Annotated in this window: 90 protein-coding genes and 1 riboswitch (1 of these 91 running past the window's edge); of the genes, 58 read left to right on the top strand and 32 right to left on the bottom strand. The window is 37.7% G+C overall.

Going from position 1 to position 97,728, the window contains the following annotated elements:
* The 5 genes from AC4BHA_RS12470 to AC4BHA_RS12450 all read left to right on the top strand — a co-directional run.
* Positions 1-254, top strand: a 254-nt coding sequence (locus AC4BHA_RS12470; protein WP_490558735.1) for a SpoIVB peptidase S55 domain-containing protein, incomplete at its 5' end; no start/stop codon positions are given.
* A 259-nt stretch (positions 255-513) separates the two neighbouring features.
* Positions 514-1,305 carry a sporulation transcription factor Spo0A gene (gene spo0A, locus AC4BHA_RS12465; protein WP_066104919.1) on the top strand — a complete coding sequence of 264 codons (792 nt, stop codon included), beginning with the start codon at positions 514-516 and terminating at the stop codon, positions 1,303-1,305.
* Between the two features lie 453 nt (positions 1,306-1,758).
* Positions 1,759-2,484 (top strand): glycerophosphodiester phosphodiesterase, encoded by a 726-nt coding sequence (locus AC4BHA_RS12460; RefSeq protein ID WP_140462039.1) that lies wholly within the window; start codon positions 1,759-1,761, stop codon positions 2,482-2,484.
* 655 nt (positions 2,485-3,139) lie between these two features.
* Positions 3,140-3,370 (top strand): helix-turn-helix transcriptional regulator, encoded by a 231-nt coding sequence (locus AC4BHA_RS12455; RefSeq protein ID WP_139063837.1) that lies wholly within the window; start codon positions 3,140-3,142, stop codon positions 3,368-3,370.
* Complete coding sequence (locus tag AC4BHA_RS12450) at positions 3,370-3,672, top strand: hypothetical protein (RefSeq protein ID WP_066104914.1); 303 nt, start codon at positions 3,370-3,372, stop codon at positions 3,670-3,672. The genes AC4BHA_RS12455 and AC4BHA_RS12450 overlap by 1 nt, the downstream gene beginning before the upstream one ends.
* Before the next feature lie 332 nt (positions 3,673-4,004).
* On the opposite strand, the gene AC4BHA_RS12445 is transcribed toward AC4BHA_RS12450, so the two are convergent.
* The gene (locus AC4BHA_RS12445; protein ID WP_066104911.1) at positions 4,005-4,253 is read right to left on the bottom strand and encodes a DUF2627 domain-containing protein; all 249 of its coding nucleotides are present in this window, start codon (positions 4,251-4,253) and stop codon (positions 4,005-4,007) included.
* 148 nt (positions 4,254-4,401) lie between these two features.
* On the opposite strand from AC4BHA_RS12445, the gene AC4BHA_RS12440 reads away from it, so the two are divergent.
* The 16 genes from AC4BHA_RS12440 to AC4BHA_RS12365 all read left to right on the top strand — a co-directional run bounded on the left by AC4BHA_RS12440 (position 4,402) and on the right by AC4BHA_RS12365 (position 23,542).
* The gene (locus AC4BHA_RS12440) at positions 4,402-6,465 is read left to right on the top strand and encodes a sigma-54 interaction domain-containing protein (RefSeq protein WP_066104908.1); all 2,064 of its coding nucleotides are present in this window, start codon (positions 4,402-4,404) and stop codon (positions 6,463-6,465) included.
* Between the two features lie 338 nt (positions 6,466-6,803).
* A complete protein-coding gene (bcd, locus tag AC4BHA_RS12435) occupies positions 6,804-7,901 on the top strand; it encodes a branched-chain amino acid dehydrogenase (RefSeq protein ID WP_066104907.1) in 1,098 nt (365 codons plus the stop codon).
* Between the two features lie 208 nt (positions 7,902-8,109).
* Positions 8,110-9,531 carry a dihydrolipoyl dehydrogenase gene (gene lpdA / locus AC4BHA_RS12430; RefSeq protein WP_139892479.1) on the top strand — a complete coding sequence of 474 codons (1,422 nt, stop codon included), beginning with the start codon at positions 8,110-8,112 and terminating at the stop codon, positions 9,529-9,531.
* Between the two features lie 34 nt (positions 9,532-9,565).
* Positions 9,566-10,570, top strand: coding sequence for a thiamine pyrophosphate-dependent dehydrogenase E1 component subunit alpha (locus tag AC4BHA_RS12425; RefSeq protein ID WP_139892477.1), 1,005 nt, complete (start codon positions 9,566-9,568; stop codon positions 10,568-10,570).
* A gap of 3 nt (positions 10,571-10,573) precedes the next feature.
* Positions 10,574-11,557, top strand: a complete 984-nt coding sequence (locus tag AC4BHA_RS12420) for an alpha-ketoacid dehydrogenase subunit beta (RefSeq protein ID WP_490558734.1) — start codon at positions 10,574-10,576, stop codon at positions 11,555-11,557.
* 28 nt (positions 11,558-11,585) lie between these two features.
* Positions 11,586-12,869, top strand: a complete 1,284-nt coding sequence (locus tag AC4BHA_RS12415) for a dihydrolipoamide acetyltransferase family protein (protein ID WP_490558733.1) — start codon at positions 11,586-11,588, stop codon at positions 12,867-12,869.
* A gap of 202 nt (positions 12,870-13,071) precedes the next feature.
* Entirely contained in the window at positions 13,072-13,530 is a 459-nt protein-coding gene (locus AC4BHA_RS12410) for an SAM-dependent methyltransferase (RefSeq protein WP_490551166.1), read from the top strand.
* Positions 13,531-13,671: 141 nt separating this feature from the next.
* A complete protein-coding gene (locus AC4BHA_RS12405; protein WP_490558732.1) occupies positions 13,672-15,495 on the top strand; it encodes a methylmalonyl-CoA mutase family protein in 1,824 nt (607 codons plus the stop codon).
* Positions 15,492-17,672 (top strand): methylmalonyl-CoA mutase, encoded by a 2,181-nt coding sequence (gene scpA / locus AC4BHA_RS12400; protein WP_490558731.1) that lies wholly within the window; start codon positions 15,492-15,494, stop codon positions 17,670-17,672. The genes AC4BHA_RS12405 and scpA overlap by 4 nt, the downstream gene beginning before the upstream one ends.
* Positions 17,659-18,702: a methylmalonyl Co-A mutase-associated GTPase MeaB gene (meaB, locus tag AC4BHA_RS12395; RefSeq protein ID WP_490558730.1), complete on the top strand. Its 1,044-nt coding sequence runs from the start codon at positions 17,659-17,661 to the stop codon at positions 18,700-18,702. Before scpA ends, meaB begins: the two co-directional genes overlap by 14 nt.
* Before the next feature lie 191 nt (positions 18,703-18,893).
* Positions 18,894-19,331, top strand: coding sequence for a BrxA/BrxB family bacilliredoxin (locus tag AC4BHA_RS12390; protein ID WP_139892467.1), 438 nt, complete (start codon positions 18,894-18,896; stop codon positions 19,329-19,331).
* A 342-nt stretch (positions 19,332-19,673) separates the two neighbouring features.
* Positions 19,674-20,459 carry a transporter substrate-binding domain-containing protein gene (locus tag AC4BHA_RS12385; protein WP_139892466.1) on the top strand — a complete coding sequence of 262 codons (786 nt, stop codon included), beginning with the start codon at positions 19,674-19,676 and terminating at the stop codon, positions 20,457-20,459.
* Positions 20,460-20,525: 66 nt separating this feature from the next.
* Positions 20,526-21,179, top strand: a complete 654-nt coding sequence (locus AC4BHA_RS12380; protein ID WP_066104872.1) for an amino acid ABC transporter permease — start codon at positions 20,526-20,528, stop codon at positions 21,177-21,179.
* The gene (locus AC4BHA_RS12375; protein WP_066104869.1) at positions 21,179-21,901 is read left to right on the top strand and encodes an amino acid ABC transporter ATP-binding protein; all 723 of its coding nucleotides are present in this window, start codon (positions 21,179-21,181) and stop codon (positions 21,899-21,901) included. The genes AC4BHA_RS12380 and AC4BHA_RS12375 overlap by 1 nt, the downstream gene beginning before the upstream one ends.
* 84 nt (positions 21,902-21,985) lie before the next feature.
* Entirely contained in the window at positions 21,986-22,957 is a 972-nt protein-coding gene (locus AC4BHA_RS12370; RefSeq protein ID WP_139892462.1) for an aromatic acid exporter family protein, read from the top strand.
* A 51-nt stretch (positions 22,958-23,008) separates the two neighbouring features.
* The gene (locus tag AC4BHA_RS12365; protein ID WP_490558729.1) at positions 23,009-23,542 is read left to right on the top strand and encodes a L,D-transpeptidase; all 534 of its coding nucleotides are present in this window, start codon (positions 23,009-23,011) and stop codon (positions 23,540-23,542) included.
* 24 nt (positions 23,543-23,566) lie between these two features.
* Here AC4BHA_RS12365 and prli42 read toward each other — a convergent pair whose 3' ends face one another.
* The gene (prli42, locus tag AC4BHA_RS12360) at positions 23,567-23,662 is read right to left on the bottom strand and encodes a stressosome-associated protein Prli42 (protein WP_139063836.1); all 96 of its coding nucleotides are present in this window, start codon (positions 23,660-23,662) and stop codon (positions 23,567-23,569) included.
* A gap of 157 nt (positions 23,663-23,819) precedes the next feature.
* On the opposite strand from prli42, the gene mce reads away from it, so the two are divergent.
* The 6 genes from mce (at position 23,820) to abc-f (ending at position 32,215) form a co-directional block, all read left to right on the top strand.
* A complete protein-coding gene (mce, locus tag AC4BHA_RS12355; protein WP_066104864.1) occupies positions 23,820-24,233 on the top strand; it encodes a methylmalonyl-CoA epimerase in 414 nt (137 codons plus the stop codon).
* 1 nt (position 24,234) lies between these two features.
* Positions 24,235-25,785, top strand: coding sequence for an acyl-CoA carboxylase subunit beta (locus tag AC4BHA_RS12350; protein WP_175354280.1), 1,551 nt, complete (start codon positions 24,235-24,237; stop codon positions 25,783-25,785).
* 272 nt (positions 25,786-26,057) lie between these two features.
* Entirely contained in the window at positions 26,058-27,185 is a 1,128-nt protein-coding gene (locus tag AC4BHA_RS12345) for a M20/M25/M40 family metallo-hydrolase (protein WP_490551172.1), read from the top strand.
* Between the two features lie 106 nt (positions 27,186-27,291).
* Positions 27,292-28,563 (top strand): DNA polymerase IV, encoded by a 1,272-nt coding sequence (locus tag AC4BHA_RS12340; RefSeq protein WP_490558728.1) that lies wholly within the window; start codon positions 27,292-27,294, stop codon positions 28,561-28,563.
* A gap of 87 nt (positions 28,564-28,650) precedes the next feature.
* Complete coding sequence (gene gnd / locus AC4BHA_RS12335) at positions 28,651-30,066, top strand: NADP-dependent phosphogluconate dehydrogenase (protein ID WP_066104849.1); 1,416 nt, start codon at positions 28,651-28,653, stop codon at positions 30,064-30,066.
* 421 nt (positions 30,067-30,487) lie between these two features.
* Positions 30,488-32,215 (top strand): ribosomal protection-like ABC-F family protein, encoded by a 1,728-nt coding sequence (abc-f, locus tag AC4BHA_RS12330; RefSeq protein ID WP_490558727.1) that lies wholly within the window; start codon positions 30,488-30,490, stop codon positions 32,213-32,215.
* Positions 32,216-33,626: 1,411 nt separating this feature from the next.
* Here the strand turns inward: abc-f and AC4BHA_RS12325 are convergent.
* Positions 33,627-34,385: a hypothetical protein gene (locus AC4BHA_RS12325; RefSeq protein ID WP_148630076.1), complete on the bottom strand. Its 759-nt coding sequence runs from the start codon at positions 34,383-34,385 to the stop codon at positions 33,627-33,629.
* Positions 34,386-35,090: 705 nt separating this feature from the next.
* Between AC4BHA_RS12325 and AC4BHA_RS12320 the strand changes: the two genes are divergently transcribed.
* Positions 35,091-35,852, top strand: a complete 762-nt coding sequence (locus AC4BHA_RS12320) for a glucose 1-dehydrogenase (protein WP_066104838.1) — start codon at positions 35,091-35,093, stop codon at positions 35,850-35,852.
* A gap of 361 nt (positions 35,853-36,213) precedes the next feature.
* Here the strand turns inward: AC4BHA_RS12320 and AC4BHA_RS12315 are convergent, their stop codons facing one another.
* The 3 genes from AC4BHA_RS12315 to AC4BHA_RS12305 are packed head-to-tail and all read right to left on the bottom strand — an operon-like array spanning position 36,214 to position 38,932.
* Positions 36,214-36,936, bottom strand: coding sequence for an MOSC domain-containing protein (locus AC4BHA_RS12315; RefSeq protein WP_490558726.1), 723 nt, complete (start codon positions 36,934-36,936; stop codon positions 36,214-36,216).
* Positions 36,937-36,948: 12 nt separating this feature from the next.
* Complete coding sequence (locus tag AC4BHA_RS12310) at positions 36,949-37,602, bottom strand: potassium channel family protein (RefSeq protein ID WP_066104829.1); 654 nt, start codon at positions 37,600-37,602, stop codon at positions 36,949-36,951.
* 16 nt (positions 37,603-37,618) lie between these two features.
* A complete protein-coding gene (locus AC4BHA_RS12305; protein WP_066104823.1) occupies positions 37,619-38,932 on the bottom strand; it encodes a TrkH family potassium uptake protein in 1,314 nt (437 codons plus the stop codon).
* A gap of 317 nt (positions 38,933-39,249) precedes the next feature.
* Here AC4BHA_RS12305 and AC4BHA_RS12300 point away from each other — a divergent pair, with 317 nt between their 5' ends.
* A complete protein-coding gene (locus tag AC4BHA_RS12300) occupies positions 39,250-39,438 on the top strand; it encodes a hypothetical protein (RefSeq protein WP_066104817.1) in 189 nt (62 codons plus the stop codon).
* A gap of 72 nt (positions 39,439-39,510) precedes the next feature.
* Here AC4BHA_RS12300 and AC4BHA_RS12295 read toward each other — a convergent pair whose 3' ends face one another.
* Both AC4BHA_RS12295 and AC4BHA_RS12290 read right to left on the bottom strand, forming a co-directional pair.
* Complete coding sequence (locus AC4BHA_RS12295) at positions 39,511-40,380, bottom strand: hypothetical protein (RefSeq protein ID WP_066104814.1); 870 nt, start codon at positions 40,378-40,380, stop codon at positions 39,511-39,513.
* A gap of 84 nt (positions 40,381-40,464) precedes the next feature.
* Positions 40,465-42,114: a glycosyl hydrolase family 28-related protein gene (locus AC4BHA_RS12290; RefSeq protein ID WP_139892452.1), complete on the bottom strand. Its 1,650-nt coding sequence runs from the start codon at positions 42,112-42,114 to the stop codon at positions 40,465-40,467.
* 186 nt (positions 42,115-42,300) lie between these two features.
* Between AC4BHA_RS12290 and lepB the strand changes: the two genes are divergently transcribed.
* Positions 42,301-42,849: a signal peptidase I gene (gene lepB / locus AC4BHA_RS12285; protein ID WP_254654709.1), complete on the top strand. Its 549-nt coding sequence runs from the start codon at positions 42,301-42,303 to the stop codon at positions 42,847-42,849.
* A gap of 65 nt (positions 42,850-42,914) precedes the next feature.
* Here lepB and AC4BHA_RS12280 read toward each other — a convergent pair whose 3' ends face one another.
* The 5 genes from AC4BHA_RS12280 to AC4BHA_RS12260 all read right to left on the bottom strand — a co-directional run bounded on the left by AC4BHA_RS12280 (position 42,915) and on the right by AC4BHA_RS12260 (position 46,328).
* Entirely contained in the window at positions 42,915-43,118 is a 204-nt protein-coding gene (locus AC4BHA_RS12280; protein ID WP_066104806.1) for a hypothetical protein, read from the bottom strand.
* Positions 43,119-43,187: 69 nt separating this feature from the next.
* A complete protein-coding gene (locus AC4BHA_RS12275) occupies positions 43,188-44,411 on the bottom strand; it encodes a hypothetical protein (protein ID WP_139892450.1) in 1,224 nt (407 codons plus the stop codon).
* Between the two features lie 13 nt (positions 44,412-44,424).
* Entirely contained in the window at positions 44,425-45,258 is an 834-nt protein-coding gene (locus AC4BHA_RS12270; RefSeq protein WP_066104800.1) for a hypothetical protein, read from the bottom strand.
* Entirely contained in the window at positions 45,255-45,944 is a 690-nt protein-coding gene (locus AC4BHA_RS12265; RefSeq protein WP_066104796.1) for an ABC transporter ATP-binding protein, read from the bottom strand. The genes AC4BHA_RS12270 and AC4BHA_RS12265 overlap by 4 nt, the downstream gene beginning before the upstream one ends.
* A 12-nt stretch (positions 45,945-45,956) precedes the next feature.
* Positions 45,957-46,328, bottom strand: a complete 372-nt coding sequence (locus AC4BHA_RS12260) for a GntR family transcriptional regulator (RefSeq protein WP_066104793.1) — start codon at positions 46,326-46,328, stop codon at positions 45,957-45,959.
* Positions 46,329-46,533: 205 nt separating this feature from the next.
* On the opposite strand from AC4BHA_RS12260, the gene AC4BHA_RS12255 reads away from it, so the two are divergent.
* Complete coding sequence (locus tag AC4BHA_RS12255; protein WP_066104791.1) at positions 46,534-47,376, top strand: patatin-like phospholipase family protein; 843 nt, start codon at positions 46,534-46,536, stop codon at positions 47,374-47,376.
* Between the two features lie 47 nt (positions 47,377-47,423).
* On the opposite strand, the gene AC4BHA_RS12250 is transcribed toward AC4BHA_RS12255, so the two are convergent.
* The gene (locus tag AC4BHA_RS12250; protein WP_066104788.1) at positions 47,424-48,467 is read right to left on the bottom strand and encodes a M42 family metallopeptidase; all 1,044 of its coding nucleotides are present in this window, start codon (positions 48,465-48,467) and stop codon (positions 47,424-47,426) included.
* Positions 48,468-48,600: 133 nt separating this feature from the next.
* A riboswitch (SAM riboswitch) is annotated at positions 48,601-48,705 on the top strand.
* Between the two features lie 183 nt (positions 48,706-48,888).
* On the opposite strand from AC4BHA_RS12250, the gene AC4BHA_RS12245 reads away from it, so the two are divergent.
* The 16 genes from AC4BHA_RS12245 to AC4BHA_RS12170 all read left to right on the top strand — a co-directional run bounded on the left by AC4BHA_RS12245 (position 48,889) and on the right by AC4BHA_RS12170 (position 65,042).
* Complete coding sequence (locus AC4BHA_RS12245) at positions 48,889-49,989, top strand: methionine biosynthesis PLP-dependent protein (RefSeq protein ID WP_066104782.1); 1,101 nt, start codon at positions 48,889-48,891, stop codon at positions 49,987-49,989.
* Positions 49,990-50,131: 142 nt separating this feature from the next.
* Positions 50,132-50,917, top strand: coding sequence for an ABC transporter ATP-binding protein (locus AC4BHA_RS12240; protein ID WP_066104780.1), 786 nt, complete (start codon positions 50,132-50,134; stop codon positions 50,915-50,917).
* Between the two features lie 3 nt (positions 50,918-50,920).
* Positions 50,921-52,552, top strand: coding sequence for an ABC-2 family transporter permease (locus AC4BHA_RS12235; protein ID WP_490558725.1), 1,632 nt, complete (start codon positions 50,921-50,923; stop codon positions 52,550-52,552).
* Between the two features lie 158 nt (positions 52,553-52,710).
* Complete coding sequence (locus tag AC4BHA_RS12230) at positions 52,711-53,256, top strand: cysteine hydrolase family protein (protein WP_139892446.1); 546 nt, start codon at positions 52,711-52,713, stop codon at positions 53,254-53,256.
* Between the two features lie 17 nt (positions 53,257-53,273).
* Positions 53,274-54,755: a nicotinate phosphoribosyltransferase gene (locus AC4BHA_RS12225; RefSeq protein ID WP_066104773.1), complete on the top strand. Its 1,482-nt coding sequence runs from the start codon at positions 53,274-53,276 to the stop codon at positions 54,753-54,755.
* 77 nt (positions 54,756-54,832) lie between these two features.
* Entirely contained in the window at positions 54,833-54,958 is a 126-nt protein-coding gene (locus tag AC4BHA_RS12220) for a hypothetical protein (protein WP_257469149.1), read from the top strand.
* A 192-nt stretch (positions 54,959-55,150) separates the two neighbouring features.
* Positions 55,151-56,377 carry a helix-turn-helix domain-containing protein gene (locus AC4BHA_RS12215; RefSeq protein ID WP_066104769.1) on the top strand — a complete coding sequence of 409 codons (1,227 nt, stop codon included), beginning with the start codon at positions 55,151-55,153 and terminating at the stop codon, positions 56,375-56,377.
* A 472-nt stretch (positions 56,378-56,849) separates the two neighbouring features.
* On the top strand, positions 56,850-58,103 hold the full coding sequence (locus AC4BHA_RS12210) for a S8 family peptidase (RefSeq protein ID WP_139892445.1): 1,254 nt from the start codon (positions 56,850-56,852) through the stop codon (positions 58,101-58,103).
* Positions 58,104-58,518: 415 nt separating this feature from the next.
* Positions 58,519-59,436 carry a hypothetical protein gene (locus tag AC4BHA_RS12205; RefSeq protein WP_066104763.1) on the top strand — a complete coding sequence of 306 codons (918 nt, stop codon included), beginning with the start codon at positions 58,519-58,521 and terminating at the stop codon, positions 59,434-59,436.
* An 8-nt stretch (positions 59,437-59,444) separates the two neighbouring features.
* Entirely contained in the window at positions 59,445-59,600 is a 156-nt protein-coding gene (locus AC4BHA_RS12200) for a hypothetical protein (protein ID WP_175354270.1), read from the top strand.
* A gap of 203 nt (positions 59,601-59,803) precedes the next feature.
* The gene (locus AC4BHA_RS12195) at positions 59,804-59,878 is read left to right on the top strand and encodes an alpha-helical endospore appendage domain-containing protein (protein WP_483861449.1); all 75 of its coding nucleotides are present in this window, start codon (positions 59,804-59,806) and stop codon (positions 59,876-59,878) included.
* A 523-nt stretch (positions 59,879-60,401) separates the two neighbouring features.
* Positions 60,402-60,512 carry a DUF6440 family protein gene (locus AC4BHA_RS12190; RefSeq protein WP_257469147.1) on the top strand — a complete coding sequence of 37 codons (111 nt, stop codon included), beginning with the start codon at positions 60,402-60,404 and terminating at the stop codon, positions 60,510-60,512.
* Between the two features lie 399 nt (positions 60,513-60,911).
* Positions 60,912-62,201 carry an ABC transporter substrate-binding protein gene (locus AC4BHA_RS12185; RefSeq protein ID WP_066104760.1) on the top strand — a complete coding sequence of 430 codons (1,290 nt, stop codon included), beginning with the start codon at positions 60,912-60,914 and terminating at the stop codon, positions 62,199-62,201.
* A gap of 116 nt (positions 62,202-62,317) precedes the next feature.
* Positions 62,318-63,178 (top strand): carbohydrate ABC transporter permease, encoded by an 861-nt coding sequence (locus AC4BHA_RS12180; RefSeq protein WP_139892442.1) that lies wholly within the window; start codon positions 62,318-62,320, stop codon positions 63,176-63,178.
* Complete coding sequence (locus AC4BHA_RS12175) at positions 63,178-63,993, top strand: carbohydrate ABC transporter permease (protein ID WP_139892441.1); 816 nt, start codon at positions 63,178-63,180, stop codon at positions 63,991-63,993. The genes AC4BHA_RS12180 and AC4BHA_RS12175 overlap by 1 nt, the downstream gene beginning before the upstream one ends.
* Positions 63,994-64,019: 26 nt before the next feature.
* The gene (locus tag AC4BHA_RS12170) at positions 64,020-65,042 is read left to right on the top strand and encodes a LacI family DNA-binding transcriptional regulator (protein ID WP_066104749.1); all 1,023 of its coding nucleotides are present in this window, start codon (positions 64,020-64,022) and stop codon (positions 65,040-65,042) included.
* 392 nt (positions 65,043-65,434) lie between these two features.
* On the opposite strand, the gene AC4BHA_RS12165 is transcribed toward AC4BHA_RS12170, so the two are convergent.
* Together AC4BHA_RS12165 and AC4BHA_RS12160 are read right to left on the bottom strand one after the other, a co-directional pair.
* Positions 65,435-66,628, bottom strand: coding sequence for an MFS transporter (locus tag AC4BHA_RS12165; protein WP_490558724.1), 1,194 nt, complete (start codon positions 66,626-66,628; stop codon positions 65,435-65,437).
* Between the two features lie 14 nt (positions 66,629-66,642).
* Positions 66,643-67,071, bottom strand: a complete 429-nt coding sequence (locus AC4BHA_RS12160) for a MarR family winged helix-turn-helix transcriptional regulator (protein WP_175354269.1) — start codon at positions 67,069-67,071, stop codon at positions 66,643-66,645.
* Between the two features lie 362 nt (positions 67,072-67,433).
* On the opposite strand from AC4BHA_RS12160, the gene AC4BHA_RS12155 reads away from it, so the two are divergent.
* A complete protein-coding gene (locus AC4BHA_RS12155) occupies positions 67,434-68,408 on the top strand; it encodes a cation diffusion facilitator family transporter (RefSeq protein ID WP_066104742.1) in 975 nt (324 codons plus the stop codon).
* Between the two features lie 46 nt (positions 68,409-68,454).
* On the opposite strand, the gene cydC is transcribed toward AC4BHA_RS12155, so the two are convergent.
* The 5 genes from cydC to AC4BHA_RS12130 all read right to left on the bottom strand — a co-directional run bounded on the left by cydC (position 68,455) and on the right by AC4BHA_RS12130 (position 75,541).
* Entirely contained in the window at positions 68,455-70,236 is a 1,782-nt protein-coding gene (cydC, locus tag AC4BHA_RS12150; RefSeq protein ID WP_148630071.1) for a thiol reductant ABC exporter subunit CydC, read from the bottom strand.
* Positions 70,229-71,968, bottom strand: coding sequence for a thiol reductant ABC exporter subunit CydD (gene cydD, locus AC4BHA_RS12145; RefSeq protein ID WP_217491082.1), 1,740 nt, complete (start codon positions 71,966-71,968; stop codon positions 70,229-70,231). Before cydD ends, cydC begins: the two co-directional genes overlap by 8 nt.
* A gap of 2 nt (positions 71,969-71,970) precedes the next feature.
* Complete coding sequence (gene cydB, locus AC4BHA_RS12140) at positions 71,971-72,981, bottom strand: cytochrome d ubiquinol oxidase subunit II (protein ID WP_066104733.1); 1,011 nt, start codon at positions 72,979-72,981, stop codon at positions 71,971-71,973.
* Positions 72,978-74,369, bottom strand: a complete 1,392-nt coding sequence (locus tag AC4BHA_RS12135; RefSeq protein ID WP_490558723.1) for a cytochrome ubiquinol oxidase subunit I — start codon at positions 74,367-74,369, stop codon at positions 72,978-72,980. The genes cydB and AC4BHA_RS12135 overlap by 4 nt, the downstream gene beginning before the upstream one ends.
* 398 nt (positions 74,370-74,767) lie before the next feature.
* Positions 74,768-75,541 (bottom strand): hypothetical protein, encoded by a 774-nt coding sequence (locus AC4BHA_RS12130; protein WP_066104727.1) that lies wholly within the window; start codon positions 75,539-75,541, stop codon positions 74,768-74,770.
* Positions 75,542-75,767: 226 nt separating this feature from the next.
* Here AC4BHA_RS12130 and AC4BHA_RS12125 point away from each other — a divergent pair, with 226 nt between their 5' ends.
* From AC4BHA_RS12125 to AC4BHA_RS12115, 3 genes are all read left to right on the top strand, one after another.
* Complete coding sequence (locus AC4BHA_RS12125) at positions 75,768-77,561, top strand: M3 family oligoendopeptidase (RefSeq protein ID WP_140462054.1); 1,794 nt, start codon at positions 75,768-75,770, stop codon at positions 77,559-77,561.
* A 131-nt stretch (positions 77,562-77,692) separates the two neighbouring features.
* The gene (locus tag AC4BHA_RS12120) at positions 77,693-78,172 is read left to right on the top strand and encodes a GNAT family N-acetyltransferase (RefSeq protein WP_139892432.1); all 480 of its coding nucleotides are present in this window, start codon (positions 77,693-77,695) and stop codon (positions 78,170-78,172) included.
* Between the two features lie 18 nt (positions 78,173-78,190).
* Positions 78,191-78,607, top strand: coding sequence for a GNAT family N-acetyltransferase (locus AC4BHA_RS12115; protein WP_490551181.1), 417 nt, complete (start codon positions 78,191-78,193; stop codon positions 78,605-78,607).
* Positions 78,608-78,766: 159 nt separating this feature from the next.
* Here AC4BHA_RS12115 and AC4BHA_RS12110 read toward each other — a convergent pair whose 3' ends face one another.
* A complete protein-coding gene (locus tag AC4BHA_RS12110) occupies positions 78,767-79,192 on the bottom strand; it encodes an ester cyclase (protein WP_490551182.1) in 426 nt (141 codons plus the stop codon).
* Between the two features lie 263 nt (positions 79,193-79,455).
* Here AC4BHA_RS12110 and AC4BHA_RS12105 point away from each other — a divergent pair, with 263 nt between their 5' ends.
* Together AC4BHA_RS12105 and AC4BHA_RS12100 are read left to right on the top strand one after the other, a co-directional pair.
* Entirely contained in the window at positions 79,456-82,170 is a 2,715-nt protein-coding gene (locus AC4BHA_RS12105) for an ATP-binding protein (protein WP_490558722.1), read from the top strand.
* Positions 82,171-82,547: 377 nt separating this feature from the next.
* Positions 82,548-83,357: a class I SAM-dependent methyltransferase gene (locus tag AC4BHA_RS12100; RefSeq protein WP_490558721.1), complete on the top strand. Its 810-nt coding sequence runs from the start codon at positions 82,548-82,550 to the stop codon at positions 83,355-83,357.
* Between the two features lie 50 nt (positions 83,358-83,407).
* On the opposite strand, the gene AC4BHA_RS12095 is transcribed toward AC4BHA_RS12100, so the two are convergent.
* From AC4BHA_RS12095 to AC4BHA_RS12070, 6 genes are all read right to left on the bottom strand, one after another.
* On the bottom strand, positions 83,408-84,037 hold the full coding sequence (locus tag AC4BHA_RS12095) for a nitroreductase family protein (RefSeq protein WP_066104710.1): 630 nt from the start codon (positions 84,035-84,037) through the stop codon (positions 83,408-83,410).
* 213 nt (positions 84,038-84,250) lie between these two features.
* Positions 84,251-85,273, bottom strand: coding sequence for a DUF2804 domain-containing protein (locus AC4BHA_RS12090; RefSeq protein ID WP_066104707.1), 1,023 nt, complete (start codon positions 85,271-85,273; stop codon positions 84,251-84,253).
* A 126-nt stretch (positions 85,274-85,399) separates the two neighbouring features.
* Positions 85,400-86,845, bottom strand: coding sequence for a peptidoglycan endopeptidase (locus AC4BHA_RS12085; protein ID WP_140462059.1), 1,446 nt, complete (start codon positions 86,843-86,845; stop codon positions 85,400-85,402).
* 504 nt (positions 86,846-87,349) lie between these two features.
* Positions 87,350-89,269 carry a PTS fructose transporter subunit IIABC gene (locus AC4BHA_RS12080; protein WP_139892428.1) on the bottom strand — a complete coding sequence of 640 codons (1,920 nt, stop codon included), beginning with the start codon at positions 89,267-89,269 and terminating at the stop codon, positions 87,350-87,352.
* 12 nt (positions 89,270-89,281) lie between these two features.
* Positions 89,282-90,193 carry a 1-phosphofructokinase gene (gene pfkB, locus AC4BHA_RS12075; protein ID WP_139892427.1) on the bottom strand — a complete coding sequence of 304 codons (912 nt, stop codon included), beginning with the start codon at positions 90,191-90,193 and terminating at the stop codon, positions 89,282-89,284.
* Positions 90,190-90,951 (bottom strand): DeoR/GlpR family DNA-binding transcription regulator, encoded by a 762-nt coding sequence (locus tag AC4BHA_RS12070; RefSeq protein ID WP_306821559.1) that lies wholly within the window; start codon positions 90,949-90,951, stop codon positions 90,190-90,192. Before AC4BHA_RS12070 ends, pfkB begins: the two co-directional genes overlap by 4 nt.
* A 284-nt stretch (positions 90,952-91,235) precedes the next feature.
* Here AC4BHA_RS12070 and AC4BHA_RS12065 point away from each other — a divergent pair, with 284 nt between their 5' ends.
* Complete coding sequence (locus AC4BHA_RS12065) at positions 91,236-91,625, top strand: thiol-disulfide oxidoreductase DCC family protein (protein ID WP_139892425.1); 390 nt, start codon at positions 91,236-91,238, stop codon at positions 91,623-91,625.
* A 56-nt stretch (positions 91,626-91,681) separates the two neighbouring features.
* Here the strand turns inward: AC4BHA_RS12065 and AC4BHA_RS12060 are convergent, their stop codons facing one another.
* Complete coding sequence (locus tag AC4BHA_RS12060; protein WP_066104694.1) at positions 91,682-92,299, bottom strand: cyclase family protein; 618 nt, start codon at positions 92,297-92,299, stop codon at positions 91,682-91,684.
* A 31-nt stretch (positions 92,300-92,330) separates the two neighbouring features.
* Positions 92,331-93,815, bottom strand: a complete 1,485-nt coding sequence (gene zwf / locus AC4BHA_RS12055; RefSeq protein WP_066104691.1) for a glucose-6-phosphate dehydrogenase — start codon at positions 93,813-93,815, stop codon at positions 92,331-92,333.
* 232 nt (positions 93,816-94,047) lie between these two features.
* Between zwf and rnz the strand changes: the two genes are divergently transcribed.
* The 3 genes from rnz (at position 94,048) to AC4BHA_RS12040 (ending at position 96,535) form a co-directional block, all read left to right on the top strand.
* A complete protein-coding gene (rnz, locus tag AC4BHA_RS12050; RefSeq protein ID WP_148630061.1) occupies positions 94,048-94,965 on the top strand; it encodes a ribonuclease Z in 918 nt (305 codons plus the stop codon).
* A 159-nt stretch (positions 94,966-95,124) separates the two neighbouring features.
* Positions 95,125-96,039 carry a DUF4240 domain-containing protein gene (locus AC4BHA_RS12045; RefSeq protein WP_139892423.1) on the top strand — a complete coding sequence of 305 codons (915 nt, stop codon included), beginning with the start codon at positions 95,125-95,127 and terminating at the stop codon, positions 96,037-96,039.
* A gap of 220 nt (positions 96,040-96,259) precedes the next feature.
* Complete coding sequence (locus AC4BHA_RS12040; RefSeq protein ID WP_490558720.1) at positions 96,260-96,535, top strand: hypothetical protein; 276 nt, start codon at positions 96,260-96,262, stop codon at positions 96,533-96,535.
* 70 nt (positions 96,536-96,605) lie between these two features.
* Here the strand turns inward: AC4BHA_RS12040 and AC4BHA_RS12035 are convergent, their stop codons facing one another.
* The gene (locus AC4BHA_RS12035; protein ID WP_077248053.1) at positions 96,606-96,722 is read right to left on the bottom strand and encodes a YjcZ family sporulation protein; all 117 of its coding nucleotides are present in this window, start codon (positions 96,720-96,722) and stop codon (positions 96,606-96,608) included.
* Between the two features lie 285 nt (positions 96,723-97,007).
* Between AC4BHA_RS12035 and AC4BHA_RS12030 the strand changes: the two genes are divergently transcribed.
* Positions 97,008-97,418 carry an NUDIX hydrolase gene (locus AC4BHA_RS12030; RefSeq protein WP_490558719.1) on the top strand — a complete coding sequence of 137 codons (411 nt, stop codon included), beginning with the start codon at positions 97,008-97,010 and terminating at the stop codon, positions 97,416-97,418.
* A 176-nt stretch (positions 97,419-97,594) separates the two neighbouring features.
* On the opposite strand, the gene proC is transcribed toward AC4BHA_RS12030, so the two are convergent.
* On the bottom strand, positions 97,595-97,728 hold the 3' end of the coding sequence (gene proC / locus AC4BHA_RS12025; protein WP_066104675.1) for a pyrroline-5-carboxylate reductase. The gene runs 715 nt beyond the window's last position; 134 of the gene's 849 nt are visible here — the last part of the coding sequence; the start codon falls outside the window, past its right edge — the gene reads right to left on this strand; the stop codon is at positions 97,595-97,597.

Here is a 97,728-nt window from a genome sequence, read left to right as displayed (position 1 = left end):
TCAGTACTATTCCGCAAAAATTTCCGGCAACTAAAGGAATGGTTTTGAAGGTTACCGATAAAGATTTATTAAGCAAAACTGGCGGGATTGTGCAAGGAATGAGTGGGAGTCCAATTATACAAAAAGGGAAGGTTATTGGCGCAGTCACGCATGTTTTTGTCAACGACCCAACAAGCGGATACGGAGTTCATATTGAATGGATGCTCAATGAAGCAGGTATTAATATCTATCAAAAGGATCAAAAAGCAGGGTAATTCAGCCTGCTTTTTCCTTTTATTGGTAGTATAATGGGGAGTAGAGTGGAGATTTTTCGACAATTGAATAATATTATTTGCATGTTAAGACGAAAACAGTCGAAATAAAGAGGATTCAGGAGCAAAACTTGTATTAATATATAATTTTAAGTATTTTTCATTTTTTCAATGCTTTTTATATTGCAATGTCGAATTTCTCGGTTAGAATAAAGATTAGAAATGATAGAAAATAAAGGAAATGTCTGAGGAGGATATCTGGTTGAAAAAAATAAAAGTATGTGTCGTTGATGACAATCGTGAACTTGTTGCTTTATTGGAAGAGTATATATCAGAACAGCCGGATATGGAGATTACAGGGGTTGCCCATAATGGACAGGATTGTTTAAGCATGCTTGAACAGCAAACGCCGGATGTTTTAGTACTTGATATTATCATGCCGCATTTGGATGGTCTGGCCGTTTTGGAGCGAATTAAAGATTCTCAAAAAGGAACGAGTGTTCCGAATGTCATCATGTTAACTGCTTTTGGCCAGGAAGATGTTACGAAAAAAGCGGTTGAACTAGGAGCGTCATATTTTATACTTAAACCATTTGATATGGATAACCTTGTCAATCATATTAGACAGACAGGTGAAAAGGGTGCTGGCATAGCGAGAACGAGCACATATACACCGCGTCAGCCATCGGAATCTAAGCCTCTAAACCTTGATGCAAGTATCACTAGCATTATCCACGAGATTGGGGTACCTGCGCATATTAAAGGCTATATGTATTTACGTGAAGCAATTTCTATGGTTTATAACGACATTGAACTGCTTGGTTCGATTACTAAAGTCCTTTATCCGGATATTGCGAAAAAATTCAACACTACTGCGAGCCGTGTAGAACGTGCTATTCGACATGCAATTGAGGTCGCATGGAGCAGAGGAAACATTGAATCCATCTCCTCATTATTTGGATACACAGTCAGTATGACGAAAGCGAAACCGACAAACAGTGAGTTTATTGCAATGGTCGCTGATAAGCTTCGACTCGAACATAAAGCATCTTAATCATATGTAATTGACGTACTTGTGATCTAACCCTTAGTGGTGCGACGCGATTAATTAATAAACCTTATGTACCAACTGTCTGGTTTATTATCATAAAGAGGTATCTGTGAAATGAAATTTGCATGGATACTTCTTTTCTTTCTAATCATCTGACCTTTAATCTGGATTAAATACCACATATTAGCTACAAAAGTTTACCCGTTTTGTTTTAACCCCTTCTTCATGTACTCCCCTAGCTTTATGCCTTGCAGATTTTCCTAATCTTGTGAGACTCGAAAATGAAAGAACAGCTACCTTTACGGGAATACTGTTTAATAATTACCTCCAGAGAAAATATCCTACTTCCTCCGGTTTTGTTAGTTTGTATTCTAAATCCTGTCCTATAAAATAGATGCATGAAATAAACTGATATAGGGAATAGGAATTTATATGTTTTGAACGGAGGTATGAATATTGACATTAATATTTGGACATAGAGGATATGCTGCTGTGTATCCGGAAAACACGATGATTTCTTTTATCGAAGCCTTTAATGCAGGTGCAGATGGGATTGAATTGGATGTACAATTAACGGAAGATGGTGAGCTTGTTGTCATCCATGATCTAACGGTTGACCGTACGACAGACTCAGAAGGTAATGTTCGTGATTTTACTCTTGCAGAGATTAAAAAGCTCAATGCTGCCAATAACTCCAAAACTGTAGAATTTGCTAGTATACCTACTCTTCGGGAAGTTATGGAGTGGTTGGCTACAAATGATTTACTATTGAACATTGAATTAAAAAATGGGGTATTTCCCTATCCAGGCATGGAAGAAAAAGTGATTGAAATGATTCGTGAGTATGACATGGAAGAGAGGACGGTTTTGTCCTCGTTTAATCACTATAGTATGGTCTATTGTCATCGATTGGCTCCTGAGATTGAAACAGCGCCATTATACTCAGATGGGCTATATATGCCCTGGATTTATGCAAGCTCGATAAAAGCGAAAGGGATTCATCCAAAATACAAAGCAGCACCTAATGAAATCATTGAGGAATCTATGAAAGCTGGGATTGCAGTCAGGCCTTATACGGTGAACCGCAAAGCAGATATGAAGCGATTATTTAAGGTGGGATGCACTGCATTTATTACGGATGACCCAGATAAAGCGATTCAGCTCAGGAATCAATATCAATAATTTCATCTGAACTTATCCATTTTCGTGGTATATTTATCCATATAGATAAATAGGGGATGATGAATTGTTAGTGTTACTCTGTATCGTCGGCTGCATAGTTATAGGGTATTTTACCTTTGCGATATTTGGCTACTTATATGGCGGTATAATTGTTTTGGGAATAGTATTAGGATGTCTTGTCAGAAGCTTATACCTTATAACTAAGGTACATAATTATCTTTTAAAAGATGAGCCAAGAAAAGATAAAGTAAAAGAGGCCTACCAAAAGTATTTGCAAGAAGGCAGATCATATAAGTAGACTAAAATGGGCAGCCTTTGGTTTAAAATTAGATATATGCGTACATAAATAGATCAACTAAAGTAGGATATAGCAATAGGATATCTTTTGGTTGGAGCCTTTCTAATCGTGATATAGTCGAAGCGTGGAATCGTGTTTCGTGAATAGCATTATAACAGACGAACGTATTGTATACGTTCGTTTTTTAGTATGAAAAAAGGTATTTCGGAAATGGAAAACGAATATATACTTTTTCAGCTAACGGTTAGAAGAGTGGAATGAGGTTACCAATTTTAAACTAATTTGTAAAACAAACTTTACTTTTGGTAAAATTAGTTTTACAATTAACTTAACAAATATTTACAAAGGAGGGCTTGTGTGGGAGGAGAGGGATATTTATTATCAAATAGAATTCGTATTCTAAGAGCCGAACGAAAAATGACTCAACAGGATTTAGCTAAAAGCGCAGGGGTTAGCAGACAGACAATTATTTCGATAGAAAAAGGTAACTATACCCCGTCATTAGTGCTAGCCTTTGATATTGCAGAAGCTTTTAATGTTGGGATTAATGAAGTATTCCAGTATAGAAAAAAAGGGGAGGGGTTATAATGGCAGTGTTTCTGCTTATCGCTATAATCGCGTATATATTGATCTTTTTTGGTTCTGTGTTCTTTAGTGTGAAATTCCAATTTGGAGACGAGAGTAAGGATGAGAGAGGGAAGGGTATATTAAACACATCTTACTCAATTGCTTTCCCGATATTCATATTAGGATGGTTCTTTATTTTTTTAATTGATGAATTTATAACACCATTTTCTTTTGATGGTTACAAAATGGCTATATGGTTCTTATTAACTGGAACCTATATTATTCACGCTGTTAGTTTATATAATTTGAAAAGGATTTCATAAAGTTTACTGGAAGTTCAGCCATTAAATAAAATAGTTTTACATCTTTTAGAACTAATTGCGAAATTAGGTCAATTAAGGAGACAGCCAATAAAAGCTGTCTCCTTCTTTAGTCATAAGTACCAAGGTTACGAACAAATCCTTTTATAATTCCCTCACCTCCTGCCTTATCCTCATATAGCGATTAATTTAAATAACATTTCAATTACCAACTCTTTTAAATATGTGTCATAAAAAAAGACCAAATCATGTAGGATCTGGTCTTCAAAATTGGTACTTCTATTGGCGCCCTTGCAAAACTTAATGGTTGTATGCCTGTAAGGATCACCTGAAATTCATTTACGGACAGGTTTCTCACTAAATCGATTTTGAACTTTATTACGTTTTCGATCGCGATAAAACACGAATCCGGCAATAAAAGAAAGTCCGCCAATAAATAATAGTAAACCTAATAAAAATTGTACCCAAAGGGCAGGTAGCATTGGGCTGAGTCTGCCAAAAATCATGTCTCTCATCCATTTAATTCCGAGTGCGGTTAGAAGGCCCGGAATCAATAAAAGCGCAAAGGCGATTATCCGTTGCAATTCATCACGTCCTGATTAAGTGTATTTCTATCTTCAACTTTATAAAATATAGAAAATTTGTCAAGTTTATTCAAATAACTTATGATAGAGGAAACAATGAAAAAATTTGCACTATTCTGTACCCTCACTTCAAAAGGAGGAGATTGCCTTGCAAACAGTTTTGATTATTGGGGCGGGCACTGGAGGGCTATCCATTTTAAAAATCTTACTTGAGGCAAAGGATTATCAGGTTATAGGAGTGGTGGATCGTCATTCGAGTGCAGTGGGACTTCAATTAGCTGAACAAAATCATATAAAAACAGGTAGTGATTGGGTAGATTTTATCACTGATGGCTCGGATATCATTTTTGAAGTGACAGGGGATGAGCAAGTTTACCAGGATATAGCCCGCCATAAAAGTAATCACACTCTTTTAGTTCACGGGCAGATTGCCTTTCTGTTAGCCAATCTGATTCAAGAGAAAGAAAGTTTAATCAGGAAGTCGAAAGAAGAGGCTTATTTACATGAATTAGTTTTGAATGCGACCGATAACGGGATGGTACTTATAAATACAGAAGAGAAAATAATCTTTTTTAATCAGGCTGCAGCAACGATTACGGGTGTCCCCAGAAAACAAGCAATCGGTCAGCACATACATAGAGTTATTCCTGCGTCCCGTCTTCCTGAAATCCTCAAAACAAGAAAAACGGAGAGCAATCAACGGGCTCATTTGGATAAAAATTTAGATGTGGTAACAACCAGAATGCCTATCAAGAATGAAGAAGGCGGTTTACTGGGAGCTTTGGCCGTTTTCAAAGGAATCACGGAATTTACAAGCTTAGCAGAGGAAATTACAAATTTAAAGCATATTCAAAACATGCTCGAAGCTATTATTCATTCGAGTGAAGATGCCATAACTGTAGTGGATGAGGATGGGAATGGAATCTTAATTAATCCTGCGTATACCAGAATTACCGGGTTGACCGAAGAGGATGTCCTGGGCAAACCTGCTACGGCAGATATTACAGAAGGTAAAAGTATGCATATGCAGGTTTTGAAAACAAAAAAACCTGTCCGAGGCGTACGAATGAAGGTGGGGGCATCGAACCGGGATGTGGTGGTTAATGTAGCACCGATTATGGTGAATGGTTATTTGAAGGGAAGCGTTGGCGTCATTCATGACCTTTCTGAAATACAAAGCCTGACACAGGAATTGAAAAGGGCGAGACAAATCATTCGTAATCTAGAAGCTAAATATACATTTGACGATATTATTGGCCAATCTAAAGAGATGAAATTGGCATTGGAGCAGGCCCGTTTATGCGCCCGTACGCCAGTTACCGTATTATTGAGGGGTGAATCGGGTACAGGCAAGGAACTATTCGCCCATGCAATCCATAATGCCAGTGATCGAAAATATAATAAATTCATCCGCGTGAATTGCGCAGCGATATCGGAGTCGCTTTTAGAGAGTGAGTTATTTGGCTACGAAGATGGAGCTTTTTCAGGTGCAAAGCGTGGCGGTAAACGAGGACTGTTTGAAGAAGCCAATAATGGCAGCATATTTCTTGATGAAATTGGTGAGCTTTCTCAAAATATGCAGGCGAAGCTTCTTCGCGTTTTGCAGGAGAATGAAATAGTTCGTGTAGGAGGAACCAAGCCTATTTCCATTGATGTGCGTGTGATAACAGCGACCAATGTCAATCTTGAGAAAGCGATTGCAAAAGGAAACTTCAGAGAAGATTTATATTACCGAATTAACAGAATGCCTATATATATTGAGCCTTTAAGGGAACGTAAGGAAGATATTCCCCCATTATGCGTCCACTTAATCAAAAAGTTGAATTTGGAGTATGGCCGAAGTATTGAGGATATAAGCGGTGAGGCACTCATCATGCTTCAGGAATATGATTGGACTGGAAATGTAAGGGAAATAGAGAATATATTAGGGAGAGCCATAATTTTTATGGATCAGCATGAAAAAATTATACAAAAGAGGCATTTACCTGAAAAATTATTGAAGGCTGCAGAAGGTTCTCCTAACCATACAATCGAAAAAAGATCAACAATAAATGATAAACAAAGTTTAGCGGATCAATTGGATGAAGTGGAGAAAAGCATTATTATGCGTTCTTTAGAAAAGCATAATGGGAATAAAACTGCTGCCAGCCGTGATCTGGGTTTGTCCATTCGTAATTTTTATTATAAATTGCAAAAGTTTAGTCTTGAATAAACTTGCATGCAGAATTTTTCGTGTGTGCAAATTTTTGCAGGTTCTATGAAAAAAGGATTCTTCTAAAAAGGTCGATTACTCAACAAAATTCATGTTGGCACGATTCTTGCATCTAAAGACTGTGGGTGAACCAAAACAAGGGGCCAAGATGGTATGGCTTGAGTTTTACAGCAGCTATGCTGTTCATAACAAGTCTGCAGAGGAGGCAAGTTCAAGCACGATTTAGAATTACACCCTAAAAGGACCTAAAAAGCCAAATAACTTCATTTTAAATCTTAAAGTGTGAAAGGTCAGTAAAAAGTAAAGGTTAGACCGAAGATAGAGAGGGGAAATGAAAAATGGAAATTTTTAAATATATGGAGCAATATGATTATGAACAATTGCTGTTTGTACAGGATAAACAATCTGGTTTAAAAGCTATTATTGCCATACATGATACAACCCTCGGACCTGCGCTTGGCGGCACAAGAATGTGGACATATGATACAGAGGATGCTGCAATAGAGGACGCTCTTCGATTAGCGAAGGGAATGACGTATAAAAATGCAGCTGCCGGCCTGAATCTTGGCGGAGGTAAAACCGTTATTATCGGTGACCCGCGTAAAGATAAAAATGAAGAAATGTTCCGTGCATTTGGGCGTTATATTCAAGGGTTGAATGGAAGATATATTACGGCTGAGGATGTTGGAACAACAGTGGCTGATATGGATATAATTCATGAGGAAACGGACTATGTAACGGGTATTTCACCTGCTTTTGGTTCATCAGGAAATCCATCCCCTGTCACTGCTTATGGCGTGTACAGAGGAATGAAAGCAGCAGCAAAAGAAGCATTTGGCACAGATTCGCTGGAAGGAAAAGTAATTGCTATCCAGGGAGTAGGAAACGTGGCCTATAATCTTTGTAAGCATCTACATGAAGAGGGTGCACAATTAATAGTGACAGATATTAATAAAGAATCAGTGAATCGTGCTGTGGAGGATTTTGGAGCAAAAGCAGTGGATCCTGAAGATATATATAGTGTCGATTGTGATATCTATGCACCTTGTGCGCTCGGTGCAACTATAAATGATGAAACTATTACGCGAATCAAAGCAAGAGTAATTGCGGGTGCAGCTAATAATCAATTAAAGGAAACTCGTCATGGAGATGCCATTCATGAAATGGGTATCGTTTACGCACCTGATTATGTGATTAATGCCGGTGGGGTTATTAATGTCGCAGATGAGTTATATGGCTATAACAAGGATCGGGCATTGAAAAAAGTAGAGGGTATATATAGCAATATTGAAAGAGTCATAGAGATTGCTAAAAGAGACGGAATTCCGACCTATGTTGCAGCGGACCGAATGGCTGAGGAGAGAATTGAAAAATTAAAACAATCCAGAAGCCAGTTTTTATTAAACGGCCGCCATATACTAAATCGTCGCCGTTAGAGTCACCTGAGAATGAAGAGTCCGTATACGTGTAAACTTGCGGACTCTTGTTCTCTAATCAGGCTCATTTCTGGTTTGCGAAAGGGGTTTAACTTAATAATCTCTGACCATGTGGTAAGACCAGTAGAATAAGGATGGAGTTATATGAGAAAGTGTGTATCTCTTAAATATTAAGTACTGAATATAGATGTTAGGATGTGGATTTTAAATGGCAACTGATTATGATTTGGTCATTTTGGGCGGCGGCACAGGCGGCTATGTAGCAGCCATAAGAGGCTCCCAGTTAGGTTTGAAAACAGCTATTGTTGAAAAGGGCAAGCTAGGCGGAACCTGTCTCCATGCTGGATGCATACCGTCAAAAGCACTTTTACGCAGTGCAGAGGTCTACCAAACTATCAAACATGCAGGAGAGTTTGGCGTGGAAGTATCCGAACCTCGTCTAAATTTTCTAAAGGCACAGGAAAGAAAAGAAAGAATCGTTGAACAGCTCCATAAAGGTGTGCAACATCTAATCAAACAAGGAAAAATCGATTTATATGAAGGGTATGGACGCATTCTTGGACCATCCATATTTTCGCCAATGCCAGGGACCATTTCAGTTGAGATGAATAATGGAACGGAAAATGAGATGTTAATTCCAAAAAATGTAATTATTGCAACGGGTTCAAGACCAAAATCCTTGCCGGGTTTAAAAATTGACGGTGAATCCGTAATAACATCAGATGAAGCTTTACAGCTATCCGAACTGCCATCTTCCTTGCTTGTTATCGGAGGAGGAGTTATTGGAGTAGAATGGGCATCGATGATGGCTGATTTTGGAGTGGAGGTAACTATACTGGAATACGCAGATCGTCTTATACCAACAGAAGACCGAGATATTTCGAAAGAGATGCAAAGGATCTTAAAGAAAAAAGGTATTAGGATCGTTACTAAAGCAAAAGTAATGCCAGAAACGCTGCAAACAGGACAGGGCGTATCCATATCCGCAGAATTAAACGGAGAAAAGAAGGAATATAAGGCTGAAAAAATTCTTGTATCGGTTGGTCGCCAGGCAAATGTTGAAGGGATTGGTCTTCAAAACACCGATATACAAATTGATAACGGCGTAATAGCTGTTAATGAGTTTTATCAAACAAAGGAATCGCATATCTATGCCATTGGTGATGTGATTGGAGGCATGCAACTGGCTCATGTCGCAAGCCATGAAGGAATCACTGCAGTGGAGCATATAGCTAACCAAAGTCCACATCCTATCCAATACGATTTTATTTCCAGATGCATATATAGTAGTCCTGAGGCAGCAAGTGTAGGAATCACAGAAGATGAAGCTATTCAGCGCGGTCATAAGGTCAAGGTCGGAAAATTCCCGTTCAAAGCAATTGGAAAGGCATTGGTCTTCGGAGAGTCAGACGGTTTTGTGAAAATGATTTCTGATGAAGAAACGGATGATTTATTAGGTGTACATATGATTGGCCCGCATGTAACAGATATGATTTCTGAGGCAGGCTTGGCCCTTGTATTAAATGCTTCAGCTTGGGAGGTTGCTCATACTATTCATCCGCATCCTTCATTGTCTGAAGTGATTGGAGAAGCAGCTCTGGCTGTTGATGGAAAAGCGATTCATTCGTAAAAATTTGAGCAAGGCTTTAGAGGAGGTTTACTAAATGACAAAAAACAGGCATGAAGTCCTGGGATTAACGGACGAAATGGTATTGGAAATGTATGAAACAATGCTGATGGCAAGGCGTATAGATGAAAGAATGTGGCTGTTAAATCGCTCTGGGAAAATTCCGTTTGTGATTTCCTGTCAGGGTCAGGAGGCAGCTCAGGTTGGAGCAGCTTTTGCCCTTGATAGGGAAAAGGATTATGTACTGCCTTACTATCGCGATATGGGGGTAGTTCTAACATTTGGTATGACACCAACTGAGTTGATGCTCTCAGGATTTGCCAAGCAGGAAGATCCAAACTCCGGCGGCAGGCAGATGCCAGGTCATTTTGGTCAGAAGAAAAATCGAATTGTAACAGGATCATCGCCGGTTACCACTCAAGTTCCCCATGCAGTCGGAATCGCATTGGCTGGAAAAATGGAAAAGAAAGATTTGGTTACATTTGTAACTTTTGGTGAAGGTTCATCAAATCAGGGAGATTTTCATGAAGGTGCCAATTTTGCTGGTGTACATAAACTCCCTGTTATTTTTATGGTTGAAAATAATAAATATGCGATTTCGGTACCAATTGAAAAACAATTAGCCTGTGAAAAAGTGTCAGACCGAGCTATTGGATATGGGATGCCTGGTGTCACAGTAGATGGCAATGATCCGCTCGAAGTGTATAAAGCTGTTAAAGAGGCTGCTGACCGTGCCCGACGCGGGGAAGGCCCTTCTTTGGTTGAAACTGTATCCTACCGGCTTACTCCGCACTCAAGTGATGATGATGATCGAAGCTACCGTGCTCGAGATGAAGTGGAAAAGGCAAAAACGGAGGATCCGATTCTCACATTTGGGGCGTATTTAAAGGAAATTGACCTTCTGGATGAAGAGAAAGAAACAGAAATCAATAAAAGGGTCATGAAAATCGTAAATGAAGCAACAGATTACGCTGAAAATGCTCCGTATGCAAAAGCAGAAGATGCTTTGAAGTTTGTATATGCTGAGACGGAAGGAGAGTAAACCATGCCTGTCATTTCATATATTGATGCAATAACCATGGCGATGAAAGAAGAAATGGAACGAGATGAAAAAGTTTTTATCCTTGGTGAAGATGTTGGCAGAAAAGGAGGAGTGTTTAAGGCTACAAACGGGCTGTACGAGCAATTTAGTGAAGATCGAGTAATTGATACGCCTTTGGCTGAATCTGCTATTGCGGGGGTAGGAATCGGAGCTGCAATGTATGGAATGCGACCGATTGCAGAAATACAATTTGCGGATTTTATTATGCCGGCAATAAACCAAATCATTTCTGAGGCTGCCAAAATCCGCTATCGGTCCAATAATGATTGGCATTGTCCGATGGTCATACGTGCTCCTTACGGTGGTGGGGTACACGGTGCCTTATATCATTCACAATCAGTAGAGGCCATTTTTGCCAACCAGCCTGGTTTAAAAATTGTTATGCCATCTACACCATACGACGCAAAAGGGCTTTTAAAAGCAGCAATACGTGATGAAGATCCTGTACTTTTCTTTGAGCATAAACGTGCGTACCGTCTGATCAAAGGGGAAGTCTCCAATGATGATTATGTATTGCCGATAGGCAAAGCGGATGTAAAAAGAGATGGAGATGATATTACGGTTATCACTTATGGACTTTGTGTTCACTTTGCGCTTCAGGCTGCTGAAAAATTAGCTCAGGATGGAATCTCAGTGCATGTTTTAGATTTAAGGACAGTGTATCCCCTCGATAAGGAAGCAATTATCGAGGCTTCCTCCAAAACTGGTAAAGTGCTATTGATAACGGAAGATACGAAGGAAGGCAGCATAATAAGCGAGGTGGCGGCGATCATTGCCGAGAACTGCTTGTTTGAGCTGGATGCACCAATTAAACGTTTAGCAGGTCCTGATCTTCCGGCGATGCCATATGCTCCAACTATGGAAAAATATTTTATGGTCAACCCGGAAAAAGTGGAAAAAGCCATGAGAGAATTAGCAGAATTTTAAACTGATTGCGAAAGGAGATAAATAGCGAATGCCAATAGAACAGATGAAAATGCCGCAGCTTGGGGAGAGTGTAACAGAAGGGACGATCTCGAGCTGGCTTGTAAAGCCCGGTGACCGAGTGAATAAATATGACCCGATAGCTGAAGTAATGACGGATAAAGTGAATGCCGAAGTTCCATCTTCCTTTACTGGAGTAATTAAAGATTTGATTGCAGCAGAGGGAGAGACACTTCCTGTCGGGGAAGTCATGTGCAGTATCCAACTAGCAGGAGAGCCTGATAGTTCTGAAGAGGCACCAAAGGAAGAAAAGAATCGTTCTGAGGAAAAAAGTGAATCGCTAATTCAGACCGACCAATCTAATAAGGCACGTTATTCTCCGGCCGTATTAAAATTATCCCAGGAACATGGGATTAACCTCGAAAACGTGGCTGGAAGCGGAGCCGGCGGTCGAATTACTCGTAAAGACATTTTGAAAGCTGTGGAGGGCGGCACTGCTGCTAAGGCCCAAGTTAACATTGAAAATGCTGAACCGAAAGCGGATACTCAGATGTATGAGCCTGATTTGGGTGTAAAGCAAAAATCATCAGGCAGTGATATGAAGATAGAAAGTGGAGATCGAGAAATACCTGTAACTGGTATAAGGAAAGCTATTGCACAAAATATGATGCGTTCTAAACATGAGATTCCGCATGCATGGACAATGGTGGAAGCGGATGTAACCAATCTCGTTCAATACCGTGATTCACTTAAGAAGGAATTTAGGCAAAAGGAAGGCTATAATCTAACTTATTTTGCCTTTTTTGTTAAAGCGGTTGCTCAAGCATTAAAAGAGTTTCCAGAAATGAATTCAATGTGGGCTGGAGATAAAATTGTCAGGAAAAAAGATATTAATATCTCGATTGCTGTGTCGACGGATGAAGCGTTGTATGTTCCGGTTATTAAATATGCAGATGAAAAAACAATTAAAGGGATCGCGCGTGAAATTAATGAATTGGCTGAAAAGGTCCGTTCCGGTAAATTAAAGTCCGAGGATATGCAGGGCGGTACCTTTACGGTAAATAATACTGGTTCATTTGGATCCATCCAATCGATGGGAATTATAAACCATCCACAGGCCGCTATCTTGCAAGTGGAGTCAATTGTCAAGAAACCAGTTGTCATGCACGGCAATATGATTGCTATCCGGGATCGGGTCAATTTATGTCTATCACTAGATCACCGTGTTCTTGATGGATTGGTATGCGGAAGGTTTTTGGCTCGAGTGAAAGATATCCTGGAACATATCACAAGCGAAAATACACCGCTATATTAATAGAAAACATGAGGGCACACAGTATGTGTGTCTTCTTTTATTTGCTTGAATCATTTCCCAAGAAATAATTTACTGGATTAAATGGACATTGTATACACCTGTGAATTCATCGACGTTTTTCTTTTCATTTTATTTTAAAGGAATTTTTCTCGGAGTTGAAGAAATGATAGAGTGACTGACGTCTGATTAAGGAGATGTAGCTATGCACTATTTGATAGAACCAATAGCATTTGTGAAGAATAGCAGGAAAGAAATAGTGGATGATGATTGGGGTGCTATTGTATCGTCCATTGAACTGGCTGAGAATATAAGTCAATCGTCTTTAAAAGGTATACACGAATTCTCTCATTTAGAAATTATTTTTTATTTTGACAAAGTGGATGATAGAAATATTCAGTATGAAGCCAGACATCCCAGAAATAATAAAGAATTTCCCGAGGTAGGCGTCTTTGCACAAAGAGGGAAGAATCGGCCGAATAAGCTTGGGGTTACAATCGTTGAATTGGTGGGAGTTAAACAGAGAGTATTAACTGTTAAAGGGCTAGATGCTCTGGATTGTACCCCTATCATAGATATTAAGCCTGTAATGAAAGAATTTTTGCCAAAAGAAAGAGTTCTTCAACCCACCTGGTCAAATACTTTAATGGAGAAGTATTGGTGAATTGATTTAATAAGGACTTAAGAGATTTGCACTATTTTTCCTTTTATTGGAGAAAAAGGTCATTTGCATGATAAGATTAATTAACATACTATTTCGTTAATTGGCGAGGGGAGGGAGCTTTCTTTTAGTAGAAAGCAAGCTATGAATATAAAGGATGCAAAGAATGATAGGTTTCAACAGACAACAGTGGAGGAGTGGGAAAAAGCAGTTCTAAAATCTTTAAAGGGAAAAGAACTGGACACATTACACACTCAAACGTTTGAAAAAATTATTTTGAAACCGCTTTACAATCTGGATTCAGAAAAAGATGAAGTACCCGGTAAACCTCCTTATACAAGAGGAATCTATGAAAATGGCTATCAGCATCACCCGCTAAAAATTTGCCAAGTGGCAACAGGAAGCAATATTAAGGGAACTATACTCGAGGCATTGGAGAATGGGCAAAATACGATTTCCTTTGATGTAAACAAAATGGGCAGTGAAGAACTTATCATACTATTGAATGATTTGCCGATTGAGGACTATCCTTTATTTCTAGAGGCTGGTTCTGGTAACCGGCAGGGAATCATTATGGAAAAGTTAGCTGAGGTTAACGGGCTATCTGATCAACAAGGAGCAGTGGTACGAGATTTAATTACTGAATGGGCTGAAAGAGGGTCTATACCTACTAAAGAAAACAATGCCTTATCTGATTGGTTTCACTATATAAAGAACTGGAATCTATCTTCCTCAACAATAAAAACAATTCTAGTCAATAGTAGGCCTTATCATGAAGCAGGTGCAGATGCCGTCAAAGAGATTGCGTATTCATTATCACTTGGTGCACATTATGTATTTGAAGGCATGCAGGCAGGGTTATCAGCACAAGAAACGGCAGAAAAAATAATTTTTTCATTCTCGATTGATTCCTCCTTTTTCATGCAAATTGCCAAACTTCGAGCTGCGCGAAAGCTTTGGTTTGCGGTTGGTAAGTCATATGGTCAGGAAAACATCTTTAAAATGGACATCCATGCACAGACCTCATTAAGAAATAAAACCGGGTTTGATCATTATGTAAATCTCCTTCGTACAACAAATGAAGCATTGGCAGCTGTAATTGGGAACTGTCAGTATCTCACGGTCATTCCATTCGATCAATTGCAAAGAGAAAAGAGTTCTCTTGGAAAACGCCTGGCAAGAAACATTCCACATATTCTTAGGGAAGAGAGCATGTTAATGAAAACAGCTGATCCAGGCGGGGGTTCTTACTATTTGGAGGCTTTAACAGATGAACTGTGTCAACAGGCATGGGATCAGTTTATTAAACTGGAGAAAAAAGGCGGCATTCTTTCAGAGTTAAAGAAGGGGCAAATACAAGGAGAGTTAGCAGAGCTAGCTAAAAACAGATTATCAGCGGTAGCTATTAGGAAGGAAAAGATGGTGGGTACAAATGTGTATGCTAATCCAAAAGAAGAACGACCGGATCTCACGCAGAATTTAATAGATACGCAAAGCATTCAGAAGAGTGAAAAAGAAATATTCCCGCTTAAACCAATCCGTTTAGCATCAGAATTTGAAGCTATTCGATCGATGAATTTGACCTGGGGAAATGAGATGGAGCAACAGCAAAGAATCATAGTGATTGGGCTGGGCAGCGTCTCTCAATCTAAGCCATATATTGATCTTTCAAAAGAAGTATTGGCGGCAGGGGGGCTGAGTTATACAGAGCGAACCGGAATAGTAAATCAAGAAATGCTGGAAGAGATAATAAGAGGTTGCCAGGGAAGCTATATCCTGATATGCGGTGATGAGAATCACTTGAATACGCCATTATCCAATTTAAAAGTAGACAGCAATATGCATATTTATGCAGTGGGGAATTTTGATTTGGCTATTAAGGAACTTAATTGGAAGAAAATTGACCGACATACAAATATGATTGACCTATTAACCGTATTGTCATCAAGGCAGGGGGTAAAAGCATGAAAAAACCGGATTTTTCACAAATAGATTGGCAGTCTGTCCATGAGGATTTCGTTTCAGATTCAGCAGATATACGTTCGGATATTCCTGACTTTGAAACAAATGAGCAAATACCGTTAAAGTCTCTATATAATCGGGATGATTTAGAACTGGTGGAGCATGTACCGTCCTTCCCGGGGATTGCTCCCTTTACACGGGGACCATATGCAGCGATGTATGTAAACCGTCCATGGACAGTTCGCCAATATGCTGGCTTTTCTACTGCTGAAGAATCAAATGCTTTTTACAGACGGAATTTGGAGATGGGACAAAAAGGGCTATCGGTTGCATTTGATTTAGCGACTCATCGAGGCTATGATTCTGATCACCCACGTGTGGTTGGGGATGTTGGGAAAGCGGGAGTTGCGATTGATTCGATAGAAGACATGAAAATACTATTTTCCGGTATACCACTAGAGAAAATGTCTGTTTCGATGACAATGAATGGGGCCGTATTGCCGATAATGGCATTTTATATTGCTACAGCAAAAGAACAGGGAGTAGATTCATCACGGCTTACCGGAACGATACAGAATGATATTTTAAAAGAATATATGGTACGTAATACGTATATTTATCCACCAGCTATGTCTATGAAAATTATTGCCGATATCTTTGAGTATACCTCCGCTCATATGCCGAAATTTAATAGTATATCAATCTCTGGCTATCATATGCAGGAGGCAGGAGCACCTGCAGATTTGGAGCTTGCCTATACACTGGCTGATGGAATTGAGTATGTGAAAACAGGATTGAAAGCGGGCATACCTATTGATACGTTTGCCCCACGTTTATCGTTTTTTTGGGGTATCGGTATGAACTATTTTATGGAAGTTGCTAAGCTAAGAGCGGCTCGCTTTTTATGGTCAAAACTTATGAAACAATTTGATCCGAAAAATGAAAAATCGCTTGCACTTAGAACACATTCGCAAACATCTGGTTGGAGCCTTGCTGAACAAGATCCATTCAATAATATCGCCAGAACTTTAATAGAGGCACATGCAGCGGCACTCGGGCATACTCAATCCTTACATACAAATGCTTTCGATGAAGCGATTGCGCTGCCGACAGAGTTTTCAGCCAGTATCGCCAGGAATACGCAGTTATTCTTACAGGAGGAAACCGGAATTACAAATGTTATTGATCCATGGGGTGGTTCCTATTATGTCGAGTCCTTAACGAATCGTTTAATTGAGAAAGCATGGGCACATTTGGAAGAGATTGAACAGCTTGGAGGCATGGCGAAAGCAATTGAATCCGGTATTCCAAAGATGAGGATTGAGGAAGCTTCTGCACGCCGGCAAGCAAAGATTGATTCCGGTGAAGAAATCATGATTGGAATCAATCAATACAGGACAGAAGAAAAAGAAGAATTTGATATCCTTGAAATTGATAATTCAAAGGTCCGCGAACAGCAGATTAAACGACTCGAAACGATTAAGGATACGCGTAATCAGGAACAAGTTACAAAAACACTGAATGCATTGACCAAAGCGGCACAGTCTGGCGAAGGAAATTTGTTGGAATTGGCTGTTGAGGCAGCAATTGCAAGAGCAACTCTTGGTGAAATCTCGGATGCGATAGAAGCGGTATCGGGTCGCCACCGCGCTGTTATCCGAACAATCAGCGGAGTCTATGGTTCCCATTATCGGGAGTTAGATAAAATCAATGAAGTTAGAGAATTAACAGAGGAATTTTTGCTTAATGAGGGTCGCCGTCCTCGAATATTAATTGCTAAAATGGGTCAGGACGGTCATGACCGTGGGGCCAAAATTGTTGCATCAGCTTATGCAGATCTTGGATTTGATGTCGATATGGGTCCTTTATTTCAAACACCGGAGGAATCTGCTAAACAGGCAGTTGAAAATGATGTGCATGTCATTGGGATGAGTTCTTTAGCCGGAGGGCATAAAACATTGTTGCCTCAATTGGCCAGTGAACTAAAAAAACTTGGCCGGGAGGATATCGTCATTATTGCAGGAGGCGTCATACCGGAGCAGGACTATGATTATTTATACAAGCATGGTGCTTCAGCTATATTTGGTCCTGGAACCGTCATACCGGAAGCGGCTATCAAAATAGTAAATGAAATTTATAAAAGGCTAGGGTATGAGGAAGTGTCCAGTCATGACAGACCATAATCAGCAATACGAAAGAAAAAGATATAAGAGAGTCCATACGAAGCCCGTTGATACAGAGGAAATTGTCCGGAACTTAAAAGCCGGGCAATTACAAGCATTATCAAAAGCCATTACTTTCGTTGAAAGCAAAGGGGACGTTTATCGTCCGCAGGCTGAAGAGATTTTGCAATCTATCCTCCCCTTTACAGGGAATTCAATTCGCATCGGTATTAGTGGGGTTCCAGGGGCAGGAAAGAGTACATTTATTGAGAATTTGGGGCTATTTTTATGTGAGCTTGGGTATAAAGTGGCCGTACTTGCCATTGACCCAAGCTCTTCCATCAGCGGAGGCAGTATACTTGGGGATAAAACTAGGATGGAAGAACTTTCGAAACATCCAAATGCCTTTATCCGCCCGACCCCATCAGGAGGTAAATTAGGCGGTGTGCACCGTAAAACAAGAGAAAGCATGATGATTTGTGAGGCTGCCGGTTATTCAGTGATCTTAGTGGAAACGGTTGGAGTGGGACAAAGCGAAGCTGAAGTCAGGGATATGGTAGATTTTTTTCTGCTGCTGACTCTTACGGGTGCCGGAGACGAACTGCAAGGAATGAAAAAAGGCATCCTTGAGCTTGTCGATGGAATAGCTGTTAATAAAGCTGATGGGGAAAATGAGAAGTTAGCAATTCGAGCGAAAGAGGAATACCGTCAAATCCTCCGTGATCATATACCGGCTACAAAGGATTGGACTGTCAAAACGTTTACCTGTTCAGCCTTGCATAAAAAAGGTCTGAATGAAATTTGGGAGGCCATTATAGAATTTTCCGTTTTCACAAAGGAAACAGGTGAATTTTCGAATAGGCGAAAGCAGCAGGTCACAAAATGGTTTGAGAGTGAAGTAGAACAACAAATCATTGACCATTTTTATACCAATAAAGCTGTTAAGGAACTATTACCGATTATCGAAGCAAGTGTCAGAGATGGAGAGAAAATAGTTTCAAAAGCAGCTGCTGAATTATTTCATCTGTATTTTTTTTCGAAGGATAAGTAAAATGTAGAGTAGTACATAAAAAAGATGGATAGCCTTATGGCTATCCAAAAGTTTAGGAGTATAGGGGGTCATCTTAATTAAAGGTACTATTCCCCTGTGTAAGTAAACTAAACCTGTCATCTGGAATATTTTATAAAAAACGGCTGCTCTGATACTATAAGGGTAGCTCCGATAGAAAGGAAGATGTTTAAGTGAGCATGAATTTTAATTTATTTATGAACGACGTGGTTCGCCAGGCTCGTCAGGAAATACAAAATGCAGGTTACAAAGAATTAACAACTGCAGAAGAAGTAGATGAGACTCTAAGCAAAAAGGGAACAACGCTTGTTATGGTTAACTCTGTTTGTGGATGTGCAGGTGGTATTGCTCGTCCTGCTGCTTATCATGCAGTGAATTATGATAAAAGACCAGACCAATTGGTAACGGTCTTTGCCGGTCAGGATAAAGAAGCTACTGCCAGAGCAAGAGAATACTTTACGGGCTATCCGCCTTCCTCTCCATCATTCGCTCTTTTAAAAGATGGAAAAATCATTAAAATGGTTGAGCGTCATGAGATTGAAGGGCATGAACCTGTAGAAGTAATTGAAAATCTGCAAAAAATGTTTGATGAATATTGTGAAGAAGTCTAATCGATCTTACCTCAGGTGAAAAGAGGAAAATAAGCTCAAAAAAGATAAGAATGAAAATGTCTAAATATAATAAAATTTTGTATATAATTTTATTATAATGTTATGGGAGAAGTATCATTTTTTGATACTTCTTTTTTAGTTTAACGCGTGAAAACTCAAGAAAAATTAATTATATATACATAATAATTAAATATTTTGCAAAACAGATTTTATGTGTTAAAATACATTTTGTTGCATATATATAATATTTATTAAATCTTAAAATATAGTTTGATAGTTTAATTGTGTAAGGAAATGAAAACTATCATCATGAAAAACACATTATAGTGGGGGTAAAGGACAATGAAAAAATGGTTGCTTAGTTTATTGACAGCAGTATTAGCAGTTTCGGTATTAACGGCTTGTGGAAGTTCTGACGAGTCAGGAAATGGTTCTGAAGATGAAAAAGTTTTAAAAATGGCTACATCGGCTGATTATAAACCATTCGAATACATTGATACAGCGAAAAGTGATGAAATTATCGGATTTGATGTAGATTTGGCAAAAGCGATTGCTGGGAAACTTGGTTATAAAGTAGAAGTTGTCGATATGGATTTTGGCGGTTTAGTAACGGCTGTGAAAAATGGACAAGCTGATTTTGTTATGGCTGGGATGACTCCAACTGAGGAGCGTGAAAAGAATGTGGATTTCTCTGATATTTATTACACAGCGAACCATATGATTGTCACTTCAAAAGATAACAAAATCGAATCAGTTAAAGATCTGGAAAATAAAACTGTCGGGGTACAAATGGGTTCTATTCAAGAAGAAAAAGCTCAGGAATTAGCTAAAATAACAAAAATGACAGTTGAAAACCGTGACAAAATTCCTGAATTGGTACAGGAAATAAAATCTGAACGTTTTGATGCGGCTATTATTGAAGATTTAGTGGCACAAGGGTATCTTGATAAGAATGAAGATTTAACAGGATTCCTTCTTGAAGGAGATGCAGAAGAAGTTGGATCTGCCATTGCTTTCAAAAAAGGCAGTGAATTGCGCGATCAATTTAATGAAGAGTTGAAAAAGATGAAAGAAAATGGTGAACTTGAAGAGTTAGTTCTAAAATGGTTTGGCGGAGACGCTGAATAATAATTTCAGAAAGGGAGAACCCCTTTCTGAAATTTTCTTTTTATTAACAGTGATAGGAGAAAGTACATGAATCTTGATTTTACAGATATTATCCCTTCCATGCCCTATATAATGGAAGGTGTATATACGACATTGCAAATAGCAGCATTGGCTGCATTGTTTGGTTTCTTTCTTGGAACCATTATAGCCTTATGCAAAATCACTACAATTAAGCCGCTCATTTGGTTATCAGATTTTTATACATCTATATTTAGGGGTACTCCATTAGTTCTTCAATTAATGATTATTTATTTTGCTTCACCGCAATTATTTGGTTTTCAGATTGAAGGGTATTGGGCAGCAGTTTTAGCATTTTCTTTAAACTCGGCTGCATATATTTCCGAAATTATCCGTGGGGGGGTTCTTGCGGTAGATAAGGGTCAAAGGGAAGCGGCCATGGCACTTGGTGTTCCATACAGCAGCATGATGGCCAATATCATCCTTCCGCAGGCATATAAAAATATTTTACCTGCCTTAATGAATGAATTCATCACGCTTACAAAGGAATCTGCGATCGTTACAACTATTGGCGTAATGGATATCATGAGACGCGCATACCAAGTTGGGGGACAAACCTTCCAATATTTAGAGCCGCTTCTGTTTGCAGGTTTAATCTATTACGTATTGGTTATGATTTTAACGCTAATCGGAAAAATGCTTGAAAAGAGGTTGCAGCACTGATGATAAAAGTAAAAGAGCTATATAAAAGCTATGGAAAGCTGGAAGTTCTAAAGGGGATTTCCACAGAGATAAAAGAAGGAGAAGTGATTGCTGTAATTGGACCATCCGGTTCCGGTAAATCAACATTTCTTCGTTGTATGAACCTAATGGAAAAACCAACTGGCGGACAGATTTGGATAAAGGGTGAGGAGATTACTGCACCGAAAACAGATGTGTTAGCGATGCGTCAGAATGTAGGAATGGTATTCCAGCACTTTTATCTGTTTCCTCATAAGACGGTTTTGGAAAACATCATGTACGCACCAATGAAAGTCCGCAAAGTCAAGAAAGAGCAAGCCAAAAAGGAAGCAATGGAACTATTGGCAAAAGTAGGAATGGAAGATAAAGCGAATGTGTATCCTGAACGCCTGTCCGGCGGTCAAAAACAAAGGGTAGCCATAGCGCGAGCATTAGCCATGAAACCTGAAATTATGCTGTTTGATGAACCTACTTCAGCGCTTGATCCTGAGATGGTGAAAGAAGTACTCGAAGTTATGAAATCACTGGCAACTTCAGGGATGACAATGGCGATTGTGACGCATGAAATGGGATTTGCCAAGGAAGTAGCCGATCGTGTTTTATTTTTAGATGGAGGAGTGATTGTGGAGGATGCCCCTCCGGCAGAGTTTTTCTCGAATCCTAAATCTGAACGTGCTAAAGACTTCTTGCAAAAGGTACTCTAAAAAGTTTATGCTATTAGTAAAAAGATGGTCTGATTTCAGAGCGTCTTTTTTGCATTAAATTGCATGAGAGGGACTACATAAACTATGTTTAAAATCGGATATCGAACCGTTAAAACGGCTATAGGGACTCCAATTGCTATATACATAGCCCAAATAATTGGGCTTCAGAGTTTTGCCTCTGCTGGAATCATTACTATATTGTGTATTCAAAGAACAAAAAAGCGATCGTTCAGGGCTGCCGGTGAGCGTTTCTTTGCCTGTTCATTGGCCATGCTTTATTCCTTTGCATTTTTTGAACTTCTCGGATATACACCTCCTGTCATTGGATTAATGCTGTTGTTTTTTATTCCGACAACTGTTGCATTAAATATTTCTGGCGGTATTGTGACAAGCAGTGTAATTATTTTGCACTTATACGCTTCTAATTCGATTACATTGTCAAGCTTACTTAATGAATTTTTACTAGTTGTCATTGGGATTACAGTTGCCTTTCTGGTTAACTTTTATATGCCGAACATGGAGCGGGAGCTAAAAAAATACCGAATGGATATTGAAAAGCTCTATAGTATTATTTTTAAGGAATTAAGTAATTATTTGGTGACAGGGAACAGTGCCTGGAGCGGTAAAGAGATTATAGATGCAGAAAATTTAATTCGAAAAGCGGTTTACTATGCAGCTTTGGAGGAAGAAAATCATAAAATAGTCGATGATGCCTCGTACTATCACTATTTTAAACTCCGTGAAAAACAGTTGAGTATCTTAAAGAGAATACTGCCTTTAGCTGCTAAGATGGATTTGTCGGGTGATGAGGTCAGTCATGAACTTGGTGAATACATTGGATTTTTAAGTGATAATGTTCATCATCATAATACCGCTAATGAATACATCGAGATGCTTGAGAAGTTAGTGAAGGAAGTAAAAAAGAAAGAAATTCCAACATCCTTCGATGATTTTGAGAAACGGGCCGCACTTTTCCAGCTGATCAAAGAATTGAAAGACTATCTAATAATCAAAAGTACAGTGAAACCACTGCCAAATTCTAAAGAAAAGAAATGAATGAAAACACAGTTCAGAGCCCATCCTAAACAAAAAGGATGGGTGTTTTTTATGAAATGGATGTCACTCTGGTTATTACTGCAAGTAATGTCTCCAATATGGCCTTTAGGACCCAACCCAATTCCCGGGGATCCGTTTATCGTGATTAATAAACAAACCAATCAGCTAGTATTTTATGTTGATAATCAGGAAAGATATCAATTTTCGATTGCTACTGGAAAGAATGATGAAGATACACCAGAGGGTCTATTTACGATTATTACAAAATTCGAGGATCCTGAATACTCCAGAAAGTCGATTCCTGGTAATGATGAAAGAAACCCACTCGGCTCTAGATGGATGGGGTTTGATGCACGTAAAACGAATGGTAGAAATTACGGGATTCATGGAACGAATCAGGAGGATTCGATTGGAAAAAAGGTGTCTGCTGGCTGTATCCGGATGAAAAATCAAGAAGTTCAGGTATTGTTTGAATTAGTTCCGCTTGGTACAAAGGTGTACATCTATGATAATTTAGAGCCTGCTTCTTTTTATGCGAGACTATTTCATGCCATAAACGAAAAAACCTCATCTGACTCTCCGTGAAGAGAAAAAGATGAGGTTTATTTTTTATAGGAAAGCTGACAAACCGGATAATAAGGTCACCGCGACCATCGTAAAAATCATAATATAAACGATTATCTTCTGTGTACGCTTTTTAGACATAGAGCTACACTCCTTTTACATTCTTCTATTTGATACTACTATGTTTAGCAAAACTCCTCAAGTCTAAAAAAATTTCATTCACTATTTGAGCAAAATATCTTTATAGAATTTTAAGAATGCTCTATTATTTAAGATAGGAAAATAAAGGGGGATTTGTATGCAAAAGGGAATTGACCATATCGGCATTGCTGTTCGTTCCATTTCGAAAGCGCTTCCTTTATATGAGGGGATTTTTGGTATGGTAAATGAAGGGGAAGAAATAGTCGAGAGCCAGGGAGTTAGGGTAGCTTTTTTATCCACTGGTAATACACGAATAGAGTTATTGGAGCCCTTGAATGAATCAAGTGCTGTTGCAAAATTTATTGCAAAAAGAGGGGAAGGCATACACCATATTGCGCTTGAAGTGAGTGATATTAAAGAAAGAATTAAAGAAATAAAGGATAATGGCATTCAATTGATTGATGAAGAACCCAGACCCGGAGCACATCATACACAAGTAGCTTTTATACATCCTAAGTCGGTACAGGGAGTTTTAGTAGAGGTTCTAGAGAAACCGGAACGGGAGGAATAAAATAGTGGATATGTATGAAAGAATAACCGAACTGTATGATAGAAAAAATGATATCGAGCTTGGTGGCGGATGGGATAAGATTGAAAAACAACACGAAAAAGGAAAATTGACAGCTAGAGAGAGAATCGATATTTTGATGGATGATAATAGCTTTGTTGAACTGAATGCTTTTGTTGAACATCGCAACAGAGACTTTGGTTTGGATCAAATAAAAGGGCCTGGCGATGGGGTTGTAACCGGCTATGGCAAAATTGATGGAAGGCCAGTTTATATTTTTTCTCAGGATTTTACCGTATTTGGCGGAGCATTGGGTGAGATGCATGCCAAGAAAATATCATCCATTATGGATTTGGCTGCTAAAAACGGAGCTCCAATAATAGGATTAAATGATTCCGGCGGAGCGAGAATTCAGGAGGGTGTCACCTCGCTGGATGGATATGGCCAGGTTTTTTACCGCAATGTTATCTACTCGGGCGTTGTACCGCAAATATCAGTTATCATGGGTCCATGTGCAGGTGGTGCCGTATATTCTCCAGCCATTACGGATTTCGTTTTTATGGTGGATCAAACAAGCCAAATGTTCATCACCGGTCCAAAAGTGATAGAAACCGTGACTGGGGAAAAAATTAGTTCAGAAGATTTAGGCGGAGCGAAAGTGCATAATTCTATTAGTGGAAATGCACATTTTGAAGGAAAAACTGAGGAAGAAACATTACGTTTGGTAAGGAAATTGCTTTCCTATCTGCCTTTAAATAATGAAGAAAAACCACCAGTAAGTGAATGGACTGAGCAAAATGATTATTGCCCTGATATTGCTGAATTGGTACCTTATGACGGTATCCGTCCTTATGATGTTAGGAAGGTTGTAAAAGCAGTAGTCGATCAGGATTCCTTCTTTGAAATCCAAGAGAGTTTTGCTCGAAACCTAGTGATTGGTTTAGCGAAAATTAAAGGTGAGACAGTCGGTTTGGTATGTAATCAACCGAAATATATGGCGGGAGGACTCGATATCAATTCTTCTGATAAGGCGGCAAGATTTATCCGTTTCTGTGATTCATTTAATATCCCGATTATTACATTTGAGGATGTAACGGGATTCTTTCCGGGAATTAAACAGGAGCATGGAGGAATTATTCGGCATGGTGCGAAAATTTTGTATGCTTATTCGGAAGCAACCGTTCCAAAATTAACGGTGATTTTAAGAAAAGCATATGGGGGAGCATATGTAGCCTTAAACAGTAAATCGATTGGGGCTGATCTTGTCTATGCTTGGCCGAATGCTGAAATCGCTGTGATGGGGCCACAAGGTGCAGCCAATATCATTTTTGCTAAAGAAATTAACAATAGCCCTGATCCTGAAGCCGTACGCCAACAAAAAATTGAAGAATACCGTGTAAAATTTGCTAATCCATATGTAGCGGCAAGTCAAGGGATGGTCGATGATGTTATCGATCCAAGAGAAACCCGAATTAAATTGGCACAGGCTTTAGAGATGCTTCGAACAAAAAAAGAATCAAGGCCGTCAAAAAAACATGGAAATATTCCGCTTTAATTAAATTGAAGAGTCCTATTAAGGGCTCTTTTCTTGTAAACTATTTTTTTTAATAAAGATTAATTTTATCTGATTATTAAACAGCTGACTAAAAGACTTGTAATTTCTCAATGATACTAACCGTACACCTCATTCCCTGAAAAAGGGAATGCCCAAAATTATTATTTGCAAAGGGAAAAACTGTCTGCCATATGTCAAGCGCCTGCTCTTTTCTTATGAGAAAAACATCGGTATACTTATAAAGTAACTTATTCCTGATAGGAGGAAGACAATTGATTAATGAAGAGAGATTATTACAAGAATTCTTAGAATTAGTACAAATTGATTCTGAAACAAAAAATGAAGGACAAATAGCAAAAATCTTAAAAGATAAATTCAGTCTTCTTGGACTAGACGTTTACGAGGACAATGCAAAAGAACTTACTGGCTTTGGAGCAGGCAACTTAATTTGTACGCTGCCTGGCACTAAAGAAGGTGTTGATACGATTTATTTTACATCCCATATGGATACGGTTGTTCCTGGTAACGGTGTCAAACCTTCCATTAAAGATGGTTATGTAGTAACTGATGGTACAACTATTCTTGGGGCAGATGATAAAACTGGTCTTTCCGTTATGCTGGAAGTTATCCGTGTATTAAAAGAAAACAATATTGAGCACGGCACAATCCAGTTCATCATTACAGTTGGTGAAGAATCCGGCTTAGTCGGTGCGAAGGTATTAGATCGTTCTCTTATTAAAGCTACATATGGTTTTGCGTTGGATAGTGATGAAGCTGTTGGCAACATAATTGTTGCAGCACCGACACAAGCTAAAGTTCAGGCTGTTATTAAAGGTAAAACAGCGCATGCAGGCGTTGCGCCGGAAAAAGGTGTTTCTGCGATTACGATTGCGGCTAAAGCCATCGCCAAAATGCCGCTTGGACGAATTGACGAAGAAACTACTGCTAATATTGGCCGCTTTGAGGGCGGTACTCAAACAAACATCGTTTGTGATCACGTAGAAATTCTAGCGGAGGCGCGCTCCCTAATCCCTGAGAAAATGGAAGCTCAGGTTGCGAAAATGAAAGATGCCTTTGAATCAACAGCTGCAGAAATGGGCGGTACTGCTGAAGTAGAGGTAACGGTTATGTATCCTGGTTTTAAATATGATCATGGTGATCATGTGGTGGAAGTTGCTAAAAAAGCAGCCGTTAAAATCGGCCGTGAACCAAAACTTCAGCACAGCGGTGGAGGCAGTGATGCGAATGTCATTGCTGGACACGGCATTCCTACAGTTAATCTTGCGGTAGGATATGAGGATATCCATACTACAAGTGAAAAAATGCCAATTGCTGAGCTTAATAAGCTTGGTGAAATGGTACTTGCGATTATTGAAGAAGTAGCAAGTCCATCTAAATAATAGTGTTTGTTCAAGGTGCCACTGGATTATTCCGGTGGCCATTTTACATAAAATTGTTTAGTGCCGGATAAACAGTGAATATAAGGGAATAAGAGGGTTTAAAGAGATGGAACAACGTCAAGTAAAAAAAGGCGGAAGAGTCATTTTACATGTGGATATGAATAGCTTCTACGCCTCAGTTGAAATGGCACATAATCCTGAATTGAAAGGCAAGCCATTGGCGATTGCCGGGAATGCAAAAGAAAGAAGAGGGATTATCGTGACATGCAGCTATGCAGCGCGTAAACACGGGGTGAAAACCACCATGCCTATTTGGCAGGCGCAGAAGCTTTGTCCCGGCCTTATCCTGATGGAACCTAATTTTGACCGGTACCGTGCTGCCTCGCAAGGTATTTTTGATTTGTTGCGGATGTATACACCGCTTGTAGAACCAGTTTCGATAGATGAGGGGTATTTGGATATTACCGATTATTGCGGAGATAGATCACCAGTTGAAATAGCCCAGACGATTCAAAAAAGGATTATGGAAACGATGGATTTGCCTTGCAGTATAGGTATAGCTCCAAATAAGTTTTTAGCGAAAACGGCTTCAGATATGAAAAAACCAATGGGAATTACGATTCTTAGAAAGCGTGAAGTTCAGGCTAAACTTTGGCACCTGCCGGTTGGAGAGATGCATGGAGTGGGCCAGAAAACAGCTGAAAAACTATCATCAATAAAAATTGAAACTATTGGTGATTTGGCCAATGCACATGAGGTTTCGCTTAAAAAGCTGCTTGGAATTAATGGGGTGCGATTAAGAGAAAGAGCCAATGGCATTGACAGACGTGTGGTAGATCCGGAGTCGATATATGATTTTAAAAGTGTCGGGAATTCAACTACATTACCAAGAGATGTAACAAACCAGCATGAATTGTTTGAAGTCCTTCATCGCTTGAGTGAAAAAGTATCTGCTCGGTTAAAGAAGAAGGAACTGCTGACCATAAAAGTTCAAATAACGATTCGTTATAATGATCGAAAAACAGTAACTCGAGGTAAAACCCTTCAAAATCCTATTTATAAAGCTGAAGATCTATATAGCCATGCACGAGATCTTTTTTCAAAGCATTGGAATGGAAATCCAGTCAGGCTATTGGGGGTAACAGCAAATGAAGTAGTTGAGCAGCAGGAAGCAATTAAGCAATTGGACATTTTTTCTTTTGATCAGGATGAAAAAGAAGTGAAATTGGATACTGCTGTGGAAAAGCTAACCAAAAAGTTTGGGGATAAAATTATCCGTAAAGGGATAGAAATAGATAACAACAAAGTGGATGCTAATACCAGTTTTAGCAAGGACTTCTTAAAACAGCCCAAACTTAGGAATGACAAGGGAAACTAATTCGTAGCACTTGCGAAAATAGTGTAAAATTGCTAAAGTTAATACGATTTAATATAGCGAATAAATCAATGAAAGGAATGTTTACAGATGGAAAAACAACAAATCGGTGTAATCGGTCTTGCCGTTATGGGTAAGAATTTAGCATTTAATATTGAAAGCCGTGGATATTCCGTTTCAGTATATAATCGTTCATCCGAAAAAACAGATGCTATGATGAAAGAGGCAGAAGGCAGAAATGTTCATCCTACCTATTCAATCGAAGAATTTGTAAACTCATTGGAAACGCCGCGTAAAATCTTAATCATGGTTAAAGCGGGTGCAGCAACAGATGCAACTATTGCCCAATTAACTCCTTACCTTGACAAAGGGGATATCCTGATTGATGGCGGTAACACGTTCTTTAAAGATACGCAGCGCCGTAATGAAGAATTAAGCAAGCAAGGCTTCCATTTTATTGGGACTGGTGTATCTGGCGGTGAAGAGGGAGCACTGAAAGGCCCTTCTATTATGCCTGGAGGACAAAAGGAAGCATACGAGCTTGTAGCTCCAATTTTAAAAGCTATTTCCGCTAAAGTTGGCGATGATGCTTGTTGTACATATATTGGGCCGGATGGGGCTGGTCATTATGTGAAAATGGTTCACAATGGAATTGAATACGGAGATATGCAATTGATTTCCGAATCCTATGCTTTATTACGCCATATTCTAGGGCTTAATGCTGATGAACTTCATGGTGTATTCTCCGAATGGAATAAAGGTGAACTTGATAGCTATCTAATCGAAATCACAGCTGACATCTTTACGAAAAAAGATGACGAGACCGGTAAGCCGATGGTAGATGTAATCCTTGATAAAGCAGGACAAAAAGGAACTGGAAAGTGGACAAGTCAAAGTGCACTGGATCTTGGTGTTCCACTGCCAATCATTACTGAGTCTGTTTTTGCGCGTTTCTTATCCGCGTTGAAAGAAGAACGTGTGGAAGCCTCTAAAGTTTTAACAGGTCCTGAGGTTAAACCATTTGCCGGAGATAAAGCAGCGTTTATCGAATCAATTCGAAAAGCTTTATATTTGAGCAAAATTTGTTCATATGCTCAAGGCTTTGCACAAATGAAAGCTGCATCAGACGAATACAATTGGGATCTTCAGTATGGTGATATTGCGATGATCTTCCGTGGCGGATGCATCATTCGTGCACAATTCCTTCAAAAGATTAAAGATGCTTATGATCGCAATCCTAACCTTAAGAATCTTCTTTTGGACGATTATTTCAAAGAAATTGCATTAAGCTATCAGGAAGCATTGCGTGAAGTAATTGTTGCAGCTGTTCAGGCTGGTATTCCGGTACCATGCTTTACAGCAGCATTGTCCTACTATGACAGCTACCGTGCAGAAACATTGCCTGCAAATCTATTACAGGCACAACGTGACTACTTTGGAGCTCACACATACGAGCGTGTAGATAAAGAAGGCATTTTCCATACTGAATGGATGGAATCTAAATAATATCAAAAAAGCAGCTTAAAGATCCTTGTTCTTTAAGCTGCTTTTTTATGTATAATTATGGGAATGAAATCCATTCTAGGAAATAGATTTTAGCAAACCCTCAGTGACTGAAAAGTCATAATAGTTTTAGAACAGTTTGACATCGTTCAAGAGCTGGCATATACTGTAAATAATAAATGGTAAAGGACTGATATTGGGACGATGAGAATCTAATCTTGTTTTCTGCGATGTTTTTTTATAAAAACAGAAGCCTGAAAATTGGATTAGTGTGCCCATAACACGTTCTTTCATTGAATAGAGTATAAATAAAGGATTCAGTGCCATGGCTGTATTCATATTTGTATACCTCTGTTGATCAACGATGTTCACACCCCAATAGGCTTCTGTTGGGGTTTTTAGTTGTTAATTTTAAGAGGTGAGAATGAATATGCTAAGTCTGAAGGAAATACAAAAAAGCTATGGTGAAAGAACGATTTTAAAGAATATAAATATGATTATAGAATCTGGGGATAGAATTGGGCTGATTGGCTATAACGGGGCAGGTAAAACAACGTTAGCCAATATTATGACAGGAGCAATTCAAGCGGATAAAGGGAATATTAGTTTTGGGAAAAATCATGTCAGTATAGGATATCTGCGGCAGTCAATTGACTATACAGCCAGTATCTTTCAATCCATGTTGGAGACCGGGGCTGAGGCTGGAATGTTTGAGCTGACGAGTCAGCTTGGATTAGAAGGGTCACAGTTGTGGAATCAAGAACGATTGGACCATTTAAGCGGGGGAGAACGTTTAAAGCTTGCACTCGCACATATTTGGTCAACCAAACCTGATTTATTAATTCTGGATGAACCAACAAATCATTTAGACTTTGATGGGATTCTTTGGCTGGTAGAGGAGCTTGCATCCTATCAAGGTGCGGCCATTATCATCTCACATGATCGATACTTCCTGGACCTGGCTGTTAAACGTATATATGAAATTGAGGATGGTATTGCGCATGAGTACACTGGCAATTACAGTGCTTATAAGAAACAAAAAGAAGAAAACAGAAGAATTCATAAACATCAATATGATCAACAACAGAAAGAAATCAAACGGGTAGAAGCGCAAATGAATCAATTGAAGAATTGGTCAGAAAAGGCACACCGTGATTCAACGAAGCATGGCACTGCCTCTGAAAGAAAATTAATGGGCAAAAAAGAATATTACCGAGTTAAGGCCAAGAAGAAGGATATACAGGTTAAATCCAAGCGAAAAAGGCTGGAAGCGGAACTTACAAAAAAAAGAATAGAAAAGCCTGCTGATGAAGTAAAGATTGAATTTGATTTTCAGGCGGCGGACAAGCGCGGTAAACGGATAGTGGAGGCAAAGGATTTAAAAAAGCAATATAGAGATCATACAGTTTTCCAAAGCAGTTATTTTTATATAAAACACGGGGAGTCAATTGGCGTCGTTGGTCCTAATGGCGCGGGGAAAACAACGCTAATTCGGCTGATTCTAGATCAAGAGCCCATCAGCGGCGGAGAGTTATGGAAAAGTCCTACTCTGAAAATCGGCTACTTAAGTCAGGATGTTGGTGATCTCCCGGTTCATAAGAAGCCAATAGAAGCACTTGGACTTTATGAAAGGGATTCGATATTTAAGGCAAAAACGTACTTGGCGAATCTCGGGATTACAGCAAGACAAATAGACGAACCGATTTCCTCCCTATCAATGGGGCAGCGTACGAAAATCAAGCTAGTTCAAATGCTGATGGAAGGTTATGATTTGTTGATACTGGATGAACCGACTAATCATCTCGATTTACCGAGCAGAGAACAATTGGAGGAGACTCTTTCAACTTTTGCCGGGACCTTGGTAATAGTGTCGCATGATCAATATTTAATTGAACGTCTATGTAACAAGCTGTTGGTTATTGATGAAAAAATCATTAACCGCGTTGAAAGAAACAATCGAAATCCGGCCGGACAAATACCTGCAATGAATAGGAATATCGAAGAAGAACTTATGGTCGTAGAGACAAAATTAGCTGCGGTTTTAAGTCAATTGAGTTTATTAACATCCGTCGATTCTAAGTACAGTGCATTGGATAAAGAGTTTAAACAATTAATTGAACAGAAGGCTATCCTGAATAGAACCGGAAATTAGCCATTTATCTTAAAGAAGTGCTCTGCAGATATGATTGAAATTATTATGGTGTTCACTATTGGTGAATTTCACGCCCGATAAGTAAGAAGAACCCGCCATCATTTTCTGTGGGCCATCATTTTTTTATAGTATCATTTGCGAGACGTTCCTACTCATGAAGCTATAATTTGATATTCATAAAAAATAAACGAAACTACAAAGAGACGATCCTTTGTATATCGACTCAAAAGTTAGTTTTCCACTCTAACTTTTAGGGGATATTACCACTTGGTCGTCTCTTTTACTATATCTCGTACTTATTTATTTGTATTTAGATGCTAATTTTCTGCCGTAATACCAGTATGTCAGCATCCCCAAGATATACGCAATAATATCCCAAGCATCACCGGTACTCGTTTTTATAAATAGAGGAGTTATGACCTCCCAACAGATTCCACAAAATAAACCGGCAACGAGGAAGTGATGGATCTTGGTTAGCTGAAACGAAGTCCAGTTACTTAGAGACAGAACAAAGTTCAGGTATGCTGCAAAGGAGATGCCTCCTAGGTAGTCATTGAAATGACATCGCAGCAGATATCCGAGGACAGGAATTTGTACATCCGCTTTAATTAATTCATTCATTTGAAAAAGGATCAGCGGCACAATGAAAAATAACAAATCCTTCTTTTGTCTCTTATTTAACCGCATATTGAGAAGAGAACCAATGCGACTATGATTGCGAAAACAGTTGACCAGAAACCCATAAGGCAGTCTCCTTTACATGATAAAATTAATTTTCCACAGACTTATATTCTGAAACTCTATAACAACATATGTACACCTATGAATGCTACATAAACCGGATGACCTAGTTCAAAATTATATTCATCCCAAGAGAAAATATGCAGTGTCATCTCAAGGTTTTTTCTAATGCAGGGAATGTATATCCTTCATACTCTGAGATCGTAAGTACACAGTCCGCCAGTTTGCCCGGTGAGATTTCTGTACTCATCGCGTTAATAGCATATCGTCCTCAATGAGAGAAAAAATATCCGCTAACTCTTTATACATGACACCTGACACCTCATCTTTCCTATGTTTATACTACATAAATGCTACAACTATCTAATACCCTATTAACAGCTAAAATAATCCGATTTAATTATACTAGAAAAACAAATTGTTATATTAGAATAAGAGATGCCTTTTTCTTGTATTATAATAACACTGTTAATTTTTGTTAATATTCAGAAGGTGGACTGCGGTTGAGAGACCGTCCACAGACGGTCAACCCATCCTGCAGCCGCAGCTGCTATGATTGTATTATGATACAACCATACAACAAAAAAGAGCCGACCTATACGGTAAGCTCCGGGGAGAGATTAGTGAGGACTCTCATTCTCTGCCTTGTTTCGGTAAAGTATAACGGCATCTAAACAACTGTAACTTGAAGATAATGATACAAACCACTCTTATATAAGATATAATTTATCGAGTTCATGGTAACACCCTCTGGTTTGCCAACATTATCAAGAATGCTTTGTCCAAAATCAAAAGCTTCAGAATACCCTAAACCTGGATCAAGTGCTAATACCGTTGCAGCTACAATCGGCGATACATCAGTCGTTTCTTCAATGAGGAAGGTAATGCCGATTGCAACGCCTTCCGAGTAACCTTGACTAACAGGAACAGATATGTCAGTTCCTTTGGAGAACGAATACATTCCGACCGAACGACTATCGTCTTTTATTCTATAAAAAAGGATATTATCTTCATCATAGAACAATTTATTTTCATCATGTTCCTCTTCTGATTCAAAAGAATATCCATTTATACCGTCAAAAGCATCATCAAATCGATCTGCAAAGGCAGAAGGGTAAATCGATAAATGATTGCCATCAACAAACGAGGTCACATCTTCTGATTCAGTATCCAAAACAGTTTCACACCTTGTGCAAGATACTTCTCTGACACTAACTGCCTCGTCATAATCTATATCCCACTCGCTCCAGGCTCCGCGTTCATGACCCAATGCTTCACCTTCAATCTTTTCGCATATAGTGCAGATTTTAGGTTCTGTACATGTGGCATCAGAATAATCATGAGTGTGAAAAAGCTGTGTTATTCTGCACGCGGATAGACAAAACAGCATACATGCAATAAATAACAATGAAATTATTTTTTTTGCCATTTCTCTTCCTCCAACAAAAAAATTAAGCATGTTATAGATAATATTATATTAGAATATTATGAAAACATATAGATAAATGGTTATTTTTTAGATATGTAAAGATTTACAAAGAGAGTTTACTTTGTTGTAAGAATAAGGATTCATTAATAATTTATAATCATCCTCTTCTTTTTTATATTCTATATAACTTAATTAAAGAGATAATAATCAGTGGAAAAATATCGGAGAAATATTTAACTATGGTCTTGTTGTGGGTTTTATTTTTAGCTGGGTATTTTATCTAAAAAAGAGAATAGTAAATAAAAACTATTTCCTTTCCTTATATGAAGGTGGGTATGTGTATGATCGAGAAGCTCGAGGGTTACCCTTCAGTGCAAATTATTATGATATATCAAGAATCTTTTGAAATTAAAAAAAGTATCATGTATAGTTTAATTGTAATAGAAAGATACATAATGCTAAACAAAAGTTGATAAGGCAGAGGAAATGTTGGAGTTTTTAACAAGTCAAGATTGGTATCTGAACGATGAATCTCTTAAAAGTTACTTTTCAGATTTGATATATTGGAATATCAAATGCTGTGTTTCTATAAATAAAACTGGAACTTTAATCTATCATAACAGTAAGTTATAGAATTCATCGCCCTGATTTATGATCCATACATGAATCTGCCAATTAATTTAACGATGATTAGGAGGATGAACAATGGGAAGATTGCAAGACCAAGTAGCCATTATTACAGGTGGAGCGAATGGTATTGGTAAATCAATTGCGACACGCTATGCGGAAGAAGGGGCAAAGCTGGTAATTGCCGATTTCAATGAAGAAGCATTGCAAGCTACTGTCAATGAATTTAAAGCGCAAGATGTTGAGATAATGGGTGTAAAAGTCAATGTGGCAGTTGAAGAAGATGTTCAAAAAATGGTGGAAGAAACTGTGGCCACATTTGGTCGCGTAGATATTTTAGTTAACTGTGCAGGTGTATTAGACAAAATGCAGGCTGCTCATAATGTAGAAGATGCAGTTTGGAGCCGCGTAATGGATATTAATGTTGGCGGTGTAATGCGCGGTACACGTAAAGTATTGCCATACTTCCAGGCTCAGGGCAGCGGCGTAATCGTGAACCTTTCCTCCATTACCGGTTTAACTGGTGGACGTGGCGGATTTACGTATACTGCGGCTAAACATGCAGTTACGGGCATGACTAAAAATATTGCATCTCATTATGGCCCGCAAGGGATTCGTTGCAATGGAATCGCACCGGCCCAAGTTGAGACTGGGTTAACCAGTTCAGTGGATGGTATGGATATGGAAGGATTACAATATGCAACGCGTGGTGTTAGTTTAATGCCTCGTGCTGCTAAGCCACAAGAAATTGCAGACATTGCCCTTTTCTTGGCAAGCAATGAATCTTCCTATATTAATGGTGTAGTATTGGCAGCGGATGCAGGATGGTCTGCTTACTAATCAGATTAAAAAATGAATAGGTTTGAAAAAAAGGAATCCATTTGGATTCTTTTTTTATTACTATCTAGCATTTCTATATGGGTTTTCTATTAAAATTCAACATGGATCATAGTGGGGGAGAAAGGGATACAGGGAGAAAAGTGTATTTAATAAGTAGTTCATGGCAAAGACAAAACAGTGCAATTGTCCTGAAAGTTAAGGAATTTTTATTCCTGATACTGGTGATTAATTGCGGATATTCTAAACACGAATCTACCAATAAGAAATCATTAAAATTAGTAAAATAGGGAACCAAATGGGTTCCCTTGTTTTGCTTATTACTATGAGTCTTGAACTAACAACTAGCATAAAATAAGAAATCTTAAACTAATTGTACCTCATTACCTATCCGGATTTTTCCGGTTTTAAGAACGGAGGCATATACACCGAAACAATTCTGACGAGTTCTATTAATAAATTTTAATAGAGAAGGATCCTTTTCGCTGTTTTCGGGATTAATGGTAATAATCATGCATCTTTCACAATGTCGGTTAACTTGTATTTCAACCGATTCACCAATCAAAAGACGTCTTCCGAACCAGGTATCTTCTATATATGGTTGCTTTTCAGTTAGATCGAGGACCAAGTTAGGGCGAAACCGTTTATAGTCTATCAGACTTCCATACTGCTTTTTTAATTCTAGAAGAGAAGCATCTGTTACGAGCAATAAATGTTCCACCTCAATTGCGCCTAGTGGCACATCATTCGGGGTGAATTGTACAGGAGTAATACTCCTGTTTGCTGCCGTTTCTAGGTCCTTAATCAATCCAGGGTGATTCCACGTTACTCTTTTTCCTGATGGCGTGACTACTTCGATGGGTGGATAGGTATCCAAGCTGTCAGGACCCATAAAGGATGCTTGGTAACTTGCCATGATTGGAGCCTGAGTGATGGTCAGAAATTTATTTGTACGGCTATTGTCTATATAAGCATGACTGCGATCCCCATAAAGACCATAGGGCATTACATTAGATTCCTGAACATGTTCACCTGTAAAGGATTTAACAGGGTGGCGCATAATTGCTTTCACGTGCCCGATTAACATAGCAACCCGCCTTTATTTATATTTCTTTTTGAACTTCTCGATACTGGTATTTGAACCAATCAGTAAAAAGTCGTCTCCTTCTTGTAATTTGAGATCCGCAAAATGCGATAATATTGGCTGTCCATTACGAAGGACTAAGGACACCGTAATATCGAATTTTCTTGAAAAATTCAATTCGTTCAATGACTTTCCATGCATCGTTTCAGGTACTTGCATTTCAATTGCAGAAATATCCTTCGTGATTTCAATATATTCAATGACACCTGTTAATAATTCCTGACGTGCCACTTTCCGACCAGCTTCTTCCTCTGGAAGGATAATACGATCGGCACCAAGGCTTTTTAAAATTTCCCCGATTTCTCGATTGTTAGCCTTGGCGATGATTTTTTTTGCTTTTCTTTCTTTCAGTTTTTTTGTAATTAAAATGGCCGAAAAGGCATCAGAGCCAATTGCAACAAAGACCGCATTGAATTGATCGATTTTCAGTTCATCGAGTACAAGCGGATCACGAAAGTCACCGACAATCGCATGAGTCGAATATTCATCTAAGGACTCGAGATTTTTTTCACTGCGATCTGTAACGATTACTTCACAATGTTGTTTGTATAATTCTTTTACGATGCCAGTACCAAATCTTCCTGCTCCAATGACTAGATATGATTTCATGAAAAATGTCCCCTTTTTAGCCTACTGCTAAGTCTTCTTTTAAATATCTTGTTTTAACTTTTTCTACTTTAAAAATAGTATAAATGAAACTGAATACACCTATTCGGCCGATAATCATCAGCATGATTAAAATGGATTTTGAAACAGGTGTTAATTCAGATGTAATTCCAAATGATAAGCCTGTATTTGTCAGGGCAGATAACACCTCAAACATCAATGGCTCCAATGGCTGCGTTTGTAACATGGTTAATAAAATCGTAGAACCAAAAAACAATGCCATAAAAGTAAAGAAAACCATAAAGGATTTATCAACTGCTTCCTGAGCAATGGTTTTTTTATAGATAACAACCTCTTTTTGTGATTTCGCTACAGATAATACCTTTGATAATAGTACTGCAAAGGTGGTCAATCGTATACCGCCTCCTGTACTGGAGGAAGCTCCCCCTATAAACATAAATAGGGTCAAACATAAAAAGGTAGTGATTGTTACTTGTGAGACATCAATCGTTGAAAGCCCACCATTTCTTGCTGTCGCCGAAAAAAACAATGAATTCGATAGTTTTTCCCAAATGGAAAGTCCGCTAAACGTATTATTTGTTTCCAAAAAGAAAAATATAGCCATACCGATAAATAGTAGGAGAAAATGAAGTCTTATATTAATCTTTGTAAACAAACTTTTCTTCCTTCTAAAAGATAAGAAGTACTCTACCAATGTCGGATAGCCAAGACTTCCTAAGAAGATTGTTATAGCCGTTGTTATTAGGAAAAGATGATTATGTTTAAATGAAATCAGGCTATCACCGAATAAATCAAATCCGGAATTAGTGAAGCTTGCTACTGCATGAAAGGCAGACACGAATGCCGCATCCCAAAAATCATCATATCGGGGTCGTATCTCCCCTAATAATATAAAGAAACAAATCGTTTCTACTAATAAGGCAATGACTAAAACCGAAATTCCAAGAGATGTAATGGAACTTAGTTTTGACTGGTTTTGGTCCTTAGATAAAAGAAGCATACTTGATACCGTAATCTTCTTGTCCATCACGACAAACAGGTAACTGATTAATACAACAATCCCGATTCCGCCAAGCTGCATTTCCACCATTAAGATGGATTGTCCCACCCTGGTTAATTCTGTTCCTACGTCTATTGTAGTAAGTCCTGTTACGCTTAAGGCGCTTGTGGACAGAAATAGAGAATCCATTATAGAAAACCCGATGGAATTGGACTGGGGTATCCATAACAAAAAGGCAAATAAAATGATAAAACCTATGTATAGGAAGAATATTTGCCGGAATGAGTGGATTGAAGATTTGCTCTGCTGCATATTTATTTAATCTCCATTTCTTCTTTGTAAAGTTAGTGTATTGATTCATAATATAACCCGTTTGCTGTAAAAGCCAATATCATCGTACTATATCTCATAATAAAACACCAAATAACATTTTTTCGTGTTCACTAAACAGTTTTTTATCCTATCACAATTTATACGAATTTAAAACAGTAAAATAAACTTATAGGATTACGTTTATGACAGAAAATCAACCCGTAAAAAAAAAATACTAGTTAACTAGACAAATAGATGGCGATTTTTCTAAAGAACTGAATATAAATAAGTGAGGACTTAATGGGAGGGGAACCATTATGGACAATATCCAAAATTTATATGAGCGTTATAAAAAAGGCGAGAAATTTGCTAAGCCCTTTAGCCAAAAGCAAGTGGGGAAGCTAAGTGCAAAAGATCCAACAGAACTGGCATCCAATAACAAAGTGGTTCAGGATATGCTAAAGAAGTATTCACAACAGTTCCAAAATAATAGACATTTTATATGAGCATCTGTATTAAACTTTGACCTTATTACTATATGAATAAGGGCATTTTTTTTGTAAACAAATAAAACCCCTTTAATTAGGGGTTTTGGCAAAGGGCCATTCTTCTTTTTCAACCATAAGTGCATACTCAATATTTTCAGCTTGATACATTAGGGCATAATGTAAAAATAAGATATTTTGTTTATCAATAACATCAAATTGAGAAGAGTAGCTGGACAATATGGTCACCTTATCAGTTCCGCGATAGTTGAAATGGAAAACAAGTCTGTTTTTCTTTATTTTCACAAGGGGAGCCTCCCAGTTTAACACTTCTGGATCGCCGGTTTCTTTTGAAAGTATGGCATATTCCCGTTCGACTCCGATAAGCTGATGTAAATCCTTGGTTTCGCATTCAAAGGCAATATTATATCGTTGTTTATAACTGATTTTAAAGTCCTCCAAAAAGTAATCAAGTGCGGAAAAATAATTCACCTCCATCGTTTCTTCATCAAGGAATGTGAACAACTTTCCGATGCTTGCATCTGAATACATGGCTGACAGAAGGGTTGCTTTTGAGCTTTGCAATTCTATAAAGGCAACTGCAGCCGTTTCTTTATCCTCCACCTCAAATTCCATTTGAAATAGCTTGAAACGTTTGAGCTGCCTCGTTGTACTAGGAATAATTAAAAATAAAATGATCCAGACTGATAATAAGAAGATTCCCTTCAATATGGTAAGCAGAAAGGTGGAGGAAATCAGTGGTTTAATTACATATTCCGTCCACCATGTAGGAGGAACAGCAGTTGAAATAGGAAGCGGTTTCACATCACCCCATAACAATTGATATAGTGTCCAGCCGATGATGAAGAGCAGCCCGCTATAATAAATAAAAGTCAGTATATCGTTTATTAGGTCTTTGATTGATGAAAGGAACTGTTTGAGGACTTCTGCAATCCGACTCACGAAATAGTCACCTCTTCACATTTTACAGGAAAGACCATAAATGTATATGCGAAGAGGTGGAGAAATAGAATAGGTAATTAAGTTTTAATCCATTTTTAAAATGGGTGTCTTATATCCAACCGTATGAATATTATTCAGCTTGACTTTATGGTTGGCATTTTTAATTGCGATATCTCCAATCTTTGATTCAGCCTGTACATTTGATATAGTTGCTTTTGCTACACCTTTACCAATATCGATGGCAGTTGGAGCTGAGTTTTTTATGGAAATAGTACTTAAACGAATGTCATCGGTATGCTGCCTGCCGCCAACTATTTTTATATCCGTACCCGCAGTTTGGAAATTTTCTATTGTTATATTTGCCAGTGTGATATGACGAGATTTATATTGAATGGAAACCATTGGATTCCTTTGATAATCATAATTCGAATCTCCGAGCAGAGTGAAATGGTTAATAACCACATTTTGATAGGCTGATACGACTAGACACCTTGGAGTCGAGCCTTCATAAAGATCTGTGAAAATGGGTGCAATTGCAACGATATTCGTCGCTGTTATATTAAAGGCAGATTTAGACTGTGGCTCTGATTCGAGATGGTGGCCTATGTGCCGAAAGTTATAGGAACGATTATCATGGATAGATATATGTCCGATAATATGAACATTGGAAGCAGCTGATGCAGTACCATGCGCCTTTATTTCAACCCCTCCAAAGCACCTGGTTGAAGAATTATTAATCAGCCAAACATCGTCAGATCCGTCATCTACCTCAAACCCATTTGAATTGGAGAATCCCTTCATGTGAGCTCTGCCGCTTGGATCACACATATGGCTGTTTGTAATCAGAATATGGCTGCTATGATGTGTTGTTATTCCATCATCTCCAAATCCATAGCCAGAAAGATGATCTAACCATATATATTGGCTCGGCCATCTCGAACGTGTGCCATCGCCCAAATATGTATAGTAGGCAGCTGAAACATCAAAACAGTGTAAACCTGCATTACGGGCTACAACATCCTTCACCCATCCATAAGTAACATGAGCATATGTTAAACAGCTCGAACGGTTATTACCGGAACTAGTTCGATCGCTCTGTGGAAGCCTTTCTACATTCCAGTCAAGTGTCATCCCCTGTACGAGAATATGATGATTACCACGGATTGGACTAGAGTTTGTAATAAGAATAGCTTTCTTTGGTGTTTCATTGGCTAATTTAAGAACCGTTTTATCTTTACCTTCTCCTATCAGACATGTGTAGGAGGGGAGCTTTAGTCCCTTAACAATAAAAACACCTTCCGGAATATAAACCATTCGCTTACCTTTACCAAGAGCAGCCTCAAACGCTTTAGTATTGTCTGTTATCCCATCACCAACAGCACCATAGTCGGTTACATTGATCTGTTCCTGGATCTTTTGATTTAAATGCTGATACTCTTCATCTAATTTCTTTTTCCATGCTGGAAAAGGGTGACCGTTCAAGATTGTGAAATCAGCTGGATTTTTTAGCTCAGGCTGTCTGCTTGTTGTCAATAAGAGACGGGGAAATGCATATTTTAAATCCCTTAGTGGCTTCCGATTAGGCATGGAAAGAGGGGAAAACTTATTTAATTTTTCATTAAGCAATGAAAACGTCTCTTTTACCAGACTTGCTGGAGTTTGGTTTGAGGGAAGCCATCTAGATAAGAGAATTTCATTTTTATTTGGATCATGATTTTTCGATAAGTACAACATACTGGAGTTTCACTCCTCACGTGAATGAAAAATGGATGTTATTGTATTCCCTTACTAGATGTAAATTAATCGTAATGAAAATGTAATATCGTTTGTAGGTATCTTAGCATATTATATGGGTATAAAATATAAGAATCATATGTAGAAACAACTAGAGGAATCATGCTTGAAAGAAGGAGACTGCGATTGAGGAAGTTATTTAAAACTGAAGTAGGAAGTTGGATTATCTCTATCGCATTTGCAATCGTCTTAGCTTATCTTGTAAAAACATTTATCATTTCCTTTTTTATAGTTGAAGGAGCCTCAATGGAACCAACACTTTATAATAATGAAAAAGTCTTGGTCAATAAGTTAGCGGCGTATAGCGGTTCAGTTGATCGTCAGGATATAGTAGTCATTCGAGATGATGGAAAAGATAAATACTATATAAAGCGGATTATAGGGTTACCTGGAGAAAAGGTTGAATATAAGAATGACTCGCTTTATATAAACGGCAAGCAAAAAGATGAGCCATATCTGCCTGATGAACAAGGAGAAGTTGATTTACTGAAAATGAATAAAACAGGTGACTTTGATCCATTGAAAGTTCCTAATGATCATTATTTTGTGATGGGAGATAATCGGTTGAACAGCAGGGATAGCCGTAATGGATTGGGCTACATAGATGAAGATGATATAGTCGGTACATGTGAATATGTCATTCTCCCATTTGAACACGCACGTAAAACAGATTGATAAAATTGCATCTCCACATGGTGTGGAAAAGGTGAATGGCTCTCGAGCCATTCACCTTTCCGTTTTTAAATATTGCGTTTATAGGTTTCTTTTGTCAGCACCGGGAATTGATCCACAGGAGCATCGAGTTTTTGTATATTGAAAACCTCTCCATATTTCTCAAGTTCATTGGCTATTTGATCCTGCAACTCTCTGGTCGGAACCTCCACGTTGTATTTAGTACCTTCATGCAAAAGCCTTGGCTCCGTTTCAAAATAAACATAGTACATGGGGAATTCCTCCAAATCATCATTTGGTTATTGTATTCCCTTTTTGAAGTTAACAAAACAATTTTTACATTATAGACCAATAATCTGATATAAATATAGATCCATATAGTCTATCTTTTGATCGTTGCTTTTTGTCTCAATCGTTCCTTCGAAAATGGATTTTCCGTCTTCGAAATTAAAGATGCTTATATAAGGTTTGTTTTTTTCTCCTCTATAAGTGAGAATCATTTTGTTGTGATATACATTTATATTGTGATCAAACATTTCTGAGTTCACTTGGATTTTATGATCCTTTGTGATTTTTTGTTTCTCAAAATCATACGTAACCATAGCGACTATTTTCTTTCCGTTCTCATCTTTAATAGCGGAAACATATAATGAAGTTTGATCATAAGCTATATTAAAACTAGAACCATCTTCTTGTAATAGCTGTTTCGTTAAATCACTCGGAAGGGTCAACCTATCTAATTTCTTTGTTTTATAGTTGTACACATATAAGTCACGGCTAACAGTTTGACTGTTTTCATCTGTATGGATAGTCTTATCTATCTGAAATGTAAAATGAGTACGAGCTTGCGTCGGGTTAGTATCTGTTAAACTGGTTATATAAATATCTTGCTGATCCGTTGATTGTTCAGTTGTCAAAATCGAATTATCGTCAATTAGTTTTTCCTTTTTAAGGTTAATCGTATATTCCTGAAGTATTTCTGTCCCATCTTTCGAATTACTGCGTGTCATGACAAATAATTCATTCGTGGAGATTTGGACATCAAGGATTTCAATAAAAGATGAATATTCCTGATTGGGCAGGTTTACTTCAAAAGAGGTTGTATCCTCTGTTTTCTTATTGAGCTGATCAATTTTTAAACTGAAATTATGCATTCCATGTCTGGTAGAAAAATCATACTTGGAGTCGACAAAAATGACTTGATTTGTGTCATTGTACAACTGGTTACTATAAATTTTTCCTCTCATAAAGGAAGAATACTGATTTGCTAAATCTTTCAATTCCGCTGTTTCTAAATATTTTTCCCCGTAGTCCACCTGCTCAAAAAAAGGTAATTCAGATCGATAAGTGGCCCCCTCTTTCGTTACATTAAACGTTTCTGTGAATCCACCTACTTGATAATCTGCTTCCAATGATAAGGTGTCTAAGATTTTAGCATCTCCATTTATTTGTTTGACGTAAAAATCAGGGAGGGTGGAGGAAGAAAAGGCCTGATTTATATAAAATACTGATATGGATAGCACAGCAACAAGCAGGATCAGAATAGAATTTCGATATTTTTTCATATGTTTCCTCTCCTTACACAGTTATTTTCTTATTTAATAAATAGCGGCTTAATAAAATGGAGATAATGCCTAAAATACTGGCTGTAACGCTTACAATGATGATTTGCTCAGATGTATAAATGTAATTACCTATTTCTAATAATTCGATTAATATAATAGGTGCTGATAATACAGCTATAACACCTACACAGTATAGGATGGCAAGAATGATTCCTTTCCATTTAAAGCTGCGCTCAAGCAATATGGCCGTGAATAGGATGCTCAAAGCAATAAATCCTGCACCATAATATAAAACGAATTCTGTGAAGGTAGATGGGAGAATAACCGTAATAAATTGAGATCCCTTGATTAAGCTGCCAATCGATACCTCATGTAAATAATCCGCTGATATAAACCATTTCAAAATTTTTGATTCAATTAGAAGGAGTATCAATTGGATAGATACTAGTGAGAGTACAAGTAGCATTATAGCTGTTAATTTCGAAAAATAAATATTCATTCTTGATGTAGGAATCATTAATAAACGATAGATAAAGGATCCTTTACCTGACCAGTCACGGTACCAAATTAGAAAGATATATAAGAAGATGGCACCTGCACATAAGGCAATCGGACCATTAAACCAAATAGAATTCACATAATTGTCCATGCCATAATAACCAAATTCTTCAATAAAGACTTCTATAGGGACACCATTCGTTAATGATTTATTAGCGTCACTCATGTAGATGTTAGCTTCAATGATTAACCCGGCAACTTGTATAATAAAAACAGCAATAATCAATCCAAATAAAATTTTTGTAAATCGATTTAACTCCATATTCACAAGCTTAAAAAAGCGATTCATCCTCTATACACCTCTCTCATTACATCTACGACAGACTTACCTTCGTTATTTCGAACTTCTTCTGCATTAAATTCTTTATAAACGACTCCGTCATTTAACAAAACAACTTTATCAATGAGGTGCTCAATATCGTTGATTTCATGGGTTGTGATGATAACACCGCGGTCTTCAATCAGGTGGCTTGTAAAGACATCTGCTATTTGTTCACGGCTGAAAATATCGATACCGGAGAATGGTTCATCCATAAGAACATAATCAACATCCAGAGCCAATCCCAATAACAAATTCACTTTCGCGGTATTTCCTTTAGATAATGTTGAAATCCGTATGTTTTCATCCAATTTGAAAAAGCTCAATAATTCATCGGCGCGATCTTGGTTCCAACTCTCATAAAAATCATTCATAAAATCCATTGCCTGCATAATGGTGAAGTTCGAAAGCATCGTGAACGTATCTGGAATAAATGTGATTTTCTCATACGTATCCTTCGTTCTTTTAGTTCCGTTTATAAGAATTTCTCCACCATCAATAGGAGTAAGGCCCATGATGGATTTCATAATCGTTGTTTTACCTACACCGTTTATACCGATTAAACACGTGATTTCCCCTTTGTTGGCTGTGAATGATACATCATCCAATACGTTTTTTCTTCCAAATTTTTTCGTTACATTTTTTACTTCTAACATGAAATCCCCTCCTTACTCTTGTTCCGCATTATATTTTTCTTTGACAATACTCAACAGTTCATCTACTGGTAATTGAATCGGTTTAATTGCCTGAACAAAGGTATCAACGGCTTCAACAATGAGTTCCTGACGAACGCTTGACAATATGACCTTGTCGGTTGTGACCCGGCTTGGGAAATTTCTTTCTGTGTGAATCAATCCCTGTTCCTCCATTTCCTTATACGCTTTTTGAGCAGTATTGGGGTTTATTTTTAGAAGATTGGCAAGCTCACGTCGAGAAGGAATCTCCTCTCCGCTTGCAAGCCGACCGGTCGCTATTTGTTCTTTGAAGTAACGGACAACTTGTAAATATACAGGATCCCGGTTATTAAAGATGATGTTCATTAATTCATCTCCTATGGCTTTTTAACCAATTATTAGTGTGTGTACTATGTAGTTCATACACTTGATATGTGTACTATACAGTTAATACACTAAAACTGTCAATAGGATAGTAAAAAATTCCCTGAAATAGTTTTAAAACGTGTAATTATTTAAGAAGGGTCATGGCAAAATAATAAGGATTCTCTGGGGAAGGAGTTTACTTGTTATGCATAATACAGGCCTGGTTCTAGAGGGTGGCGGAATGAGAGGGCTATATACAGCTGGAGTTCTGAGGTATTTGATGGAACAGGATATATATGTGCCATATACAATTGGTGTTTCAGCTGGTGCATGTAATGGCTCTTCTTATATTGCACGGCAAATAGACCGTAATTATGCGGCGAATATCGATTATGTCTCACACCCGGAATACCTATCCTATAAACGTTTTCTGAAGAAACGTGAATTATTTGGAATGGACTTTATTTTTGATAAAATTCCAAATGAACTGGTCCCATTTGATATAAAGGCTTTTTGTGAAGCAAAGGAACAGTTTGTCGTGGGTGTTACAGATTGCGTAACAGGCGAACCTGTATACTATAGAAAAGAGCACCTAATAAAAGATATTACAACGATTCTGCGCGCATCCAGTTCGATTCCTTTTTTTGCTCCGGAAATCTCTTATGATGGAAGAATGCTGCTGGATGGCGGTGTTGCCGATCCAATACCGATACAAAAATCTCAAGCAGACGGGAATACGAAAAATATCGTTGTGCTTACTGGGAATAAAGGCTATATGAAAGCATCGTCGCTTGATTGGCTTGGAAAAAGAAAATATAAGAACTATCAAGGGCTGCTAAAGGCTCTTCGCAAACGGCATATCGTTTACAATGACACGATCCGCTATTTGGAGGAACAAGAAGAAAAGGGACTTGTCGTCATTATTCGTCCATTAGTGAAATCAGATGTCAGCCGTGTTGAGCGTAACCCTAAAAAGCTGAAAAAGCTGTACAATCAAGGATATGCTGAAGCCAAGGCTGCTTATGGAAAAATCAAACGGTTATTATAATAAAAACCCATCACTTAAATGGTGATGGGTTAACGTTTAGTATGAAATTAGGCTAATTCTGATTGTAAGTAATTCCAGATTAACTGGGCAGTATGTTCAATAGAGCTGATATGGGTTCTTTCAAAAGCATGTGAAGCATCAATGCCGGGTCCAATTAATCCGTGTATGATATCATAGCCGGCACGGATGGCAGCAGAAGCATCAGATCCGTAAAAAGGATATATATCTACACGGTAATCAATCTTGTGTTGCTTTGCCAATTCGACTAAATGCTGACGCAGGCCATAATGATAGGGTCCGCTAGAATCTTTTGCACAAATGGAAACACTGTATTCATCCGTAGATTGTCCTTCTCCAATTGCTCCCATATCTACAGCCAGGTATTCAACAGTTTCAGCAGGAATGTTGGAGTTTCCGCCATAGCCTATTTCTTCATTATTTGAAATTAAGAAGTGGGTCGTATAGGGGAGAGTGATGCCTTCTTCTTTTAACTGTTTAATGATATACATCAGTATGCCGACACTCGCTTTATCATCTAAATGACGGGATTTAATAAATCCATTGTCTGTCAGTTCAACACGGGGCTCGAAGGAAACAAAATCACCTACAGAAATACCTAGACCTTCTGTATCCGTCTTGCTTTTTGTCACAGCATCAATTCGAACTTCAATCGTTGCATCCTCGCGTTTAATATCTCCCATTTTCTGATAAACATGGACAGAAGTTTGATTTAAAAGAATCGTCCCTGTAAACGTTTTACCTTCAGCTGTATGGATTTTACAATATTCGCCTTCAACAGAATTCCAACGAAATCCGCCGATCATCGATAATTTTAAACGCCCGCTTGGTTTGATTTCTTTCACCATAGCACCTAATGTATCTACATGGGCTGTTAGAAAACGGTGCTTTGAATCATCCTGTCCCTTGATTGTTGCCAATAGGGCACCTTTATTTGTTTTTACTGCAGGTATTCCTTGAGATTGTAAAAACTGTGCTACATGATCAATTACTTCCGTTGTATAGCCGCTCGGACTTGGAATGGATACAAGGTCTTTTATGTACTGGAAAATTTCCTGGCCATTGGCTTTCATGGTTCCGAATCACTCCTTTTTATGTATAGATTTATTATATACCTTTGTTAAAAAGTTGGACAATAAAGGCAGAAATAACTTGCTTTTTTAGCAGTAGGACTGTAAATTTATAGTTAAATAAATATTCTGAAAAATCTTATCAAGAGAGATGGAGGGACAGGCCCTGTGAAGTCTCAGCAACCGCCAATATGGAAAGGTGCTAATTCCTGCAGGAACAATCATTCCTGGCCGATAAGAAGGGACTCACTCTAATGAAAAGTCTTCTTCTTGAAGACTTTTTTCGTTTTTAAGCATATTTTTATTCACTGGGAAAATGAGTGGATGTAAGTAATTCGTAACTTTGATGGCAAATTAGAGCCGGATGAAGGTAAATCAGAGTAACTGTATTTCGGGGATTAATAAAGAGAGAGGGGTCATACATATGACAACAGTTAAAATCGAAACACTCTTAGCTCAAATAGGCAATCGAAGTGAAACACAAACAGGTACTGTTAATCCGCCAGTTTATTTTTCCACAGCCTATCGCCATAACGGAATAGGGGAATCAACAGGGTTTGATTACATAAGAACAGGAAACCCAACCAGAAAATTATTAGAGGAAGCAATTGCCGAGCTAGAGGGTGGTAAACAGGGATTTGCCTTTAGTTCAGGTATGGCTGCCATTCACTCATTGCTATGTTTATTTTCTCCAGGTGATGAAATAGCCGTCTCTGCCGATCTGTATGGAGGGACATATCGGTTATTTGAGCAAATATGGAAGACGTATGGCATCAAGTTTAACTATTGCCATACATATGAAGATTTCGCTGAATCCATTACGGAAAATACGAAGGCCTTCTTTATAGAAACACCGACAAATCCGCTTATGCAGGAAATGGATATTAAAGAAATTGCTCAACTGACCCAATCTAACAATCTACTGCTCCTTGTGGATAATACGTTTTATACACCCATTTTGCAAAGACCGATTGAGCAGGGAGCAGATATCGTTGTCCACAGTGCCACCAAATATTTAGCAGGACATAATGATGTATTGGCTGGATTAATTGTCTCAAAGAGTAAAGAGGTTGGTGCGCGCCTAGAAGAATATCAAAATGCAACAGGCGCTGTACTGCCGCCATTTGACTCCTGGCTTGTGATGAGGGGAATGAAAACATTGAGCCTAAGGATGAGGCAGCATGAGGAAAATGCTAAGATAATCAGCCGATTTTTAAGAGAAAGAGAAGAAGTGACAGATGTCCTTTATCCTGGTAAAGGGGGGATGATATCGTTCCGGCTGAAATCAGAGGAATGGATCAATCCATTTTTAAAAAGCCTTCGCATCATATCTTTTGCTGAAAGTCTGGGTGGAGTAGAAAGTTTAATGACGTACCCTGCTACACAAACACATGCGGATATCCCTGAGGAAGTGCGTACACAAAATGGAGTCTGTAATTGTTTGCTGCGCTATTCTGTTGGGATAGAGCATGCGAATGATTTGATTGATGATCTTATTCAAGCTTTTGAATCATTATCGGTTTAGGTTATTAGAAATTTGAACTTTACAGGCATTTAGGTGCATCATGAAGGATTCCAGAAGTAATACCTAAAAAGGATAAATTAGAAAATTATGCAAATTAACGACCCGTTTTGATATACTATACCAAAATGGGTCTTTGGGGAGAATGAAAATGGCTGAACTGGTGATTTCTATTAGCAATCTTCAAATGCATTATGGATCGAAAGAAGTACTTCGAGGAATTAATCTTGATGTAAACAAGGGACAAATTATTGGCTATATAGGTCCCAATGGGGCGGGGAAAACTACCACAGTTAAAATATTGCTCGGACTCCTTACAGACTATACAGGCTCAGTGAAGGTCTTTGATAAAGAGCTTTCTGAGGATAGGATTACCTATAAAAATAGAATTGGCTATGTGCCTGAATTGGCAGATTTATATGATGTATTGACTGCACGTGAATATTTGACTTTTATAGGTGAGCTTTATGGCTTATCTTATGAGCAGGCTGACCAAAAGGCTTTTAAACTAATGAGGCTATTAAATATTGAAGAAATGTATGATTCACGAATAAATAGTTATTCAAAAGGGATGAAGCAAAAGGTTCTATTAATTTCAAGCCTTCTTCATAATCCGGATATTTTATTTTTAGATGAACCTTTAAGCGGTCTCGACGCGAATAGCGTTATGGTCATTAAAGAATTGCTTGGACTGCTGGCAAGCGAGGGAAAAACTATTTTTTATTCCTCACATATCATGGATGTCGTCGAGAAAATTAGCAATCGAATTATTTTACTGCATGAAGGCAGGATTGTTGCAGATGGAAGCTTTGCAGAATTACAGGATGTTGGCAAGGAAGGAACTCTTGAAGAAATTTTTAACCAATTAACTGGTTTTACACAGCATCGTTCAATTGCCGAAGATATTGTATCTGTTGTTAAAGAGGATTAATAGATGAAAAAATTTATGAGTTTGCGTGTGTTGGATAGAGGACAAAAGCTCTTTCAGTGGATGGGAATTGATTATCCGGTTATGAGAAGAATTCTTCAGGTTAAGCTTACAATGGATGCCAGAAGAGTTCCAACTTTGATGAATGATGGGTCTGGAAATACAGGTAAGGATTCAAATCAATTTTTAAAATCCTTATGGGTTTATGCGCTTATGGGTCTAATACTGATTCCTTTTATTATTATGGGTGAAAATTATTTTTTCCAAATGAGTATGTTGTTTGCGGTATTTATGTTTTTTATCATTACATCTTTAATATCTGATTTTTCCCATGTGATGCTTGATATACGGGATCAGTCTATTTTATTGTCTAGACCGGTTGATGGGAGAACGGTCTCGGTGGCAAAGCTGATACATATTATTATTTACCTTGGCACAATAACCCTTATTTTTATTGCGCCTGCGTTCATTGCTGCTATTGTTACTCAAGGAATTGGCTTTAGTCTGTTATTTTTGCTGGTCATTATATTGATTGATATATGGATAGTCTTGCTTACTGCTTTAATCTACTTGGTTATTTTAAAGTATTTTGATGGAGAGAAATTAAAGGATTTTATCAGTTATGTACAAATCTCCTTGTCTATTTTAATGATTGTTGGCTATCAACTAACGGTAAGGATATTTGACCTTGTAGATAGGCAAGTAGAATTTACACCAACTTGGTGGAGCTATATTCTTGCGCCTATTTGGTATGCCGCTCCCTTTGAGGTAATACTAAATGGGAATTTTGCATGGCAATATATTCTCTTAATCAGCTTGGCTGTAATTGTACCGCTTGTTTCTGTCATTATTTATATTAAAAATGTTCAAAACTTTGAGCAGTATTTACAAAAGTTAACTAATCATACAGGAGCCTTATCGAAAAAGAAACGCAGTTATTTTTCAATGTTCCTATTACGAAATAAAGAAGAACGAGTCTTTTATCATTTCGCAAAAAACCTCATGAAAAACGAACAGGCGTTTAAACTGAAGGTATATCCATCTATTGGAATGGTTATTATTTTTCCGTTTATTACACTACTCAATCAATTCGGGGAAAATGGATGGAAAGGTATTCAAAATGGCAGCGGTTATTATACAATTTATTTCAGTGCGCTTATGATTCCAACTATTGCTATTGCACTCCGATATACCGATTCATATAAAGGAGCATGGATATACAGGGCCTCTCCATTACAGAGTGCTAAGTCTATCTTTATAGGTACATGGAATGCGGTTATGGCCAAGTATGTTCTTCCCATCTATTTGGCATATAGCTTTCTATTTATTCTTATATATGGAAGTGCTATCTTTTGGGATCTATTGATTGGTCTCTTTACGTTATTTATAATGGCAGTCCTGTCGTTCAGGACATATACAATTATATTGCCATTTTCTAAACCAACTTCTGCAACACAGGAGAATGAGGGGATTAAGACCGTTTTCCTGCTTTTCATTCTTGGCGTATTTGCAGGTTTTCACTTTCTTATAAGCAAGGTTGAGTATGGTTTATATGGATATGGGGGAGTCTTGCTGATCACAGCTATTCTTGTATGGCGATATGGATTTAGGGTCGACTTTAAAGATTTAAAGGATTGATACGATTTTAATAACCACTGTGTTCGTATCAAAAAGCGCTGTTTATTTTATTGGTGGTTGACTTTCTTTAAAATCAAAGTAGGCATTTTGTAATACAATTTGATATTCTATACGTACGATAAGCGGATTTGATGGAAAATGGATAGGGGAGTGGAGAGATGAAAGCTTTAATCAATATAGATTATACAAATGACTTTATAGCAGATGCTGGCAAATTAACATGCGGTAAACCTGGAAAGGAAATTGAAGAGTACATTGTTTCTTTAACAAAAAGATTCATTGAGGACAAAGATTTTGTTGTATTTGCTATTGATGTACACGATGAGAATGATCCATTTCACCCTGAAAGTAAATTATTCCCACCGCATAATATACGTGGTACCGAAGGTCGTTTATTATTTGGAAATCTTCAAAATGTGTATAATACTAATATTGGACAAGAGAACCTGCTATGGATTGATAAAACACGATACTCTGCCTTTGCTGGTACTGATTTGGAAATTAAATTGCGTGAACGCGGAATCACGGAATTACATTTAGTAGGAGTTTGTACAGATATCTGTATTTTGCATACAGCAGTGGATGCCTATAATAAAGGGTTTAAAATAGTAATACATAAAAATGGAGTGGCGAGCTTTAATGAAGCAGGTCATGAGTGGGCCTTATCCCATTTTGAAAATACGCTGGGAGCCAGTGTTTTGTAATTGAAGGAGGAAGTTTGATGACACATTATCCGGACGACAGCTTTGCTTTGCATACAGACCTATACCAAATTAATATGATGGAAACCTATTTTAAAGATGGGATTCATAATAAAAAAGCGGTATTTGATGTGTATTTCAGGCGCAACCCATTTAAGAACGGTTATGCCATATTTGCCGGACTTGAACGGGTGATTACATATATTAAAGACTTAAAATTTACAGAGAGTGATATTCAATATTTAAGGGAAGAGCTTAAGTATGACGAAGTATTCCTTGAATATTTAAAAGAACTGCGTTTTACAGGCACCATCAGAAGCATGAAAGAAGGCGAGCTCGTTTTCGAAAATGAGCCTTTAATGCGAATTGAGGCTCCGCTTGCAGAAGCTCAGCTGGTTGAAACAGCAATATTGAATATTATTAATTACCAAACTCTTATTGCAACAAAAGCATCACGTCTGAGTGTAGTAACTGGTGGTGAATCCCTGTTTGAATTCGGTACAAGGAGAGCACAGGAAACGGAAGCGGCAATTTGGGGAACAAGAGCCGCTTATATCGGCGGTTTTCAGGCAAGCAGTAATGTCAGAGCTGGCAAGAAATTCGGCATTCCGGTAGTAGGAACTCATGCGCACGCGCTTGTTCAGGCTTATCGGGATGAATATACAGCCTTCCGAAAATATGCAGAATCACATTATGATTGCACCTTCCTTGTTGACACCTTTGATACATTAAAATCAGGTGTGCCAACTGCCATACGAGTAGCGAAGGAAATGGGCGATAAAATTAATTTTAAAGCCATTCGTTTGGATAGTGGGGATTTAGCTTACTTGTCTAAGAAAGCACGCAAAATGCTTGATGAAGCAGGCTTCACAGATACATTAATTACGGCTTCCAATGATTTAGATGAAGCAACAATCCTGAACCTGAAAGCACAGGGCGCCAAAATTGATATGTGGGGTGTCGGAACCAAACTGATCACGGCCTATGACCAGCCAGCTTTAGGAGCTGTATATAAAATGGTCAGCATTGAAGATGAAAACGGCGATATGGTTGATACAATCAAAATCAGTGCAAATCCTGAAAAAGTGACTACTCCTGGCATGAAGAATGTGTATCGGATTATTAATAAGGAAACAAATAAATCGGAAGGGGATTATATTACACTCGAATATGAAAATCCTGCTTCTGAGAAAATATTGACTATGTTCCATCCTGTACATACCTTCATTAGCAAGGAAGTAACAAATTTTGATGCAGTACCACTGCATGAAAACATCTTTGTGGATGGGCAATTAGTGTATAAAACACCAGACTTGACGGTTATTCAACAATTTGCAAAGGATAACCTGGACTTGCTTTGGGATGAATATAAACGGTTCCTTAATCCGGAAAAATATCCGGTTGATCTAAGTCCAAAATGCTGGGAAAATAAACGGGTTCGTATTCAGGAAATAATGGAACACGTGAGAAAAACAGAAGCTGAAGTGAAAAACTGGAGATAATCAGCAATCCACCTTGCCAATAGACAAGGTGGATTTTTTGCTTTCAAAATAAATTTTAGGAAGGGAGTGCTTATACCTTGAAATGGAGACAATTATTTCGTGAGTATCGTAATATCCTTCCGAATGATTTAGAACAAGTTAGAATTAAAGGGATAAGATTACGCAAACGGCGAACCATGCTGAAAAAGAATGAATGTGGCTAAGAAATATTTAATGAACCTGGCATATAGCCAGGTTTTTATTTTTACTGACTAAAATCCGCTATAATATCAGACTGAATGTCGGTAAATGATGAAATGAGGGGAACGAAAATTATAAAAATAGGTTTCAGGATGTATGTTAGAACTTGACTTTTAAATATATAATATTGGAAACAAATGGAAGAGGGTGGGTGCATGAAAGTAGGTTCGTTGATTAAATATTATCGGACTAAGCAGGGATTAACTCAAAGTGAGCTGGTCGAAGGCATATGTTCTGTACCTCATCTAAGTAAGATTGAACATAATGAGAAGGAAGCAAATGACCAAACTATCCATTTATTATTACAACGTTTAGGAGCAGACTTAACGAATGTTTATGAACAAAATAATACGGTGAAAAGATTGCTGGATGAATGGATTGAATGCATCAATTATTTTCAGATTGAAGAGGCAAAAGAGATTGATCGGAAGTTAGATAGTTTGGTAGATTTCATTGCCTATACACCACATTTATTTTTATATGAATTGTATAAAATGAGATATTTATTATTTATTAAGGATACTAAAAAAGCCATTCAACACTATAAATGGCTTGATAAACATAAGAAGAATTTAAATTATCAGGAGCTATATTTGCTTCATTATTATCATGCTATTTGTCTGCTCATCCAAAATAAGTACAGACAGGCCAATGAAGTTTTAGAGGAATTAGTTTCTGCAAGCAGGGATGGGATGAGTGTTTCTGCGGATGTTTATTATCATTTGGCACTTGCTAAATGTCATATGGAACAGCATGGGCATGCTATCTTCTATGCTAACGAGGCACTAAATGCCTTTACTGCCCAATATAATATAAAGCGAATTATGCACACGCTTGTGATTCTCGGCATTAGTTATACCGATACAGGCATTTATGAGGTGGCAGCAGAGTGCTATAAACATTTGAAAAGAAATGCTGAGATCCTAAATGAATCGGCAACTTTATCGATTGCCTATCATAATATTGGCTATTTAAAGCAGAAAAAAGGAGAGCTGAGTGAAGCAAGAGACTATTATTATAAAGCTGTAAATTGTGAAGCGGAGAATGCCCAATCTTCTATGGTGAGCCTTTATGCTTTGGCAGAAACCTCTTATTATTTGGGAGAATGGGAACAGGCGAAAGAGTATTTACATCACTTAAAGAAGAAAGCTCAAGAAACCGGGTCTAAAATATATCAAATGCTGCCCAATTATTATTTATATATGATTCAGGGGGAAGAAGAAAGAGCGATTAGCTATTTAGAAGAGTATACCCTTCCTTATCTATATAATGGGGAATCTCATTATAATGATATTCGCAGTGTTAGTAAAATTTTGGCAGATTATTATAAGAAATCAGGAAAGTTTCAGAAAGCCTTGCAATATATTTATACAGACTACTAGTTAAGGAGGAGAATAGATGAAAAGAAAAGCTCCCATTTTGCCGCCAATCGTATAAATGGTGTCATTTTAGAGAGGGTCAAAAGGACTGATTGTCCAATCAATCAGTTCTTTTTTGTTTTCATTTTTGCATAATTAATTTAGTGGATTATTAAATTATCTGAAAATTTACATAAATTTTATTGGGAAAATATAATTCTACTAGGTACAAACACCCGTTTGTATTAATCGCCAAATAGGTCGCAAATAGGATAGAAAAATGTCGATAGGTAAGAAAAAGCGCAAAAAATATAGTAATTTGTCACAAAAACTAATCTGATAACTTGGGAAAGTTTTTTTATTTGACAAAATAGAAAATAATAATTCTGAATTAATAGTTAATTTGTTCCGTGTTCAAAGAAAAAAATAGCCACTATAATAACGATACAACAAGAAAAGTTCACAGAAAATTCAAAAAACGAGAGGAGACTGAAAGATGAAAAAAAGGAAGATATTTGCTGGAGTTGTCCTAAGTGTATCAATGGCTTTATCTTTTGGCTCAGGAACAAATGCTGAGGATAGGTCGACTGCAAAGGCAAAGGATGTCAGCTCAGAGAAAACCTATCGTGTTCTGATTCAGGGATCTCAGTCAGAAAAAACAAAAGTAAAGAAAAATATGGGGACACACCGAGACTTCAGCAACCAAGGATTTACGACAGATGTTTCTGAAAAAGAATATCAGAAACTATTGGAAAATAAAAATATCGAAGTAGAAAAAGTACCTGAATTTAAAATTGCTGCAACTGCTATAGAAAAAGCTACTTCTGCACCTACAACCCGAGTGCCATGGGGAATTAAAGCAATCTATAATAATAGCTCTCTTACTTCTACATCAGGCGGCAGTGGAATTAAAGTAGCAGTTTTAGACACAGGCGTGTTAAAAACGCATGCGAGTCTTTCATCCAATATTGAACAATGTAAGGATTTCACTCAAACAAGCAGCACGGTTGTGAATGGCTCCTGTGCTGATGGGAATGGTCATGGTACCCATGTAGCCGGAACAGTGGCTGGCAATGGTACTGGCGTATATGGGGTTGCCCCTCAATCCAAAGTATGGGCCTATAAAGTTTTGGGTGACGATGGATCTGGTTATTCAGATGATATAGCAGCAGCAATTAGACATGCGGCAGACCAAGCATCCTCTACAGGTTCAAAAGTAATTATTTCAATGTCACTTGGTTCCAGCTCTAATAACTCTCTCATTAGCAGTGCTGTAACATATGCTTATGGAAAAGGTGTTCTAATTATTGCGGCAGCTGGTAATAGCGGCTATTCTGCCAATACAATCGGATATCCGGGTGCTTTGGCGAATGTAGTGGCTGTGGCAGCTCTTGAGAATGTTCAGCAAAATGGAACATACCGTGTGGCTAACTATTCTTCCAGAGGTAACCCATCCACAGATGGTGATTATGTAATTGGCTTAAAGGATGTTGAAATCTCTGCTCCAGGTTCTGCAGTTGAATCAACCTGGCATACGGGTGGATATAATACAATCAGTGGAACCTCAATGGCAACACCGCATGTATCCGGATTGGCAGCAAAAATATGGGCTTCCAATACAGGATACTCTCATACACAGCTACGCGCGGAATTACAAAGACGTGCGAAGTTAGTTGATATTAAAGGTGGATATGGAGCCGCTACAGGTGATGATTACGCATCCGGTTTCGGTTTTGCAAGAGTACAATAATAATTGAAACTTACGAATCAGCCTCCCGATTTTTGGGAGGCTGATTGATAATAGGATTAATTGAGAGAGTGGATTAATCTGATCTGGAATTCAATGGAATCTGCAAAACTAGGAGGTGTTTCCAGATGAAGTATAAAAAAATGATGTAAAACAACAAAACTTGTGGGGAATTCATCTTAAGCAGAGGAAAATCTGCTGACGTGGAGCTGAAATTAGCCAAAGCGAGTATATAAATAGCAGAATCCAGCCAAAATGGAACAGAATCCAGCCGAACTGGACGGAAATCCAGCCAACTGAGTCTGAAAGCCGACTGATATATCAGATACAACGAAACAATTACACTATTTAATTATTCATTACTATCCCCCTTTAGGTAGTTGCCATTAGCAAAATCCTTATAAAGGAATTGATGATAATGAAAAAATGGTTTCGAATGAAAGGATGCGTAGAGTTATTTCGCTCGATAGCCAAGAAAGGAATGCTTTATTTTTATCAATTGGGGTTAGTTAGTATTGCCGGCTGGACATTGGCAAGTTTAGTGATGGCATATCAGGAAGTCTTGATGAATCCGATACAACTGCTCATGGTAACAGAATTGTCTAACCTTGATAAAGGTTGGTTCGTAGCATTGATGACCAATATAGTAACATCAGATGCAAATCGGATTATTGGAAGAGGGCTGTTGTTGCTGATTATTTGGATACTACTATTTCTATTTGTGCCTTTAGCAACGAGGAGTTTAAAGAGCTTCAGATTATTTCAGTTTGAGATAGAGCTGGAGGATGAAGATCCTTTGGAGGAACAAGTCCCTGTCGAAATTTTTCAATATGCACGGTTAAAAATCATTTCTAATATCTATGCCGAAAACAATAAAATGAGTCTCTACCGTTTCTATAATGAACAAGCCGGTTGGGCAGATTATAAAGAGGCACTGGCTTTCTATCTGGAAATAATGGCGGAGGAATACTGGGAGCAGGTTAGGATAGGAATCAATTGGGGGGTATATGAGTGGCAGGCTTTACCGGAAGAATGGAAACACCAGGCTTATATATCAGCAGATAAAGATAAGCCTTGTATAAAGAATAAACAAACGACTGTATATGGACCATCAAAAAACTCCATGATTTATACGTATCAGCATTTTGACACCGTCCTTGTAACGGTTCTTTGGAGTTATACTCATGAGTTTGATGCTATTGACCAGCAATGCATGTATATACTTCATCATGCCTTATCTGATCGTCTGGAAAACATAGAATATGCCATCTGGATTGAAAAAAAAGCAGCCTGTGGTCATTTTTATGAAACTGATTGTGAAATTATGGAGAGGTGAGTATTGGATTGACTGATTATATTATGGACAAAGCCAAATATCGTGCTGAAAAATATAGACAATCGCCAAAAATGTTGAGTATCACTAAAGAGTGTAAAGTTATTGAAATAAAGCCGAGAGCCGAATATGGTTATGCAATTGAGAAAAAGGTGTTTAAAAAGTAGTCCATTCCGCTCAATCTTTATTATTGACTGGATGGTCTATTTTTTTATTTGCCAAAAAGAGGCTAACGTATACCTGCACATTTATCCCAAAGAGAGTAACGTAAGGGAAATTTATTTATAAACAGAGAGGGGACTAGTATGTCCTTACCTAACAACCCAAACATTACCCTTGTATAATAATTGACCGGGAAGATGCCATTAAAATGTTACTGCCTTCCATAGCGATGGAAGTTATGGGTTTATCACATATATTGAATGCAAGGGGAGAGAAACTGTAGTAAAAGCTGTCCATAACATTCAGAAGACTCTATTATGATGGATGATAGCGTTAATCAAACACTTAGGACAACTGTAATATCATAAATTATGCTGCAACTGAAATTGGAAGATATCATTTTGGGCTAGGTTCCATCTACCTTGTCAGTAGTAGTATCTTTTCAACGTGCCAATGAGGTAAGCCTCCCTTTAACTGAAAGGTTCGACTATTTCTCTCCAATTAGTAGGTACGGTCTCTGTGGAAACAGGGGACAGGGGCTAACATATCGATTGTAAGATTAGTATAAATAGTAATAAAAGAACGTGCTTTTCAAAGATGTTCTTTTTCAATGGCTGTTTTCGTATGTTGCTCAATACAAAAGACTCAATTACCATTTTGTAGTAGTTATAGATAGAGATAGCTGCTTCAACAAACCGAAAAAAGGAGTGCGTTATAGTGATAAATAAACGTTTTGAGGATGTTTATACTCAAGGAAAATGGAGGTTACTAAAATAATTCGTGATAATGAGACAGGAGTCCTATATATGTTTCATTATAACGGCCTTATTTCTGGATTAACTGTTATGGTTGATAAAGATGGAAAACCTTTAGTTAATAAAGATTTTATACCTGAGTCTGGTACTTCAGTGGAATAATGCGTCGGCCACTTCCTTATGGAGGTGGCTTTTTTTACACATATATTTAACCGTTAATCTAAAATGTACTTAAAACCATTTGATTCACTCGTTCTTTGGTTGCAAAGAGTTTAATCATTTTTTGGTCTCACAATATTGACAAGTCATAGATGAAATCGTTTGCGCAAAAAGTGAATATTATTTGACTTTTCAGGATAATTTATATGATTAAATAGGTAAATGAGTAAAAAAAGGTTTGAGATATTACATTCATATGTTAAATTGGAAAAGAAAGGTTTGTGCAAACGTTTTCGTAAAGTGGAAAATTAATAGTTTTTAAGAATAAGGTCACTGGTCTTTTACATATTTATAGAAAACGTTTACTTGAACCAAACATAAAGAGAGAAGCGAGGTAAAAGAATGAAACAAAAAAAATGGTATGCGGGTGCTTTATCAGCTTCACTATTGGCAGCAGCTGTCTTAACGGGATGCTCATCTGAGAGCTCTTCCTCCGATAGCAAAGATAAGGTAACAATTGATGTATTTCAGTTTAAAGTGGAATTCAAGGATCAATTTGAAGATGTAGCCGAACAATATGAAAAAGAAAATCCAGGTGTAGAAATTAATATTACTACAGTTGGTGGCGGGGAAGATTATGGTGCTTCTTTAAAATCTAAATTTGCTTCAGGCAAGGAACCTGCTATCTATAATGTTGGCGGACCGCAGGATGTTGCAGATTGGAAAGATAAACTAGCTGATTTATCCGATACAAAAGCATCCAAAGAAGCACTAGATGGAACTCTAGATGGTGTAACTACAGATGATAAAATCCTTGGTCTTCCATATAACCAGGAAGGATACGGCTTGCTTTATAACAAAGAAGTCTTTGAAAAAGCTGGTATTAAAGCAGAAGAAATCAGAACAATGAAAGCGCTTGAAGAGGCGGTTAAAACAATCGATACCAAAAAAGACGATCTTGGTATTAAAGCAGTATTTGCTTTACCAGGAAAAGAAAAATGGATTACCGGGTTGCATGCTTCCAACGTCTTTATCTCTCCAGAATTTGAAGAAAATATTATGAATGCTTACAAATCTGACAAGGTTGATTTTAAATATGGAGATCAATATAAAACATACATTGATTTATCCAATAAATATTCTATTCAGCCAACTGTTAGCCTTGATTACTCACAGCAAGTAGAAGAAAACTTCTCACTTGGAAAGGTAGCTATGATTCAACAAGGTAACTGGGTATATGGTTCCATCGCCGGAATTGATGAAGAATTTGCTCAAGAAAAAGTTGGTATTCTACCAATTCCTGTAGAAAGTTATAAAGAAGATTCTCTACCAGTTGGTATTCCAATGTACTGGGGAGTAAACAGCAACAATGATGAGAAAGTTATTGAAGCATCTAAAGACTTCTTGGATTGGTTATATACATCTGAAGAAGGTAAAAAGACAGTTCTTGAAGATTTCAGCTTCATTCCTGCTTACAAAGGATATGATTCTAGTAAAATCGCAGACCCAATATCTAGAGAAGTATATGATTATGCGACTGAAGGAAAAACAATTGGATGGGTATTTATGGGCTATCCAACTGGTTGGGGCGAAGATAAATTGGGTGTAAACATACAAAAATATTTAAGTGATGAAATGTCTTGGGATGAGCTAGTCAAAGAATCTCAAAAATCTTGGTCTGAATCACGCTAATATCCTTTACGTATATGTGATAGAACTGCAAAACAAAGTAGTGTTGGGCTACTTTGTTTTGCTACATAGATAATGGATGAGGTCATAAATTTTGTCACAATTTTGGAGGGGTAATAATGCGTACTCGCAGTTTTTCCTACTGGTTATTCCTTACACCGGTTCTAGTATCGCTATTTCTTGTCGTACTCGTGCCACTGGCACTTGGTGTATTTTACTCATTTACGGACTGGAATGGAATTCAAACAACCGCTTTTGTTGGTTTTCAAAACTATATTGGTATATTCCAAGAAAAAGAATTCATGGACGCTTTGTGGTTCACAGTTAAGTTTTCTATCGTATCGATTATTTTAATCAATGTGATCGGTTTAGTTTTAGCCTTAATTGTAACCTCAAAAATTAAATCAAATAATATCTTACGTACAATCTTCTTTATGCCAAACTTGATTGGTGGACTGATTTTAGGGTTCATTTGGCAGTTTATTTTCACGAAAGCATTTGACGCAGTTGGTGTGGCCCTTGGCTATGAAGGTTTACAAGGCTGGTTGTCGACTACAAATACTGGATTCTGGGGATTAGTCATCCTGATGAGCTGGCAAATGGCCGGTTATATCATGATTATCTATATTTCGTATCTTGAGGGTGTTCCAGAAGAATTAACTGAAGCTGCCGAGATTGACGGGGCGAGCTATTTCCAAAAACTACGCGCAATCATATTCCCGCTCGTAGCACCGGCATTTACCGTTAGTATGTTCTTGACGCTGTCCAATACGTTTAAATTATATGATCAAAACTTAAGCTTAACAGCTGGGGGACCTTATAACTCCACACAAATGGTCGCCATGGAAATATTCCAGACTGCATTTAAGGAAAGCGATATGGCTTATGCCTCTGCAAAAGCAGTTATCTTTTTCTTGATTGTCGCATCTATCAGCTTGACACAAGTATATATCAACAAGAAAAGGGAGGTTGAATTGTAATGCGCAGAAAGCATAACTGGCCCTTAGAAATAACTGGGATTGTATTAGCCTTAATTTGGCTCTCCCCTTTCTATATCATGATTGTTAATTCGCTTAAAACAAAAAAAGAAATGTTTACGAATGTCTTAAGCCTTCCGGAAGCATTTAATTTTGACAACTATGTGGAGGCGTACGAACAACTGGATTTCTTGAAAACACTATTTAATTCCGTGTTAATTACAGTTGTAAGTGTAGGTCTGATTATTATCTTTTCTTCAATGGCTGCATATGCTCTCTCACGGAATAAAAGTAAGATGAGTACGTTTTTATTCTTTATTTTCGTGGCAGCTATGCTGATTCCTTTCCAATCCGTCATGATTCCATTAATTACGGTATTTGGGAAATTTGAAATGCTGAATCGTGCTGGCTTAATCTTTATGTATATTGGCTTTGGTTGCAGCTTGTCGATTTTCTTGTATCATGGAACATTAAAAAGTATATCCCAATCGCTTGATGAAGCGGCTACTATAGATGGAGCTAACAAATGGCAAATCTTCTGGCATATTATCTTCCCAATGCTAAAACCAATTTCTATTACAGTCGGTATTTTAAATACGATCTGGATTTGGAATGACTATCTATTGCCGTCCCTTGTCATCAACCAGGAAGGAATGCAGACTCTTCCATTGAAAATGTTCTTCTTCTTTGGGGAATATACAAAACAATGGCATCTTGCTCTAGCCGGGTTAACTTTAGCCATTATTCCTGTCATCATTGGATATTTCTTTGCACAAAAACAAATTATTAAAGGGGTAGCTGAAGGTGCAGTGAAATAGGATTTACGAATTGAGGGGTGGCTCTGATGGATGTAACAATTAAAGATGTTGCTCGAGAAGCGAATGTAGCACCGTCAACTGTGTCAAGAGTCCTGAAAGATAGCCCGCATATCAGTCTTCAAACAAAACGGAGAGTCCGGGAAATCATGAATCTGATGGGGTATACCCCTAATTTTCAGGCTCAAAGCTTAGCTGGGAAAAGTACACAGGCTATAGGAGTAATTATGCCTGACACTGCCTATCAAGCATTTAAAAATCCTTTCTTCTCAGTCGTTCTACGTGGCATTAGCCGAAGTGCGAATGAACAAAAATATGGTTTGTATTTATCAACCAGTTTTACTCAAGAAGGTATCTATGAAGAAGTTGTTTCCATGGTTCAAGGAAAAAGGGTCGACGGGTTAATACTCTTGTATTCACGTAAAAATGATGAAGTGATTGAGTTTTTAAAGCAAGTTAATTTCCCATTCATCGTAATTGGAAGACCCTTGATGCATGAAAAAAGTATTACCTATGTGGATAATGATAATGTGACAGTTGCTAAAGATGTTACAAAGTATTTGATAGAGATGGGACACAAGAATATTGCATTTATTGGAGGAAATGAAAACTTTGCTGTTACGATTGATCGTTTAAAAGGATACAGGGAGGCGCTGGAAGAGAGTGGACTACCATTTTGCAGGGATTATCTGATTGACGAACATCAATTTAATGATAAAGGTTTTGAATCACTAAAGAATCTAATTAACTACAATCCCATGCCAACAGCTATCATTGCCCAAGATGATTTGACCGGATATGAAATATTAAGTTATTTGGAAAAACTCAATATCCATGTACCAAGAGACCTTTCCATTATCGGCTTTAATAACCAAATTCTTTCTCAGCATTCGAGACCGCCACTGACATCAATAGAAATACATATATCTCGCCTTGGTATTGAAGCAACAAAAAGTTTAATTGAAAAGATAAAGGATCCAAACACATTTCCAAAGAGAGTGACGGTTCCAACACAATTTATTGAACGGGAATCTTGCAGAAACATAAAGTGAATTTTAAAGCTGTCCAATCATTCAACCGAGTAACTGATTGGACAGCTTTTGTTATGGAGATAAAGAAATACAATACGTTTAGGCGCTTATCCTATTTTAATAGTTAGGGAGATGTATGCTATATAACTAAAAAATATGGAAAGGGGAAATCGCCTCAATTAAGTGCTGTTTTCGCTCAATTATTATGGAAAATCGCTCAATTATATTCAAGGAAAGCTATAGAATAAGATTATTTCTTATCTGTTTGGCTAATAAATGGCTGTTTTGAGCTTTTTTTATTGAAATAAGCATGTAAAAGACTTGATTGAATACAGATGAATGGTTAATAACATCATTTATAGAAAAAATCGATTCAAGCAAGCTATGAATAAGCTGAATCGATACTTTTTCAATTAATATTGAGTAACTCTTGAAGCTTGAGTAGCTTTTTTACCATGAGCTACATAATAAAGGCCTATAGCTATAAACGAGATAACAGCCATTGTTAAATAAAGCCCACTATAACCGGAAACCGGAATATAAAATCCTTGAACAAATGGTCCGATCCCGATCCCAATGTCATACATGACAAAGAATGTGGAGGTGGCGAGCCCAATCCGGTGGGGTGACGTCATTTTGATTGCTACAGTTTGTGCACTGGATTGAAAAGTGCCAAGCCCTACACCGATTATAGCGCCTGCTAAAAGCAATGTAATACTGTGGCTTGTCTGACTTAAAACGATCAACCCGATTGTGTATAAAATTAGAGAGGGGTAGATTACTGTATTTTCACCGTATATATCAAACCATTTTCCCGTAAATGGACGCGTCAGTATTAGACAAATAGAATACATGACAAAGAAGAAGCCTGCTGTCGATACTAAATTAAGCTCCTGAGAATAGGAAGTTAAATAAGATAATATACTGGAATATGTAAATCCAATGACCCCAGCTGTAATAGCAATAGGCAGTGCGGCCAGCTCAAAGTAGTCACTTATTTTATGACCTTTCATCGACTTGACTTGCTCAGCTGTAAATTGCATCTTTGGAACATTCAAGAAGAGCGTGAAGATGAAACTTAACGAAGCAAAGACAACGGCAACCGAAAAGACAATTGTATAAGAAAAGGAATTGCTGATCATTAAGCCTAGAAATGGTCCAATAGCCATTGCCAGGTTTGTACTCATCGCGAAATATCCCATACCTTCCCCTCTTCTGGATAAAGGTAATATTTCAGCCACAAGTGTTCCTGTAGCGGTTGATGCGAAACCAAATGAAATACCGTGGATTAATCGAACGATTAGTAAGAGTGCAAGGCTCGACGCCATAAAATAGAGAATAGTTGCTACTAAAAATAAGGCTAGACTGATCGTAAGCATTTTTTTTGCACCGACCAGGGCAATTCTTTTGCCAGCAATAGGCCTAACTAGCACAGCTCCGATAACAAATATACTTGAAGCGAGTCCGGCTATACTTTGGCTCGTATGAAAAGTAGTAATTGTATAAAGTGTTAAAGTAACCATTAAGCTGTAAAATGTTAAAAAGATAAATAAATTAGCTGAAGAGATTAATAGGAAGTTTTTTGTCCAAAGTCTTGGTTTCTCCATTTGTAGTCACGTCCTTATTCATGCTGTAATTGATGCTGCATTTTGCCAAATATCTTCATCATAATTTTTATTTCATCCTCTGATACACTTGACATTACTTTTTCTTCAAATTCACTGACATGGTGTATGCAGGTGATATAAATTTCTCTTCCTGCCTCTGTTAATTGAATTCTTTTTTCCCGTTTATTATCGCTTGGAATCTGCTCGATAATATCCCGCTCTTGCAGTCTGGTAACGGTTCTTGTAATAGTGGGTTTTTCCACATTCAAATAATTACTAATATCCACGAGGGTGGAAGGTCCATAGTGCTTTAAATAATAAATAATAGCCCATTGTGAGTGGAATAAATCATGCTTGGCTAATTGATCATTCAATCGTTTTGTAAATAATCGAGCTGTCTGCAAATATTGATGAAAAAAATACTGGTGCCCGGAAATAGACAATTGTACCACCACCTCGAATATAGTTACCTAGGTAACTATACGCCGGTGTTGATCATAAATCCAGTAAAAAGCACCAATAAATTCATTTGGATTATTGTTTCTTCAAAATTAGTGTAAATACACTAGAGATGGGGAATAAAATGATGAGATAATTGAGATTAACAGATAAGGGATTAGGAGGTGAAGAAGAAAATTCAAACATAGGAATTAAATGAAGTGTGATCCAAAATGTTTTATATTTTTTTAAAATTCTCGTCTTAATGGAATAGCTTACTAGTTTTCATTACAGAGGCTAGCCTAATCTTTACATATCTAGTTTTTCTATCTGCATGTATCTATTTTGAATTGAAGGAGTAGGGTCTATGGGTGAATTATTTCAGTTACTAAAAAAAGGAAATACAAGCGCAATTACAGCAGCAATCGTCAACTTAGTGATATCTATTATTAAAGGTGCAGCTTATATGTTTACTGGTAATGTGGCATTATTCGCGGAGACACTTCATAGTTTGGGAGATTCAGCTAACCAATTCTTTGTGTTTATTGGGTCAGCGTTAAGTAAAAAAGCACCGACCGAACGTTTTCCCAATGGATTTGGCCGCTTGGTAAATTTGGTTCTTTTGGGAGCGGTATTAATAGTAGGAATCATGTCTTATGAAACGATAAAAGAAGGATATATGCATATTTTACACCCTAGTGAATCTAGTTATTTTTGGGTGAGTATCGGTGTTTTAGCCATCAGTGTAATTCTCGAAGTTTTTGTTTTAGTTAAAGCAATGAAGGAAATTATGCATGAAGTCGGAGTGGAAGCGAAAGGCTTGTCTTTCTTATATAAAAGCTTCACCTATTTTGGTAAAGCGAAGCCTGCAACTAGGCTAGTGTTTTTGGAAGACCTAGTTGCTACTTCAGGTGGGGTTTTAGCGATCATCGCGATTGTCATATCACATTTAACAAACCTACACGCAGCTGAAGGAATTGCCTCCATTCTTATCGGCATGATGATGTTATTTGTAGTTGGTAAAGTATTCTTCGACAATGCAGCAGGTGCCCTTGGTGAAGCTGATGAACTGATGGAGCAATATATTGGCGATCTGGTTCTTCTTGATAAAGATATCAAGGATGTTCAGAAGGTAGTCGTAATTAAAGAGGGCGAGGATTTTCATGTAGAAGTCTGTGTCGAAATTGATCTGTCTTTAACGGTTGCCGATATGGACGATATTAAAGATCGTCTTAAAAAGCAAATCTTAGCGGAAAAGGGCGTTGTTGATGTCATGATCGAATTCGATGAAGACGATGGCCTGGTAAATTGGAACCAAGCTGAGAAATTGCCAGCAGAATAAAAACAAAGCGCTTGATGACGGGTATATGTCTCAAGCGCTTTTGTTTTTAATTATTTAGCTGTGGCATATCCAATTTATATAGTTTTGTATAATGGGGCATCATTTGAAGAAGTTCTTCATGAGAACCGTTCATACTGATTTCCCCGTCTTGAAGAAACAGAACTCTATCCATTTTTTCCACACCCATTAAGTGATGGGTAATCCAGATCATTGTTTTACCATTTAACGTCTTAAATATGGTTTCAAGGAGGCTGCGTTCGGTTTGCGAATCAAGACCGACAGTTGGTTCATCTAGAATAACAATCGGATTTTTTTGTAAAAGTATTCTCGCAAGCGCAATACGCTGACGTTCTCCGCCTGAAAAACGCCCTCCCAATTCATGCATACGCGTTTGATACCCATTTGGAAGAGATTCAATATAATCATGCATCCTAACTAATTTAGCAGCTTCATATACCTCTTCATCGCAAGCATTTGGATTGCCCAGCCGTATATTATTCATAACGGTTGTATCAAATAAATGTGGTTTCTGATGGAGTACAGAAATGAAGCTTGTAATTTGAGAATCTAAAAGAGAAATATCTTTATTTCCTATACTGATTTTTCCTTGATTAGGTTTATATGCACCTAATAAAAGCTTTACGATTGTACTTTTCCCCGCTCCGCTTTTACCCAGCATCGCAATTTTTTCGCCAGGCTGAATGGTAAAGTTTAAATTATTCAATACCTTCTCGTCAGTAGAAGAATAAGAAAAACTAATCTGATTAAAGGTGATAGGCAATGCAGTTTGTGCCTTCAAATCATTAAATTCGCTCGTGTTTTCATTGTTTGTTAATCCTATTAATTCTTTTTCTTCCTGTAAGCCATTCATTCGCTCCAATGAACTTTTATAACTGGAGACCTGGCTAACAGCATCGGATAATGGGGCGAAAGCATCGACTAATGGGAACACTACTAGAATAAAAGCTGCAATCCAAATAGGAGAGAATTGTTCGGCTTCTACCTGTAAGGTAATCCAGCAGGCAAGTGCCACAATAATAACCAATATGACAGCTTGAAAGAGAAAATTACGTTTTCGTTGAAATAGATTGATCTTTGCTTCAAGTACATCAACCTTTTTTTCATCTTTTTCATAACATTCGATAAAATCGGACTGTCTGCCACTAATCATCCAATCACCAATTCCCATAACAGCATCTGTCAGAGATTGATATAGTCCGTTTCTTGCATTTTTCATTTGTGCATGTCTTGCACGCGTCACTAATAGTGATACGAGAGGGAACAAAATAATCAGGACGAATAACAATAGAAACATTAGAAGCGCAAAAGGAATAGAAAAGAATCCTAATGCCAAGACAATTAACATATATAAACCGATGCTTATGATAGACGGAAAGATTGTCTTAATATATAAATCTTGAAGATGCTCAATATCATCAGCCATCACACCAAGCAAATCGCCGGTTTTATATCGGGATTTGAAATCTAAAGCATCTGGTTCAAGTGCCCTATATAAACGGACCCGCATACTCGATAGTATTTTTAAAACAAGGCTATGGCTGCTTAAGCGTTCAGCATAACGAAAGGCTGGCCTTGATACTCCAAACAGCCTTACCAAGACAATCGGTACATACACAAGGAGGATGTTTTCTGGTAAAGTGGCAGATTTGGATATTAAATAGCCAGATGTAAACATTAAAGCACCTGCGCTAAAGAACGTGCCAACACCAAGTACAATTACGATAGTTAAGAGCCACTTATTTTGGGATAAATAAGGACCAACCCAAGAGTTATTGAGAATGGAGATAGAGTCTTTTTTCTTAGCCATGGTGCACCTCATTTCCCCCTATGTGTTCTTTAATTAATTGATAATAATGGCCTTCTTTTTTTAATAGCTCCTCATGACTTCCGATTTCAACGATACGCCCTTGATCTAAAACAATAATTTGGTCCATGTCTGTCATCCAATGAAGTCGATGAGTCGCAAAGAATACAAGATGATCGTCAAATAAAGGAACGATATTTTGCTTTAATTCATATTCCGTCTCTATATCAAGGTGAGCAGTTGGCTCATCAAACAAGAGAATTTTTCTATTTTTATCAAGGAATGCCCGTGCTAAAGCAACTCGTTGTTCCTGACCGCCACTCAGCATACGACCGCTTTCTCCAATCTGTTCATCCAATCCATTTGGTAGGGAATCAACAACTTCTTTTAATCCTGCTCGATCAATAGCCAACTGAATTTCCTCTTCACTGGCGTTTGGAGTGTAAAATGTAATATTGTTTCGCACGGTATCATTAAATAGATAAGGATGCTGTGGAATATATAGCAATTGATCCTGCCAGCTCATTTCTTTAAAAGAGGAATAGGAATGATTGTTAATAGTAACTGTGCAGGATGTAGGGTTTAAAAATCCGCCCAGTACATCAATTAAGGTAGATTTTCCGGCACCGCTTGCGCCAATAATACCGATTTTTCCGTATCCCTTCCATGAAAATGATAGATCATTCAGAGCGGATTGATTGGATTCCATGTGTTGGACTGTCAAGTTGCTAATGGTTAAGGAATCCTGATTTGACCAAGTAGAGAATGTTGTATTTTGTTTTTGTTTTAGATCAAGCGGCCAATTAATAATCCGTTGAATAGCAGACATACTGTTTTTTCCGTCTAAAGTAGCGTGGTAATCTGTTCCGAAGTCCCGAATCGGTAAAAAGTATTCAGGAGCAAGGATTAATACCGTAAGTGCCGGTCCTAATAAAATTGCACCTTCCATAAGCCGAACACCCAGGAATAAGGCGACAATAGCGACTGAAAGGGAGGTGAAGAAATCGAGCGCGAATGTTGAAAGGAATGCAATTCGCAGTGTCCCCATCGTTGCTTTTCGGTAACGTTCACTTACGTTTTTGATATTTCGATCGTACTTTTTACTTAAGCCCAGAAGTCGTAAAGTTTCCAAGCCACGTAAGGAATCAACAAAATGGTTGGAAAGGACTTGATAGGATTCATATTGTTTATCAGCCTTACGCTTTGCTGCAATCCCAAGCATAGCCATAAAGAATAAAAGAATAGGGAGTACAATGATTACAATTCCCGCAGAAGTCAAATCAAGCGTCAGCATAAACCCTACAATTAACAGAGGAATCAGGAACATACTCATCATCTTGGGCAAGAAAAGCTTTAAATACGTTTCAACCTGGGAAACACCTTCTAAAGCCATTGTTACTAAGCTTCCTGTCCCTTCGGATTGGGTGAATCGAGGACCCAATTCAAATAATTTCTTCAATAATTCTTTTCGCATCGCTGTCCCTGATTCGGAGGCAAAGCGATCCATCCATTTATCACGAATAAAAGTCAAAAGGTGGCGTACCAAAAAAGCTAATACGAATAAAAGGAAGGGGATAAGCTGTTCAGACAGCTTTTCCCCATTAAATAAGTTTGTAATCCCTTCAGCAAGGTAGATGGCCTGAATAATAATGGCAATCCCCTGTAATAAAGAAATCACGAATAGGAATGTCATGGTGCTCTTTATTCCTTTTATAGTTAAAATCTCTTTGTTTATCATTAATGACTCACCGGTTCCTTATCAGAAATACGCTTTCTGAATACATAGTAGCTCCATATTTGATAGCCAAGAACGAAGGGAAGTAATATTAATGCTACGATGGTCATCACCTTAAGGGTATATGGTCCACTGGAAGCATTCAATATAGTTAAGTTATATTCGGAACTAATTGAACTAACCATTACTCTTGGGAACAGACCAACAAATAACATCGTAACAGTAAATAGCATAGTTGAAGCCGTCATAGTGAAGGCTAAAGCTTCCCTTTTCTTTGCTGAGAATACATAACCTAATACGGTTGTTACAACTGCACCGAGCAGGAATAATGGTGTAGCGAGCGGCCGTACTTCAAATAAGTCTGTCATTGTATAGGTTAGTACGGCGAAAACTATAAGACCTGCTAATAGAATTAAATATATTTTTGATACTAAAGAACGTGCACGATCACGAATCTGCCCCTCTGTCCGAATGCCGATGAATGTTAAACCATGCACAAGGCATAACACAATCATCGCGATTCCGCCAACAATGGAGTAGGGGTCAAAGTAATCTCCAAAGCTAGCATACATATTTTTGGATGCATCAATTGGCATTCCACGTACAAGGCTAGTAAAAAGAACACCCAATACAAAAGCAGGTATTATACTGCCGACAAATATCATCCAATCCCAGAAACTGATCCACTTTTCATGGACTTTATGTCTGAATTCAAAAGCAACTCCTCGTACAATTAAGGCCAGCAGGAATAAAACAAATGGTAGATAGTACCCACTGAACATGGTTGCGTACCATTCAGGGAATGCCGCAAAAATAGCACCGCCTGCAGTAATCAACCATACTTCGTTTGCATCCCAGAAAGGCCCGATGGTAGAAACCAACTGATCCCGCTCTTTTTGATTACGCGCGAGAAAACGAGTGGACATTCCCACGCCAAAGTCAAAGCCTTCAAGAATAAAGAAACCAATAAATAAAACAGCTACAAGGATAAACCATAACTCATTTAGACTCATGCTCCAAAGGCCTCCTTGTCAAATAAATCTACATCTGGTTTTGTATCAGTGGTTTGGTATGGTCCTTTTTTAATTTGTTTCACAATAAGAGTGATTAATACGACAGCAAGAACAGTATAGGCCCCCAAAAATACAATAATCGATGTTAACAGCTGTCCTGCAGTAACATTAGGGGATACGGACTGTGCAGTCGTATATAATCCAAAGACTGTCCAAGGCTGCCGGCCAATTTCAGTCATAATCCAGCCAGCTGTATTGGCGATAAAAGGAAGGGCTATTGCTCCAACCATTGCTTTTAAATAGAGTGATTGATTTATTAGGTTATTTTTCTTGATAAATAATAGTCCTAAGGCTGCTAAGCCCATAATAATAGCACCAGCGAAAACCATAATGCGGAAGCTCCAATAAATAGCTCCTACCGGCGGGATATAATCGCCTTCACCATAAAGCTCTGTGTATTTCTCCTGGAGTGTATTCATTCCTTCTACAGATCCCTCAAAGCTATTATAGGCTAAGATACTTAAAGCATAAGGGATTTCAACAGACCACTTGTTTTCACGGGTTTCTTCATCAATATTAGCAATTAGCGACCAGCTTGCCGGGTCACCGCTATCTTCCCATAAACCTTCACTGGCTGCCATTTTCATAGGCTGTGAGGACATTAAATGCTGTGCCTGCCAGTGACCAGTAAATGCGATTCCAAGTCCTGAGATCATCGCCACAATCATAGCGATTGTAAATGATTTCTTAAATACATCTAAGTTTTGCTTTTTCAATATTTTAAATGCACTGATCCCAGCTACTACGAAGGCTCCGGTTGCAAAAGCCCCAAAGACCGTATGTGGAAATTCAACAAGCAGCTGAGGATTTGTGATAAATGCCCCGAAATCATTTAATACAGCTTTGCCATTCTCAATCGCAATCCCAACTGGTTCCTGCATAAAAGAGTTCGCAGCGAGAATAAACAAGGCAGAAAAAATGGTACCGATTGATACAAGCCATATAGATAGTAAATGAACCCATCTTGGCAATCGGTCACGCCCAAACATCCATACACCAATGAATGTGGATTCTAAAAAGAAAGCCAGTAAGGCTTCAATAGCCAATGGAACACCAAATACATCTCCGACAAAGCGGGAGTATTCTGACCAGTTCATTCCAAACTGGAATTCTTGGATAATTCCTGTAACTACTCCGACAGCAAAAGAGATGAGAAAGATATTTCCCCAAAACTTTGCCATGTCCAAATAAATTTCTTTTTTCTTAAAAAAATACAATGTTTCCATAATAGCAACTAAAAATACCAATCCAATGGATAGTGGTACAAAGAAGAAGTGATAGATTGTAGTTGCTGCATACTGAAACCTAGCGAGATCCAATACTTCCATTTAACTGTTCACACCTTTCAATTCTTATGCATTGTTCATTCATTCACAAAACAGACGAAAAAAAACCATTTATAAAGTGCTGTCACCTCTATTATAAAAGTAACTAATTATTTTTGCGTGAATGAAGAGTTGGCTTAAATAGTTTAAATTGTTTAGTAGGTTATCCCTATGTATATATTAATAATTAGTTAAATTTACAATGACCTTGTTTATATTAGATATAATAGTCCTATAATTTGCAAATATCTATAACTAAACTAAAATTACTATAATTAATTCAAATTTATGAAACAATATTGTCACAAAAGCTGCGCAAACGAATTGTCATTCATTTGCAAATCAGTTGACAAAAAGAACAGCTTGATTTTAATAAATCAAGCTGAAGAGGAAGATCAAGATTAATATTTTACCAACTTGTAGCCTTTTATTTTGCAGATATGATTCATAGCCTGATTAAACGTAGCAAATGTTTCATTCTTTATTTTTGTTCCCTGGTTTACGATTTGGCGGACAAGAGTAGTGGACAGGCCTGTATATATAGCTTCTGTACCCAATAAAGCAAGGGATTGAGAGATGACCTCCAGCTCTGCCACAATATATTCGTCATCCAGTGAAGTTACGCTAGTAAAATCAATCACCATATAGGAAGCCTGTTTATCAGAGCTTTCATATAAAGCCTTCTCTTTGATCTTATGAAGACGATCTTCAGACAAAAATCCAGTAATGGGCATTAAAAGTACATCATCCAGAATTGTTTTGATGATAGGAGCATACATTTCTTCCATCATCGAATGCCCTTTATGTATTTCTTCTTCATAATCGGTTACATCCTTCCAAGTGAGCATATAACCTGTTAAACCATTGTTGAATGTAAAGGGACTTATTGCAATCTTAGCTGTGTATTTATTGAAAAATATAATTCTGCTGGTATTGGGGAAGGAATCGTTTTCGAGTATTGTCCTCTTGCAGTTCCCCCCTTGATCAAATTCTGCTATGTTTCTCCCGATATATTCTTCCTTACTTGATAAACCGGTAAAAGGACTTAGACATTGAATTAATTTGTCAGCGTAACGATTGATAAATATGATGGTTAATTGATCATCACAAATAAAAATATTTTCTCCTACTGCATTTAATAATTGATAAGTCTCCTCTGATTGAAAATATCCCATAACCTGTCTCCTTATTTTCTTCGTGCTGTATTAACTCTCATTATACGGAATAATATTGGATAGATAAAAAGTTTTACTTTATATATTAAAAAGGGTAACCAATCAAGAGGTTCAAGAGGATGAGTAGATAGCATATGGGAGACAGTACTATTATTGAGGAAAATATATATCCAACTGGTAATAAAAGTTGTATACTGAAAATTGTGAAAAGACAGGAGGTTTTTGAATGAATTACTCTCTAACATGGAATTTGGATAACATATTTCCAAATGGCTCTGAGTCACCTGAATTACTATCAAAATTAGCTGAAATCAAAGAGCTGTTAAATACATACAAAGGGGCAGTAAAAGCTTGGCAGGCTCCTTCAGACGTTAGCGGTACCAAAGAGATTGTTTCTATATTAAAACAAACAGAGGTACTGCAAAAAGCAATCTATCAGGTATCGGCATTTCTTGAATGTGCTACTGCCCAAAATGTCCATGATACAAAGGCGGATCAATTAAATGGAGAAGTATACACATTAATAAGTGAATTCGAAACAGTTTTTACAGGATTTACAATTAAACTTGTCCAAATAAATGATGCTGTCTGGCAAGAAATCATCGAACAACCAGAAATTAGTGAAATAGCTTTCTATATTAATGAGCAAAGGGAACATGGTAAGGAACAATTATCGGAAGCTGAAGAAGCACTCATTAATGCATTGCGCGTAGATGGATATGTCGGGTGGAGTACCCATTACGATTCACTTGTAAAAATGATTGAGATTCCTTATACAAATGAAGATGGCGAGACTGTTCATTTATCAGCTGGCCAAGCTTTTAATAAGATGCACGACGATCCTAATCCAGAAGTCCGAGCGGAAATTTTCAAGAAATGGGAAAAAGCCTGGGGAGAAAAAGCCCCTTTGTTTGCTGACACGATTAATCATTTAGGCGGCTTCCGTTTGGCTAATTATAAAATGCATGGTGTTGAAGATTTTATGAAAGAGCCATTGCAGTATAACCGAATGAAGAAAGAAACATTGGATGTAATGTGGGATGTCATTGCAAAAAATAAGCAGCCTTTTGTAGAGTTTCTTAACCGTAAGGCAAAGCTTTTAGGTAAAGAGAAATTGAGCTGGGTAGATGTTGATGCACCGATCGTAACAACGGAACCGATGCATTACACATTTGATGAGGGAGCAAAGTTTATCATCGATAATTTTGCGAAATTCGGTGATGAATTGCCTAAATTTGCCCAGGAAGCATTTGAAAAGGCGTGGATTGAAGCAGAGGATCGTACTGGCAAGCGTCCTGGAGGATTCTGTACTAGCTTTCCTGAAACAAATGAATCACGTATCTTTATGACCTATTCAGGCTCACCAAGCGGTGTAGCAACGCTTGCTCATGAACTAGGTCATGCTTTCCACAGCCATGTATTAAATGATAAGCCATTCTTTAATACAGATTACGCGATGAATGTCGCTGAAACAGCATCTACATTTGCTGAACAAATTTGCTCTGATGCCAGTGTCCGTGCTGCTGTATCGGATGCAGAAAAAATCACATTGCTCGATAACAAAATACTAAATGCAATTGCTATGTTCATGAACATTCATGCCCGTTTTATTTTTGAAAAAAATTATTATACAGAACGCAAAAATGGATTGGTTTCCGTTGAGCGCTTGAACGAAATGATGGCATCTGCACAAAAAGAGGCATATCAAAATTCTCTGAGTGAATATCATCCAACCTTCTGGGCAAGTAAATTGCATTTCTATATTGCAGAAGTGCCATTTTATAATTTCCCGTACACGTTTGGATATTTGTTTAGCTTAGGGATTTATCACTTATCTTTAAAAGAAGGTAAGTCATTTGAAAAGAAATATATTGCATTATTGCAGGATACAGCTGCTATGACAACAGAGGAGCTTGCGATGAAACATTTAGGTGTAGACCTAACGAAACCAGATTTCTGGCAGGCTGGTGTGGATCTTGCAATTGCTGATGTAAATGAATTCCTTGAATTAACGAAATAAAGGGAGAAATTCCTTTTGTGTGGCATTGTCATTCTTTAGAGGGTGGCAATGCTTTTTGACTTTGATAGATCATTCAAGCATGTAAAGAGTAAACTATAGGATAGATGGTTGAAAAGGGGATTAGATATTAAATGGTTATACGTTCATCAAGAATTGAGGACTACGAACAATTAATAGAACTTGAAAATTTGATTTGGAATTATACAAATACACCGATGCCGATCGTTTGGGAATCAGTAGCCGATTATGCTCAGCATTTTCCGCCGGGAAGCATGTTTGTCGCAATTGAGAACGGGAGAGTTGCGGGCTATATGTCTGTTAAATATCCTACTCCGTTGGAGAGCAATTGTCATGTATGGGAAATGGCGATTGGTGTCCATCCTGACTTTCAGGGCAAGAGTATAGGCAGTAAATTATTGCAGTTTCTGGATGAAGAGGGGAAGAAGCGTGGGATCCGAAAAATTTCTTTAAGGGTATTGTCCACAAATACACCGGCTATTTCTTTCTATAAGAGGAATGGCTATATTAAGCAAGGTGTATTAAAGGGAGAATTTTTTCTGAATGGTCAGTATGTGGATGATATACTAATGTATAAAGAACTCGTTGATTAAGAAGGAGAGGTTGTTTGAGTGATTAAAATAGAGCTCGGCACCGAAGGAGATCAAGCGTTTATCCGAGAACATTTAATTGATTTTAATCGACTAAAACTGCCGGAGTATAATGATACACCGTATGGGAAAGTCACCTATGTGGTAAAGGACGACCACAATCATATACAGGGCGGAATCGCAGCTCATTACAGCTGGGGAAGAATGCAGATTGATTTCCTGTGGATTGACGATCAATTGCGACAAAAAGGGGTAGGGAAAGAGCTTCTGGCAAGTGTTGAACACTATGCAATAGAAAAAGGATGTACACTTCTGATGTTGGATACATTCAGCTTTCAAGCACCAGATTTCTATAAGAAAAACGGATTTTCCGTATTTGGAGTGATTGAAAATCATCCAGAAGGACATCATCAATATTTTTTACAAAAAAGAATCTGAAGTGTTAATTCATCTAATTGATTATTAAATTCTACTACTAAAATATTACTATATTACAGTGGATGCGGTTAAAATCCGCTGTTTTTATATGGAATAAATCAAAAAAAATGGATTAAAAGCCATTCAGTAGAAATTCTTAAAAGAATAGCTCTACATAATTTAGTTTGTAGCAAATTTAACTCCTAACTGCTGAATAAGCTGTAAATCACTCATTTCACACCATTGTTCGGCAATTTTACCATTCTCGATTCGAAATATAATGATGCCCGTTTCTTTAACCTGTTGATTTTCAGAAGGAATGTCCAGTAATCCGCCTTTATAAATGCTATATCCGCTATAGCGTGCAACGACTTTATCACCTTCTTCAATCGTGTCATGAACGCTCCATTTGCGCTCAACAAAAGAGGTGCAATACCAGGATAGCCAATTTTTAAAGTGCTCGATACCGACATAGCCCTCGTCATTTCCCTGAGAATGAGTAACCAAATCCGCTGATGCAATATCTTTTAAAATATCTGTATTCCCGTCCGTAAATACATCCCGAAACCATACTTTAACGATTTCTTTTTTATCAACGCTTCGCAAAGTAAACACCTCCATTTTATCTCATTATACAAATTCGAAACGTCGCCAAAAAAATTGTATTTCTTTTCAAAATAAAAGCTGTAATATTGGAATACAGAGAAGTTGCTCACTTTTTTTGATTACTATTTTCTTATATATAGCTTGTTGATTGTTGTTCAATCAGTCATACAGTATCTTGTATGAACTGGCTAATAATACCGGTATAAATAGAAAACTTAGGATATTAAAATAGTTAGGTTGAATACTAAGCGTAGAGGATGAGGATGATGATTAGCAGTAAATTAGGATTTGGAAGGAGATTCCAAATTTCTATAATCCTGATTATGGTGGTAATCGTACTCTTTTCGGTAATGACCATCCAGAATTTAAATAGCTCCCGTGAGGACTTATTAGAAATTGTAGAAAATCGATATAAAAAAGTGAATTATACTTATGAGATAGAAAAGAACGTCAGTTCATCAAAAATGTTGGTTGGGAGTATTGCGAATGATCTATCAGGAGTAACATCAGCTACTATACAAGATAAACTTGCTGAAAATCATGTCAAGATTGAAGAACATTTTGCAAAAATCCATGGTATGACACTAAATGAGGAAGCTAGGGAAATATTAATGGATTGCGCATCCCTATATCGTATATACAAAGAAAACGAACGAATAATCATAATGGAACTAATACAAGACAATGAGTACGTTAGTAAAAATTGGAAGAAAATAGAGGAATCAAGTTCTAAGCTAACAGAGTCAATAGAAGAGTTTATTAGCTATCAAGAGGAGATGATGGAGGGCGCATTTAAACGGGCAAGTGAAAAGTACAATCATTTGTGTCAGGTTGTTTTCTTGTTAACAATAACTTCCTGCGGGTTAATTGGGTTAATTGGATACTGGGTTATTCGTTCAACAACAAAGGACTTAAAACAAATAACAACTGTATTGAAAGAAATTGATTTAAATGATCCATCGACCCTCCACAGGCTTGAAGTAAAAACGGATGATGAAATAGGTCTGATTGCTGAAGCTTTTAATAATATGTCCGTGTCTTTAGAAATCTACAATAAAAATGAGAAAGCGTATTTGAAAGATATCAAGATACAGAACTGGGTACTATCAAAAATTAATGAAATAACAAGCTTAACACAAAGTGCCTTTGATATAAATGAATTTGCAAAACGTCTTCAAGGGAAGCTTGCACCATTAGTAGGTGCTTCGATTGGGGCGCTCTATTTGAGGGGTCAAGCTGATGAAACATGTTTTTATCGTGCAGCATCCTATGGTGACGGTGGAAAAGATCAATTTAAAGTTGGTGAGGGGATTATTGGGCAGGCTGCTATTGATCAACAAATAGTCCTGTTAGAAGATATCCCGGAAGATTACCAATTACTTTCAACAGGCTTGTTTGAGACAAAACCTAAAGCGTTTTTGGTTGTCCCGATTATTTATGAAAACATCACGATTGGGGTTCTTGAATTTGCAAGTATAACAGGCTTTTCAGATATACAATACCAAGCCATTCAGCAGGTGAATGAATCTCTCGGTTTGGCTATACACAGTGTTCTAAATAGAATGGAAATTGAATGTTTGCTAAATGAGTCAAAAGCAATGACTGAAGAATTGCAGGTTCAGACTGAAGAGCTTCATTCACAGTCAGAAGAATTAATGACGATTAATGAACTTCTGGAAGAACGTGAGCAAGAAGCTATACAAAAAACGAAGGAACTTGAACAGTCCCAGGAAGAATTAAGAATTAAAAATGAACAATTGCAGCTAAGCTCAAATTATAAATCCGAATTTCTGGCGAATATTAGCCATGAACTTCGTACTCCTTTAAATAGTATTTTAATTCTTGCAGAGATGTTAATAGACATAGATAGTGATTGTTTTTCAGCAGAGGAAAAAGAGTATATTGAATATATTTATTCGGCTGCAGACAGTTTAACATCTTTAATTAACGATATACTTGACCTTTCAAAAATAGAAGCTGGAAAGTCTGAAATCACATATAGCAAAATGAACATCAGTGAGTTGGTTGAAACCTTAAATATATTTTCGCCACAAGCCGAAAGAAAACAACTTGGTTTCACCATTGAAATAGATGAGAATCTACCTTCCTATTTCTATACAGATGTACAAAAAATTCAGCAGATCGTAAAAAACTTACTATCCAATGCTATTAAGTTCACAGAACGAGGAAAAGTGTCTGTGAAGTTGGAAAAAATAAACCATGCATGTGATAAAAAAGCTAACCATGATATGTCCCAATCTGACGAGTGGATAAAAATTGTTGTAATGGATACAGGTATAGGAATCCATCAAGATAAGCAACAAACCATTTTTGAGGCCTTTCAACAGGGAGACGGATCTACTGTACAAAAATACGGTGGAACAGGCTTAGGGTTATCAATCTGCAAAAAATTATCCGATTTGCTTAACGGTCATATATTTGTTGAAAGTGAAGTAGGTAAAGGTAGTACGTTTACTCTTTATATACCGTATCTACAGAATCAGGAAAATAAGAATCAGAATGTAAATCAAGAAGATCAATATAATCAAATGATTGTTGAAGTAGCTGCGGCTAAAGAAATAAATGATGATATACAATTGGACATACTCCATGGAAAAAGAGTTCTTATTACAGATGATGATCAGCGTAATATATACTCACTAAAAGCAGTTCTTGAAAAAAAGAAAATGGAAGTCTTAGTAGCTCATAATGGAATCGAATGCTTGGAGATTCTAAAAAAGGATTGCCAGATTGATATGATTCTGATGGACATTATGATGCCTGAACTGAACGGATATGAGACGTTGAAATGTATTCGTCAGAATTCAGAGTTTGCATCACTGCCGATTATTGCCTTAACAGCAAAAGGAATGAAGGGCGATCGTGAAAAATGCCTGGCGGCCGGTGCATCAGACTATATCAGTAAACCAATTAACCTGGAGCAATTAATATCAGTGATGAGAGTATGGATGAATTAAAAGGAAAATAGATCAGGATTCAGTTCAAAAGTTAATGTATTTGCCGCTCAATTGGAGTCAATTTGAGCGGCTTTTTTTATGAAAGAACAGAAAAGAAATCTTCTGTAATATAGGTTTATTCTCTACTAGTAGTAGGTTCATTCAGTAGACTTGGAGTCAAGTCATTGATTGTTAATGTGTGCTTCTATGGCATTTATTCCTTTTTGCCGGAATTTAATTTTCTAATCTATTTTAGTTCTTTATCACAAATCACAAGCATAGAGGGAATGGTTGTTTTTCTGCTTCACGAATAATATTTTTACAATTAGGAGGGTTTTAAGCTCTCTTTCTTGAACATAGGTATTCAAAACGTTTTACAGATTTAAAGGGGGATCGGTATGAATGATATTGTTGATTACTATAGTGAATTTGATGAGTGGGGCAGACTGGACAGGGAACCAATTGAGTTTCAGGTGAATTGGCATTATATGAAAAAATATTTAACTCCATCAGGTACTGTTTTGGACAATGGGGCGGGGCCGGGGAAATATTCGCTTAAGCTGGCTGAAGAGGGTTATCGCGTTACCCTGACGGATCTGACACCGAGCTTGGTTGATATTGCTGAAGATAAAGCGCGGGAATTGGGTCTGTTTGGCCAATTTGATGGGTTTTATAACATGGATGCAAGAGACCTGTCTGCAATAGAAGATGAACAATTCGATGCTTCATTAATGCTTGGGCCACTATACCATTTGCAGCGGGAGGAGGATCGATTGATGGCTGCAAAAGAACTATATCGGGTAACCAAGAAAAATGGCCTTGTTTTCGTAGCATTTATGCCAAGAGTAAAGCACATGTTAAATTCACTCATCTGTCCTGAACATTGGCGGCCAAACAACACGGTGGATGCCATTCGACAGTTTACCGAAACCGGCTGTTTTAATCATGCAGATAGTGGGAGATTTACGGGTGCATACTATTATCGTGTAGAAGATATAGATCCATTTATGAAATCAAGTGGATTTGAAAAAGTAGCTTTAATAGGATCTAATATAGGTTCTATGGTTACAAATCATCAATGGAATTATTGGAGAGAGAAGGGTGAAGGCGAAATGGGAAAAATAGTAGACCTGTTGATTGAGTATGCAAAGGAACCATCTCTGCTCGGTACATCATCACATTTACTTTATATTGGTCTGAAAAAATGAAGAATAGAGCTGCCAACTAGTGTGACAGCTCTATCCTTATATCATCTCGATTAGATAAATGTAGTAATATCTTCTACAGGTAAGCGTACGGTTTTAAAGTAATGATCTCCCTCTGCTTTACCAATTGCGATTAATACTAATGGAATATATCTTTCGTCCACATTGAAATTTTTAGCAAAAGCAGTTTTATCGAAGCCGCCCATCGTAATGGTATCCAGCCCACGATTTTTCGCTATCAGCATTAATTGCATGGAAACAAGACCGGCATCAAAGCTTGCCATATTAGCTCTTGTTTCTAAAGGTGCACCTGGATAGACCCGTTTAACATCATTCACGAGCCTTTGTCTATTTTCTTCGTCAACATAGCCTGCTTCAAACATCATATCGTAGATTTGATCTGCTTTTTTATACATTTCAGTATCCCCAAGGACAGCAATAACAGCAGATGCATTTTCAGCCACCTTTGCATTGTTACCATATAAGGCAAGATCTTTCTTTCTATCCTCATCTTTAACTACGATGAAGCTCCAAGCCTGCATATTGCTAGAAGATGGAGCTAAAGTAGCTTCCTCAAGGATGCTTTTTAATTCTTCTTCGGAAATTTTAAAAGAAGCATCATACTGTCTGATCGAATGACGTTCCTTAATAATCGTTGATAAATCTTTATGTACATTTGACAAAGTAAATCCCCCACAGTTCCATAAATAAAGTTATTATTATATGCTTTGCTTATTTTTAGTAAGTAACAAGTAAATTGTAATGTTGCAACTTACATTTGTCAACTCAATCGCCAGTTAGGAACGCAAACGATATGGATTGTGAAAAAACATGAAGAAAACTAACTTTTTTTTAGGCAACTCCGTATATCTATATTCGAATAAGTGAACATCAATCTACCATTTTGCTATATGGTCTTCAATACAGCCAAGCATTTGCTTGATTGTCAGGATAGTGCTGTCCGGTAAGCGTATTTCTCCGTTATAATAGCCTACCATTTGATGTACTTCTGATTTCACTATAATAGCATCAGTCTTGGCGATCCGTTCATATAGAGGTGTAAAGGTGAGCCTTACACAATCAGTCGCCAAAGAGTCAATCTTCCATGGCTGCATGAAATCATGTTTATTATAGTGAAATTTCATATCTTCACTGATTTTTGTCAGCCGTCCATTAACTAATACGGCATTTTCATTAAAGCCTGTCCCATCAGTCCATTGTCCGCCAAAATTTAGACCAATTACATCATTTCCTTGTTTACCAGATGCCATTCCCCAATTCCAGGTACAGTTTCTTGGCCAGATACCTCGTCCGTAATCTAAGCTGGCATAGCTTTCATCAGGAGTAAATTGATAGGTTTTAGACCCAATAGTCAGCGTCCCTTTAGTAGGAAGACAGTGCATTTTCGTTGTTAATTGAAATGTTTGATCACTCCAGGGTATGACAACACTCAACGAATCCGTTTCAGGATAGCTAATTTCAAAGTTTGCCAGCAACGGTTTTTCGTTAAAATTAGGAATCTCTACGTTCAGCTGAAAACGATTATTTTCCCATAATATAGCGATGTCCATTTGTTTGGAGGTGAGTTTAGTACTCGCCAATACATCATTAGGGAGCGCTTTATTACTTTTAAAAGGAAATAAGGCTGTTTTCTCAAAAAATGTCTTGGTGTTTAAATCGAGATAATAAACAAAGCAAACCATTGCGAAATCTAAATGGCTGATTGTAGCCGAAAAAAGAACATCTTTATTTGTTATACACCAATAGTTCCATTTCTTTTTACGAAGAAAGCGTCCAGTGACATTTCCGCTGATAAGAGGCTTTCTCGACCAGCCTATGCTATCAGGTATTAAATTACCTTTTTCATCGCATAAATGAACTGGTTCTATTATTTCTCTTTCATTATATATATGACTCATCCTTAACAACCTTTCTATTAGAATTACTATTTGTAGTACAGATCTATTATTAATTTATCATTAGAGGGAAGGTGAGTCTATTGGTGAAAAAACAGCGAGCGGGTAATAGAACCCGCTCGCTGAATCTTAATTAGCGTATAATCGCTTATAACTATCAAAATGTTTTTTATAATAGCTGTTGTTTGTACTAGTAATACGTACTCCGCTGTTATCAGCATGAATAAATTCATTATTTCCTAGATAGATGCCTAAATGGGAGATTCCTTTCTTATATGTACCGGAAAAGAAAATGAGATCTCCAGGCTGAGGAGAACTTACATAATAGGAACGATTAAAGAAACCTTCAGCCGTGTATCTTGGCATAGAATGTCCCGCTTTATTAAAGACATAATAAAGAAAACCGCTGCAATCGAACCCAGATGGTGTTGTTCCTCCCCACACATATTTTGTGCCGATCAAGCTTTTACTGATGGAAATCAGATTAGATGTAAAAGCTGAGTTTCCTATTGTTTCCTGAGCGGAAGAAGACCCGCTTGAAGGTTCGGAAACAGAAGGCAAATCACTTGCTGCCTTTGAAATTTTCAGCTTTTGCCCCACATAAATCACATCAGATTTTAACCCATTCATCGATTTGATTTGTGAAACGGTCAAGGAATAGGTTTTAGCAATCTTACTTAGCGTATCCCCCGACTTAACTGTATAGGTCGTTGAAGTAGCAGTACTGCCGGAAGAGCTTGAAGAGCTGCTTGACCCTGTAGTAGTAGAAGGCTTAGACACCTTTAACACTTGGTTAGGGTAAATAATTGTACTGGATAGGTTATTCCAGCTCTTAAGTTGACTGACCGTAATTGAATGCTTGTTGGCAATTTTACTTAACGTATCGCCAGATTTCACCGTATAAGTAGTAGCGGATGAACTACTGCTGGAAGAACTTGTAGAACTTGAACTGCTAGATCCAGTAGTAGTTGAAGACTTAGTCACCTTTAACGTTTGATTCGGATAAATAACTGTACTCGATAGGTTGTTCCAGCTCATAAGCTGACTGACCGTAGTTGAATATTTACGGGCGATTTTACTTAATGTGTCTCCTGACTTTACCGTATATGTCTGATTGGTAGACACTGATGTACTTCCGGAAGAAGAATGATTGGTGCTTGATGAGGATCCGGAAGCACCTTCGGCCACTTTAATAATTTGACCAGGGTAAATGAGATCATTCTTTAAATCATTCCAGCTCTTTAGTTTACTTACAGTCGTAGAGTGCTTAGCAGCTATTGCTGATAAAGTATCTCCTGATTTAATGGTGTAAGTTTTAGAACTGATAGAACGTTCGGTAATACCGGATGATGATGTACTGCTAGATACTGTGATGACTTGGTTTGGATAAATAATGTCACCTGTCAAATCATTCAACTTCTTTAAATTCGAAACCGTTGTTTTGAATTTTGAGGCAATAAAAGAAAGTGTATCCCCCTTTTTAACTGTATATGTCGATGCTGCAGAGGCTTCTTGAGCAAAAGCAGTCGACATGATTGCAGCTGCAGTGAGGGTCACAACTTTTATGTGCTTCATTTTAATCAACTCCTTTACTAGCTATTTGATAAAAATACAATATCGTTATTATATTAGCATAGTAAAATTTTAGATTAAAGTTATAAGTATTAATTTTCACTGTTGTAAGAATATGAGATTAATAAAATTTAGAAATAAAACTTACTATTTTTTATTTTTTTAGAATAATTAACAACGGAAGGGATTTAATACCTGAGAGGGGGATGAATGATCTGATTGCAGGCGTACAAATTTAGGAAAATGAGTGTATACTTGATGTAAATTTTATGATGGTGAACCATTGACAGTTTATACAGCTATAAGCGGGTTAGAAATAATGATAGTTACTACACGAATTCTTGTTTCACATAATCGGCCGATAAAGTGCTGAAAACGAAGACTTAAGCTTCTTAAGCTCAGCCGTCATCGGAAAATTTAGACTGCAATTAAGTGCAGATAGCCATGATATAAAATGCAAAAAAAAGAATGACCTTAAGAGAATCTAGGTCATTCTTTCTTTTTTGCTTATGCTACATCCTTAATAGTTGCATTCTTTTTCCAAAAGCCTAAAAGAACAGCTGTTACTAGTGAACCAATTAGTATGGCTAAAAGGTACATAAAAGGATTATCTATTAATCCAACAACGAAGATACCACCGTGTGGAGCTGGAGTCGAACAGCCAAATGCTGCAGATAAGGCTCCAGCCGTGGCAGCGCCTATTACAGAACTGACGATGACTCGAATTGGATCTGCTGCTGCAAAGGGGATTGCTCCTTCCGTGATGAAGGAAGCACCCATAACATAGTTTGTAAGACCAGACTTACGTTCCGAGTCAGTGTATTTATGTTTAAAGAATGTAGTGGATAGTGCGATACCAAGCGGTGGGACCATTCCTCCAGCCATAACAGCAGCATGGGGGACACCATTGCCGGCAGCAATTGCTGCTATACCAAATGTGAAAGCAGCCTTATTGATAGGACCTCCCATATCGACAGCCATCATACCGCCGACGATTAAACCAAGGAACACTGCGTTTGTACCGCTTAAGTTTTCAAGCCAATTAGTCAGCCCTTTATTCATGGCCACAACCGGGTCATTAATGATGAATATCATAATTAGACCGGTAATTAATAGGCCAAATAAAGGATATAGCAGTACTGGTTTGATACCTTCCAAAGAAGTTGGCAGCCAATTGAAAGCTCTTTTCACACCAAGAGTTACATACCCTGCAAGGAAACCAGCGATTAATCCGCCAAGGAAGCCTGCGCCTGCCGTTGCAGCTAATAAGCCGCCGACCATACCGGGCATGAAACCTGGGCGATCTGCAATCGAGCTGGCAATGAAACCAGCAAGTACAGGTACTAATAAGAAGAACGCACCCTTGTCTCCGCCGCCAATGGTATTGAGTGCTGCAGCAAATTCATTGTAGCCCGGTGTCGTTGGATCGGTTGGGTTAATTCCGCCAAATAAGAAGGAAAGGGCAATTAAGAGACCGCCGCCGACAACGAATGGAAGCATATTACTTACACCGCTCATGAGATGTTTATATATTTGAGCGCCTATCCCTTTTTTCTCCTGATTCCCGCTATCCTGATTAGTGGATCCGCCTTTGGCTTCGTAAATTGGGGCATCCTGTTTTAAAGCACGGTTAATTAGTTCTTCGGGCTTGCGGATTCCTTGTGCTACAGGAACTTGAATCACATGTTTGCCATTGAAACGATTCATTTCAACGTTTTTGTCTGCAGCAACAATGATTGCACTTGCTTTTTGAATATCTTCAGCAGTGAGAGGGTTTTTGATTCCGGTGGAACCATTTGTTTCTACTTTAATATTTACATTCATTTCTTTCGCTTTTGCTTTTAAGGCATCCGCTGCCATATAGGTGTGCGCAATTCCAGTTGGACAGGCAGTGACGGCTAACACATAACCTTCTTCATTTGCCTCTGCAGTATCCGGTGCAGGTTGATCTTTTGAATCTTCATTTTCAAGCTCATTCTGTTTGGCATCAATAATAGAGAGGATTTCATCCTCTGAAGAAGCTTTCAAAATAGCCTGACGGAAATCATCATACATTAGCATAGAGGAAAGCTTTGATAATGTATCAAGATGAGTATCGTTTGCTCCGTCAGGCGCGGCTATCATAAAGAACAGGCGAGCAGGCTGCCCATCCAATGATTCATAATCAATTCCGTTAATGGAACGACCGAAACATAGGGCCGCTTCTTTAACAGCTGCCGATTTAGCATGGGGGATTGCAATCCCTTCACCGATACCGGTTGTGCTTTGCTCTTCACGTTTCATGATTGCTTCATGATATCCTTTACGATCTTTCAGTTTGCCTGCTTGATCTAGTTTGCTGACAAGTTCAGCAATAACTTCTTTTTTGTTACTGGATGAAAGATTCAGGATAATAGTATCTTTCTTTAACAGGTCTGTGATTCTCATGGTTTCACTTCCTTATAGTTTTTGAATTTCAACTTGCGGGAGAAGAGCTTCGATATGTTCTTTTTCGGCAAGGTCGTAGTTGAATGCTGTTGCACTTCCAGAGGCAACTCCATATTGAAATGCTTTTTGTATATCCTTCGTTTGATCCCACTTCCCGATAAATCCAGCTACTAAAGAATCGCCTGCACCAGTAGAGTTTTTTACATCTCCTTTTGGAATCGTAGCTGTATAAACTCCATCGTGATTAATAAGTAAAGCTCCTTCGCCTGCCATAGAAACAATTACGTTTTTAGCACCTTGCTCAACAAGAATGCTACCGTACTGAATGGCCTCTTTGGTTGTTTCTATTTTCGTATCAAATAGTTCCCCAAGTTCATGATGATTTGGTTTCACAAGAAAAGGATGTTCTTTTACAACATCGAGTAAGGTTTTTCCGCTTGCATCTACGACTACTTGTATACCTTGTGCTGCATATTCCCTTGTTAACTGCTGATACAAATCTGGCGAAATGGAAGGAGGGATGCTGCCTGACAAAACGAGAATATCCTCCTTAGTCATCTTTGAAAGCTTTTGACGGAGTTCATCCATTTTTTCGGCGCTTATGTATGGCCCTAATCCATTAATTTCAGTTTCTTGCCCAGTTTTTAGCTTTATATTGATTCGGGAATCTTCATCGACATTGATAAAATCTTCAGGTACGTTCTCTTTTCTCAAAGCATCGAGAATGAATCCACCCGGAAATCCACCGCTAAAACCAAGTGCGGTTGTTTTTGAACCAATTCGGGAGAGGATACGTGAAACATTTATTCCTTTTCCTCCTGGATATTTAGCTTCTTTGCGCATTCGATTTAAGCCGCCAAGTTGAAAATGATCAACCTCTACGATGAAATCCACCGATGGATTTAGTGTTACGGTATAGATCATGATTTCACTACCTTTATTTTTGTATTCATCTTATACTTAGCCAATTTGGCTGAATCCATCCCGCTGGTAATTATAGTTGCTTGATTCAGTTCAGCCACTCTGGCAAAGGATGTTTCATCAAATTTACTGAAATCGGCTAATATAAAAGCTTCTTTCGATAAATCGATGGCTGATCTTTTTAATATAGCTTCCTCTGGGTCAGGTGTACTGAAGCCCCAATCTGGATGAATGCCGTTTATTCCGAGAAAAACTTTATCAAACCGGTAGTTGTTTATATTATTGATAGCCTGACTGCCAATTATTGCATTTGTAGATTTCTTGATGCGGCCACCAATTAAATACGTAATAATATTGCTTTTCTGAAGTGCAGCTGCCTGCATAATCCCATTTGTGACGACTGTAACGGGTTTATTTTGAATGAAGGGAATCATAGCAAGGGTTGTTGTACCAGCATCAAGATAAATACAATCACCATCATCAATCATACTTACAGCTTCTTTGGCGATTGCTTTTTTTTCGCTTGTTCTGGAAGTGGATTTCTCCAGAATCGTTGGTTCAATGCTGCGTTTTTTCACAAGTTCAGCTCCGCCATGTACTCTCTTTAAAATAGACATGTCTTCCAATTGGCTTAAGTCTCTGCGAATTGTGGATTCTGATGTATGTAATTCTTTTACTAGCTCCTGTATTTTGATGAAGCCATTTTGGTTGATTTTTTCGATGATATATTGCTGTCTTTCTGAAGTCAGCAATCCAATCACCTCCCTACCGTTTAAATATAATGTGTTTATAAATAAAAATCAATCAAATTCATTCAAAATCAATCAAAAAGATTCATGAAGTTTTTAAAAACTATCATAGGGTTAATTCTTTATAGCACCTGAGATGGTTTTTAGATAAAATCCATTATTTAATAAGATGGGTTTAGTATAATCAAATAGAAGAATTTATATTTTGGGGTAACAAAATTGTCTATATCACAATAAAGAGGGTAACTTTATCAATAGAAACCGAAGGGGCAACTTGAGAAGGGGGTTAGTAGAAGATGATTGTATTATTTGATGGGGAATGCAATTTTTGCGATAAGAGTGTTCAATTTATCATTAAAAGAGACCCGAAAGGAATTTTTGTTTTTGCCTCCCTGCAGAGTGAAGCAGGCCAGCAGTTATTAAAGGAATACCATGTTCCTGAAGGAATAGACAGCTTAATTTTACTTGAACCAGATAATCACAAATACTATATGAAGTCTTCGGCTGCCTTAAGGATATGTAAACATTTATCGGGTTTATGGAGTATGTTGTATGTCTTTAAGCTGGTTCCAAGAACTATTAGAGATAGAGTGTATGATTTAATTGCGAGAAACAGAATTAAATGGTTCGGTAGTAAAGATCAGTGTATGTTGCCTTCACCGGAAATTCGAAAAAGGTTTTTATGATGGGTTCTACATCAAAAAAATCCACTTTCGCAGGCGAAAGTGGATTTAATCATTTATTAAAGCATACCATCCAGCAATAATACACGAGACGGAGCAGCATCAATGCCTACCAATTTAAGCGGTGCTGCGACCATAAAGTATTCACCGGCAGGGACATCTTTCAAGCGCAAACCTTCAATAACAATTACATCGTTTGCAAACAGGGTTCGGTGAGTAGGGTGTCCAGGTTGAGCACGTTCAACACCAAGCCCATCGATACCAACACCATTAATGCCAATCTCAGACACATGCTTCGCACCAGACTCACCTAGCGCGATAAATTCAAAGTTAAATTCTTCATCGAAAGAGTTTTTTGTTTTTAAAAGAATGAAGTCACCTTTTTCAATAGGTAAAGACTCAAGATCTTCTTTTTCAACTAACCCTGTTACATGAGTTAAATCAAATACTTTACACTTACCAACGAGACGTTCAAGTCCAATTGTTTCAATAGTAGCACCATCATTCATCATATGAAGCGGGGCATCTGTATGAGTTCCGACATGGGCATCAAGAGTAATGCGGGATTCGGTAACATGTCCGTTTGTTACAGTGTTGAAAACTGGCTGTTTGTCCTCAATATTTTTATAAACGGGCATTCCAGTGTAAATTGGCATAGAAACATCATAAATTTTCATATTGGTTTCTCCTCCACAACTTTATTTTAATTTACTCGTCTTCTTCTTCAATTGCCCACCAATGGAAGCCATCTTTTGAGAGCAGTTCATCTGCGCTCTCTGGCCCCATTGAACCGGATGAATAATTAGGGAAACATCCAGCAGGTTGGCTTTCCCATGCACGAGAAATTACATCTGTGAACTTCCAGGACAAGGCTACTTCATCCCAATGGGAAAAGTTTGTTGCATCTCCGCGCATCGCATCGAAAAGCAGGCGTTCATAGGCTTCAGGGGTATTGAATCGGTCGTATTTGGAAGTCCTAAAGCTTAATTTAACTGGTGTTTTTCCGCCTTTTTTAGCATTGAGGTGAAGCGTGATTCCTTCTTTAGGCTGGATATTAATAACTAGTAAATTAGGGTTTAGCTGCTCTTCAGTTCTATAAAACAGATTCATCGGCACGTCCTTAAATTGTACGACAATCTGAGTAGACTTCGCCGCAAGCCGCTTGCCGGTACGGATATAGAACGGTACACCGGCCCATCTGAAATTTTCAAATAACAATTTTCCGGCTACATAAGTTTCTGTATTGGACTCTGGGTCAACCATATTTTCAGAACGGTATGCTGGTAAAAGTTTGTCACCGACTTGACCTTCACCATATTGACCGCGCACAAAGTATTGATCTACTTCATCTTCCTTTATAGGGCGAAGGGAGCGAAGTACTTTAACTTTTTCACTGCGGATCTCGTCAGTCGTTAATTTAATCGGAGCCTCCATCGCAAGCAGTGAAACAATTTGCATAATATGGTTTTGAACCATATCACGCAAGGCACCGCTGTTCTCATAATATCTGCCTCTATCTTCAACTCCGAGAGTTTCTGTAGAGGTAATCTGAACATTGGCTATGTAGTGATTATTCCAAAGCGGTTCAAAAAAAGCATTTGCAAAGCGAATCACTTCAATATTTTGAACCATTTCTTTCCCTAAATAATGATCGATTCGATAAATTTCATTTTCGGAGAATGATTGACGAAGCTGATTATTGAGCTCTTCAGCTGATTTAAAATCATGGCCGAATGGCTTTTCGATAACTAAGCGTTTATAACCGGCTGTATTGGTCAATCCATCTTCTTTTAATCTTGTGGCAATCGGTCCAAAATACTCCGGTGCCATCGCAAGATAAAATAGTCGATTTCCATTTAACTCATATTTTTCATCCAATTGGTCTGCCAAGAGACGCAGTTCTTCATATGATACACTCGCTTGGCTGACATCCAGTGATTGATAGTAGAAATGACCGGCAAATTCAAGCTTTTCAGAATCAGTGCCATGTTCATCGGCAACCGCTTCCTGAATATGTTGTTTAAGACGATCTGTTGTCCATTCGCGTCTGCCAATTCCTATACAGGCGAAGTTTGAAGATAATCTGCCTTTCGTGTATAGACGGAATAATGAAGGGAAAAGTTTCCGTTGCGCTAAATCTCCAGTAGCCCCAAATATCAATATTAATCCTGATTGTTTGTCAATAGTGGGCATTCAGAACCTCTCCTTATATGGTAATTACGATAGTTTATTTTATCTCTTATTCAACTCTTTATCAATGGATTGAATTTTTTCCATCTATACTTAGTTTACAGATAAAGAGGGAGAAAATAAAATATTTTATCGCTATATTAAAAATGTGGAAGTATTCGGATTTTCTCAAATGCTGAAAAAAAAGGAAGAGTGCTGTAAAATAGATGTATTCAAATAGGCTGGAGGAATTAGATTGGAATTTGTATTTTTAGGAACAGGAGCCGGCATACCGGCTAAGCAGCGAAACGTATCTTCGCTTATCCTGCAGATGAATGAAGAGAGAGGGGCAAGCTGGATGTTTGATTGTGGAGAAGCGACTCAGCATCAAATATTACGCACGCCTGTAAAAACGAGAAAAATAGAGAAAATATTCATCACGCATCTGCATGGTGATCATATATATGGGCTACCTGGCTTACTTGGCAGCCGTTCATTTCAGGGGGGGACAGAACCGCTGACCATTTACGGACCGGTAGGAATCAAAGAGTATGTGGAAACGTCCTTGCGTTTGAGCCAAACTCATTTAAAATATGATCTGTCATTCGTGGAAATAGTAGAAGATGGTCTGCTATTCGAGGATGAGACATTCAGAGTGGAGGTATTGCCTTTAGATCATGCTATTTTAAGCTATGGGTATCGAATCGTCGAAAAAGATAAACCCGGAGAACTACGGGCTGATTTATTAAAAGAAGCTGGAATTCCGCCCGGTCCGTTATACAGCAAGCTGAAAAAAGGTGAAATGGTCCAATTGGAGGATGGCCGCATAATAGATGGCAGAGATTATATCGGAACACCTAAGCCGGGGAGAGTGATTGCTATATTGGGTGATACCCGCCCGTGTGAAAATACTGTCAATCTGGCATTGCACGCTGAATGCATCGTTCATGAAGCTACTTTCCAAAAGGGACAGGAAGAGATGGCCGCAGACTATTTTCATTCGACTACCATTCAGGCAGCCGAATGCGCTGTAAAAGCGGGTGCCAAGCGTTTAATCCTCACTCACATCAGTTCCAGATTTACTATGGATGATGAAATAGAGCTTGTTAATGAGGCCAAAGCTGTTTTTGCAAATACTGAATTAGCGAGAGATTTTTCGGTTTTTAAGCTTTAAAAATAAATCGATAAACTAATAGTAGAGATAGCAGGAAGCGTATGTCCTGCTATCTTTTTTTATTTCTGGGATAAGCATAGTTTTATTAGTTTTAATTAAAAACCCTTTTGTAAGAAAATGTAATACAATTGATGTATACATATATAGGGGGAATACGATTTGGATAAACAAAAGTTTGAAGTATTAATTGGAGATGTGTTTGCTGTAAAACTGCCTGATGGACGGTTTGGTGCGATAAGAATTGCTAAGCACCATCAAGAATTAGGCTCATACCTGGTTATCACAACTCCATATATAGGTGAGGAACTGCCTGTTATTGAGAATAATTGTTTAACTTATATCCTTCGTCAAAATCATTTTTTTTATAAGAATAATCGAGCCCTTGTATGGGTTGATGGAGAGCCTCCTCGGGATTTAATATATATAGGAAATCTTCCTTTGGCGGAAAAGGAAAAAGCTATAATATGCAATTCATTCTGTGAACAATGGGATCGTATTGGAATAGAGGTTTATCATGAATGGAGATGGGAGAATGATCAGGAGAATTTTATTAAAGAAGTTCAAGAGGAACAAAAAAATGATGAGGAAGAAAATCGAAATATAGCTCAAGTACCTAAAAAGATGATGCATGATGAAGAATTTTGGTCTATTATTTCCTTGCTGAATTCAAATGGTAATGGGAGAGAAGATATACTAGAACCGGCCGTTATTGCTTTATCAAAAATGAGTGTAAAAGATATAAAAGAATTTGAGGAAGCATTATCTTACAAACTCTACCTATTAGACACTAGAGAGCATGCCAAAAACATCGGAGAATATTCATATATAGAAGATAATCCAATCAATTTTTCTGTTGATTTATTTTTGTATATCCGTTGTGCAGTGGTTGCAGAGGGGCAGCAAAATTTTGAGCGTACATTAAAAAATCCCGAGATGATGAATAAAAATCGAACATTTGAACCTTTATTATCAATAGCCTCCTATGCTTATGCAACAAGAATGAAAAAGGATTTTGAGTATACATCCGGCTGCAGCTATGAAACTTTCTCAAATATTGCTGGATGGAAGGGCTAAACAGCCGTTTGAGGTGATTCTTTAGGAAAGGTATTAATGCATAAGAGTGCTATTGACTTCCGTTTGAGAGAGAAGATTTTCTACCTGTTATTAAAAATTCTCTGTTGTTTGAGATGTTTTTTTATCTGCGATTAAATGAAAGCGACCCATTTCTTATTTCATTCCAAATGAAGTTATAATATTAATATAATATTTAAAAAAGAATGGGGGACGGATTAGTATGTCTGAGGAGTTATTAGACTTAGCTATTGAATTAGCTAAAAAGTACCATAAGGATCAATTTGATAAGGGCGGTAACCCTTACATTAATCATCCATTAGCTGTAATGAATAGGTTAGACACGGCAGAAGAGAAAATTGTCGGAGTGTTGCATGATATCATCGAGGATACAGAGCTTACCTTTGATGATTTACGAGAATATGGCTTTTCAGAAAAAATTATAGCTGGAATTGATTCTGTGACTAGAAGGGAACAGTTGGGATTAAGGGGTGACTAATCAAATGCTTCAAATAAAAGGAAGAGAGCATGTGGCCCGGGAATCCCCGAGTACATGCCCCCTATCTTACTTAGTAACCGCCGTAGCCGCCTCCAACATAAGAAGCACCGACAATAATTAACAAGATGAAAAGAACAACAACGAAAGCAAAGCTTCCTACACCTTTACCACCATAAGAATCACTCAATACAGACACCTCCTGTTCATTGCTGCAATAATGGGAGCGAATTCCCATTACATAGCCATCATATGGTTTAAAGTGATAGATGGATTGGACAATATTTAAAGTTGGGACAGCCTAAATTTCTGCAGCAATCATTACTCTCGAGAATTAATGGATTTAAAATTAGCTTATGAAAATTCCTATTTACCTTATTAATATGTTACGAATGTTAAAAGGTCAGCTATTTTGCTATAAGTCATGGTTTTATATAAAAAATATCAAGAACAATACTCGTAAACAGGGAGGAGAATGGCTATGAAAGATCGGAGCTCCGTGGTAATTATAGAAAACAATCAGATAGTACTCATTAAAAGAAGTTTGAATGCTTCTGTTTATTATGTTTTTCCTGGAGGAGGCATAGAGAATGGTGAAACACCTGAAGCTGCAGCTAAAAGGGAAGCCATCGAGGAATTGGGGGTAGGTGTAAATGTTAATGAATGTATTTCAAAAGTAAAATATAACGGAAATAACCAATACTTCTACAAGGCAAAAATTTTATCTGGAACTATAGGCACCGGGCAAGGTGATGAATATACAAACAAAACAAGGGGAAGAGGAACGTACCTGCCAATATGGGTGGGTCTTGAAAAGTTAACATCTATTGACGTAAGACCAATGGAGGTGGCCTTAAAAGTTCAATCATTATTTCATCATGTATGAGGGGAGAGCGGGATTCTAACATTTGCTGGGCTGAATGTTGAAAGCCTACTGGAGTGGGATAGTAAAAAAAGAGAGGATAGTATAATCCTCCCGTTAGATGATTAATGATTGACCATTTTTCTGAATGCGCTTAGAGAAGTGCTGTAATTGATACGCGCATCATATAACTATTTATTTTACTCATATAGAATTTTTTCTTTGATTTTACTTCCTAATTCCTTACCCATACGCTCTGATTGGAGGGTAGCCTCTTGAATGCATTTAATAAAGGCTTCCTTAACGCCATGTTGTTCAAGGATTTGGATACCTG

The sequence above is a fragment of the Pradoshia sp. Z3_51 genome, assembly GCF_058215915.1.
This window is presented reverse-complemented; position numbering and strand designations above follow the sequence as displayed.

Bases quoted from the DNA above. Each gene is read 5' to 3' on its own strand.
- AC4BHA_RS12380 (WP_066104872.1), top strand. From the start codon at position 20,526: ATGAATCTTGATTTTACAGATATTATCCCTTCCATGCCCTATATAATG.
- AC4BHA_RS12325 (WP_148630076.1), bottom strand. From the start codon at position 34,385: ATGGCAAAAAAAATAATTTCATTGTTATTTATTGCATGTATGCTGTTT.
- AC4BHA_RS12040 (WP_490558720.1), top strand. From the start codon at position 96,260: ATGTCTGAGGAGTTATTAGACTTAGCTATTGAATTAGCTAAAAAGTAC.
- AC4BHA_RS12185 (WP_066104760.1), top strand. From the start codon at position 60,912: ATGAAACAAAAAAAATGGTATGCGGGTGCTTTATCAGCTTCACTATTG.
- AC4BHA_RS12420 (WP_490558734.1), top strand. From the start codon at position 10,574: ATGCCTGTCATTTCATATATTGATGCAATAACCATGGCGATGAAAGAA.
- AC4BHA_RS12300 (WP_066104817.1), top strand. From the start codon at position 39,250: ATGGACAATATCCAAAATTTATATGAGCGTTATAAAAAAGGCGAGAAA.
- cydB (WP_066104733.1), bottom strand. From the start codon at position 72,981: ATGAGTCTAAATGAGTTATGGTTTATCCTTGTAGCTGTTTTATTTATT.
- AC4BHA_RS12225 (WP_066104773.1), top strand. From the start codon at position 53,274: ATGACACATTATCCGGACGACAGCTTTGCTTTGCATACAGACCTATAC.
- AC4BHA_RS12410 (WP_490551166.1), top strand. From the start codon at position 13,072: ATGCACTATTTGATAGAACCAATAGCATTTGTGAAGAATAGCAGGAAA.
- gnd (WP_066104849.1), top strand. From the start codon at position 28,651: ATGGAAAAACAACAAATCGGTGTAATCGGTCTTGCCGTTATGGGTAAG.
- bcd (WP_066104907.1), top strand. From the start codon at position 6,804: ATGGAAATTTTTAAATATATGGAGCAATATGATTATGAACAATTGCTG.
- AC4BHA_RS12385 (WP_139892466.1), top strand. From the start codon at position 19,674: ATGAAAAAATGGTTGCTTAGTTTATTGACAGCAGTATTAGCAGTTTCG.
- mce (WP_066104864.1), top strand. From the start codon at position 23,820: ATGCAAAAGGGAATTGACCATATCGGCATTGCTGTTCGTTCCATTTCG.
- cydC (WP_148630071.1), bottom strand. From the start codon at position 70,236: ATGGCTAAGAAAAAAGACTCTATCTCCATTCTCAATAACTCTTGGGTT.
- AC4BHA_RS12235 (WP_490558725.1), top strand. From the start codon at position 50,921: ATGAAAAAATTTATGAGTTTGCGTGTGTTGGATAGAGGACAAAAGCTC.
- AC4BHA_RS12265 (WP_066104796.1), bottom strand. From the start codon at position 45,944: ATGTTAGAAGTAAAAAATGTAACGAAAAAATTTGGAAGAAAAAACGTA.
- AC4BHA_RS12290 (WP_139892452.1), bottom strand. From the start codon at position 42,114: ATGTTGTACTTATCGAAAAATCATGATCCAAATAAAAATGAAATTCTC.
- AC4BHA_RS12255 (WP_066104791.1), top strand. From the start codon at position 46,534: ATGCATAATACAGGCCTGGTTCTAGAGGGTGGCGGAATGAGAGGGCTA.
- AC4BHA_RS12085 (WP_140462059.1), bottom strand. From the start codon at position 86,845: ATGAAGCACATAAAAGTTGTGACCCTCACTGCAGCTGCAATCATGTCG.
- AC4BHA_RS12270 (WP_066104800.1), bottom strand. From the start codon at position 45,258: ATGAATCGCTTTTTTAAGCTTGTGAATATGGAGTTAAATCGATTTACA.
- AC4BHA_RS12090 (WP_066104707.1), bottom strand. From the start codon at position 85,273: ATGAGTCATATATATAATGAAAGAGAAATAATAGAACCAGTTCATTTA.
- prli42 (WP_139063836.1), bottom strand. From the start codon at position 23,662: ATGTCTAAAAAGCGTACACAGAAGATAATCGTTTATATTATGATTTTT.
- AC4BHA_RS12210 (WP_139892445.1), top strand. From the start codon at position 56,850: ATGAAAAAAAGGAAGATATTTGCTGGAGTTGTCCTAAGTGTATCAATG.
- AC4BHA_RS12190 (WP_257469147.1), top strand. From the start codon at position 60,402: ATGTTTCATTATAACGGCCTTATTTCTGGATTAACTGTTATGGTTGAT.
- AC4BHA_RS12060 (WP_066104694.1), bottom strand. From the start codon at position 92,299: ATGAAAATTTATGATGTTTCTATGCCAATTTACACTGGAATGCCCGTT.
- lpdA (WP_139892479.1), top strand. From the start codon at position 8,110: ATGGCAACTGATTATGATTTGGTCATTTTGGGCGGCGGCACAGGCGGC.
- AC4BHA_RS12415 (WP_490558733.1), top strand. From the start codon at position 11,586: ATGCCAATAGAACAGATGAAAATGCCGCAGCTTGGGGAGAGTGTAACA.
- scpA (WP_490558731.1), top strand. From the start codon at position 15,492: ATGAAAAAACCGGATTTTTCACAAATAGATTGGCAGTCTGTCCATGAG.
- AC4BHA_RS12245 (WP_066104782.1), top strand. From the start codon at position 48,889: ATGACAACAGTTAAAATCGAAACACTCTTAGCTCAAATAGGCAATCGA.
- AC4BHA_RS12180 (WP_139892442.1), top strand. From the start codon at position 62,318: ATGCGTACTCGCAGTTTTTCCTACTGGTTATTCCTTACACCGGTTCTA.
- AC4BHA_RS12315 (WP_490558726.1), bottom strand. From the start codon at position 36,936: ATGTTAATCGGGCACGTGAAAGCAATTATGCGCCACCCTGTTAAATCC.
- AC4BHA_RS12080 (WP_139892428.1), bottom strand. From the start codon at position 89,269: ATGAGAATCACAGACCTGTTAAAGAAAGATACTATTATCCTGAATCTT.
- AC4BHA_RS12275 (WP_139892450.1), bottom strand. From the start codon at position 44,411: ATGAAAAAATATCGAAATTCTATTCTGATCCTGCTTGTTGCTGTGCTA.
- AC4BHA_RS12205 (WP_066104763.1), top strand. From the start codon at position 58,519: ATGAAAAAATGGTTTCGAATGAAAGGATGCGTAGAGTTATTTCGCTCG.
- AC4BHA_RS12370 (WP_139892462.1), top strand. From the start codon at position 21,986: ATGTTTAAAATCGGATATCGAACCGTTAAAACGGCTATAGGGACTCCA.
- AC4BHA_RS12135 (WP_490558723.1), bottom strand. From the start codon at position 74,369: ATGGAAGTATTGGATCTCGCTAGGTTTCAGTATGCAGCAACTACAATC.
- zwf (WP_066104691.1), bottom strand. From the start codon at position 93,815: ATGCCCACTATTGACAAACAATCAGGATTAATATTGATATTTGGGGCT.
- AC4BHA_RS12175 (WP_139892441.1), top strand. From the start codon at position 63,178: ATGCGCAGAAAGCATAACTGGCCCTTAGAAATAACTGGGATTGTATTA.
- AC4BHA_RS12240 (WP_066104780.1), top strand. From the start codon at position 50,132: ATGAAAATGGCTGAACTGGTGATTTCTATTAGCAATCTTCAAATGCAT.
- AC4BHA_RS12155 (WP_066104742.1), top strand. From the start codon at position 67,434: ATGGGTGAATTATTTCAGTTACTAAAAAAAGGAAATACAAGCGCAATT.
- AC4BHA_RS12170 (WP_066104749.1), top strand. From the start codon at position 64,020: ATGGATGTAACAATTAAAGATGTTGCTCGAGAAGCGAATGTAGCACCG.
- AC4BHA_RS12340 (WP_490558728.1), top strand. From the start codon at position 27,292: ATGGAACAACGTCAAGTAAAAAAAGGCGGAAGAGTCATTTTACATGTG.
- AC4BHA_RS12365 (WP_490558729.1), top strand. From the start codon at position 23,009: ATGAAATGGATGTCACTCTGGTTATTACTGCAAGTAATGTCTCCAATA.
- pfkB (WP_139892427.1), bottom strand. From the start codon at position 90,193: ATGATCTATACCGTAACACTAAATCCATCGGTGGATTTCATCGTAGAG.
- AC4BHA_RS12130 (WP_066104727.1), bottom strand. From the start codon at position 75,541: ATGGGATATTTTCAATCAGAGGAGACTTATCAATTATTAAATGCAGTA.
- AC4BHA_RS12310 (WP_066104829.1), bottom strand. From the start codon at position 37,602: ATGAAATCATATCTAGTCATTGGAGCAGGAAGATTTGGTACTGGCATC.
- AC4BHA_RS12030 (WP_490558719.1), top strand. From the start codon at position 97,008: ATGGCTATGAAAGATCGGAGCTCCGTGGTAATTATAGAAAACAATCAG.
- AC4BHA_RS12260 (WP_066104793.1), bottom strand. From the start codon at position 46,328: ATGAACATCATCTTTAATAACCGGGATCCTGTATATTTACAAGTTGTC.
- AC4BHA_RS12425 (WP_139892477.1), top strand. From the start codon at position 9,566: ATGACAAAAAACAGGCATGAAGTCCTGGGATTAACGGACGAAATGGTA.
- AC4BHA_RS12375 (WP_066104869.1), top strand. From the start codon at position 21,179: ATGATAAAAGTAAAAGAGCTATATAAAAGCTATGGAAAGCTGGAAGTT.
- AC4BHA_RS12230 (WP_139892446.1), top strand. From the start codon at position 52,711: ATGAAAGCTTTAATCAATATAGATTATACAAATGACTTTATAGCAGAT.
- AC4BHA_RS12320 (WP_066104838.1), top strand. From the start codon at position 35,091: ATGGGAAGATTGCAAGACCAAGTAGCCATTATTACAGGTGGAGCGAAT.
- AC4BHA_RS12280 (WP_066104806.1), bottom strand. From the start codon at position 43,118: ATGTACTATGTTTATTTTGAAACGGAGCCAAGGCTTTTGCATGAAGGT.
- AC4BHA_RS12305 (WP_066104823.1), bottom strand. From the start codon at position 38,932: ATGCAGCAGAGCAAATCTTCAATCCACTCATTCCGGCAAATATTCTTC.
- AC4BHA_RS12405 (WP_490558732.1), top strand. From the start codon at position 13,672: ATGAATATAAAGGATGCAAAGAATGATAGGTTTCAACAGACAACAGTG.
- abc-f (WP_490558727.1), top strand. From the start codon at position 30,488: ATGAATATGCTAAGTCTGAAGGAAATACAAAAAAGCTATGGTGAAAGA.
- AC4BHA_RS12165 (WP_490558724.1), bottom strand. From the start codon at position 66,628: ATGGAGAAACCAAGACTTTGGACAAAAAACTTCCTATTAATCTCTTCA.
- AC4BHA_RS12100 (WP_490558721.1), top strand. From the start codon at position 82,548: ATGAATGATATTGTTGATTACTATAGTGAATTTGATGAGTGGGGCAGA.
- meaB (WP_490558730.1), top strand. From the start codon at position 17,659: ATGACAGACCATAATCAGCAATACGAAAGAAAAAGATATAAGAGAGTC.
- AC4BHA_RS12105 (WP_490558722.1), top strand. From the start codon at position 79,456: ATGATGATTAGCAGTAAATTAGGATTTGGAAGGAGATTCCAAATTTCT.
- AC4BHA_RS12065 (WP_139892425.1), top strand. From the start codon at position 91,236: ATGATTGTATTATTTGATGGGGAATGCAATTTTTGCGATAAGAGTGTT.
- AC4BHA_RS12250 (WP_066104788.1), bottom strand. From the start codon at position 48,467: ATGAAAGCCAATGGCCAGGAAATTTTCCAGTACATAAAAGACCTTGTA.
- AC4BHA_RS12125 (WP_140462054.1), top strand. From the start codon at position 75,768: ATGAATTACTCTCTAACATGGAATTTGGATAACATATTTCCAAATGGC.
- AC4BHA_RS12120 (WP_139892432.1), top strand. From the start codon at position 77,693: ATGGTTATACGTTCATCAAGAATTGAGGACTACGAACAATTAATAGAA.
- AC4BHA_RS12215 (WP_066104769.1), top strand. From the start codon at position 55,151: ATGAAAGTAGGTTCGTTGATTAAATATTATCGGACTAAGCAGGGATTA.
- AC4BHA_RS12450 (WP_066104914.1), top strand. From the start codon at position 3,370: ATGGCAGTGTTTCTGCTTATCGCTATAATCGCGTATATATTGATCTTT.